The organism is Vibrio sp. RW (genome assembly GCF_027587105.1).
Taxonomy (GTDB): domain Bacteria; phylum Pseudomonadota; class Gammaproteobacteria; order Enterobacterales; family Vibrionaceae; genus Vibrio; species Vibrio toranzoniae.
Genome location: NZ_JAPPTM010000002.1, coordinates 57672 through 173014 on the forward strand (window position 1 = coordinate 57672; position 115343 = coordinate 173014).

The 115343-nt window shown below is 44.5% G+C and carries 108 protein-coding genes (2 of these 108 cut by a window edge); 73 read left to right on the forward strand and 35 right to left on the reverse strand.

Annotated elements, in window-relative coordinates; genetic code table 11:
- From ureC to ureG, 5 genes are all read left to right on the forward strand, one after another.
- Positions 1-1075 carry the 3' portion of an urease subunit alpha gene (gene ureC / locus OCT63_RS01760; RefSeq protein ID WP_269983074.1) on the forward strand. Its footprint begins 629 nt before the window's first position, so the window shows 1075 of its 1704 coding nt (coding positions 630-1704); its start codon lies beyond the left edge, outside the window; its stop codon occupies positions 1073-1075.
- Positions 1076-1216: 141 nt separating this feature from the next.
- A complete protein-coding gene (gene ureE, locus OCT63_RS01765; protein ID WP_060468396.1) occupies positions 1217-1669 on the forward strand; it encodes an urease accessory protein UreE in 453 nt (150 codons plus the stop codon).
- A 72-nt stretch (positions 1670-1741) separates the two neighbouring features.
- Complete coding sequence (locus tag OCT63_RS01770) at positions 1742-2338, forward strand: HupE/UreJ family protein (RefSeq protein WP_161687185.1); 597 nt, start codon at positions 1742-1744, stop codon at positions 2336-2338.
- A 41-nt stretch (positions 2339-2379) separates the two neighbouring features.
- Positions 2380-3060, forward strand: a complete 681-nt coding sequence (locus OCT63_RS01775; RefSeq protein WP_161687187.1) for an urease accessory protein UreF — start codon at positions 2380-2382, stop codon at positions 3058-3060.
- A 46-nt stretch (positions 3061-3106) separates the two neighbouring features.
- Complete coding sequence (ureG, locus tag OCT63_RS01780) at positions 3107-3745, forward strand: urease accessory protein UreG (RefSeq protein ID WP_060468393.1); 639 nt, start codon at positions 3107-3109, stop codon at positions 3743-3745.
- Between the two features lie 102 nt (positions 3746-3847).
- Here the strand turns inward: ureG and xseA are convergent, their stop codons facing one another.
- Positions 3848-5194, reverse strand: coding sequence for an exodeoxyribonuclease VII large subunit (xseA, locus tag OCT63_RS01785; protein ID WP_161687189.1), 1347 nt, complete (start codon positions 5192-5194; stop codon positions 3848-3850).
- A 269-nt stretch (positions 5195-5463) separates the two neighbouring features.
- Between xseA and guaB the strand changes: the two genes are divergently transcribed.
- The 3 genes from guaB (at position 5464) to OCT63_RS01800 (ending at position 10646) form a co-directional block, all read left to right on the forward strand.
- Entirely contained in the window at positions 5464-6927 is a 1464-nt protein-coding gene (gene guaB / locus OCT63_RS01790) for an IMP dehydrogenase (protein ID WP_161687191.1), read from the forward strand.
- A gap of 202 nt (positions 6928-7129) precedes the next feature.
- Positions 7130-8683, forward strand: coding sequence for a glutamine-hydrolyzing GMP synthase (gene guaA, locus OCT63_RS01795; protein WP_161673899.1), 1554 nt, complete (start codon positions 7130-7132; stop codon positions 8681-8683).
- A gap of 289 nt (positions 8684-8972) precedes the next feature.
- Entirely contained in the window at positions 8973-10646 is a 1674-nt protein-coding gene (locus OCT63_RS01800) for a chitinase (RefSeq protein ID WP_269983075.1), read from the forward strand.
- Between the two features lie 669 nt (positions 10647-11315).
- Here the strand turns inward: OCT63_RS01800 and ebgR are convergent.
- Entirely contained in the window at positions 11316-12299 is a 984-nt protein-coding gene (ebgR, locus tag OCT63_RS01805; protein ID WP_269983076.1) for a transcriptional regulator EbgR, read from the reverse strand.
- Between the two features lie 392 nt (positions 12300-12691).
- Between ebgR and galE the strand changes: the two genes are divergently transcribed.
- The 4 genes from galE (at position 12692) to galM (ending at position 17358) form a co-directional block, all read left to right on the forward strand.
- Positions 12692-13711 carry a UDP-glucose 4-epimerase GalE gene (galE, locus tag OCT63_RS01810; RefSeq protein WP_269983159.1) on the forward strand — a complete coding sequence of 340 codons (1020 nt, stop codon included), beginning with the start codon at positions 12692-12694 and terminating at the stop codon, positions 13709-13711.
- A 137-nt stretch (positions 13712-13848) separates the two neighbouring features.
- A complete protein-coding gene (locus OCT63_RS01815) occupies positions 13849-14901 on the forward strand; it encodes a UDP-glucose--hexose-1-phosphate uridylyltransferase (protein WP_269983077.1) in 1053 nt (350 codons plus the stop codon).
- Positions 14902-15005: 104 nt separating this feature from the next.
- On the forward strand, positions 15006-16166 hold the full coding sequence (galK, locus tag OCT63_RS01820; protein ID WP_269983078.1) for a galactokinase: 1161 nt from the start codon (positions 15006-15008) through the stop codon (positions 16164-16166).
- 112 nt (positions 16167-16278) lie between these two features.
- A complete protein-coding gene (galM, locus tag OCT63_RS01825) occupies positions 16279-17358 on the forward strand; it encodes a galactose-1-epimerase (RefSeq protein WP_269983079.1) in 1080 nt (359 codons plus the stop codon).
- Between the two features lie 224 nt (positions 17359-17582).
- On the opposite strand, the gene OCT63_RS01830 is transcribed toward galM, so the two are convergent.
- Positions 17583-18581 carry a substrate-binding domain-containing protein gene (locus OCT63_RS01830; protein WP_060468384.1) on the reverse strand — a complete coding sequence of 333 codons (999 nt, stop codon included), beginning with the start codon at positions 18579-18581 and terminating at the stop codon, positions 17583-17585.
- A 199-nt stretch (positions 18582-18780) separates the two neighbouring features.
- Here OCT63_RS01830 and OCT63_RS01835 point away from each other — a divergent pair, with 199 nt between their 5' ends.
- Positions 18781-19113: a tRNA-binding protein gene (locus OCT63_RS01835; protein ID WP_060468383.1), complete on the forward strand. Its 333-nt coding sequence runs from the start codon at positions 18781-18783 to the stop codon at positions 19111-19113.
- A gap of 46 nt (positions 19114-19159) precedes the next feature.
- Here the strand turns inward: OCT63_RS01835 and OCT63_RS01840 are convergent, their stop codons facing one another.
- Positions 19160-19714: a gamma-glutamylcyclotransferase family protein gene (locus tag OCT63_RS01840; RefSeq protein WP_060468382.1), complete on the reverse strand. Its 555-nt coding sequence runs from the start codon at positions 19712-19714 to the stop codon at positions 19160-19162.
- 286 nt (positions 19715-20000) lie between these two features.
- Between OCT63_RS01840 and OCT63_RS01845 the strand changes: the two genes are divergently transcribed.
- Positions 20001-21185, forward strand: coding sequence for an NnrS family protein (locus tag OCT63_RS01845; protein WP_161687203.1), 1185 nt, complete (start codon positions 20001-20003; stop codon positions 21183-21185).
- 178 nt (positions 21186-21363) lie between these two features.
- Positions 21364-21681, forward strand: coding sequence for a DUF3622 domain-containing protein (locus OCT63_RS01850; RefSeq protein ID WP_161673883.1), 318 nt, complete (start codon positions 21364-21366; stop codon positions 21679-21681).
- A gap of 183 nt (positions 21682-21864) precedes the next feature.
- Here OCT63_RS01850 and OCT63_RS01855 read toward each other — a convergent pair whose 3' ends face one another.
- Positions 21865-22911: a succinylglutamate desuccinylase/aspartoacylase family protein gene (locus OCT63_RS01855; protein WP_269983080.1), complete on the reverse strand. Its 1047-nt coding sequence runs from the start codon at positions 22909-22911 to the stop codon at positions 21865-21867.
- A 270-nt stretch (positions 22912-23181) separates the two neighbouring features.
- Between OCT63_RS01855 and OCT63_RS01860 the strand changes: the two genes are divergently transcribed.
- Complete coding sequence (locus tag OCT63_RS01860; RefSeq protein ID WP_269983081.1) at positions 23182-23721, forward strand: DUF3332 family protein; 540 nt, start codon at positions 23182-23184, stop codon at positions 23719-23721.
- Positions 23722-24074: 353 nt separating this feature from the next.
- Here OCT63_RS01860 and OCT63_RS01865 read toward each other — a convergent pair whose 3' ends face one another.
- Positions 24075-25547 carry an aminoacyl-histidine dipeptidase gene (locus OCT63_RS01865; protein WP_269983082.1) on the reverse strand — a complete coding sequence of 491 codons (1473 nt, stop codon included), beginning with the start codon at positions 25545-25547 and terminating at the stop codon, positions 24075-24077.
- 1059 nt (positions 25548-26606) lie between these two features.
- Between OCT63_RS01865 and OCT63_RS01870 the strand changes: the two genes are divergently transcribed.
- The 15 genes from OCT63_RS01870 to OCT63_RS01940 all read left to right on the forward strand — a co-directional run bounded on the left by OCT63_RS01870 (position 26607) and on the right by OCT63_RS01940 (position 39753).
- Positions 26607-27896: an NCS2 family permease gene (locus OCT63_RS01870; protein ID WP_060468376.1), complete on the forward strand. Its 1290-nt coding sequence runs from the start codon at positions 26607-26609 to the stop codon at positions 27894-27896.
- An 84-nt stretch (positions 27897-27980) separates the two neighbouring features.
- Positions 27981-28445 carry an oxytetracycline resistance phosphoribosyltransferase domain-containing protein Tet(34) gene (gene tet(34), locus OCT63_RS01875; protein ID WP_017056245.1) on the forward strand — a complete coding sequence of 155 codons (465 nt, stop codon included), beginning with the start codon at positions 27981-27983 and terminating at the stop codon, positions 28443-28445.
- An 89-nt stretch (positions 28446-28534) separates the two neighbouring features.
- Positions 28535-29788, forward strand: coding sequence for an esterase FrsA (gene frsA / locus OCT63_RS01880; protein ID WP_017056246.1), 1254 nt, complete (start codon positions 28535-28537; stop codon positions 29786-29788).
- Between the two features lie 144 nt (positions 29789-29932).
- On the forward strand, positions 29933-30322 hold the full coding sequence (gene crl, locus OCT63_RS01885) for a sigma factor-binding protein Crl (RefSeq protein WP_060468374.1): 390 nt from the start codon (positions 29933-29935) through the stop codon (positions 30320-30322).
- Positions 30323-30444: 122 nt separating this feature from the next.
- The gene (gene proB / locus OCT63_RS01890; RefSeq protein WP_269983083.1) at positions 30445-31584 is read left to right on the forward strand and encodes a glutamate 5-kinase; all 1140 of its coding nucleotides are present in this window, start codon (positions 30445-30447) and stop codon (positions 31582-31584) included.
- Positions 31585-31650: 66 nt separating this feature from the next.
- Positions 31651-32901, forward strand: a complete 1251-nt coding sequence (locus OCT63_RS01895) for a glutamate-5-semialdehyde dehydrogenase (protein WP_269983084.1) — start codon at positions 31651-31653, stop codon at positions 32899-32901.
- A gap of 154 nt (positions 32902-33055) precedes the next feature.
- Complete coding sequence (nrdR, locus tag OCT63_RS01900) at positions 33056-33505, forward strand: transcriptional regulator NrdR (RefSeq protein ID WP_004734394.1); 450 nt, start codon at positions 33056-33058, stop codon at positions 33503-33505.
- Positions 33506-33545: 40 nt separating this feature from the next.
- Positions 33546-34625, forward strand: coding sequence for a bifunctional diaminohydroxyphosphoribosylaminopyrimidine deaminase/5-amino-6-(5-phosphoribosylamino)uracil reductase RibD (ribD, locus tag OCT63_RS01905; protein WP_269983085.1), 1080 nt, complete (start codon positions 33546-33548; stop codon positions 34623-34625).
- A 69-nt stretch (positions 34626-34694) separates the two neighbouring features.
- Positions 34695-35351, forward strand: coding sequence for a riboflavin synthase (locus OCT63_RS01910; RefSeq protein ID WP_060468371.1), 657 nt, complete (start codon positions 34695-34697; stop codon positions 35349-35351).
- Between the two features lie 108 nt (positions 35352-35459).
- Positions 35460-36569: a bifunctional 3,4-dihydroxy-2-butanone-4-phosphate synthase/GTP cyclohydrolase II gene (ribBA, locus tag OCT63_RS01915; protein ID WP_077680710.1), complete on the forward strand. Its 1110-nt coding sequence runs from the start codon at positions 35460-35462 to the stop codon at positions 36567-36569.
- Positions 36570-36848: 279 nt separating this feature from the next.
- A complete protein-coding gene (gene ribH / locus OCT63_RS01920; protein WP_004741508.1) occupies positions 36849-37319 on the forward strand; it encodes a 6,7-dimethyl-8-ribityllumazine synthase in 471 nt (156 codons plus the stop codon).
- Positions 37319-37786 carry a transcription antitermination factor NusB gene (gene nusB, locus OCT63_RS01925; protein WP_017056253.1) on the forward strand — a complete coding sequence of 156 codons (468 nt, stop codon included), beginning with the start codon at positions 37319-37321 and terminating at the stop codon, positions 37784-37786. Before ribH ends, nusB begins: the two co-directional genes overlap by 1 nt.
- Positions 37787-37874: 88 nt before the next feature.
- A complete protein-coding gene (gene thiL / locus OCT63_RS01930; protein WP_102507678.1) occupies positions 37875-38849 on the forward strand; it encodes a thiamine-phosphate kinase in 975 nt (324 codons plus the stop codon).
- Positions 38849-39358 carry a phosphatidylglycerophosphatase A gene (pgpA, locus tag OCT63_RS01935; protein WP_060468368.1) on the forward strand — a complete coding sequence of 170 codons (510 nt, stop codon included), beginning with the start codon at positions 38849-38851 and terminating at the stop codon, positions 39356-39358. Before thiL ends, pgpA begins: the two co-directional genes overlap by 1 nt.
- A 35-nt stretch (positions 39359-39393) precedes the next feature.
- The gene (locus OCT63_RS01940; protein WP_161687213.1) at positions 39394-39753 is read left to right on the forward strand and encodes a putative quinol monooxygenase; all 360 of its coding nucleotides are present in this window, start codon (positions 39394-39396) and stop codon (positions 39751-39753) included.
- Positions 39754-39886: 133 nt separating this feature from the next.
- Here OCT63_RS01940 and dxs read toward each other — a convergent pair whose 3' ends face one another.
- From dxs to xseB, 3 genes are read right to left on the reverse strand one after another with little or no spacing between them, the layout of a single operon-like run.
- Positions 39887-41770 (reverse strand): 1-deoxy-D-xylulose-5-phosphate synthase, encoded by a 1884-nt coding sequence (gene dxs / locus OCT63_RS01945; RefSeq protein WP_269983086.1) that lies wholly within the window; start codon positions 41768-41770, stop codon positions 39887-39889.
- Positions 41771-41791: 21 nt separating this feature from the next.
- The gene (gene ispA / locus OCT63_RS01950) at positions 41792-42679 is read right to left on the reverse strand and encodes a (2E,6E)-farnesyl diphosphate synthase (RefSeq protein WP_046223684.1); all 888 of its coding nucleotides are present in this window, start codon (positions 42677-42679) and stop codon (positions 41792-41794) included.
- Positions 42680-42699: 20 nt separating this feature from the next.
- Positions 42700-42942: an exodeoxyribonuclease VII small subunit gene (xseB, locus tag OCT63_RS01955; RefSeq protein WP_029626968.1), complete on the reverse strand. Its 243-nt coding sequence runs from the start codon at positions 42940-42942 to the stop codon at positions 42700-42702.
- Positions 42943-43239: 297 nt separating this feature from the next.
- Between xseB and pomA the strand changes: the two genes are divergently transcribed.
- The 7 genes from pomA (at position 43240) to rlmM (ending at position 50399) form a co-directional block, all read left to right on the forward strand.
- Positions 43240-44004: a flagellar motor protein PomA gene (gene pomA / locus OCT63_RS01960; RefSeq protein ID WP_269983087.1), complete on the forward strand. Its 765-nt coding sequence runs from the start codon at positions 43240-43242 to the stop codon at positions 44002-44004.
- Between the two features lie 12 nt (positions 44005-44016).
- Positions 44017-44964 carry a flagellar motor protein MotB gene (locus OCT63_RS01965; RefSeq protein WP_060468365.1) on the forward strand — a complete coding sequence of 316 codons (948 nt, stop codon included), beginning with the start codon at positions 44017-44019 and terminating at the stop codon, positions 44962-44964.
- Positions 44965-45308: 344 nt separating this feature from the next.
- Positions 45309-46757, forward strand: coding sequence for a tRNA uracil 4-sulfurtransferase ThiI (gene thiI / locus OCT63_RS01970; RefSeq protein WP_161753715.1), 1449 nt, complete (start codon positions 45309-45311; stop codon positions 46755-46757).
- A 641-nt stretch (positions 46758-47398) separates the two neighbouring features.
- On the forward strand, positions 47399-48307 hold the full coding sequence (locus tag OCT63_RS01975) for a transcriptional regulator GcvA (RefSeq protein ID WP_017056263.1): 909 nt from the start codon (positions 47399-47401) through the stop codon (positions 48305-48307).
- Positions 48300-48923 carry an alpha/beta fold hydrolase gene (locus OCT63_RS01980; protein WP_161673861.1) on the forward strand — a complete coding sequence of 208 codons (624 nt, stop codon included), beginning with the start codon at positions 48300-48302 and terminating at the stop codon, positions 48921-48923. The genes OCT63_RS01975 and OCT63_RS01980 overlap by 8 nt, the downstream gene beginning before the upstream one ends.
- Entirely contained in the window at positions 48913-49311 is a 399-nt protein-coding gene (locus OCT63_RS01985; protein WP_017632369.1) for a DUF423 domain-containing protein, read from the forward strand. Before OCT63_RS01980 ends, OCT63_RS01985 begins: the two co-directional genes overlap by 11 nt.
- Positions 49308-50399: a 23S rRNA (cytidine(2498)-2'-O)-methyltransferase RlmM gene (rlmM, locus tag OCT63_RS01990; protein ID WP_161687223.1), complete on the forward strand. Its 1092-nt coding sequence runs from the start codon at positions 49308-49310 to the stop codon at positions 50397-50399. The genes OCT63_RS01985 and rlmM overlap by 4 nt, the downstream gene beginning before the upstream one ends.
- 80 nt (positions 50400-50479) lie before the next feature.
- On the opposite strand, the gene xni is transcribed toward rlmM, so the two are convergent.
- From xni to queF, 5 genes are all read right to left on the reverse strand, one after another.
- Positions 50480-51253, reverse strand: a complete 774-nt coding sequence (gene xni, locus OCT63_RS01995) for a flap endonuclease Xni (RefSeq protein ID WP_137033802.1) — start codon at positions 51251-51253, stop codon at positions 50480-50482.
- A 116-nt stretch (positions 51254-51369) separates the two neighbouring features.
- The gene (ppnN, locus tag OCT63_RS02000; protein ID WP_060468359.1) at positions 51370-52737 is read right to left on the reverse strand and encodes a nucleotide 5'-monophosphate nucleosidase PpnN; all 1368 of its coding nucleotides are present in this window, start codon (positions 52735-52737) and stop codon (positions 51370-51372) included.
- A gap of 287 nt (positions 52738-53024) precedes the next feature.
- Positions 53025-54590, reverse strand: coding sequence for a GGDEF domain-containing protein (locus tag OCT63_RS02005; protein ID WP_269983088.1), 1566 nt, complete (start codon positions 54588-54590; stop codon positions 53025-53027).
- A gap of 117 nt (positions 54591-54707) precedes the next feature.
- A complete protein-coding gene (locus OCT63_RS02010) occupies positions 54708-56966 on the reverse strand; it encodes a tetratricopeptide repeat protein (protein ID WP_269983089.1) in 2259 nt (752 codons plus the stop codon).
- 58 nt (positions 56967-57024) lie between these two features.
- Positions 57025-57870, reverse strand: coding sequence for an NADPH-dependent 7-cyano-7-deazaguanine reductase QueF (gene queF, locus OCT63_RS02015; protein WP_060468356.1), 846 nt, complete (start codon positions 57868-57870; stop codon positions 57025-57027).
- Positions 57871-58001: 131 nt separating this feature from the next.
- On the opposite strand from queF, the gene syd reads away from it, so the two are divergent.
- From syd to OCT63_RS02030, 3 genes are all read left to right on the forward strand, one after another.
- On the forward strand, positions 58002-58547 hold the full coding sequence (syd, locus tag OCT63_RS02020; RefSeq protein WP_060468355.1) for a SecY-interacting protein: 546 nt from the start codon (positions 58002-58004) through the stop codon (positions 58545-58547).
- A 4-nt stretch (positions 58548-58551) separates the two neighbouring features.
- The gene (locus OCT63_RS02025; RefSeq protein ID WP_161679356.1) at positions 58552-59328 is read left to right on the forward strand and encodes a Zn-ribbon-containing protein; all 777 of its coding nucleotides are present in this window, start codon (positions 58552-58554) and stop codon (positions 59326-59328) included.
- Positions 59329-59728: 400 nt separating this feature from the next.
- Complete coding sequence (locus tag OCT63_RS02030) at positions 59729-60934, forward strand: carbohydrate porin (RefSeq protein WP_161673851.1); 1206 nt, start codon at positions 59729-59731, stop codon at positions 60932-60934.
- A gap of 96 nt (positions 60935-61030) precedes the next feature.
- Here the strand turns inward: OCT63_RS02030 and metQ are convergent, their stop codons facing one another.
- The 3 genes from metQ to metN form a co-directional block, all read right to left on the reverse strand.
- Positions 61031-61840 carry a methionine ABC transporter substrate-binding lipoprotein MetQ gene (gene metQ / locus OCT63_RS02035; RefSeq protein WP_017056275.1) on the reverse strand — a complete coding sequence of 270 codons (810 nt, stop codon included), beginning with the start codon at positions 61838-61840 and terminating at the stop codon, positions 61031-61033.
- An 82-nt stretch (positions 61841-61922) separates the two neighbouring features.
- On the reverse strand, positions 61923-62606 hold the full coding sequence (locus OCT63_RS02040) for a methionine ABC transporter permease (protein ID WP_017060764.1): 684 nt from the start codon (positions 62604-62606) through the stop codon (positions 61923-61925).
- Positions 62596-63630, reverse strand: a complete 1035-nt coding sequence (gene metN / locus OCT63_RS02045) for a methionine ABC transporter ATP-binding protein MetN (RefSeq protein WP_017056277.1) — start codon at positions 63628-63630, stop codon at positions 62596-62598. The genes OCT63_RS02040 and metN overlap by 11 nt, the downstream gene beginning before the upstream one ends.
- Positions 63631-63871: 241 nt before the next feature.
- Here metN and gmhB point away from each other — a divergent pair, with 241 nt between their 5' ends.
- From gmhB to treC, 5 genes are all read left to right on the forward strand, one after another.
- Complete coding sequence (gmhB, locus tag OCT63_RS02050; RefSeq protein ID WP_060468351.1) at positions 63872-64423, forward strand: D-glycero-beta-D-manno-heptose 1,7-bisphosphate 7-phosphatase; 552 nt, start codon at positions 63872-63874, stop codon at positions 64421-64423.
- Between the two features lie 117 nt (positions 64424-64540).
- Positions 64541-64876: an MliC family protein gene (locus OCT63_RS02055; protein WP_060468350.1), complete on the forward strand. Its 336-nt coding sequence runs from the start codon at positions 64541-64543 to the stop codon at positions 64874-64876.
- Between the two features lie 91 nt (positions 64877-64967).
- Entirely contained in the window at positions 64968-65912 is a 945-nt protein-coding gene (gene treR, locus OCT63_RS02060; RefSeq protein ID WP_161679359.1) for a trehalose operon repressor TreR, read from the forward strand.
- Positions 65913-66118: 206 nt separating this feature from the next.
- On the forward strand, positions 66119-67543 hold the full coding sequence (gene treB / locus OCT63_RS02065; protein WP_048661201.1) for a PTS trehalose transporter subunit IIBC: 1425 nt from the start codon (positions 66119-66121) through the stop codon (positions 67541-67543).
- Between the two features lie 122 nt (positions 67544-67665).
- Entirely contained in the window at positions 67666-69351 is a 1686-nt protein-coding gene (gene treC / locus OCT63_RS02070; protein ID WP_269983090.1) for an alpha,alpha-phosphotrehalase, read from the forward strand.
- 143 nt (positions 69352-69494) lie between these two features.
- Here treC and OCT63_RS02075 read toward each other — a convergent pair whose 3' ends face one another.
- The 3 genes from OCT63_RS02075 to OCT63_RS02085 all read right to left on the reverse strand — a co-directional run bounded on the left by OCT63_RS02075 (position 69495) and on the right by OCT63_RS02085 (position 72749).
- Positions 69495-70403, reverse strand: coding sequence for a hypothetical protein (locus tag OCT63_RS02075; protein WP_161687236.1), 909 nt, complete (start codon positions 70401-70403; stop codon positions 69495-69497).
- Between the two features lie 145 nt (positions 70404-70548).
- Positions 70549-72057 (reverse strand): winged helix-turn-helix domain-containing protein, encoded by a 1509-nt coding sequence (locus OCT63_RS02080; protein ID WP_161687238.1) that lies wholly within the window; start codon positions 72055-72057, stop codon positions 70549-70551.
- Between the two features lie 89 nt (positions 72058-72146).
- A complete protein-coding gene (locus tag OCT63_RS02085) occupies positions 72147-72749 on the reverse strand; it encodes a YitT family protein (protein WP_269983091.1) in 603 nt (200 codons plus the stop codon).
- A 347-nt stretch (positions 72750-73096) separates the two neighbouring features.
- Between OCT63_RS02085 and glyA the strand changes: the two genes are divergently transcribed.
- Positions 73097-74347: a serine hydroxymethyltransferase gene (glyA, locus tag OCT63_RS02090; protein WP_017056284.1), complete on the forward strand. Its 1251-nt coding sequence runs from the start codon at positions 73097-73099 to the stop codon at positions 74345-74347.
- A gap of 234 nt (positions 74348-74581) precedes the next feature.
- Here the strand turns inward: glyA and OCT63_RS02095 are convergent, their stop codons facing one another.
- From OCT63_RS02095 to tsaA, 6 genes are all read right to left on the reverse strand, one after another.
- Positions 74582-74908, reverse strand: coding sequence for a hypothetical protein (locus OCT63_RS02095; RefSeq protein ID WP_137008674.1), 327 nt, complete (start codon positions 74906-74908; stop codon positions 74582-74584).
- Positions 74909-75140: 232 nt separating this feature from the next.
- Positions 75141-75332: a DUF4250 domain-containing protein gene (locus OCT63_RS02100; protein WP_017056285.1), complete on the reverse strand. Its 192-nt coding sequence runs from the start codon at positions 75330-75332 to the stop codon at positions 75141-75143.
- A 1-nt stretch (position 75333) separates the two neighbouring features.
- Entirely contained in the window at positions 75334-75537 is a 204-nt protein-coding gene (locus tag OCT63_RS02105; RefSeq protein ID WP_060468344.1) for a YaeP family protein, read from the reverse strand.
- Between the two features lie 164 nt (positions 75538-75701).
- On the reverse strand, positions 75702-76397 hold the full coding sequence (locus tag OCT63_RS02110) for a tellurite resistance TerB family protein (RefSeq protein WP_269983092.1): 696 nt from the start codon (positions 76395-76397) through the stop codon (positions 75702-75704).
- Positions 76398-76587: 190 nt separating this feature from the next.
- Positions 76588-78303: a proline--tRNA ligase gene (locus OCT63_RS02115; RefSeq protein WP_269983093.1), complete on the reverse strand. Its 1716-nt coding sequence runs from the start codon at positions 78301-78303 to the stop codon at positions 76588-76590.
- 101 nt (positions 78304-78404) lie between these two features.
- Positions 78405-79100, reverse strand: a complete 696-nt coding sequence (gene tsaA, locus OCT63_RS02120; protein WP_161687246.1) for a tRNA (N6-threonylcarbamoyladenosine(37)-N6)-methyltransferase TrmO — start codon at positions 79098-79100, stop codon at positions 78405-78407.
- A gap of 124 nt (positions 79101-79224) precedes the next feature.
- On the opposite strand from tsaA, the gene OCT63_RS02125 reads away from it, so the two are divergent.
- The 3 genes from OCT63_RS02125 (at position 79225) to OCT63_RS02135 (ending at position 81584) form a co-directional block, all read left to right on the forward strand.
- Positions 79225-79485, forward strand: a complete 261-nt coding sequence (locus OCT63_RS02125) for a type B 50S ribosomal protein L31 (protein ID WP_060468340.1) — start codon at positions 79225-79227, stop codon at positions 79483-79485.
- Complete coding sequence (ykgO, locus tag OCT63_RS02130; protein WP_017056291.1) at positions 79486-79611, forward strand: type B 50S ribosomal protein L36; 126 nt, start codon at positions 79486-79488, stop codon at positions 79609-79611.
- A 386-nt stretch (positions 79612-79997) separates the two neighbouring features.
- Complete coding sequence (locus OCT63_RS02135; protein ID WP_060468339.1) at positions 79998-81584, forward strand: AbgT family transporter; 1587 nt, start codon at positions 79998-80000, stop codon at positions 81582-81584.
- Between the two features lie 111 nt (positions 81585-81695).
- Here the strand turns inward: OCT63_RS02135 and OCT63_RS02140 are convergent, their stop codons facing one another.
- The 4 genes from OCT63_RS02140 to OCT63_RS02155 all read right to left on the reverse strand — a co-directional run bounded on the left by OCT63_RS02140 (position 81696) and on the right by OCT63_RS02155 (position 84616).
- Positions 81696-82139, reverse strand: a complete 444-nt coding sequence (locus OCT63_RS02140) for a YaiI/YqxD family protein (RefSeq protein WP_017056293.1) — start codon at positions 82137-82139, stop codon at positions 81696-81698.
- 84 nt (positions 82140-82223) lie between these two features.
- Entirely contained in the window at positions 82224-82511 is a 288-nt protein-coding gene (locus OCT63_RS02145; protein WP_060468337.1) for a hypothetical protein, read from the reverse strand.
- Between the two features lie 695 nt (positions 82512-83206).
- Positions 83207-83515, reverse strand: a complete 309-nt coding sequence (locus tag OCT63_RS02150) for a DUF3301 domain-containing protein (protein WP_269983094.1) — start codon at positions 83513-83515, stop codon at positions 83207-83209.
- Positions 83516-83575: 60 nt separating this feature from the next.
- Positions 83576-84616, reverse strand: a complete 1041-nt coding sequence (locus OCT63_RS02155; RefSeq protein WP_269983095.1) for a DUF3549 family protein — start codon at positions 84614-84616, stop codon at positions 83576-83578.
- Between the two features lie 87 nt (positions 84617-84703).
- Between OCT63_RS02155 and OCT63_RS02160 the strand changes: the two genes are divergently transcribed.
- Positions 84704-85018, forward strand: a complete 315-nt coding sequence (locus tag OCT63_RS02160; RefSeq protein ID WP_161752384.1) for a YqcC family protein — start codon at positions 84704-84706, stop codon at positions 85016-85018.
- Positions 85018-85755, forward strand: a complete 738-nt coding sequence (gene truC / locus OCT63_RS02165; protein WP_161678985.1) for a tRNA pseudouridine(65) synthase TruC — start codon at positions 85018-85020, stop codon at positions 85753-85755. Before OCT63_RS02160 ends, truC begins: the two co-directional genes overlap by 1 nt.
- A gap of 117 nt (positions 85756-85872) precedes the next feature.
- Here truC and OCT63_RS02170 read toward each other — a convergent pair whose 3' ends face one another.
- From OCT63_RS02170 to map, 3 genes are all read right to left on the reverse strand, one after another.
- Complete coding sequence (locus OCT63_RS02170; protein ID WP_017056299.1) at positions 85873-86256, reverse strand: DUF3461 family protein; 384 nt, start codon at positions 86254-86256, stop codon at positions 85873-85875.
- A 200-nt stretch (positions 86257-86456) separates the two neighbouring features.
- Entirely contained in the window at positions 86457-89078 is a 2622-nt protein-coding gene (gene glnD, locus OCT63_RS02175) for a bifunctional uridylyltransferase/uridylyl-removing protein GlnD (RefSeq protein ID WP_060468332.1), read from the reverse strand.
- Between the two features lie 139 nt (positions 89079-89217).
- Positions 89218-90096 (reverse strand): type I methionyl aminopeptidase, encoded by an 879-nt coding sequence (gene map / locus OCT63_RS02180; protein WP_060468331.1) that lies wholly within the window; start codon positions 90094-90096, stop codon positions 89218-89220.
- Between the two features lie 456 nt (positions 90097-90552).
- Here map and rpsB point away from each other — a divergent pair, with 456 nt between their 5' ends.
- The 21 genes from rpsB (at position 90553) to OCT63_RS02285 (ending at position 113257) form a co-directional block, all read left to right on the forward strand.
- The gene (rpsB, locus tag OCT63_RS02185) at positions 90553-91284 is read left to right on the forward strand and encodes a 30S ribosomal protein S2 (RefSeq protein WP_032547899.1); all 732 of its coding nucleotides are present in this window, start codon (positions 90553-90555) and stop codon (positions 91282-91284) included.
- A 138-nt stretch (positions 91285-91422) separates the two neighbouring features.
- Complete coding sequence (gene tsf, locus OCT63_RS02190; protein ID WP_060468330.1) at positions 91423-92268, forward strand: translation elongation factor Ts; 846 nt, start codon at positions 91423-91425, stop codon at positions 92266-92268.
- A gap of 161 nt (positions 92269-92429) precedes the next feature.
- Positions 92430-93161, forward strand: a complete 732-nt coding sequence (gene pyrH / locus OCT63_RS02195) for a UMP kinase (RefSeq protein WP_017056304.1) — start codon at positions 92430-92432, stop codon at positions 93159-93161.
- 98 nt (positions 93162-93259) lie between these two features.
- The gene (frr, locus tag OCT63_RS02200) at positions 93260-93817 is read left to right on the forward strand and encodes a ribosome recycling factor (RefSeq protein WP_017056305.1); all 558 of its coding nucleotides are present in this window, start codon (positions 93260-93262) and stop codon (positions 93815-93817) included.
- A gap of 98 nt (positions 93818-93915) precedes the next feature.
- Positions 93916-94668: an isoprenyl transferase gene (locus OCT63_RS02205; protein ID WP_017056306.1), complete on the forward strand. Its 753-nt coding sequence runs from the start codon at positions 93916-93918 to the stop codon at positions 94666-94668.
- 15 nt (positions 94669-94683) lie between these two features.
- On the forward strand, positions 94684-95526 hold the full coding sequence (locus tag OCT63_RS02210) for a phosphatidate cytidylyltransferase (RefSeq protein WP_060468329.1): 843 nt from the start codon (positions 94684-94686) through the stop codon (positions 95524-95526).
- 50 nt (positions 95527-95576) lie between these two features.
- On the forward strand, positions 95577-96785 hold the full coding sequence (ispC, locus tag OCT63_RS02215) for a 1-deoxy-D-xylulose-5-phosphate reductoisomerase (protein WP_161752378.1): 1209 nt from the start codon (positions 95577-95579) through the stop codon (positions 96783-96785).
- Positions 96782-98140 carry a sigma E protease regulator RseP gene (rseP, locus tag OCT63_RS02220; protein WP_269983096.1) on the forward strand — a complete coding sequence of 453 codons (1359 nt, stop codon included), beginning with the start codon at positions 96782-96784 and terminating at the stop codon, positions 98138-98140. Before ispC ends, rseP begins: the two co-directional genes overlap by 4 nt.
- A 48-nt stretch (positions 98141-98188) precedes the next feature.
- Positions 98189-100594 carry an outer membrane protein assembly factor BamA gene (gene bamA, locus OCT63_RS02225; protein ID WP_269983097.1) on the forward strand — a complete coding sequence of 802 codons (2406 nt, stop codon included), beginning with the start codon at positions 98189-98191 and terminating at the stop codon, positions 100592-100594.
- Positions 100595-100621: 27 nt separating this feature from the next.
- Positions 100622-101122 (forward strand): OmpH family outer membrane protein, encoded by a 501-nt coding sequence (locus OCT63_RS02230; protein ID WP_017056311.1) that lies wholly within the window; start codon positions 100622-100624, stop codon positions 101120-101122.
- Positions 101123-101128: 6 nt separating this feature from the next.
- Positions 101129-102160 carry a UDP-3-O-(3-hydroxymyristoyl)glucosamine N-acyltransferase gene (gene lpxD, locus OCT63_RS02235; RefSeq protein WP_161673821.1) on the forward strand — a complete coding sequence of 344 codons (1032 nt, stop codon included), beginning with the start codon at positions 101129-101131 and terminating at the stop codon, positions 102158-102160.
- A 93-nt stretch (positions 102161-102253) separates the two neighbouring features.
- The gene (gene fabZ, locus OCT63_RS02240; protein WP_029626974.1) at positions 102254-102706 is read left to right on the forward strand and encodes a 3-hydroxyacyl-ACP dehydratase FabZ; all 453 of its coding nucleotides are present in this window, start codon (positions 102254-102256) and stop codon (positions 102704-102706) included.
- A gap of 1 nt (position 102707) precedes the next feature.
- Complete coding sequence (lpxA, locus tag OCT63_RS02245) at positions 102708-103496, forward strand: acyl-ACP--UDP-N-acetylglucosamine O-acyltransferase (protein ID WP_060468325.1); 789 nt, start codon at positions 102708-102710, stop codon at positions 103494-103496.
- 82 nt (positions 103497-103578) lie between these two features.
- On the forward strand, positions 103579-104775 hold the full coding sequence (gene lpxB, locus OCT63_RS02250) for a lipid-A-disaccharide synthase (protein WP_269983098.1): 1197 nt from the start codon (positions 103579-103581) through the stop codon (positions 104773-104775).
- 48 nt (positions 104776-104823) lie between these two features.
- Entirely contained in the window at positions 104824-105444 is a 621-nt protein-coding gene (gene rnhB, locus OCT63_RS02255; RefSeq protein WP_017630589.1) for a ribonuclease HII, read from the forward strand.
- 126 nt (positions 105445-105570) lie between these two features.
- Positions 105571-109050, forward strand: coding sequence for a DNA polymerase III subunit alpha (dnaE, locus tag OCT63_RS02260; RefSeq protein ID WP_269983099.1), 3480 nt, complete (start codon positions 105571-105573; stop codon positions 109048-109050).
- 45 nt (positions 109051-109095) lie between these two features.
- Positions 109096-110055 carry an acetyl-CoA carboxylase carboxyl transferase subunit alpha gene (gene accA, locus OCT63_RS02265; protein WP_060468321.1) on the forward strand — a complete coding sequence of 320 codons (960 nt, stop codon included), beginning with the start codon at positions 109096-109098 and terminating at the stop codon, positions 110053-110055.
- Positions 110056-110179: 124 nt separating this feature from the next.
- Complete coding sequence (gene tilS / locus OCT63_RS02270) at positions 110180-111514, forward strand: tRNA lysidine(34) synthetase TilS (RefSeq protein WP_269983100.1); 1335 nt, start codon at positions 110180-110182, stop codon at positions 111512-111514.
- A 58-nt stretch (positions 111515-111572) separates the two neighbouring features.
- Positions 111573-111884: a c-type cytochrome gene (locus OCT63_RS02275; protein ID WP_060468320.1), complete on the forward strand. Its 312-nt coding sequence runs from the start codon at positions 111573-111575 to the stop codon at positions 111882-111884.
- A 130-nt stretch (positions 111885-112014) separates the two neighbouring features.
- Positions 112015-112353 (forward strand): nitrogen regulatory protein P-II, encoded by a 339-nt coding sequence (gene glnB, locus OCT63_RS02280; RefSeq protein WP_004738609.1) that lies wholly within the window; start codon positions 112015-112017, stop codon positions 112351-112353.
- 61 nt (positions 112354-112414) lie between these two features.
- Positions 112415-113257 carry an endonuclease/exonuclease/phosphatase family protein gene (locus tag OCT63_RS02285; RefSeq protein ID WP_269983101.1) on the forward strand — a complete coding sequence of 281 codons (843 nt, stop codon included), beginning with the start codon at positions 112415-112417 and terminating at the stop codon, positions 113255-113257.
- 52 nt (positions 113258-113309) lie between these two features.
- On the opposite strand, the gene OCT63_RS02290 is transcribed toward OCT63_RS02285, so the two are convergent.
- Together OCT63_RS02290 and OCT63_RS02295 are read right to left on the reverse strand one after the other, a co-directional pair.
- Entirely contained in the window at positions 113310-113996 is a 687-nt protein-coding gene (locus OCT63_RS02290) for a YIP1 family protein (protein ID WP_060468318.1), read from the reverse strand.
- On the reverse strand, positions 113993-115343 hold the 3' portion of the coding sequence (locus OCT63_RS02295; protein WP_269983102.1) for a LysM peptidoglycan-binding domain-containing protein. It continues 221 nt past the right edge of the window; only the last 1351 of its 1572 coding nucleotides appear in the window; its start codon lies beyond the right edge, outside the window; it ends in the stop codon at positions 113993-113995. Before OCT63_RS02295 ends, OCT63_RS02290 begins: the two co-directional genes overlap by 4 nt.

Below are 115343 nucleotides of genomic sequence, written 5' to 3' on the forward strand. Positions count from 1 at the left end.
AGCGGGCGCAGTGGGTTTGAAGTTGCATGAAGACTGGGGAACCACTCCCGCTTCAATTGATACTTGCTTGAGCGTCGCCGATGAGATGGACGTACAAGTTGCGATTCACACCGATACGTTAAATGAGTCGGGTTTTGTTGAATCGACACTTGGCGCAATTGGCGATCGCGTGATTCATACATACCACACGGAAGGTGCCGGTGGTGGTCATGCTCCCGATATTATTCGGGCTGCAGGTGAACCAAACGTTCTGCCTTCTTCGACTAACCCGACACGACCTTATACCGTCAATACGGTCGATGAGCACTTAGATATGCTGATGGTGTGTCATCACCTTTCACCGTCGATTGCTGAAGATGTGGCGTTCGCCGAGTCGCGTATTCGTCGTGAAACCATTGCCGCTGAAGACATTCTTCATGATTTAGGTGCGTTCTCGATGATCGCTTCTGATTCACAAGCGATGGGGCGCGTAGGCGAGGTGGTAACCCGTACTTGGCAAACCGCACACAAGATGAAAGTTCAGCGTGGTAGCCTAAAAGAAGATTCCGACTACAGCGATAACTTCCGCCTAAGACGTTATGTCGCTAAGTACACCATTAATCCTGCGATCACGCACGGCATGGCCCATGAGATCGGCTCTATCGAAGCAGGAAAGCTCGCAGACCTAGTGCTGTGGAAGCCCGCTTTCTTTGGTGTGAAACCGAGTGTGATTTTAAAAGGCGGCATGATCGCCATGGCACCAATGGGTGATCCTAACGCTTCAATTCCAACCCCTCAGCCCGTTCACTACCGTTCTATGTTTGGTAGCTATGGCAAGGCGTGTCAGAACACATCAATGCTGTTTGTTTCCAAAGAAGCCAAAGCACAGAACATTGATAAACAATTGGGTTTGCAGAGTTTGATTGGCGTAGTCAGCAACTGTCGAAACATCAGCAAAGCGGACATGAAGCTTAACGATTGGATGCCGAAGATCGAAGTCGATTCTCAGACGTATCAAGTGCGCGCTGATGGCGAACTGCTGACGTGTGAGCAAGCTGAAGTATTGCCAATGGCTCAGCGGTATTTTCTATTTTAATCGCTCGGCTGAAGGCTATTGTTTTAAGGCTTAGCTGAAGACTCATATTTTAGACCTTTAGCTGAAGCTCCTATTTGGGCTCTTGGCTGAGGGCTCTTATTTTGAACGTTATAAATCTCACAAGGAGATTGAGGTAATAGCATGATTGAACTAACTCAAATTCAAACGGAGTTGAGCACGGCTCCTGATGGCTTTCTAAGCCTACCAATCGATAGCCGTATTAAGAGCCGCCTTAAGGTGATGCTCGATGACGGACGCAATGCAGGGCTGTTTCTACCACGAGGTCACATCTTGCGTGGCGGTGAACAGCTTTCAAGTGAATGTGGTTTAGTGGTGGAAGTAAAAGCCGCACCGGAAACCGTGTCGACCGTTTACTGTGAAGATTCGCATCTATTAACTCGTGTTGCTTACCACCTTGGTAACCGACATGTGCCGCTACAAGTGGAAGCGGGCTGGGTACGTTATCAACATGATCATGTTTTGGATGAAATGGTTGAAGGTTTGGGCGCGACAGTGACGACCGAAAAACAACCCTTTGAACCTGAAGGTGGCGCTTATGGTGGTCGCTCTGGCGGTCATCACCACCATCACTAATCGAGTCATTTGATACTCATCCATTTATAGATACAACCACGATATTAATAACAATAACGCAAGGATTACGCGATGAACTTTAAAACAGCAGCAGGCTTATGCACTTTCACAATAGCTTCTCTAACTACATCAACATTGGCTTTGGCTCACCCAGGGCACGGTTCGCATTCGGTTCATGAGTCTCACTCATTTATGTCTGGCTTAACTCACCCTGTGACAGGTATGGATCACCTGATCATGCTGATCGCTTTCGGTCTGTTAATTGGCGCACTGTCGTTTTCAACCAAGATAAAAGCCGCGTTGATTGGCGGCGGATTGGCTTCATTGGTCGTGGGGCTTCTCGCAGGCCAAGCCCTAGGTTTCTCTGTAATAGTTGAACCGGCAATCATCGCTTCTCTGTTCGTTGTCAGCTTATGTTTATGGCACGTATTCTCACCATCAACCAAGCGTGTAAACAGCGTATTGGTCGCTTCGATTGCAATGCTGTTTTTCCATGGTTACGCGCACGGCGTTGAAGCGGCGAGTAACCTAACTCAATTTGCAACCGGTATGAGCATTAGTGCTTTGGCATTAATGGTTATCGGTACGTTTGTTGGCCGCGCGATTTACTCTAAATGGATGTCGGTCGGCGTGGCTTCAGCAAGCGCACTATTACTGTTAGGTGCGTAAGCTCTCGAACTTTTCGATTCTAGAGGACAAAGAACAAGAGTATGACCACAACAGAAAATGTCGCGATTTATCGTCTGTTCCAATTGATCAGTCCGTCGTTGCCGATAGGGGGTTTTACTTACTCGCAAGGTTTAGAGATGGCGGTTGAGGCGGGATGGGTAACGGATCGCAATAGCATGGAACAGTGGCTTAATACCATCGTCAGTTCTAGTGTCGCGACCTTGGAATTACCTATCTTAGATCGCCTTTATCACGCGCTAGAAAAAGGTGAAATCGATGAGATTGAGCATTGGTGTAACTACTTATACTCAAGCCGTGAAACCAGTGAATTGCGAGCGGAAGAGAAGCAACGTGGACATGCCTTGAATACCTTGTTGAAGCGCTTGGATATCGATATTTCGCTGGTGGATTCCGTTGATAGTCACCCAAACCAATTGTTGGGCATGTGTATTGCTGCTCAACATTGGAACATTGATTTAGAAAGCCTCAAGCAGGGTTATCTATGGAGCTGGCTTGAGAATATTGTCACCGCAGGGGTTAAGTTGGTGCCTTTAGGACAGACCGATGGGCAGTTGGCACTGATTAATATCACCAACACGTTCCCCGAGGTGATTGAGAAAGCACGCGCTATAGAAGATTGGATGATAGGCAGTTTTTCGCCATCAATGACATTAGCGAGTTCACTGCACGAAACACAATACACGCGACTATTTCGTTCGTAGCGCTAAGCACGGACGAGGTAGCAAAAAGAATATAAGGAAGTAGACAATGGAAAGTTATAAGCAACCCCTTCGAATTGGTATCGGTGGCCCGGTTGGGTCGGGTAAAACAGCGTTGTTAGAAGTGCTGTGTAAGGCGATTCGCGACAAGATCAATATTGCAGTAGTAACCAACGACATCTACACCCAAGAAGATGCCAAGATACTGACACGAGCTGAAGCTTTAGATCCTGACCGCATCATCGGTGTGGAAACAGGCGGTTGCCCACATACTGCGATTCGTGAAGATGCGTCGATGAACCTCGCGGCAGTCGAAGAGCTGGCTAAGCTACATAAGAACCTCGATGTGGTGTTTGTAGAGAGTGGTGGTGACAACCTCAGTGCGACGTTCAGCCCTGAGTTAGCCGACCTGACTATCTATGTGATTGATGTAGCGGAAGGGGAGAAGATCCCACGTAAAGGTGGTCCGGGTATTACACGTTCTGATCTGCTGGTCATCAACAAGATCGATTTAGCGCCATACGTTGGGGCGTCACTTGAGGTGATGGAGCAAGACACACAACGTATGCGCCCTACCAAGCCATACGTGTTCACCAACCTCAAAGAGAGCCAAGGGTTAGACTTCATCATCAACTTTATTGTGACGGAAGGGATGCTGACCATGAAAGAGCATTCTACGACTGAGTAGGATTGGAATCCGTTCGTTTTTGAAGCTGGTAGATACAAAAAAGCCCTGTCGATTATCGATAGGGCTTTTTGTTTTCAATGGTTTTCAGCGTTCGAGTTGAATCTAGAGCTCGCTCTTAGCGACTCTTGTTGTTACTTGTGATTCAATCACACCATCTTCGACCTGCGTGGTGATCACTTCGCCTACTTCAACATCGTTAATGGATGACACCGTCTTGCTCGACGCTGAATGGGTAATGCTGTAGCCACGCTTTAGGGTTGCCAGTGGGCTGACGGTCTCTAACTTCTCGGCAGCCATAGCTAGCTGGTGGCGAGTTGTTAGTAACGTCTTATCCATCGCATCCAGCAGCTTTTGCTCAGAACGCTGTAAATGTAACTTCTGTACACCAAGGCGTTTCACTGGTGAGTTCAACTGAAGAAGATGCTGTTTACGTTCAATATCTTGTGCATGCTGCTTTAAGTATTGGGTCATACCACGACGCAAACGCATGTCTAAGTCATCAAGTTGCTGACTCTGCTTTTGTAGCTGGTAGCTCGGGTGCTGTTTCTCTAAGCGGTATGTCAACGTTTGAGTTGATTGCGCTTGCTTGATTAACACATGTCGAATCGCACTGACCAAGCGAGCACGTTTAGACGAGAAAGTTTGTTCTTTATGACTGTTATCACGGCTCACCAATTCTGCAGCTGCTGATGGTGTTGGGGCGCGCATATCTGCGACGAAATCGGCGATAGTGACATCGATTTCGTGACCAACAGCACTGATGATTGGGATCTGACTTGCCTTAATAGTGCGAGCTACTATCTCGTTATTGAAACACCATAAGTCTTCTAACGAGCCACCGCCACGACCAACAATCAACACATCACATTCATTGCGTTCGTTAGCTCGTCCAATCGCTTGGGCGATTTGAATCGCTGCTTCTTCACCTTGAACCATCGTTGGATAAATGACAACGGGCAATGAAGGATCGCGTCTTTTCAATACATCGAGAATATCAAACAGTGCTGCGCCCGTTTTGGAAGTAATGATACCTACACATTTAGGATGCTCTGGCAAAGTCTGTTTACTCGATTGAGCAAATAAGCCTTCAGATGCCAAATCTATCTTCAGTTTTTCGAACTCTTGCTGAAGCTTACCGTCACCTTCTGGCTGCATGCTTTCGATGATCAGCTGATAGTCACCACGTGGTTCATAAAGAGAGAGGCGAGCTTTGACTAGAACTTGATTACCATTCTGGGGCTTAAAAGTGACTCGGCGGTTATTGCCACGAAACATGGCGCACTTAACTTGAGCGCGAGAGTCTTTAAGTGTGAGGTACCAGTGACCAGAGACAGGTGCTGAGAAGTTTGAGATTTCACCAACGAGCCAGACTATTCCCATTTCATTTTCTAATAGGAGACGAACCTCTGAGTTGAGGCGAGAAACAGTAAAGATGTTTGGATTAGTCATAGAAGCACTATCTTTCCTTGAAGGAAGGTCTTTCTTGGAATCTCACAGGGCGTGAGTATGGAAGATAGCGGCAATATAATACATAGCAAGGGGGGGAATGCAAATTAAAAATACAAAAATGTGTAGCCAAGCGATTTCGTTAGCCGTATAATCCGTCCGCAATATCTAATCCAAATGCAGTTTAATTTTCCTTAATTGGCTGCCCTCATTAGGCGAAACGATGAGATTGGATTGTTTCTTTTTACTCCTATTATTGTGAGATATTGCAAATGCTAAGAATTGCCAAAGAAGCGCTGACATTCGACGACGTACTGCTAGTGCCAGCACACTCCACCGTTCTCCCTAATACAGCTGATCTTCGCACTCAGCTGACGAAGAATATTTCCCTAAACATCCCAATGATCTCTGCATCGATGGATACTGTGACAGAAGCTCGCCTAGCGATTGCACTGGCACAAGAAGGCGGAATAGGCTTCATTCATAAGAACATGTCTATTGAACAACAAGCTGAAATGGTTCGCCAGGTTAAAATTTACGAAGCAGGTGTAGTTTCTCATCCTGTTACTGTAAACCCTGACGCGACAATCGCTGATGTTGTAGCTCTTACTCAAAAACACGGCTTCGCCGGTTTCCCTGTTGTTACTGAAACAAACGAACTTGTTGGTATTATTACTGGCCGTGATGTTCGCTTTGTTACTGACCTTTCTAAGAAAGTTGAAGTAGTAATGACGCCTAAAGCTCGCCTTGCTGCTGTTAAAGAAGGTGCAACTCGTGAAGAAGTTCAAGAGAAAATGCACGAAGCGCGTGTTGAGAAAGTTCTTGTGGTAAATGATGACTTCCAACTTACTGGAATGATCACTGCAAAAGATTTCCACAAAGCAGAACGTAAACCAAACGCTTGTAAAGATGAGCGCGGCAGCCTACGTGTAGGTGCAGCTGTTGGTGCTGGTGCTGGTAACGAAGAGCGCGTTGCTGCTCTAGTTGAAGCTGGCGTAGACGTTCTACTAATCGACTCTTCACACGGTCACTCTGAAGGCGTACTTAACCGTATCCGCGAAACTCGCGCTGCCTACCCTGATCTACAAATCATTGGTGGTAACGTAGCAACGGGGGCTGGCGCTCGTGCTCTTATTGAAGCCGGTGTTAGTGCGGTTAAAGTAGGTATCGGTCCTGGTTCAATCTGTACGACTCGTATTGTTACTGGTGTTGGTGTTCCTCAAGTAACAGCAATCGCAGACGCTGCTGAAATTGCAAACGAATACGGTATTCCAGTAATCGCAGATGGCGGTATCCGTTTCTCTGGTGATATCTGTAAAGCTATCGTTGCTGGCGCATCTTGTGTGATGGTCGGTTCAATGTTCGCTGGTACTGAAGAAGCACCGGGTGAAGTTATCCTTTACAACGGTCGTTCTTACAAGTCTTACCGTGGTATGGGTTCTCTTGGCGCCATGTCTCAAGGTTCTTCTGACCGTTACTTCCAATCTGACAACGCTGCAGACAAGCTTGTTCCAGAAGGTATTGAAGGTCGTATCGCATACAAAGGTCGTCTAAAAGAGATCGTTCACCAACAGATGGGCGGTCTACGCTCAAGCATGGGCCTAACAGGTTCTGCAACTGTTGAAGACATGCGTACTAAAGCTGAGTTTGTTCGTATCTCTGGTGCGGGCATGAAAGAATCTCACGTACACGATGTTCAAATTACGGAAGAAGCACCTAACTACCGTTTAGGTTAATAATACGTCCAAACGTTTGAATAATGTGCTGATTTAGTCGGCACATTATTTTATTTGAGGCCTGTTTTGTTTAGAGAGTGATTCTCACAAAATATCGCCCTACAGATAACCAACGAAAACGTTTGCTTTATTTCTTGAAGAGTTAATCAGAGGTGAGTAAACTCGCCTCCGTTTTATCACATAGCCAATAAGACTGCTTACAATGACTAAAAATATTCATGACCAACGTATTCTAATTCTGGACTTCGGTTCTCAATACACACAGCTAGTTGCTCGTCGTATTCGTGAGATCGGTGTTTACTGTGAACTTTGGAGCTGGGACGTAGAAGAAGCGGATATTCGTGAATTCAATCCAGACGGTATCATCCTATCTGGTGGACCTGAAAGTGTAACGGAAGAGAACTCTCCGCGCGCACCTCAGTACGTATTTGATTCAGGTGTTCCTGTATTTGGTGTGTGCTACGGCATGCAAACCATGGCAGAGCAGCTTGGTGGTAAAGTTGCAGGTTCTAACGAGCGTGAATTCGGCTACGCCGCGGTTCAAGTTACGGGTGATTCAGCATTATTTGCTAACCTTGAAGCGACGCAAGATGTTTGGATGAGCCACGGCGACAAAGTGGTTGAGATTCCTGCTGATTTCATAAAAATCGCAGCAACAGACACTTGCCCATACGCTGCAATGGCAAATGAAGAGAAGAAGTACTACGGCGTGCAATTCCACCCCGAAGTAACGCACACTAAGAATGGCCTTAAAATGCTTGAGAACTTTGTTCTTAACGTTTGTGGCTGTGAGCGTTTATGGACTTCTGAATCCATCATCGAAGATGCGGTTGCTCGTATTAAAGAGCAAGTAGGTGATGACGAAGTTATCCTTGGTCTTTCTGGTGGCGTTGATTCATCTGTAGTTGCAATGCTTGCTCACCGTGCTATTGGTGACAAACTAACTTGTGTATTTGTAGATAACGGCCTTCTTCGTTTGAACGAAGCAGAGCAAGTTATGGATATGTTTGGTAACAAGTTTGGCCTAAACATCATCAAAGTAGATGCTGAACAACGCTTTCTTGACGCTCTGGAAGGCGAAGCTGAACCAGAAGCTAAGCGTAAGATCATCGGTCACGTATTTGTAGACATCTTCGATGAAGAGTCTAAGAAACTGAAGAATGCTAAATGGCTTGCTCAGGGGACTATCTACCCAGACGTAATCGAGTCAGCTGCATCTAAGACCGGTAAAGCACACGTAATCAAATCTCACCACAACGTGGGTGGCCTTCCTGATGATATGGAAATGGGCCTTGTTGAGCCTTTACGTGAGCTGTTTAAAGATGAAGTACGTAAGATCGGCCTAGAGCTTGGTCTTCCATACAACATGCTTTACCGCCACCCATTCCCAGGTCCGGGCCTAGGTGTTCGCGTACTTGGTGAAATCAAGAAAGAGTACTGTGACCTGCTGCGTCGTGCTGATGCTATCTTCATTGAAGAGCTTCACGCTGCTGACCTTTACCACAAAGTATCTCAAGCATTCACGGTATTCCTACCAGTGCGTTCTGTTGGCGTAATGGGCGATGGTCGTAAGTACGATTGGGTTGTATCTCTACGAGCTGTAGAAACTATCGACTTCATGACTGCTCACTGGGCACACCTGCCATACGACTTCCTAGGTAAAGTCTCTAACCGTATTATCAACGAAGTTAACGGCATTTCACGTGTTGTTTACGATATTTCTGGTAAACCACCAGCAACTATCGAGTGGGAATAATCTCTTAGAGAATTAGACTACTTTGATTGAAACCTTAAAAGCCTTGAACTCAGTTCGGGGCTTTTTTCTTTCTGATTCAGGTATTAAAGAGTCAGAAAGAACGGTTAGGAGCCAAACTAGTCGAAAATTAGACATCGCCTCAAGAAACAATGAGACGCTTTGTTGTGTTGGACTATACATAAAAATATCACTCGCACTTTTTATAAATTCATACCACACCAGCTAGGCCATTTCACATGTGACGCATACTCTTTGATGGACTTATTAAGGACAGATAAGAGAATACACCATGTTAAAAATTAAATATTTGGCGGCAATACTTGGCTGTACATTAGCAGCACAAAGCCATGCGTCTTTGAACATTCAACCTGATCCGCAAAACCCGAATGGTTACCTTGTTGAGAAGTCAGCATTACAAGCTGCTGAACAGACGAAAACCTCCGACCCTATGTATGCTATCTGGTCACAGGCCCTACAAACTCGTTCGAACACCATCGTTGAAGCGATTGAACCCGGTTCACCTTTCAACCCTGAAAACGTAAAACGGGTTGAGCGTGTATTCCCTCAATCTGAATGGGACTTCCTTACTCAGATGGCTGCGCCAGAATACACTTATACTCGTTTCTTGCGTGCAATTGGTAAATTCCCAGCCTTCTGTGGAGAGTACACTGATGGGCGAGATTCTGATGCCATCTGTAAGAAATCCATCATCACCGCTTTTGCTCACTTCTCTCAAGAGACGGGCGGCCACATCGCAATCGACAATACTTCTGATAACCCATTAGCTCTAGAAGAGTGGCAGCAAGCGCTGGTACATGTTCGTGAAATGGGGTGGTCTGAAGGGCAAGAAGGCTACACCACAGGTTGTGGCCAGAACGATTGGCAAAATGCACGTTGGCCTTGTGCCGTAGGGCAGGGCTATTTCGGACGTGGTGCTAAACAGCTTTCTTACCATTTTAACTACGGTGCGTTCTCGGAAGTGATGTTCGATGGTGATGCGACGGTTCTATTGAATAATCCGGCCTTAGTGGCAGACTCTTGGTTAAACCTAGCTTCTGCTATTTGGTTCTTCCTTACTCCTCAAGCTCCTAAACCTGCAATGTTGCACGTGATCGACCGTACATGGACACCCTCGCAACGTGAATTGGATGCCGGTATTGGTTATGGCTTTGGTACTACTATCAACGTGATCAATGGTGGAATTGAGTGTGGTGAGCAGAATAAAGACAAAGGTCAACCCGTTAACCGAATTCGTTACTGGGAAGGCCTAGCGGCGCACTATGAAATTCCTGTAGAAGTGGACGAGCAGAACACGTGTTGGCAGCAAACGCCTTACGGAAGCTTAAACCTCAACGGTGCCACTGACGTGCTATACACTAACTGGGATGGTAACTGGAAATACTACGCAGACCGCCCAGAAGGCTACTCATTTGAATGTGAGCTTGTTGGTTTCCAAACGGCATATTCAGCGTTGGTTGCTGGAGATTACGAGAAGTGTGTGACCAACTTCTACGGTTCTCACGCGAGCTGGCCTGAAGTGAAAGTGGTCGACAAGCTTGATCCGGTAGACCCAGGGACAGATCCCGGTGGCAACGGTTGGAGCGCGACTAAGGTATACAACGCTGGTGATCAAGTGACTCAAAATGGCGTAACCTACGAAGCGAAATGGTGGACACAAGGTGATGACCCTGCCAATGGCGGCCCTTGGAAATTAGTTGCCGGTGAGCCTACACCTGTCGATCCTGATCCGGTAGGCCCAAGCCCTGTTGAACCGCCAGTGACTGAGCCACCAATTGTCGTAGATCCATCGGTGTTTATCACATGGGAAGCGGGCGTGAGCCAAGTGAGTAATGGCGACAAGGTGACACATAACGGCAAGTGCTTCGTGGCTAAAAATGGCCCTGGCGTATGGGAAAGCCCTGTTCAATCGAACTGGTTCTGGGATGAAATAAATTGCGATTAATAGGCGACGACTTTAATAAGTTGATATATTAAATCTATTGACCTGATTACCCAACATTATTCAAAAGCCGAAAGTTTCTACTTTCGGTTTTTTGTTTCTGACTATGCCGATCAGACACAAGCTCTAAGTTAAAAATCGAGCTAACGCAACAGATCTATATCAAGCTATTGAAAGGGTATTGCCGTTATTAGGTGTGTTTTTGTTGTGTTGAAAATGGTTAAAGTACAGCAAATGAAGTAAAAGGATCATAGTAGGCCAAAAACTATTTCTGCGGATATAAAAATGGACCTCAGCTTAACGCTAAGACCCAAATCTGAAGGCGGTATTAGAGGTGAGTAATTCACGTTGCCTCTCTCTCGGCCTAGATGCAATTTGCTGACCGACGTTCTTATGCGTAATTGGGTCGTAGTGAATACGAGTATTTTTTGGACTGAGGTAATTATTAGTAAAAGTTTTACTAAGTGAAATTAGTGAAAACGTTTTACTTTAACTCCATCACGTTTTTTGTGGGCTTTTGACGGTGCTGTGTGATCCACTTAAAAGAATGCTATTTGGTGTTTTATACAGCAGATTGGAAGAGACGATATGTGATTGGAGAGGGAGATAACAGGCACAAAAAAGGCCACCTATAGTAGAGATGGCCTTTCGTTATCTGTTTGAAATATATTGCTATTTTGTTGTATCGCGTAGCTTAAGTTTACTTGGTACGTAAACTCTTAGTGGGATAGTACGGCCATCGCGTACTTTCTCTATCAAAAGGTTAACACCTTGAATTCCCATCAGTTCAGAATGGATACGAACCGTTGATAAAGACGGGAAGGTAAACTTAGCGGTTGGGATGTCATTGACACTGATCAGCGCAATGTCTTCAGGAATGCGCAATCCGTGCTCATGAATCGCTCGTAAAACGCCAATAGCGATGGAATCTGATGCAATAAACATGGCTTTCGGGTAGTTCTCGCTTTCTAGCATTTTCTTCGCTAGGTCGTAGCCCGACGAGCTAGAGAAGTCACCGCGATAGATATCTTGTTCACTGACGACGTTTTTAAGGCCACCGTATTCAGTAAAAGCCACTTCACGAATATCAGAGGTGTTAATGTCGTCTTGGCCACCGATGAAACCAATGCGTTCGTACCCTTGGTTGATGAAGAAGTTGGTGATCTCTTTGCTGATGCGAGCAAGGTCAATATCAACGGAGTCATAAGGTTCAGAGTGATCGGTAAAGTCGACATAACAGATATTATCGGTGAGCTTTTTCGCTTGTGCGATAACTTTTTGGGTCATTCTACCAACCAGTAAAATACCGGTTATCTGGCTAGAGTTTGTCTGTATTTTACTTTCGTAACAGTTGGTTAGGTTAACTTCCATCTTCTCGCACTGTGTCTCAATACCGTGGCGAATCGATAGGTAGTAAGGGTCGTTAACTTCTGCTTCTTGCTTGTAGTTATACAAGGCAAGGAAGTGGTGGTTTTGCTTTTTACCGCTAACCGATTTACGTGAGCTGCTGGTTTTGTATTCCAACTTCTCGGCAATTTCAAAGATACGCCTTTTGGTCTCTTCCTTGACGCTTAATGTAGGATCTTCATTGAGAACCCGAGAAACGGTAGCTAATGAAACATTTGCTTCCGTCGCGATATCTTTTAACGTTGCCATACTCACTTCCTGTTCTTGGAACATTGCGCTGCTTTGAAATTCGTCTTTAGTAAAAAAAGCAATGCACCTCTTTATTCTACAGGCCTATTGTAATCAAACTGAAAGCCAATGCATTAACTTTTAGTAAAATAAATGCTCAACTCCTCTGTGATGTCGCAAATCTAACTATCTATAAAGATCTCATTTAATTTCAATGGATTAGCACTATCTATCGATTCATCTACTCTATGTTGGTTGAATATGTCTCGTGGAACTTGTGTAAACGTTTACACTTCGTGGTTGTGATCACAGAATTATAGTCAGATTGGCTGCTACTATTTCTATAACAACGAACTAATACACAGAGTATCGGTTCAGATTTCATCATGAATGACAGTGAAGAGAGGTTGATTGTGAAAGTACTGGTAACGGGCGGAATGGGTTACATCGGAAGTCACACATGTATTCAAATGATGCAGGAGGGCATAGAGCCCATCATTGTAGACAACCTTTGCAACAGCAAAGAGCTAGTACTGGAACGAATCAATGCGCTAACCGGTCAAACACCAACATTTTACCTTGGCGATATTCGTGATGAATCCTTCTTAGATGGCGTGTTTGCTAAGCATGACATTCAAGCCGTCATTCATTTCGCTGGCCTAAAAGCGGTGGGCGAATCAGTCGCTAAGCCTTTGGAGTACTACGATAACAACGTAAGCGGGTCTCTGGTTCTAGCGCGCAGCATGAAGAAAGCAGGCGTGAAAAGCATCGTGTTCAGCTCTTCAGCAACCGTGTACGGCGACCCTGAGATTGTGCCGATCACCGAAAGCTCACCAACGGGCGAAACTACGAACCCTTATGGTCGTAGTAAGTACATGGTCGAAGAGTGCTTGAGTGATTTGTTCAACGCTGAAAACGACTGGAGCGTCACTTTACTGCGCTACTTTAACCCTGTCGGCGCACACCCATCAGGCACCATGGGTGAAGACCCGCAAGGCATTCCAAACAACCTAGTGCCGTTCATCGCACAGGTTGCTGTAGGCCGAAGAGAGAAGCTTTCTATCTTTGGAAACGATTACCCAACACCAGATGGAACAGGTGTGCGTGACTACATTCACGTGATGGATCTGGCTGATGGCCACGTAGCCGCATTAAAAGCCGTGGGCGAGAAGTCGGGTTTTCACATTTACAACCTAGGTACAGGTAAAGGCTCGAGTGTACTTGAGATGGTTGAAGCCTTTGCACAGGCATCGGGCAAGCCAGTTCCTTACGAATTATGTCCGCGCCGTGCGGGTGATATTGCCGAATGTTGGGCAAGCACTGAAAAAGCAGAGCGTGAACTGGGTTGGAAAGCGACACGCAGCGTGATGGAAATGACGGCGGATACGTGGAAATGGCAGTCGAATAACCCAAACGGTTATTCCCCTTCGTAATTGAAGCCGCAGCGTTGTTGGCTGCAATTCCAATTTTATTGGTGAATGCGGATGAAGAGATATTTTGAATCTCCTTGTAGAAGAATTATTCGTCTTGGCGAATTGACCAAGACACAAAAATTAAGAGCAATGTAAGTATGTCAAAAGTTGAATTTAACCCAGTAGACCACCCGCATCGTCGTTATAACCCACTAACGGGTCAGTGGATCTTAGTATCACCGCACCGTGCTAAACGCCCGTGGAGTGGTCAAGACGAGAAGCCATCGACTGAACAACTTCCTGAGTACGAGAAAGAATGTTTCTTGTGCCCAACCAACACACGTATCTCGGGTGACGAAAACCCAGATTACGACGGTACTTATGTGTTCAGTAATGATTTCGCGGCGTTGATGCCTGATTCGCCTGACGCTCCAGAGTCTGACAATCCTCTATTTAAGACTCAAGGTGTTCGTGGGTTGAGCCGCGTTATCTGTTTTTCTCCAGACCACAGCAAAACGCTGCCAGAGTTACCGGTAAATAAAATCCGCGGCGTGATTGATACCTGGGACGAGCAGATTGAAGAGCTAGGTAAAGATTACCTATGGGTTCAAGCGTTTGAAAACAAAGGCGAGACAATGGGCTGTTCTCAGCCTCACCCACACGGTCAAATCTGGGCAAACAGCTTTCTACCAAACGAGATTGAACGTAAAGAAAAGTTGCTAAAAGAATACTTCGAGCAACAGGGCTCAAACCTATTAGTGGATTACGTTGAAGCTGAAATGAAAGACGGCTCACGCACCGTGGTTGAAACGGAACATTGGATTGCTGTAGTACCTTACTGGGCGGCGTGGCCATTCGAAACTATGTTGCTGCCAAAAACACACATTCGCCGTATGAGTGAACTGACTGACGAACAACGTGATGACTTGGCACTTGCGATCAAGAAGCTGACCAGCCGCTACGACAACTTGTTCCAGTGTTCATTCCCATACTCGATGGGTTGGCACTATGCGCCGTTCTTCGAAGAAGGCACCGACATCGACCATTGGCAACTGCACGCGCTTTTCTACCCGCCACTACTACGCAGCGTATCGGTTCGTAAGTTCATGGTGGGCTACGAAATGTTGGCGGAATCGCAACGCGATTTGACCGCAGAACAAGCGGCGCAACGTCTTCGCGATTTGAGTGATGTTCACTACAAAGAGCAGTGATACCTGCTTCGTAAATAACAAACGAGATAGAGAATCTCAAAGAATTAAAGTGGTGCCATGAAGAGGCCACAATTGAACAAAGAGTTTAAGCAGAGAGTTTACTTATGTCTGATCTAATCCAAAACGTGAAAGCATCTTTTGAGCAAGTCCTTGGTTACCAAGCGACTCACATCGTTCAAGCACCAGGTCGTGTGAACCTGATTGGTGAGCACACTGACTACAATGATGGTTTTGTTCTGCCGTGTGCCATTAACTACCAAACTGTTGTTGCGGCAGCAAAGCGCGAAGACAACATGGTGCGTGTGGTATCTGTTAACTACGATAATGCAGTAGACGAATTCGATATCACGCAAGAGATCACTTTCCAACAAGACAAAATGTGGGCGAACTATATTCGTGGCGTGGTGAAGTGCTTAATTGGTCGTGGCTATGAGTTTAAAGGTGCGGATATTTCTGTAGCCGGCAACGTGCCTCAAGGTGCCGGTTTAAGTTCTTCTGCGGCTCTGGAAGTGGTCATTGGACAGACATTCAAGGTGCTTTACAACTTAGAGATAAGTCAGGCTGAAGTTGCGCTAAATGGTCAGCAAGCGGAAAACGAATTTGTAGGCTGTAACTGCGGCATCATGGATCAAATGATCTCGGCAGAAGGCCTTGCGAATCACGCGATGCTTTTGGATTGCCGTAGCTTAGAAACTCAAGCGGTTTCAATGCCAGAAGACATGGCGGTGGTGATCATCAATTCAAACAAGAAACGTGGCTTGGTCGACAGTGAATACAACACACGTCGTGAGCAGTGTGAAGAAGCGGCTCGTCTGTTCGGTGTGTCTGCACTGCGTGATGTAACGATTGAGCAATTCAAAGCGAAAGAGTCTGAGCTGGATGAGATGGTTGCTAAGCGCGCTCGTCACGTGATTACCGAAAATGACCGCACCGTTGAAGCGGCTCAAGCTCTGCGTACTCATGACATGAAGCGCATAGGTGAGTTGATGGCAGAATCGCATGCATCAATGCGTGATGATTTTGAAATCATAGTTAAAGAGATCGATACGCTAGTGGATATGGTTAAAGAAGTGATTGGCGATCAAGGCGGCGTGCGTATGACGGGCGGTGGCTTTGGTGGTTGTATCGTGGCATTGGTTCCGCCTGCATTGGTTGATGAAATTAAAACAACCGTTGAGCAGAAATATCAAGCAGCTACGGGTCTAAAAGAATCAATTTATGTGTGCCAAGCGAAAGACGGCGCCGGCCTAATTGAAGTAATCTAACCGCTTCGAGACTTAAGATAGCGCTTACCAAGTAAAAAGATCATGGTAGGCCAAATACTAAAGCCTTTACCTCAACGTAGAGGCTTTTTACTGGCAGTAGAAGGAATTTAGAATGACACAAGCGCAGAACCTGCATCAATCCATGACAGAAACTGCAGCCTATGATGGCCAACCTGCTCAGTTAGTTACCTTGTCCAACGAGCATGGCATGCAAGTAACTTTCATGGATATTGGCGCAACGTGGTTGAGCTGTATCTTGCCAGTAAAAGGAAGCAGACGAGAAGTGCTATTGGGTGTGAATTCAATGGAGAACTTCGAGAAGCAAGCCAGTTATATGGGGGCAACAGTCGGTCGTTATGCTAACCGTATTGCCAATGGTCGTTTCAAAATTGATGGTAAGAATTACAAGCTAGAAACGAACCAAGCGGGAAATACCTTACACGGTGGCCCGAATGGTTTTGATAAACGTCGCTGGAATATTGCTGAGCAAACTGAAACATCGGTTGTGTTTAGTTTGGTGTCAGCGGATGGAGACCAAGGTTTTCCGGGTAATTTGAACGTGTCGGTTCGTTATGAAATCACCGAAGATAATCGAGTCTCTATCGATTACACAGCCAACACTGATAAACCAACCGTAGTTAACCTGACTAATCATACCTACTTCAATCTGCTCGGTGCAGAAGCAGGGCACGATTGCTTGTCTCACATTGTAAGTATCAACGCGTCTCAGTTCTTACCAACCAACTCTGTCGGCATTCCATTAGGCAACTTGAAATCGGTGAAATCGACCAGCTTCGACTTCACTCAGCCTATGATGATCTCAGAGCGTTTATTAGGTGATGAACAACAGAAAGCCGCCAAGGGTTACGATCACTCTTTCTTATTGGCTGACGGCTGTAAACGCACTCAATGTGCCGCGACCGTGACTTCGCCAGATGCGCTGGTCACCTTAAAAGTATTTTCAACCAAACCTGCTATGCAGCTATACACCGGAAACTGGCTTGGTGGCACACCAAACCGAAGTGGTGGCAGTTATGAAGATTACGCAGGGTTGGCATTAGAAACCCAGTTCTTACCTGACTCTCCTAACCACCCAGAGTGGAAGCAGGACAGTTGTATTCTCCAGCCTGAACAAGAATACAACTACCGTACCTGCTACCAGTTTGAATTTTCGGGGGATTCTTCAAGCTAGTACGCTCTAGCTCAAAGCGGTGATGCCAAGTTCTTTTGTTGATTTATGAATAGAGTGGTGTGATTGATTACGCTGCTCTTGGGGGGATGAACAAAAGTGGCACCTAGCAATCGGCGACCTAATATGGGAGCGATTGTTGGGTACGAGAGTAAGGTAGGAAAGCCCTAATAGAAGCGACTCTGTTAGGGCTTTTTTTCGTTTGCTGTTTGGTCAGTGACCAGAGCTTAGATTTTTTCTACTGAATTACGGCGCACCAAAGTCGGCGAGAACATCATTGGCTCAGCCGAGGTATCTTCACCTTTGGCTAGGTTCAAGGCAAGTCGTGTTGCTTTCTCAGCCATCATTTGAATTGGGTAACGAATCGTCGTCAGCTTTGGATGAACATAGCGAGCAATTAAGCCATCATCGAATCCGATAATCGACATCTTCTCTGGCGCTTGGATTCCGTTTTCATCGAGTACCGACAAAGCACCCGCCGCCATGTAATCGTTGTAAGCCACAATGCCTGTGATTGGCAGTGACTTAGTCAGCAGGTTCGTCATCGCATATTCGCCACCGTCACTGGTTGGTAGAGCCTGTTCAACATAGCTTTCAGACAACTCAATACCATACTCTTTTAGCGCGGCTTGGTAGCCTTCAACACGCTCGTTGGCATCTTCAATGCTTGAAGAGGAGGCGATACACGCAATGTTTTTATGACCATGACGGATTAAGTATTCAGTCGCGAGGAAGGCGCCTTTCTTGTTATCTAGGAAGATACAGCGATTGGCAATTTCTTCGATGTAACGGTTGATCAGCACTAAGCCTTTTACTTCTTTAGAATAAGCAATTAGCTCCTCGTCAGTTAGGCCTTTCGAGTGAATGATTAGCGCATCACAACGGCTGTTGAACAGCAGTTCAATTGCTTGTTGCTCTTCTTCACGATTGTGAGAACCATTGCCCACCAAGATGTGTTTGCCGTTCTCTCTTGCAACGTTGTCGACCGACTTAACTAGCGTGCCGAAGAAAGGATCGGAAATATCACCAACCAATACACCGACGGTATTGGTGCTTTGGCTGACAAGCGCACGGGCATTGGCATTCGGGCGATAGCCGAGCTTTGCCATGGCTTTCGTTACCGATTCAATAGAGCTCGCACTGGCCTTCGGAGATTTGTTGATCACCCGAGATACGGTTGCGACTGATACACCGGATTCTTTTGCGACATCTTTAATTGTTGCCATTTTTAACCTCTATACATTGCTGCATCTATTTAACACCGACAATGAGAGCAAGGCAACGAAACTCTCATTTTACTTCCAGCAATGAGATCTTTACCACTTGTAATTATTAGGCTTAATGCTAGTGTAAACGTTTGTCATTTACTTAATTTTAGTAAACTTAATTGATAAGTAATAAATCAATCAATATAGGAAGTGAGAAATGGATATTGTCTCTTATGGCGACTTTGCTAAGTTAGAAATGCGTGTGGGTAAGATCATTGAGGTTGTGCGTCATGAAAACGCCGACAAGCTTTACATCGTGCAAGTGGATGTGGGGGACAAGACGCTGCAAACGGTGACCAGCCTAGTCCCTTACTACACAGAAGAAGAGTTGATGGGTAAGCAGGTTGTTGTTTTGTGCAATCTAGCAAAGGCGAAGATGAGAGGCCACACTTCTGAGTGCATGTTGCTGTGTGCAGAAACGGAAGATGAATCTGAAAGTGTATTGCTAACACCAGAACGTGCGATGCCTGCAGGTATTCGTGTCGTTTAAGCTCGCTTTAGGTTGGTGAGTCAATGTGTTCACCAACCTAAATCAACTAGCTGCGCACGGTCAGTATCAAACCATCAATCACACTGTGGTGGTGATCGGAAACGCCAGCAAGGTTGCCGTATTTAGGCTGGTGGCGATCATTTTCTAATGGGTGGTGCCAACCTTGTGTATGTTCCACAAAGTGCGCGGCAAAGCTTTCAGACACTTCTAAACACCCGGCCATAACGGTATCGACGTAGGTTTGAACGATAGGACTATTTTCACAAGGCGCTGTAATATCGTCTTTAATGTATACCCAGATCGATTGATCCTGTTTGAAGTCAGTTTGGCTCTCTATCTGATCGGCTTTTAACTCGATTCGGTGATAACCACGTTCACGGCGATCAAACTCAGCCAAGGCTACATCATCGACTTCAAGCAAAACACCATTCACTTGCCCTTCACCAAGATTGACGATCAAAGGTGATAACACATAGCTGTCGTCGATCTTACTCCAGTGACGCACTAAGCCATGAACAATCGCAGGGATCGCTTGCCCAGTTTGACCAGTAAGTTGACGTGAGGATGAGTTGATCAAACTGCCATAACCAAAAATATACATCGCGTTCCCTGTCTGAGTTTTTTCATTTAAGTCTAACCTTACTATATGTGTCGCAATCGCAAAAGTCAGTAAGTTTTTATTTATACATCTATATGTCTTTATGACTCTTTTTGTTGTGTTTTTTTGACTTATTTATTGGCTAGTGAATCTTGTGAGTAGCTGTTTTACGGGCTTTATCGAATTGGCGCGTTTAATGCAGTGTGATCAGCAGATTGCATCGAATTTGATGCAAACCAAATTGGGTTTAGGTAATACCTTAGCCACTATCTGAGAATTAGGAGCGAGTTTGTTAAATATCACAGATAAAAGTGTAGAAGACGCGATTCCAGCCTACCTGCGTTTAGGCTTTCGACCATTCTTCTTTTTAGGCAGCCTCTATGCCGTGATTGCGATTGTGGCTTGGGTCATCATGTTCCAAAACGGTCAGCCAGAAATGCTAAAAGTACCGGCACTGTGGTGGCACGTGCATGAGATGCTGTTTGGTTTTTCGATGGCGATTGTTGTCGGCTTTGTACTTACTGCCGTGCAAACTTGGACGGGGGTCAATGGTACCAAGCATTATCGATTAGCTGTGCTAGTCGGATTGTGGTTGGCGCCTCGTATTCTGTTTTGGACACCAGCGCCGTTATGGCTGATCTCATCGGTTGAGGCGCTGTTCTTAATCTTCGCGGCTTACGAGATCGGTTTTCGTGTCGTGAAGTCGAAAGGTTGGAAGAACTTGTTCTTCGTGCCGCTGTTTATATTGGCTATCGTGGCGAACTTTGCGAGCTACGCGACCATTAAAGGTATGCCTCCGTTCCCATCGTCAGCGGTATGGCAAGCGATGTTGTGGTGGTTTACGTTATTGCTGTCTGTAATGGGCGGACGAGTGATTCCATTCTTTACCGCTCGTCGCTTCGACTTTGAGAAGGCGCAGCCATTGGTGTGGTTGGAATGGTTGGCAAACTTGCCTTTGGTAGGACTGTTTGTTTTGAGCTTCTTCCCACTCACCTTTGCTCAAGTAGGTAATGAGCTAATGGTGTTTGCTGGCGTGACTCAGTTAGTCCGCTTTATCCGTTGGAAGCCTTGGACAACATTATCTGAGCCTTTAGTGTGGTCACTGCATGCGGCTTACTTGTGTATCCCTTTAAGCTTGCTGCTCAGAGCTTTATTAGACAACCCATTTGCCAGCCACAACATGCTGCACTTGTTTGCGATTGGCGGTCTGAGTGGGTTAATTCTTGCGATGATTACGCGCGTGACCATGGGGCACACCGGTCGTGCGATTTACAAAGGACCAAGCATGGCACTAGCCTTCTCAGCGATTTTTATTGCCGCGCTAGTTCGTAGCTTAGGCGTGACTTTCTTCCCGGCTTATCTGTTTGAGATGGTTAACCTCAGTGCAGGCTTATGGACGTTGGCGTTCGGTCTGTTTATTTGGAAATTTGGCATGATGCTACTAACACCGCGAGTGGATGGTCATCCGGGCTAAGTTAATTTCAGTCTATACAGCATTGGAGTGTGATCCGCTGCAAATATTTGCAGCAATATTCATTGATTTGTGCTCTAATATCGCGCTTACCAAGGGATGGTGTTGAAAGATGCTCACTTAGATGGAGTTATCAAAGTTGACCGATCCCTTAATGATCTCCCTTAGGAAAAAATAGAACATGTCTAAGAACAAAAAATTTGATATCCGCATTACAGAAAAACGCAACGGTTGGTGTGCAGAGATTACTCGTCAAGTAACGTCTCGCAGTACAACAGTATCTAAGCGTGAGTCTGGTTTCGAAACTGAAGCTCTTGCACAAGAGTGGGCAGAGAAAGAGCTAGCCTCTTTCATCGCAAACCAAGCTGAACGTAACGAGCGTAAATCAGAACAGCGTAAAGAGCGTGACGAACTACGTCACACTAAAGAGCTTAAAGCTGAGCAAGTACGTGAAGCACGCGCTAAAGCTCGTGCAGAAGAGCAAGAAGACGCTGAGTAATTCGGTGCACGATTAATTTATAGGTCCCTTAATTTTAAGATAAGGGACCTATATAAACAAAAGCCCCAATATAGTCACTTATATTGGGGCTTTTTCGTGTGTGGAGTCCGTTTTCAATTTTGTCTAGGGCGATTGTTTTTGACTTGTCGCTGTTAGATTTTAATTGCGAATACAACAACCCGATCAGTTGTTGAGCGCAGTTAGCCAATCGTCTTCTGCTACTTCTTCAATGTAGCTCTCTACAGATTGTCCCACTTCTTCATCGTCTTGCTTGAAGTAAGCGATGTGGAACACAGCATCACCTTCGTTCACTAAAGGCAGAGTCTGCTGACCAATCACGATACCGCCTTTGGTCGTGATCACTTGACCTTCTTGGTGACCCAATGGAGAACTAATGTAAGCCAGAGTTTGCCCGGCTTCAACTTGTTCACCAAGCCCTACCATATTACGCAAGATGCCGTCTGATTCAGCGCGGATCCAACTGGTCGATTTACTCAATACTGGCTCTGGCAACTTCTTATGATTCGGGCGCAACATACCGATTTCTTTCATAACTTGGTGAGCGCCAAGGTAACCGGCACGGATCGCTAAGGGATCAAAACGCAAAGCTTCACCACCTTCGTAAGTCAATACAGGAATCCCCAGCTTTTCGGCTTCGCTACGCAGTGAGCCGTCACGTAGGGGGGAATCAATGATCACTGGCGTTGCAAACGCTTTGGCAATGCGCAGTGTTTCGAGGTTCGACAGGTTTGCACGAATCTGTGGCAGGTTCGTACGGTGAATCGCCCCCGTGTGTAGATCCAAGATGTAATCACAATGCTTCGCCACGTTCTCGAAGAAAGTGTGAGCGATACGTGATGTTAGCGATCCTTTCTCACTACCTGGGAAACAACGGTTTAGGTCACGACGGTCTGGTAGGTAACGAGACTTATGGATGAAGCCGAACACGTTAACGATCGGCACAACAATCAAGGTACCTTTCAACTTCTTCGGATCGATAGCATTGGTTAACTGTCGGGCAATCTCGACACCATTTAATTCATCGCCGTGGATCGCTGCGTTTACCATCAGTGTTGGACCCGCTTGGCGACCGTGAATGATTTCAATCGGGATCGAAAGTGGAGAGTGTGTATAAAGCTGAGCTGCTTGCAGTTCAATTTCCATTCGTTGCCCTGGCTGAACAGTATAACCAAGTAATTCGAATGGTTGATTAGGTTTTAGTCTTGCCATTTAGGTTGTTCTCAACATGGTGATAATTCGTTAACACGGAATGTATCAATCGTTGATTTTTAGTACGAATCAATCACTTTACGGTCACGACAAAAGATTTTTATGAAGGGGCTTATGAATTGGTTTCAATTTTTTACTGGGCTAATTATAGGGCGTTTCAAATTGTGAATTTCCTAACAATACATTGATTTAACTCTGATGTTGGTCGTTAGCTAGCTTGGTAATATTCATCGCCATTTTTTACGGCCAAATTCAAATATCGAGATAAAAATGAAAAAAACAATTTCAAAAGTCGTAGCACTGGCGGTGGTTTCTGTCGCTTTATCTGGTTGTGTTGGTAGTAACGCAGTAACGGGTTACTTAATGAAGTTTAATGTTAAGGCTGTTGATAACCGTTACGCACGTGGTGGTTTGAACATGCTACTTGCACCAGCTTACGGCCTAACGATTGCTGCCGATTACCTGGTATTCAATTCACTAGAGTTCTGGACGGGTAGCAACCCACTAACGGGTTCTCCGCACATCTTTGATACAAAGACTGACACTTACCTAGACATCAATAACCAACTTGACCCGTCTCTAACGGAAGCGCCAATAGGCCCTATTACGAGTGTAGATGTGATTGAGAAAGGTCAAATGCAGCAAATTGATGAAAACACGATTCAAATGGACATCACTTACCAATCTGGTGAGCGTGCGACGTTAATCGGTGTTCGCGATGGCGAGATGGTGACGTACTTTATTGATGGCGAAGTCGTAGCACAAACTTCAATGGATGAGCTAGAAAGCTACGCGGCTACACGCGCTTAGTTATACCAATCGTAGTAAATAACTGGTCACCCTAGCTTGTTAAAAATCTCGATAACTGCGTTGTGATTTTTGATTGTAGAATAACTACTTATCAGAAAATCACGCCTTGTTCTCAAGCCTTTTTCCTGCGCTATTTCTGAACACTTACTTACTTACTTACTTACTTACTGTGATTGGTATTACTTCTTTAGTCACAAATAGTCGATTACAAAGATTAGATACAAAAACAGGTACTCATTGAGTACCTGTTCTATTTTGTCTCGGATAAACGGTGTTTACTGAAAAGTGCTATTTATTGAAGAGCCCATCCATTGGAAAACACCATTTACTGAAAAACACGGTAGCTAATCTACTTATGCTGTTTCTGGGATCGCTTCAAGCAATGCAACCATTTGGTTCCAGAATAGATCAACGGTATCAATCTTCACTTTCTCGTCTGGAGAGTGAGGGAATTTGATCGTTGGGCCGAAAGAAACCATATCCATGTTCGGGTAAGGTTCTTTGAATAGACCACACTCAAGACCAGCATGGATAACCATGATATTTGGCTTGTGACCGTAGATGCCTTCGTACATGTCGCGGAAGATGTGCATGATTTCGGAATCTGCGTCTGGTTTCCAACCTGGATAAGCACCAGAGAACGCGATGTTCGCACCTGCTAGTTCAGCAATAGAGTGAAGCATGCTTTCTACTTGGCTACGACCTGAGTCAATAAGGGAACGGATCAGGCAAAGCACTGTGATTGAATTCTCTTCTGTCGTGATCACACCTACGTTTAGAGATGTTTCCACAACACCTTCAATCTCGTCACTCATACGAATCACGCCGTTTGGTGCAGCGTTAAGTGCAGCGATAAAGCGCGTCTGTTCTGCTTGTGCAAGAGTACCCATTTCAACGGCGACTTCTTCGTTGAATGTTACGATGCTGTCTTCGATTTTACCTAGTTCAGTTGATAGAAGCTCGGTGTAGTAGTTGTATAGCGAAGCCAGTTCCTCTTGGTTTGCAGCAGGAACTGCAACCGTTACGAAACCTTCACGAGGAATTGCGTTACGAAGGCTACCACCTTTGAACTCTACGATGCGAAGGTCTAGCTTTTTTGCGTGACTTGCTAAGAAACGGGCAAGTAGTTTGTTTGCGTTTGCACGACCAGTATGGATGTCACAACCCGAGTGACCGCCTTTAAGGCCTTTAAGTGTTAGCTTGCGCGTTACGAAATCTGCAGGAATAGCATCTCGAGTGATGTCGAAAGTCATTGTACCGTCGATACCGCCAGCACAACCCATGTATACTTCACCTTCTTGCTCTGAATCGGTATTAAGAAGGATATCGCCTTCTAACCAACCCGCTTCAAGACCGAAAGCACCTGTCATTCCTGCTTCTTCATCTACAGTGAGTAGAACTTCGATAGGGCCGTGCTTGATTTCGTTTGAAGCAAGAACCGCTAGGCAAGAAGCCATGCCCATGCCGTTATCAGCGCCAAGTGTTGTGCCTTTTGCTGTAACCCACTCACCATCAATGTATGGCTGGATAGGATCTTTAGCGAAGTCGTGAACCGTGTCTTCGTTCTTTTGTGGAACCATATCGATGTGCGCTTGCAGCACCACACCTTTTTTGTTTTCCATGCCTGGCGTTGCAGGTTTAGTAATGAAGACGTTACCCGTTGGGTCGCGACGCACATTTAAACCTTGCTCTGTTGCCCAAGCAATAATGTATTGAGCTAGCTCTTCCTCATGCTTAGAAGGATGTGGGATTGAGCAAATCTTATCGAAGAACTGCCAAATAGGGGCAGGGGATAATTTACTGATCTCAGAATGGAATTCAGACACGGATGACTCCTTTTTTATTTGGTAACCATATATTTAGGATTCTTATGGGTAAAAACCTAGAACAAAAATCTAAAATATGGGTCTGTTTTGATGGTAACAGCATACCACTTGAGTGTTTTGACGAGTAGCGCTTCTAAACCTCAAACACCTCAAATTTTGAAAGCGACTTTGTCCATCCGATCATAACTAAGCACTTTGATGCTTATAAATAACCCAAATAAACGTTTGCCTGAGTCTTTTTTTGTAATTTAATTACATTTATGAGTTTGAGTGGTGATCTTATTTAGTTAAAAGTGTGACGTGGCGCAATAAAAAGTTGTAATATTTTTTCTTTAGGGTATATTAATAACCAACTTCTAAGGTGAAGAGTAAATGCTCAAAGGATGAGTCCGTTTTATCGCCTCCAAGGAACCGAGAAATCAAATTCGTTTTTTATTGATTTATTAAGGTGATAGTTATGAAAGGTTTACCATCTGCAATGTTCTGGCTTAACAGCTCTGTTTACACTAGCAACTTTGCATACCCTACAAGCTTTGGTTACTAATACCGTAAGCATGTAACTCGAACAGTTTTGTTCACCCCTATATATTGGAATTCTTTTACAACCCTTTTGGTTGACAGATTCTACCGCCACTCAGTTTTGAGTGGCGTTTTTTTTGCCTGCTACTTTTCCAAACCGCTTTAGCTTGTCATTTTCCCCTGCTGTTCTGCATGGTTGTTTTTTAAACGCCGAAATATCAATTTGCGCCTGATTACTGATCTTGTTGAAAAATACATAACTCTTGTGGGTTTGAATTCAGAGTTAAATGGCTAGATTCTCTATCAAAATAATTGATGGTCGAAAAAGTAACCAAGAACTTCCATCATGAATAATAGTATTAATTAACTGTTTATTATGATTATTTTCTCTAGTTACCTTCCTTTTTAATCGCTTTGTTTCATAAAGTATTCTGATAAATATCGATTAGAGCCTTAATTCTATCTGGAATTTGTTATTTGATAACTTTATAATCCACGGCCAATCGATTACGCAACCGTTTACTCTTATAGGATTCGATAATGTTCGAAAAGCTATTCAAACTCAGTGAAAATGGCACCAATGTGCGCACTGAAATCATCGCAGGTCTAACAACCTTCCTAACAATGGCTTACATTATTTTTGTAAACCCAATGATTCTAGCTGACGCAGGGATGGACCATGGCGCTGTATTTGTAGCAACCTGTTTAGCGGCTGCTATTGGCTGTTTTATCATGGGCTTTGTTGCTAACTACCCAATTGCTCAAGCACCAGGTATGGGGCTGAATGCATTCTTTACTTACGCTGTTGTAATGGGTATGGGTTATACGTGGCAAGTTGCTTTGGCAGCGGTTTTCGTATCGGGCGTAATCTTCATTTTCTTAAGTATCTTTAAGATCCGTGAATGGATTATCAACTCTATCCCTATGTCTCTGCGTGTAGGTATCTCTGCGGGTATTGGTCTTTTCCTTGCGTTTATTGCTCTTAGCAATGCTGGCATCGTTGTTTCTAACCCAGCAACCAAGGTTTCACTTGGTGATATTACCGCGATTGCCCCAACCCTAGGCGCACTTGGCTTTTTCCTTACGATTGCTCTTGTTCATCGTGGTGTGAAAGGCGCAGTAATGATCGCTATTCTAGCTATCACGGCTCTTGGTATTGTCATTGGTGATGTTCAATACGGTGGCATCATGTCTACACCACCAAGCCTAGCACCAACGTTCATGCAGCTTGATTTCTCTGCGGTATTTGAAATAGGTATGATTTCAGTCGTATTCGCATTCTTGTTCGTCGATTTGTTCGATACTGCGGGTACTTTGGTGGGGGTTGCAACGAAAGCAAACTTAATCAAGGAAGACGGTAAACTTCCTCGTTTAAACAAAGCACTGCTTGCTGACTCAACAGCAACGTCTATTGGTGCATTGCTAGGTACATCAAACACGACTTCTTATGTTGAAAGTGTTGCAGGCGTAGCTGAAGGCGGTCGTACAGGTCTAACTGCGGTTGTAGTTGGTATCTTATTCCTACTGGCTCTTTTCTTCTCGCCACTTGCAGGTATGATTCCGGCTTACGCAACATCAGGCGCATTGTTCTATGTAGCTATTTTGATGATGTCTGGCCTCGTGGGCATTGATTGGCGTGATCTTACGGAAGCTGCACCTGTCGTGGTAACATGTCTGCTTATGCCGCTGACATACTCTATCGCTGAGGGTATTTCACTTGGTTTCATCGCTTACGCTGTCATTAAGCTGCTTAGTGGTAAAGGTCGCGACGTTTCACCTGCAGTGTGGGTAATGTCGGCTATCTTTATTCTTAAATACATTTTCGCTTAATCGTCTAGATTTCTGCTTAACCGCTGAAGAGGCTATGTTTAGCATAGCCTCTAATAACATGACAAAATTATTAGGTTTTATACTATGAGCAACAAATTCGTTATCACTTGGGACAACATGCAGACTTACTGCCGTCAACTAGCTGAAAAGCAAATGCCAGCAGAGCAGTGGAAAGGTATCTGGGCGGTCAGCCGTGGTGGTTTGGTTCCTGGCGCAATCTTGGCTCGTGAATTGGGTATTCGTCACGTAGATACGATTTGTATCTCGAGCTACGACCACGATCACCAACGTGATATGACAGTCGTTAAAGCTCCTGAAGGTGACGGTGAAGGTTTCTTAATCGTTGAAGATCTTGTTGATAGTGGTGACACTGCACGCAAGCTTCGCGAAATGTACCCTAAAGCGAAATTAATCGCAGTATGTGCAAAACCATCTGGTGCGCATTTACTCGACGAATACATTGTTGATATCCCTCAAGACACATGGATTGAGCAACCTTGGGATACGAGCCTAAGCTACGTTGAGCCAGTAAATCGCAAGTCAAAATAAGCGCAAGCTAAATTTTTTGAGAAATGACCCATCATAGGGTCATTTTTTTTTATATGATGAGTGACAACCATTTCTTATTAAGTATTCCAATGTCTGAATCAAAAGAAACGAGCTCAAACCTTTCGGAAACCTTGTTTGTTAAGCATAAGCAGGCCAAAGAGACCTCAATGCTAACGTGTTACATGCCCAGCTCCGAAGCGTTGCTCGGCGAGAAGCGTAAGCAGCACAATTCATCATGGTACCGAAACTTAAGACGTCTGCAGTGGGTATGGCAAGGGGTGAATCCAATAGAGCAAGAAGCTGTATTGGCTCGAATTGCGTCATCAAAGAACTCCCGAACTACTGATGAGTGGTTAGACACTGTGATGGGTTACCGCAGCGGTAACTGGGCGTACGAGTGGACTAAGCTAGGCATGCAGCACCAAAATAGTTCGAATGAAAAAAGTGGTGAAGAGATGGCAGAAGAATTGTTCTCTGCATCTTTGTGCTTCAGCATTGCGGGCTACCCACATCTTAAGAACGACAGCCTTGCAGTCCAGGCTCAAGTATTGGCGAACGCCGCTTATTCTGAAGCGATTAAGCATACCAAGCTGATCGTCAAACAGATTGAGGTGCCATACCAAAACAAGAAAATCAAAGCGAATTTGCATTTAACCAAAACGGACAAGCCACAACCCGTTGTGATTGTGAGTGCTGGCTTGGATAGCTTGCAAACTGATATGTGGCGCTTGTTTAGAGATTACTTAGCACCGAAGAACATTGCGATGCTAACCGTAGATATGCCATCGATAGGCCACAGTTCACACTGGCCACTAACCGAAGACTCTTCTTGTCTGCATCAAGCCGTGTTGAATGAACTGCCTAACATTCCGTGGGTGGATCATCATAAGGTCGGGTTATTTGGTTTCCGTTTTGGTGGCAATGCAATGGTGAGGCTATCTTTTATCGAACAGCGCAAGCTTAAAGCTTGTATCTCTTTAGGTGCTCCAATCCACGATATATTTGTTCATGCCGATAAGTTAAAGCAGATGCCTAAAATGCATTTGGATGTGTTGGCTTCTCGCCTTGGTAAAGGTGCGGTGGATATCAATAGCCTTTCTGGACAATTGATGGCGTGGTCGCTCAAAGTTCAAGGTTTGTTATCTAACAGTAAGACGAGTGTCCCTATTTTGGCATTGGCTTTGGAGGGCGACCCGGTGTCGCCACATACGGATAATCAACTGGTTGCTATTTACAGTGATTACGGTAAAGCGAAGAAAATCAAAACTAAATCAATTACACAAGGTTATGAGCAATCCCTCGAATTGGCGATAAAGTGGCTTGAGGATGAATTATTTAGGTGACATTTCTCCGAAATTAGTTAAGCATGAAAAGTGTACAGATTAAGTACCTGATACTCAGTGATTATTTATAAAATCAAAGGCTATTTAGCCGTTTGCTTTAAAGCTGAGTAACGTCATTCTTAACATTGAAGATGGAGATTCAATATGTCAGAAGTGACACAACAACCTACTCACTATCGTTTGCTTAATGTTTTAAAGGCTATTGGCCCTTACCTAAGAGAGCCGCAATCAAAAGAGGGGCACTATATTTTTGATTGTTTGTCTGTGTGTGTGAACGATAAAAAATCACCAGAAGAACGTGAGTTCTGGGGCTGGTGGTTGGAGCTAGATAAGTCGGAAGAGGGATATTCGGCGAAATACAACATCGGTAAATACAACACTGATGGTAATTGGGATTCTTTGCCACTGCCTAAGAAAGCGGTCACCGAAGTATCTCGAACTCAAGAAGCCTTTCATAAAAAGTTGGTTGATGAACTTCAAACTAAATTTGAAATCAGCGTTCAATTCGACGAAGAGTCTGTCGAATTCATCTGATTTTAAAGGTTAGTCTTCTCTATAAAGCAAAAAGGTGCGATTTCGCACCTTTTCTACTTGTGAATTTCCCTGTTGATTGCTAAAACATCACCTCTTATTTGTTTTTATCCATAAAAGACTTCATGACAATAAATCATCAAAGCGGGGCAACAACACAGCGTAAAACTGTCGTTGTTAAACTGGGTACCAGTGTCTTAACTGGTGGAACATTGGCATTAGATCGTGCTCACATGGTTGAGCTGGTTCGTCAATGTGCTGAATTAAAAAAACAAGGCCACTCAGTGGTTATGGTTTCGTCTGGCGCAATGGCTGCAGGGCGTGAGCACCTTGGTTACCCCGCACTTCCCAACTCAATGGCAAGCAAGCAGCTGCTGGCGGCCGTTGGGCAAAGCCAGTTGATTCAAGCTTGGGAGTCTTTGTTCGCTATTTATGGCCTTAAGATTGGCCAGATGCTGCTGACTCGCGCTGATCTTAATGATCGCGAGCGTTTTCTAAATGCACGAGACACGATTAATGCATTAGTCGACCACGATATTATCCCCGTGGTTAATGAAAATGACGCAGTAGCGACCAGCGAAATTAAAGTGGGTGATAACGATAACTTATCAGCATTGGTTGGTATTTTATGTGGCGCAGATAAGCTCCTTTTGTTAACCGATCAAAAAGGTCTGTTTACGGCAGACCCTCGTAAAGATCCAAATGCAGAGCTCATCAAAGAAGTAAAAACGATTGATGACACACTACGTAAGATCGCAGGTGGTAGTGGCACTACGTTGGGGACTGGCGGCATGGCAACCAAACTGCAGGCGGCTGATATTGCTCGTCGTGCTGGGATTGAAGTGATTATCGCGGCGGGCAGTGCTGAAAATGTGGTGTTCGACTCATTGAGTGACAGCCCACAAGGCACCCGTTTCTTGCCTTTAGCAGAAGCACTTGAGAACCGTAAACGTTGGATTTTAGCTGGCCCAGCTTCTGTCGGTCACATCGTGGTAGATGATGGCGCAGTCAATGCTGTACATACTAAAGGCAGTAGCTTGTTGGCTAAAGGGGTCGTTCGAGTTAAAGGCGAATTCTCTCGTGGTGAAGTCACTCAAGTCACAGATAGAAAAAGTAAAGTCATTGCGCGTGGCATCGCCAGTTATTCGAGCCAAGACCTAGCGAAAATAGCGGGTAAGCACAGTAAAGATATTGGCGACATCCTTGGTTACGATTACGGTTCAGAAGTCATTCACCGTGACGACCTTGTTGTAATCCAAGAATAGCTCGTGATGAGAAGGCGAATCGCCTTTTTGCATCCAAAGACAGACAGAATTTAGGGAGAGTTAAACGTGGATTTAACTAACATGGGGATTGCAGCAAAAGAGTCTGCTTTCCACCTAGCGACTGCATCAACGGCGCAGAAGAACAAGGCATTGGCGATTATTGCTGATGAGTTAGAAGCAAACGCAGCAACGATTTTAGAAGCGAATGCGAAAGATATCGAACTTGGTCGCGAAGCGGGTCTGACCGATGCACTGCTTGATCGCCTATTGTTGAACGAAGAACGCCTAACGGGTATCGCTAACGATGTACGTAATGTGATTAGCTTGAATGATCCGGTAGGTAGTGAGATTGACAGCAAAGTACTGGAAAACGGTATGTCACTGTCTCGTCGTCGCGTGCCACTTGGTGTGGTTGGTGTTATCTATGAAGCGCGTCCGAACGTAACCATCGATATTGCGGCACTGTGCCTGAAAACCGGTAACGCAAGCATCCTACGTGGTGGTAAAGAGACATTCTTCTCAAACATGGAGCTGGTCAAAGTAATCCAGTCTGCATTAGAGAAAGCGGAACTTCCTGCTGCATCGGTACAATACATCGAGAAACCCGATCGTGAACTTGTCTCTCAGTTGCTTAAATTAGATGATTACGTGGATATGATCATTCCTCGTGGTGGTGCTAGCCTGCACAAGATGTGTAAAGAGAATAGCACCATTCCAGTGATCATCGGTGGTTTCGGTATCAGTCATATTTTTGTTGATGAAAGCGCTGACCTTGAGAAGTCTGTTGATGTGGTTGAAAACTCTAAAGTTCAACGCCCATCTGCGTGTAATTCACTAGATACATTATTAATACACGAAGCGGTTGCTGAAGCCTTCCTAGCTAAGCTAACACAGCGTTTAGCGGGCAAGGTTACCTTGGTTGCTGACACTAGTGCAAAATTGATGCTAGCGGGTTTTGAAGACCAACGTGATGCAATTGAAGGTGACTTTGACACAGAATGGCTAAGCTACACGCTAGGCGTGAAAGTAGTCGCGGACGTGGCAGAAGCGATTGACCATATGCGCGTACACAACGCGAGCCACTCAGATGCGATCATGACGAATAGTCTAGAGAGCTCAGAGCGCTTTATTAACTCAGTCGGTTCAGCTGCAGTCTATGTGAATGCATCAACACGATTCACTGATGGCGCACAGTTTGGTTTGGGTGCAGAAGTTGCAGTCTCTACTCAGAAATTGCATGCTCGTGGCCCAATGGGTTTAGAAGAACTGACAAGCTACAAATGGGTCGGCAAAGCGAACTATTTGGTTCGTGGTTAACGTTCGCGTTAGTTTTTCTCCTCTGTTGATTTTAGAAATTGCTATCGAATAGCAATAATTAATGAATACCACACAAAAGGGCCTTAATTGGCCCTTTTTCTTTCCTAACGTTTGGCAATTCCGTTACACTAATATTCAATTATTTGGAGGTGATATGCATTGTCCTTTTTGTTCAGAGAACGACACTAAAGTAATCGATTCAAGACTGGTAGCCGATGGCCATCAGGTTCGTCGTCGCCGTCAATGCCTTGCGTGTAGTGAACGTTTTACGACGTTCGAATCGGCAGAACTTGTGATGCCAAAAGTCATCAAGTCGAATGGAAACCGCGAACCATTTAATGAAGATAAAATGGTAGGTGGTGTTCAGCGTGCCCTAGAAAAGCGCCCAGTGAGTGCTGATGCCATTGAACTTGCGATCAGTACGATTAAATCACAACTCCGTGCGACTGGTGAGCGTGAAGTACCAAGCGAGATGATTGGTAACCTTGTGATGGGCCAATTGAAAGAACTGGATAAAGTAGCGTACATCCGTTTTGCCTCTGTTTATCGCAGTTTTGAAGACATCCGAGAGTTTGGCGAAGAAATCGCTAAATTAGAGGACTAACCCTTCAATCATGCCGATTTTTACTCCCCTAGATTTTCAAATGATGTCGCGCGCTATTCAATTAGCGAAGCGCGGCATTTATACCACTGCACCAAACCCGAATGTGGGTTGTGTCATTGTGCAAACCGACGGCCAGATCGTCGGTGAAGGTTTTCATGCCAAAGCGGGCGAACCTCATGCCGAAGTGCATGCCATGCGAATGGCGGGTGACAAGGCAAAAGGCGCAACAGCTTACGTTACGCTAGAACCTTGTTCTCATTACGGTCGAACGCCGCCTTGTGCTGAAGGTTTGATTAAGGCTCAAGTTTCGAAAGTGATTTGCGCCATGCAGGACCCAAACCCTAAAGTCGCAGGTCGTGGTATCAACATGCTACGCGACGCGGGTATTGAGGTTGAAATCGGTTTGTTAGAGCAAGATGCTCTCGACTTGAACCCTGCATTTATCAAGCGTATGCAAACGGGCATGCCATTCGTTCAGTTAAAAATGGCGGCCAGCCTTGATGGGCAAACGGCACTAGCAAATGGTCAGAGCCAGTGGATAACATCGCCAGAATCGCGTCGTGACGTTCAGAACTACCGAGCAAAATCAGGCGCGGTGCTATCAACCAGCCAAACGGTGATTGAAGACAACGCGTCGTTGAATGTTCGTTGGGCTGAATTGCCAACCAGCGCTCAAACTCATTACGCTGAAGACGAGCTGCGTCAGCCGATTCGCGTGATTCTTGATCGCCAAAATCAACTGCGCCCTGAGCTCAAGTTATACCAGGCGCCAACATCGGTATTGAGAGTCGCTGAAGCCTCTGCTGATATTACCGTTGGAACAACGGATGTTGGTCAGCTGGACTTACACGATTTGATGCGTCAATTACCTGCGAATCATATCGACCATATTTGGGTTGAAGCGGGCGCCACGTTGGCAAAAAGCTTGATTGAAGCGCAGCTGGTGGATGAGCTAATCCTCTATTTAGCACCTAAACTTATGGGCAGCGACGGGCGAGGTTTGATGGGCGCATTAGGGCTCACCTCAATGTCTGATGTGATTGACCTAGAAATTAAAGATGTTCGACAAGTTGGTGTGGATATTCGCATCGTAGCGAAACCCGTATTACGAAACCGATAGTAACGAAACTATAGTGGAAATAAATCCGCTCACAACATACATGTCGTTGACAACAAAAAGAGTTTTTAAATGTTTACAGGAATTGTAGAAGCCGTTGGTACATTGAGTGCAATCACTCCCCGCGGAGAAGACATCACCGTAACGGTTAACGTGGGAAAGCTTGATATGGCTGACGTTCAGTTAGGCGATAGTATCGCTACCAATGGTGTGTGTTTGACGGTTGTTGAGTTCAATGACCATAGCTACAGTGCAGACCTTTCACTTGAAACCCTGAAAAAAACGGGTTTTGTGGATTACCAAGCTGGCGACAAGGTCAACCTAGAGAAAGCAATGTTACCGACGACGCGTTTCGGTGGCCACATCGTATCGGGTCACGTTGATGGTGTGGGCGAGATTGTTGAGCGTAACCAAGTAGGGCGTGCGATTGAGTTTTGGGTAGAAATGCCAGCTGAAATAGCAAAGTACGTAGCTCAAAAAGGTTCAGTCACGGTTGATGGTATTAGCCTGACTGTGAATGATTTACGCAAGAATGCCTTTAAGTTGACTATCGTTCCTCACACCTCTTCAGAAACCACCATTGATCAATTCAATGTTGGTCGTAAAGTGAATCTAGAAGTCGATGTATTAGCGCGCTACATGGAGCGTCTACTACAAGGCCAACAGCAAGAGTCTGAGCCTGAATCTCGATTGACGATGGAATTCTTACAGCAGAATGGTTTTGCTTAAAAGTTTGTACAAAGCGGGCTAAATCCCGCTTTGTAAATCAGAGCAATATCATCAGGTTTAAATAGTGTCGGTTCTAGGAAGCAGAACCATTTCAAAGGATATAGAACAATGCCAATTAGTACTCCTCAAGAAATTATTGAAGACATTCGCCTAGGAAAAATGGTTATCCTGATGGATGATGAAGATCGCGAAAATGAAGGCGATCTGATCATGGCAGCAGAACATGTCACGCCAGAAGCGATTAACTTCATGGCGATGTATGGCCGTGGCTTAATTTGTTTAACGCTGACAAAAGAGCGTTCAAGTCGCATGGGGCTAGCGCCTATGGTTCAAGACAACAACGCTCAGTACACGACGAACTTTACGGTTTCGATTGAAGCTGCTGAGGGCGTAACAACGGGTATTTCTGCGTCAGACCGCGCTGTTACCGTTCAAGCGGCTGTGGCAAAAGATGCGAAAGCGGCTGACTTAGTTCAACCTGGTCATATCTTCCCTCTGACGGCGCAAGAAGGTGGTGTTCTAACACGTGCAGGCCACACTGAAGCAGGTTGTGATTTAGCTCGTCTAGCAGGCTGTGAACCAGCATCTGTTATCGTTGAGATCCTAAATGACGACGGCACCATGGCACGTCGCCCTGATCTTGAAGTGTTTGCTGAAAAGCATGACATCAAGCTAGGCACTATTGCAGACTTGATCGAATACCGTAACAACACTGAAACAACGATTGAGCGTGTCGCACAATGTAACCTACCAACGGAGTTTGGTGATTTTGAGCTTGTGACTTACCGCGATACGATTGATAACCAAATCCACTACGCGATGCAAAAAGGTGACCTGTCTGTGGGCGCTCCTTTGGTGCGTGTTCACCTGCATGATACGTTCACTGATCTGCTTCATTCCGATCGTGGTACCGAGCGCAGCTGGTCGCTAGATAAAGCGATGAAGCGCATCGGTGACGAAGGCGGAGTGCTGGTTATTCTTGGTAATGAAGAATCGTCTGATTCTTTGATTTACAAAGTGAAGACATTCGAAGCACAAGATAAGAACGAGCAGCCAACTATGGCGAAGAAGCAGGGGACGTCGCGCCGTGTTGGGGTAGGTTCTCAGATTCTACAAGACTTAGGCGTTCATGATATGCGTCTATTGTCTTCAAGCACTAAGCGTTACCACGCACTGGGTGGTTTCGGTCTTAATGTGGTTGAATACGTTTGTGAGTAGTCACTCACATATCAGTTTGTAGCAACATAAATTAATGATGACTCTGCTTGCTCTTTTGGTAATAAATTAAGCCCAAAGAGCATAGTTGCTGAGCTCATTTTTAAGTGTGTTAAATGTGGCGGTGGGCTACTTGTGGTTCCTAGATGGTTCGGAGTCGCGCTGCTTTATCATCTTTGCATCTCCGGTGTCCGTTCTTCTAAATTAGCATTAGATATTGCTCACAGTTTTGTGCTAGAATCCGGCGATTCTCACTTTATGAAAATAGTTAAAGGAAGGCTTATGAAAGTGATCGAGGGTGGCTTCCCAGCGCCAAATGCAAAAATTGCTATCGTTATTGCTCGTTTCAACAGTTTTATTAACGAAAGTTTACTTTCTGGTGCAATCGATACTTTAAAGCGTCACGGACAAGTAAGCGAAGACAACATCACTGTTGTTCGTTGCCCTGGTGCAGTTGAACTTCCACTGGTAGCGCAGCGCGTTGCAAAAACAGGCAAGTTCGATGCGATTGTATCTCTTGGTACAGTTATCCGTGGTGGTACACCTCACTTTGACTATGTTTGTAGTGAATGTAATAAAGGTTTGGCACAAGTGTCTCTGGAATACTCTCTTCCAGTTGCGTTTGGTGTTCTTACCGTTGATACGATCGATCAAGCTATTGAACGCGCAGGGACCAAGGCTGGTAATAAAGGTGCAGAAGCAGCACTTAGCGCACTTGAGATGATCAACGTTCTTTCTGAAATCGATTCCTAATGGGGGCCAGTGTGAAACCAGCCGCACGTCGTAATGCACGTCAATTTGCTCTACAAGCAATTTATTCTTGGCAAATTACTAAAGAAAATATTGCTACCGTTGAAGAACAGTTCTTATCTGGTGGTAAGTATGATGAAGAAGAGCATCATGCTACAGAGCCTGCTCTAGCTATGCCTGAAACAGACGTTGCATACTTCCGCGACCTACTAACTGGTGTTGCTCTTAGCCACATGGAACTTGATAGCAAGCTTCGTCCATTCGTATCTCGCCCTATGCAAGATCTGGATTTGATGGAACTCGCGCTTCTACGTTTAGCTATGTACGAGATGACTCGTCGTGAAGATGTACCATACAAAGTGGTTATCAACGAAGCTATCGAACTTGCAAAAGTATTTGCAGCAGAAGACAGTCATAAGTTTATTAACGGTGTGCTTGATAAAGCTGCGCCGCACGTTCGTAAGAAATAATACGTTCGTTTATTGAATATAAAGGTCAGCTTTTATGCTGGCCTTTTTTGTTACTAAATTATTGTGAAATCTAAAGATAGGGCATGTGATGTCTGGCGAATTTAACCTTATTGAAAAATATTTTGTAAATCGACAACCACAACGTAAAGATGTACACCTGGCTGCGGGCGATGATTGTGCCTTGGTAAAAGCCCCAAGTAATGTTGAGATTGCGATCAGTACTGACACTTTAGTTGCAGGCACGCACTTCTTAGCGGAAGCGAACCCTGCTTGGGTCGCACACAAGGCTTTGGCTTCGAATATTAGCGATCTTGCTGCTATGGGGGCGACTCCGTCTTGGGTTTCACTTGCTTTGACCATGCCTGAGGTCGATGAAGAGTGGCTTGCTCCATTTTGTGATTCGTTTTTTAAACTCGCAGACTACTTTGGTATTCAGTTAATTGGTGGTGACACAACGAAAGGGCCACTAAGCCTGACACTGACGGTGCAAGGTTTTGTACCCGAAGGACGAGCACTACGCAGAGATGGTGCGAAAATCGGAGACTGGATTTACGTCACGGGTAATTTAGGCGATAGCAAAGCTGGGTTAGACGTGTTACTTAACCCCGAAAAGAACAAAGCGAAGCCTTATGCGTTAGAGCTTGAAGAGAGACACTACCTGAGCACTCCACGCGTTTTGGCAGGTCAGGCATTAGTGAATCTTGCCTCGTCTGCCATTGACATATCAGACGGTGTTATCGCCGACATAAAACATATCCTTAAGCGTTCTCAGGTTGGCGCTAGCATTGATGTTAGTTCGCTACCAATATCTTCTGAATTACGTCAATTCGCCCCTGATATTGAATCTGCCCAGCAATATGCCCTTACCAGTGGTGAAGAGTACGAACTGTGCTTTACTGTGCCTGAAGAAAATAAAGGTTCGTTGGAAAGTGCTTTATCGCACACTGGCACAAAAGTCACCTGCATTGGACAAATAAGACCTGTAGAATATTTTGAATTACACAATAATGGTGAACCGCTAAGCTGGGACTTAACTGGTTACGATCACTTTAAGGTTAATTGATGACAAACCCACTATCTCTTATTTCTCTTAAAAACCCTTGGCATCTGTTAGCAACGGGTTTTGGCAGTGGCTTATCGCCTATTATTCCTGGAACAATGGGTACGCTCGCGTCTATTCCATTGTACCTATTGTTGGTTCAATTACCTTTCCCTGCTTATATAGTAGCTGTTGTTATGAGTTGCATTATTGGTATCAAGATCTGCCAAGTGACGTCTGATGATATGGGCGTGCACGATCACGGTTCTATCGTATGGGATGAGTTTGCGGGTTTTTGGATTACCATGAGCCTAGTGCCGATGTTGAATATCCCTACTGATGATTGGAAGTGGTTATTCACTGGCTTTGTGTTATTTCGCTTTTACGATATGGTAAAACCATGGCCAATTGGTTGGCTAGATCAGCGAATCCACGGCGGTTGGGGCATTATGATTGATGATATTGTGGCGGGTCTTATGGCCGCTATCTCGCTGTATGCAGTTGCACATTTCGCTGGTTGGTTAGCTAATTAAAAATAGAAAATACCGAATAAGAACAAGGAATAACAATGTCTAAGAAAGTTTATTGTGTTGCTCAGTTTCAGCCAAAAGAAGGTAAATTGAACGCGCTGTTTGACGTATTAAAATCGCTAGAACCGAATACTCTGCGTGAAGATGGTTGTATTCAATACACAGTGACTCGTCATATTCAGAGCCCATTTGCAGAAGGGGATAGCTTTCCTATCGCGTTCAACGAAATTTGGGCGGATAACGAAGCGTTTGAAGCGCACTGCCAACGTCGTGAAATTCAACAGTTCTTCCAAGAGCAGTGTGTTGAAGAGACTGGCTTGGTTGAGAACTTCAATGTGGCTATCTACTCTGATGAGCCAGAGAACTACGACGCACCTGTGCTTAAGCCATGTTACTAAGCAGGTTTAATAGCGAATAACTAACAGCTAAACAGCTAAACAGCGAATAGTTAATGAGTTAGCAGATACAAAAAAGGTTGACCTTAAGGTCAACCTTTTTTGTTTTGTAGCTTATGTCATTTGCTTGTGAAAGCTATTTAGCAAGGTAATCAGAGATAGACTTCTCAATGCCTTTCGCGTCTAAGCCAAGCTCTTCGTGCAGTTCACCTTGTGTACCTTGAGCAATAAACTTGTCTGGTAGGCCAAGATTCAATACAGGCATTAGCAGCTTCTCTTGCATCAAGAATTCAACCACCCCTGTGCCCGCACCACCTGCGATTGCGTTTTCTTCGATTGTTACAAGTACATCGTGGTCAGCGGCAAGTTGTTTGATCAGAGCTTCGTCTAGCGGCTTCACAAAACGCATATCTGTAACCGTCGCATCAATAGCGTCAGCGGCTTGAAGTGCACTCTCAAGGAAAGTACCGAAGCTTAGGATAGCGACTTTCGAACCATCTTTTGCTTTTGCACTTTCGCGAACGATACGACCTTTACCAATCTCAAGCGCAGTAAATTCACTTTGAATCTCAGTACCCATACCATTACCTCGAGGGTAACGAACGGCACTTGGACCTGTGTGTTGGTGGCCTGTGTATAGCATTTGGCGACACTCGTTTTCGTCGCTTGGCGCCATGATCACCATGTTTGGAATGCAGCGCATGAAGCTTAAGTCGAACGCACCTTGGTGTGTTTGACCATCGGCGCCAACAAGACCTGCACGGTCAATCGCAAACATCACCGGTAAATCCATGATAGCCACATCGTGGATAAGTTGATCGTAGCCACGTTGTAGGAACGTCGAGTAGATAGCCACAATTGGCTTATCGCCAGCAATCGCCATACCGGTTGCTAGCGTCACTGCGTGCTGCTCAGCAATCGCAACATCGAAGTATTGCTCTGGGTACTCTTTCGAAAAACGCACCATGCCAGAACCTTCACGCATCGCTGGCGTGATCGCCATTAGCTTCGGATCCTGCGCGGCCATATCACACAGGAAGTCGCCAAAAATCTTAGAAAAAGTTGGTTTAGAGCTGGTACTCTTAGGCAGACTTGAGTGAGCAGGAGCGAACTTAGGTACGGCGTGATAACCAATTGGGTCTTTCTCTGCTGGTTCGTAGCCTTTGCCCTTCTTGGTCATGATATGCAGGAACTGAGGGCCTTTAAGGTCTCTCATGTTCTTCAGCGTTTTAATCAACTCATTCACATCGTGACCGTCAACTGGACCAATGTAGTTAAAGCCTAATTCTTCAAACATGGTGCCAGGAACAACCATGCCTTTTAGGTGTTCTTCTGTACGACGAACTAGCTCTTTAATCGGCGGAACGCCAGATAGCACTTTCTTGCCGCCCTCACGAATAGACGTGTAAAGACTGCCAGAAAGAACTTGAGCTAGGTGGTTGTTTAGAGCCCCTACGTTTTCAGAGATCGACATCTCGTTATCGTTAAGGATAACCAGCATGTCATTGTGAATATCGCCCGCGTGGTTCATCGCTTCGAATGCCATACCTGCGGTAATCGCGCCATCACCAATCACACTCACGACTTTACGATTCTTGCCTTCTTTCTTAGCACTGATTGCCATGCCGAGAGCAGCACTGATCGACGTTGAAGAGTGACCAACAGAAAGCGTGTCGTATTCGCTCTCTTGACGCCATGGAAATGGGTGCAGTCCATCTTTTTGACGAATAGTCGACAGACGGTTACGACGGCCAGTAAGGATTTTGTGCGGGTATGCTTGGTGGCCAACATCCCAAACTAATTGGTCAAAAGGTGTGTTGTACACGTAGTGCAGAGCCACTGTTAGCTCTACCGTACCTAAGCCTGACGCTAAGTGACCACTTGACTGGCTCACTGAGTTAAGAAGATAGGTGCGTAATTCATCACAAAGCTGTGTTAGCGTCTCTTTTGGAAGAAGACGCAAATCCTCTGGCTTATCAGCCAAAGCAAGAGTTGGGTACTTTGATATATCAAGAGTCATAGGTAATGCGCGCTTATTGTCTTAGTTCTTGCGCTCGATGACGTATCGGGCGAACTCTTCGAGTAACTGGGTATTGTATGGGATTGCAGCCAAAGCTTGAAGCGCTTCCTGTAGCAGAGTGTGCGCTTTTTCTTGAGCGCCCTCTAAACCTAACAAAGAAGGGTAGGTACTTTTGTTTAAATTTTGGTCAGAACCCTGTGGCTTACCCAACGTTTCGGTATCGCTAGTGATATCTAAGATATCGTCTTGAACTTGGAAGGCTAGCCCGATGGCGTCGGCATACTTGTCTAATTGAGGCAGTACTTCAAACGCTTTCTCACCAGCAGAAAGTGCACCTAAACGAATTGCACTTTTCATCAGAGCACCTGTTTTATTACGGTGAACTTCTTCCAGCTCTTCTAGCGTAACAGCGCGGTTTTCTGCTTCAATATCAAGTGCTTGACCAATGCACATACCTTGAGCTCCAGAGGCTTCAGCTAGGCGTTGAATCATTCGAACGCGATTGCTTTCCCCGTCAGCACTTAATGTGCCTTCCGCAAGTATAGTAAACGCGAGAGTTTGTAGCGCATCGCCAGTTAAAATTGCTGTCGCTTCATCGTATTTGATATGGCAAGTCTGATGGCCGCGACGAAGGTCGTCATCGTCCATTGCTGGAAGATCGTCGTGAATCAGAGAATAGGCATGAATACATTCGATTGCAGAAGCTGGAGTATCGAGTTCTTCAGCGGTGCAGCCGAGCATCTCCCCTGTAATGTAGACAAGAAATGGACGTGCGCGTTTGCCGCCTAAAAGTAATCCATAACGCATCGCGTTGATAAGATTCTGATTTTGGTGAGGCAAGCGATCAAGCCAAAGGTTCAGTTGCTCGTTATTACGTGCTTGATAAGACAATAATAAAGTCTCGATCATAGGGGATCTCATACAATTCGTTATTCAGGTAGTGGGTGAAAGTCACTAAGTTCTGCATTTTCGTCATTTTGCAGTAGGATACTGACACGCTGTTCAGCATCGTTTAGTTTACTTTGACCAGCACGAGCGAGGGAGATACCTCGTTCGAATTTTTTTAGCGCATCATCTAAAGCTAGATCACCATTTTCTAGTTGATCAACCAAGCCATCAAGCTCTTCGATTGCCGCTTCAAAGCTCATATTTTCAGGTTTCTTAGTCGCCATAATAAATCTGCGTTTGGAAAGATGAACGAACGTTACCCTAGGCCGCAGATATGGTCAAATGTAACCAATAAATTTTGCTATAAAGTTCGTTTTTAAGAGGCTTGAACTTACTTTGGTTGAATAACCTTAGCTTTATCGAGTTTATGCGCTATGGATAAGAGTAAAGTAAGCCAATAGTTGTGATTCAAAAACGAAAAGTGTGATACTTAGGCCAAGAATTGACTAAAAGATCTTATAGTCTGGCCGATAAGAAGATTATCGTCGACGTAGAACTACAAAAAGCATGAGGAGTGCTCAGTGGATTTAGCAACCCTAATAGGTTTAATTGGTGGATTTGCCTTTGTAATCATGGCAATGATCCTAGGTGGTAGCCTCGGGATGTTCTATGACACGACATCCATTTTTATCGTGATTGGTGGTTCAACATTTGTTGTTCTAATGAAGTTCACCATGGGGCAGTTCTTTGGTGCGGCTAAAATTGCTGGTAAAGCATTTATGTTTAAAGCCGATGAGCCTGAAGATCTGATCGCTAAAGTGGTAGAGATGGCAGATGCTGCACGTAAAGGTGGCTTCTTGGCACTTGAAGAGATGGAAATCAGCAACAGTTTTATGCAAAAGGGTATCGACTTATTGGTGGATGGCCATGATGGTGATGTGGTTCGTGCTGCACTACAAAAGGATATATCGTTAACCACAGAGCGTCACGAGCAAGGCGCGAAAGTATTCTCTGCCTTTGGTGATGTTGCGCCTGCAATGGGGATGATTGGAACCCTGGTTGGTCTGGTAGCCATGCTTTCGAACATGGATGATCCAAAAGCCATCGGGCCTGCGATGGCGGTTGCGCTTTTAACCACGCTTTATGGTGCAATCCTATCGAATATGGTGTTCTTTCCAATTGCAGATAAACTTGCGCTGCGTCGCGACCAAGAAACACTGAACCGTCGTCTGGTTATGGATGGTGTGTTAGCGATTCAAGATGGTCAGAACCCACGAGTGATTGATGGTTACCTGAAGAGCTACCTAAATGAAGGTAAACGTACTATTGATGGTGAACCGGCGTAAGAGGAATTGAAGATGGATGAAGAGAATCCATGTAAATGTCCTCCTCCAGGGTTACCTCAATGGATGGGGACATTTGCTGACTTGATGTCACTGCTAATGTGTTTCTTTGTACTGCTGCTTTCGTTTTCAGAAATGGATGTATTGAAGTTCAAGCAAATTGCAGGATCGATGAAGTTTGCGTTTGGTGTACAAAATCGTTTGGAAGTGAAAGATATCCCGAAAGGGACCAGCATCATTGCCCAAGAGTTTCGTCCTGGTCGCCCAGAGCCGACACCGATTGATGTAATCATGCAACAGACCATTGATATTACGCAGCAGACGCTGGAGTTTCATGAAGGTGAATCTGAGCGAGCGGGCGGTACAATGCGTGACCAAGGCAAGATGACGGGAGGGAAGTCACCAGAAGTTTCCACTCACGACAATCAAAACTCGGAATCGGACCAGCAGCAACAGCAAGCTGAAGCTCAATCGCAAGAGATGGAAACCTTGATGGAGAGTATCAAGAAGGCGCTAGAACGGGAAATCGATCAAGGTGCGATTGAGGTTGAAAATCTCGGCCAACAGATCGTTATTCGTATTCGTGAAAAAGGCGCATTCCCATCCGGCTCTGCATTTTTGCAGCCGAAGTTTAGACCTTTAGTCAGACAAGTTGCAGAGTTAGTGAAAGATGTTCCGGGTATCGTTCGAATCTCTGGGCATACTGATAATCAACGGCTTGATTCCGACCTTTATCGCTCTAATTGGGACTTATCATCACAACGAGCAGTCTCTGTCGCTCAAGAGATGGAAAAAGTTCGCGGTTTCTCTCATCAACGTTTGAGAGTGCGTGGTATGGCTGATACTGAACCCGTAGAGCCCAATGATACAGAATGGCAACGCAGCCTAAACCGCCGTGTAGAGATCAGTATCATGCAGGGTGAACCACTTTACAGTGAAGAAGTCCCAGTTATTTCTGAGTAGTATCAAGTGATTGAATGAACCAGAAAGCCCAACTTTATGATGAAGTTGGGCTTTTTCTTTTTATTCATTTAGTTTCTTTGTGTTATTGGTTTGTCATCGACTGATTGCGGGTTGGTGCATCTATCAAACTATTGATGGCAAACAGAGACGCTATTTTTAATAAGGTGCGTATTTATTAATGGTGCTCAAGCAAGCACTCTTTTCCTTGTTTCACTTTCTCATGTATAATTCGCGCCCTTAGATTTAGATATGATCTACTCTTGCTTAAAGTGCTGTGTAAATTGTCTAATTTACTTGGCGAAGAGCCTTTTAAAAATTTTGAACATTAATGTTGTGAAAGTACTATGAAATTTATTGTTAAGCCCCATCCGGAAATTTTTGTAAAAAGTGAATCGGTGCGTAAGCGCTTCACAAGGATTCTAGAGTGCAACATTCGTAACGTTATTCAGCGTCGCTGTGAAGGTGTTGCGGTATTTAACCGTCGCGACCACATCGAAGTAACATCAGAAAGTGATAAGTACTACTCAGAAGTGTTAGAGGCATTGACTCACACGCCGGGTATTCATCATTCTCTAGAAGTACAACAGTCAGAATTTAAAGACTTACACGATATCTATGAGCAAGTACTAGAACGTAGCCGTGCTGACATTGAAGGCAAGACTTTCTCTGTCCGTGCTAAGCGTCGTGGTAAGCATGACTTTACGTCTATCGAGCTAGAGCGCTACGTAGGCGGTGGCTTAAATCAAGCGGTTGAGTCAGCGAAAGTTCGACTTAAGAACCCTGATGTGACCGTTAAGGTTGAAGTGGCTAACGACAAACTTAACCAAGTACTCGCTCGTCATAAAGGCCTTGGTGGCTTCCCTCTTGGTACTCAAGAAGATCTACTCAGCTTGATCTCTGGCGGCTTCGACTCTGGTGTCTCAAGCTACCTGCACATCAAACGTGGTTCTAAGGTTCACTACTGTTTCTTTAATCTTGGTGGCCCTGCGCACGAGATTGGCGTTAAACAAGTGGCTCACTACCTATGGAACAAATACGGTTCATCGGCAAAAGTGAAGTTCATCTCTGTGGATTTCGAACCTGTTGTTGCTGAGATCCTTGAGAACGTAGAAGACGGCCAAATGGGCGTTGTTCTTAAGCGTATGTTCATGCGTGCTGGTGGTATGGTTGCAGAGCGTTTTGGTATTGAAGCGCTAGTCACAGGTGAAGCATTGGGTCAGGTTTCTAGCCAAACGCTAACCAATCTTCGTCACATCGATAACGTGACAGATACGTTGATCCTTCGCCCGCTTATTAACTGGGACAAAGAAGACATCATCGATCTTTCTCGTATTATTGGTACTGAAGACTTCGCAAAAGTAATGCCAGAGTACTGTGGTGTTATCTCTAAGAAGCCAACCGTGAAAGCGAAGAAAGGCAAGCTTGAAGCAGAAGAAGCTAAGTTTAACTTTGAAGTGCTGGATCAAGTGATTGAGAACGCTCGTGTTATGGATATCCGTGACATTGAGAAAGAGAGCCAAGAGCAAGCGCCTGAAGTTGAACAAGTTGAGGCTGTAGCTGAGCACGCTATCGTTCTTGATATCCGTAGCCCAGACGAAGAAGACGAAAGCCCATTAGAGATCGAGGGTGTTGAAGTTAAGCACATTCCGTTCTTCAAGCTGTCGACTCAATTTGGTGACCTTGATCAATCGAAAGAGTACTTGCTGTATTGTGACCGTGGTGTAATGAGCCGTCTACAGGCACTTTACCTACAAGAGCAAGGCTTCCATAACGTTAAGGTTTACCGCCCTTAGTGTGGTGTTAACCGAATAGTTAAATATTTGCAAAGCCGCTTACTGAAAAGTAAGCGGCTTTTTTGTTTTCTATGATGAATGATTTACAGTCATCAGAAACAGGAGTGAGTGTGGTGTGTTGTATTCTGAAGTGATGGGTTTAGCTGGTTTCTGAGTGGCTGAAAAGTGTGAGTATCTTGATCTATTCTGTTACTTTTTAATGCAACTCAATGTTTCTATTTGTATGTGTTCAGTTGATTATTTGAGTGGATGTCTGATTCTGTGATTAACGATGAAAAATAATAAAGATTAATTAGCACAGCTATTGATAAACTTGTTGTTGTTTTTCTTTGAACATAAAAAAACACCGCCATAAAGGCGGCGTAAACAAATTTGACAGACAGGTCAAAATAAATACAGGAAGTACATGCTTCGTTCCAGTATAGAACTGCAACAAAGCATTTGGTAGAACTCTACCCAACTCGAAAAGAACGAGTTTGCAAACACAACATCGCAGGAGCTAAACCAATTGATTCTGGAGAGAATCAAGCCGTTCAGGCTAGCTGCTGCGGGATGAAATATAGAATTTCTCTGGCCGCTAGGCAATGGACAAATTATAATGTTTCAGATAAAAAAAACTAATGCTTATTTAGAGAGTAACTATGTCTCGTCGATTACCCCCATTAAACTCATTAAGAGTGTTTGAAGCCGCTGCTCGACACTTGAGTTTTACGCGTGCTGCAGAAGAGTTGTTTGTTACCCAAGCTGCGGTAAGCCACCAGATCAAAGCACTTGAAGAGTTCTTATCTTTGAAGCTTTTTCGTCGAAGAAACCGTTCTTTGTTGCTGACTGAAGAAGGTCAAAGTTACTTCTTAGACATCAAAGATATTTTTACTTCATTAGCAGAAGCGACGGATAAAGTGCTTGAGCGAAGTGAAAAGGGCGCCTTAACTATCAGTTTACCGCCAAGCTTTGCTATTCAGTGGTTAGTGCCAAGGCTTGCCGATTTTAATCAGCAAGAACCTGATATTGATGTACGAATCAAAGCCGTTGATATGGATGAAGGCTCACTGACCGATGATGTCGATGTCGCAATTTACTATGGTCGAGGTAATTGGCCTGGGCTAAGAGCCGATAAGCTTTATCAAGAATATCTGATTCCTCTTTGTTCTCCTTCAGTGTTACTTGGCACAAAACCATTAGAGTCTTTAAGTGACTTAGCATGTCATACGCTACTGCACGATACCTCTCGAAAGGATTGGAAACAGTTCGCTAAGCAAAATAGTATTGAAGGTGTCAACGTTAATCACGGTCCGATCTTCAGTCACTCAACTATGGTGCTACAAGCGGCAGCCCATGGCCAAGGGATTGCACTGGGCAATAACGTTTTAGCACAACCTGAAATTGAGGCTGGTCGCTTGATCGCGCCATTTGACGAAGTCTTGGTTAGCAAGAATGCTTTCTATGTGGTGTGTCATGAGAAACAAGCTGACATGGGACGTATCGCCACCTTTCGCGACTGGATGCTGGCTAAAGCACAAAGTGAACAAGAGGATTTGCTGGATGAATAACGTCATTATTGATGGTGAAACTAACCCTATCACCTTTGTCTTTGCACATGGTGCTGGCGCAGGTATGGATCATGAATTCATGCAGTCGGTGGCAAAAGGGTTAGCCTTTAAAGGGATACGAGTGATTCGTTTTAATTTCCCTTATATGATTAAACGTGCTGAAGATGGCAAGCGTCGTCCACCAGACAGAGCCCCTAAGCTGCTTGAAGCCTACCAAGAGATTATCGAGCAGTGTGATGCTGATAAGCTTGTGATTGGCGGTAAGTCGATGGGAGGACGCATGGCGAGCCATTTATCTGAATTGGATAAAGTGGCTGCGATGGCGTGTTTGGGGTTCCCTTTCCATCCGCCGGGTAAGCCTGAGAAATACAAGGGCGAACATCTCGCTGAGTTAGCAAAGCCGTGTCTCATTTTACAAGGCGAGCGCGATACCTTTGGTAAGCGTGAAGAGTTTGCTGACTTCAACCTATCTGGTTCAATTCGAGTCGAATTTATTCCTGATGGCGACCACAGCTTCAAGCCGCGTAAAAGCTCTGGTTACACAGAACAGCAGAACATTGCCTTAACCGTTGAAAAGCTATCCGCGTTTATCAAAGAGGTGTTGAATGAAAAGTAAGTATTTACTCACTTTCGCAGGTATTTCTGGTGCGATAGCTGTGATGCTTGGGGCATTTGCCGCGCACGGTTTAAAAGCTATTTTACCTGAGTATCTGCTGGGTGTGTTTGAAACTGGTGTTCAGTACCAGTTTATCCATACGCTCGCGATATTGGCGTGTGGCGCTCTGCTACAGATGAAACTTGGCGCTAAATCACAAAAATATTTTTTCATTGCGGCAATTTGCTTTATCATCGGCATCCTTTGTTTTAGTGGCAGCCTTTATGGGTTAGCACTGACAGGAATAAAATGGTTTGGCCCTATCACTCCGTTTGGTGGTCTACTATTTATCATTGGTTGGGGAGTCTTCTCCTTCGCTGCTTTGAATATAAAAGAGGTAACTCAGTGAAACACGTACTACTTTATTGTCGCTCTGGTTTTGAAAAAGAATGTGCTGGCGAAATTCAAGACAAGGCAACACAACTGGAAGTGTTTGGTTTTCCTCGCTTAAAGAGCAATACAGGCTTTGTATTGTTTGAATGTTACCAAGCAGGTGAAGCTGATAAGCTGATTAAAGAGATCGATTTCCAAACGCTGATCTTTGCTCGCCAAATGCTGGCAGTGGCTGTAGAAATTAAAGACTTACCAATCGATGATCGTATCTCTCCAATTCTTGAGGCGCTTTCTGAAAAAGAAGATTTCCCACGATGTGGTGATATCCGTATCGAAACACCAGATACTAACGAAGCTAAAGAGCTTTTGAAGTTTTGCCGTAAGTTCACTGTGCCGATGCGTCAAGCAATGCGTGGTAAAGGCTTGATGACTGCGAAAGATAACGCTAAGAAGCCAGTGCTTCACTTGTGCTTTATCGCACCAGGCCATTGCTTCGTTGGTTACTCATACCCAACTAATAACTCACAGTTCTTCATGGGCATTCCTCGTTTGAAATTCCCATCAGATGCCCCAAGCCGTTCTACATTGAAGCTAGAAGAAGCCTTCCACGTATTCATCCCTCGTGATGAGTGGGACGAACGTCTAGCTCCGGGGATGTGGGGTGTGGATTTAGGTGCGTGTCCAGGTGGTTGGACTTACCAATTGGTTAAGCGTTCGATGTTCGTTCACTGTGTTGATAATGGCATGATGGCAGACAGCTTAATGCAAACGGGTCAAGTTAAGCACCACATGGTGGATGGTTTTAAGTTTGAACCTGACCGTAAGAACGTAACGTGGATTATTTGTGACATGGTTGAGAAGCCAGCTCGTGTTGCTCACTTAATGGGTGAATGGATCATCAAAGGTTGGGCGAAAGAAGCACTGTTCAATCTTAAACTGCCGATGAAAGGCCGTTACGATGAAGTACTGCAGGATATCGAGAACCTAAAAGTGTTCCTTATTGAGAACAAAGTGAAGTTCAAGATGCAAGCTAAGCATCTTTACCATGATCGCGAAGAGATCACGGTACATATTCAATCACTTTCAAATATCTCACCACACTAATATTGTTGTTAGTGCCAGTGATAAAGAAAATGCTCCTTTAAGGGGCATTTTTAGTTTCTGAGTCGGTGCATCATAGAGAATTAAGCGTTTGCTTCGTAGCGAATATCTTGCAGGTTAAACCCTAAGTCAATATCGGTCTTTAAGGCTGAAACCAACTTGCAGGTACGTGCGGATTCGATATGTTCATCGAATTTTTTACGATATTTCTTTGGTAGTTCTTCAGATTGGAATGCCGTTTCGATATCCGGGTAGGTGGTCAATATCTCTTTGGCTGCTTTTGGCCCAATACCAGGGATCCCCGGAACTTGACTTGAGCTTACTCCTGCTAATCCCCAATAATCAGCGAGTTGTTCAGGGTTGACACCAAATTCAGATTCAATGAAGGGTTTGTCTAACCAGCGGTGTTGGAAGTAATCACGGATCTGTAGTGTTGGTGATAATAGTTGGCAATAGCCCTTATCCGTAGAGATTATAGTGACCTTTTCTCCATGATCAGCCACTTTTTTGGCGAGGGTTGCCACCAAATCATCCGCCTCATCTCCATCGGATAGCAGAGAGTCAATGCCTAGTTCCCACCATGCTTGCTGGATCGCATCAAGGCCTTTCATCAATGGCTCTGGCATCGGCTTACGGTTTTGTTTGTAAGTAGGCAGAATTTCAGCACGCCAGCCTCGATCTTGCTCATGATGATCAAATACTGCGATGATATGAGTTGGCTGCGACTCATTTAAAATTCGATTTAAAGTTTGCGTGGTTGTGGTGATGGTTCTTGCTATATCGGCTGGGTCCGGCTGAACTGAGTGCACGCGTCGGATGAGGTTTAAAGCATCGATAATAACAAGATGGATAGACATAAGTTTCCAATAAATAAGGGGTTGCTAGCCCCTTATAGTACCGTATCACTTCGTGAGTTGAAACGTTAGCGACGTAAACGTCATGACTTGTTCATTTGGCTGTAGCGAATGGCTTGCTATCGAATATTTGGCGCAATTTTATAACAAGGAACGTAGTCCGTGTCGCCGGGTAATTTCATCCTATGTTGTTCCACAAAGTCATTCAGCAGCAGATCCATTTTGGTCATCAGTTCTTTATCGCCATCAATAAGGAATGGACCGTATTTTTCTATCTCTCGAATACTTTCGGCTTTGACATTACCAGCCACAATTCCTGAGAACGCTTTACGTAAATTAGCCGCAAGGCTTTCTTTTCTTTGATCCATGTGAAGGTCGAGTGCCGCCATAGATTCATGAGTAGGAGCGAATGGCAGTTGGAACTCTGGTTCAATATGCAGTGACCAGTTGTAGCTGTATGCATCGCCGGTCTCTTTACGGTGTGAACGTACGCTCGACATGGCTTGTTTCATGATCTTAGCGGCGCGCGCTGGGTCATCAATCACAATTTCGTAGTGTTTTTGTGCTTCTTCCCCTAAGGTTTCACTGATGAACTTATCAATCGAACGGAAGTAAGCTTCGCTCTCTTTCGAGCCAGTCAAAACAATAGGCATAGGTTGATCGGCATTATTTGGGTGCATCATGATCCCTAATATGTACAAAAGCTCTTCGGCAGTACCAGGGCCGCCAGGGAAAATAATGATGCCATGTGCCATACGAACGAAGGCTTCGAGACGTTTCTCAATGTCTGGCATGATCACCAGCTCGTTTACTATGGGATTTGGCGGCTCGGCTGCAATGATTGAAGGTTCGGTAAGCCCTAAATAACGATGGTTAGTATAACGTTGCTTAGCGTGGCCAATTGCAGCGCCTTTCATTGGGCCTTCCATTGCGCCCGGTCCACAACCAGTACAAATGTTCAGTTCTCGTAAACCTAATTCATTACCGACTTCGCGAGTGTATTGATATTCAGTCGCGTTAATCGAGTGACCACCCCAACAAACAATGAGGTTCGGTTCAATTCCTTGAGTTAGTGCTCCCGCGTTTCTCAAAATACTAAACACAAGGTTAGTAATGTGGGTGGCATTGGTTAGGTTGAGTCGTTGGTTGTCGGCCAAATGCATATTGACGTAAACAATGTCACGCAGCACTGAAAACAGGTGTTCTTGGATACCCTTGATGATCGCGCCATCGACAAAGGCATTCTCGGGTGGGTTGCTCAATTCGAGTTTAATACCACGCTCTCGACGCAGTACCTCAACATCAAACGATTGATACTTGTCGAGTAACTCCTTGGCGTTGTCGGTGTGGCTACCTGAGTTGAGTACCGCTAACGTACAGTTACGATACAGTTGGTACAGATCGCTAGATGCGGTTTTCTTAAGGCGCTCAACTTCAAGTTGAGAAAGTAAGTCCATGCTACCAGTAGGGCTAATATGAGTGATCATAATGCCTCCTTGCTGAAAAGAGCTGAGGCGACTTTGAAGTGACCCTCTAGCTCGAGAGTGAGAAGCAAACGTTGAAAGTGTTTGGTTAAAGGTGAGAGAGTTAACCAGACGAAACGGATACGACAGCGTTGCTTAATGGATTATATAAACTTGCTTAAGAGCGTATATACAGCATTGCTTGCCAAGATGTTTGTTAAGCGAATGTAATCATTAGCTTAGCAAACATTGAGGAAATTAGTATGTGATAAGTATTTGAAAAAATGAAATAAATTAAATTTGGAGCTGGATTAGTACCGAACAAGTTGGTTTGTACCGCGTTGTTTTGCTTTATTTAACGTTTTATTTAGCCTCTCTAATACTTCTTCAGGTGTATCTGACTCTTTAAATTGAGTACTTGCTGCACACAAAGTAATAGTGATTTGCTGGTCTCGGAATTTAAATGGTAGGCGACTGACTTGAGTTTGGATATTTTGAATCAATTGATGGCAGTATTCATCGTTTTGCTCTGGTAGCAATAAGATAAACTCTTCACCAGAAAAACGAGCTACGGTATCGGTCGTCCCCGTTTCTTTGGTGATGGTTCTTGCGATGACTTTGAGTGCTTTGTCACCAGCCATATAGCCAAAACTATCGTTAATGGCTTTGAAGTTGTCGATGTCCAGCAGTACCACTTGTAGTGCATGTTGCGCGCGAATCCAACGGCGATATTCAAGCTCTAAGCGATCGGTAAAGGCCGTTCGATTGTAGACTTTAGTCAGAGGATCAAGCAGCATTCGCTGAGCCTGATCTTCCAAACGTTTTCGGTAATCCTGAGTCACCTCATAGAGAGAGTCTAACTGAGTTTTTCCGTAACTCATTCTCTCTATCAGAGCTTGTTCTTTCTGCTCTGCGTGATTAAGCCTTTCTGAAAGGGAGGCGATTTCACGAAGCAACGGGTTTATCGACTGCTTTAAATTATCAATGTCCGTAGCTTTATCAACAGAATTCAGGCTCTTAGTTACAAGATGGTTTAACTCAGAATTTAGACCTTGGCGGTGTTCAAAGTAGCTTTGGCTTTGGTCTGCATTTTGGTCTGCTGTTTTGATACTGGAAGCGAGTGATGTGTTGAGTTGCTCGATAAATTGCTCAGATTTTTTTCGTTCTAAGTTGGTGCCTTCGATAACCTGTTTAAGGATCTGAAGTGTTAGTTCAAGTAGGTTTTGTACTGAAACACCAAGTAGCAATTTCGCTCGAATATCGGTAAGCAGATCGCCTGATTCACCTTCGAAGTCGAGTTCAGTGATCAGATGCTGTAATTCTGTCGATAAATCGGAAAGTAATTCTTGCTCGGGCGTTTGTGTAGCTTCGGCAAAATGAGTCGGTGAGTTATTTGCCATAATCTTTATGGCACGTTCATAAATGCCGAGGAGTTTCATGGCATGATCGACTTTCTGGCTGCCATTGCATTCAGAGAAACTCAGTAAGTTACGTAGGTCGCGTTTTAGCTGAGCGGGAAGTCCAGTTATACGTTGTAACGTCTCACCACTGTGCTTAATACTATCGTCTAGATACCCGTTCTGTTTATCCATAGCCAACGTTTTCTGCTTAAGCATCCTCTCTAAGACTGCCAACTTTGGGATCATTGAGCTAATGTCTTTTTGATTTTCTAACTCTTCTCTAAGAGCAATGAGGTTTTCATCTAAATGACTGTTACTGCCAACACATGCATCACTCAAAGATGTGACAATACGCTTTAGAACTTTCTGCTCTCTCATAAACTTGAACGAGGTGTCTCTTTGCGTCAAACGAACTTGCTCTAACTGAAACTTCAGTTGGTGGAGTTGCGCCTGAATGTCTTTTTCAAGAATGCCCATAGATGTATTAATTAGCGCCGCGTAGATCGGTCATGATCATGTAGTGAAGTTCCGTTGCATCAATAATAACAAAACTAAAAATAAGGTCACGACTTACCAGTATTAACCGCTCGCAAATCAGTCATCTTTTAGCATTTTTTTGATGTTGTCCTCATTCTGGTACGACGATTGTATTTTAATTAACCCTTGATTTATCGCATGTTTACACGCTTCTCTTATGTTACCAGTTGCAAGGCTAGCTGCGGGAGCATTATCGATAGCTTTTAGGTATACCCATTGGCTACTGCGCTCTTTTAAGCTGATTTCACGTGCTAGGTTAGTCGACATTAATAGTACATCTAGCAGTTCTTGGTCATTTATCGCGGTATAAGCACGTGGTAAGAACGGGTAGTCAGCGATGCCCATACGGACGATTCGATTGATGTTACGCTCTGGCTCAAAGTGATTAACCCAAGATTGAATCTTCATGAATATTGCTTCTGGTGATAAATCACGGTCTGAGTTTGGTTCAATATAAAGCAGGTTTGAATCAGAAAAGTGGTAGACGCGAGCCGGACCTTCAAGCTTCGATTTAAGGAACTCACCGAAAGCATTTTCTAGTTCTAAGCCTGCTTTATAACCATTCTGTGTGTACATGTTCCGTAGGAAAGGTAAATCAATCATCACGAAGCGTAAACGATCGTTCAGTGGTTCATAAATCAATTCACCCAGTTGCCATTGTTCGAAGGTATGACTGGTTTGTTCTAAGGCGTTAGACAGTTTCGCATTGAGCATTCTTAAATTTGGAAGCTTCGAGCGTGAGTGCGTAAAGAGGTCTGTACGAAGTGAATCCACTTCCTTGGCTAAGGTTTGGATCAGGTAACCTCTACGAAGCACAAAGAAGAACAGAATAATACTGAACAAGAAGAGGGCAAACGATATTTTCTGGAACTTACGATGCTCCAATTTGAACTTATCTAGCTCCTGCTCTTGGCCTGCGTAGTGCAGGGTCTGTTCTGCAAACTCTTTCTGTTGACGGAATGCATCTTCACCAACACGGTTGAGCTGTTGCTGCTCTAAAGAGACAAGACTATTGTATTGCTTGAGGTTTGCTAAGGCTTGTTGAGGGCGACCTGCTTGCTCATAACCTAAAGAGAGTAAGTAGTATGAGCGTTGTGACAGGTGCATGTTCTCTACTTGGCGCGAGATCTCGAGTGCACGCGTCGCATGTTTGATCACATCTTCGCTCTCTTGTAGGTGGTAAGCCAATCCAGCCGAGAGTAGGGCAGCGCGACCTTCCAGGTTTGGAATGTCGGTGTATTCTAACAGTTCAAGGGCACGGGTTAGGTACTGCTCTGCAAGAGGGTAGTTATAAAGACGTAAGTAGGTTGCCGATAAACTTAGACGAATATCAATGACTTGGTAGATATCTCGCTCGGTACTCTCGTGATCAAGGACATTAAAAAAATGCACGAGAGCCAGGTTATATTTACCTTGCAAGAAGTATACATCCCCCATTTGATTAAGCACTTGTGCCAACACCGGTGAGTTTTCAAAGTTGTCATAGAAGTCAGCGGCTTGAGAAAGGTGTTCTAATGCCTTATCTAGTACTTGGCGTTCAAAGAAAAGCTGTGCAAGTAGGCGGTTTACTTTGGCCAAGCGTGCGCTTAGGTTTCCTTCTACTGATTTCCAGTAGCCATACAGCAATTCTGATAGTGCGTGGTTATATTCCTTGTGAGTTAGATAAAACTCTCCGACTGCGATGTGGTAGTCGATGGTAACCTTTTCAGAATAGCGCTGATCTAGATAGGCTTTTGCTTCTTGGTAGAACTTCTCAGCTTCGTCGATTTTGTTGTCGTACGAGGCTATATCGGCTTTCAGCATGATCAAACGATAGGTGATGCCTTCTGCTAAGAGTAACGTTTTATTTTCCGACTCTAGGTTCGCTTCGATGCTAGTAAGTTCAGCTTTCGCTTTGGCTGATTCTCTATCACTGAGCCAGAGTAACTTAACTTTTAAGATTTGAAGATCCAGTTTGAGGTACTCAAGTTTATAGGTTTTTGCGAGCCCAGACGCCTTGTCTATGTGCTGAATAGCAGTAAGACTGTTACCAAGGTTGTACTCTGCTTTTGCTAAGATCTTATAGGCATCGATACTGCTATTTGGTGTTCTAATCGAAGAATCTGTTTCTTCACGAGAAATCGCAGAAGGGCTTTTTTCGCGTTGATCTGAAAGGACACGTAGCGTTAGGTAGCTGTTAGCCATTTTTTTTGCTTGATTTGGCTCGATCTCAACCAAGTTATTGGCTTCATTGAGCAGCGCTGACGAATAGATCGATGCATTAACCGATGTACTTAAGCTTAAAATAAATAGACTAACAACGTATAACCAACGCATTTCAATGTCCCTTTAATAATTAGTTAGGTTCAAGTAAGTGTGGGTGGTTCACGCCTGATTATTGGCGTGCCATACGTTTATTGTGGCTTGGTCTATCTTGCTCAGTTGAACGATATGGGTTGATATCTAGGCCGCCACGACGTGTGTAACGTGCAAACACAGTTAGCTTCGAGGGTTCGCAGTGTTTCATAATATCAGTAAAAATACGCTCAACACATTGTTCGTGGAATTCGTTGTGCTCACGGAAAGAAACTAAATAGCGTAGCAGTGCTTCACGGTCAATTTGCTTACCTGAATACTCGATCTCAACGCTACCCCAATCGGGCTGATTGGTGATTAAACAGTTCGACTTCAATAGGTGGCTGTGCAGTGTTTCGTTGACCTCTTGCTCGCCAGTAGAACCTTCAAGCAATGAGGCTTCGAAATCATAGCTGGTGATCTTGATGTCTTGGTTGTCGATACAGTCACCTTTCATCGTTACGATAGGCTGGTTAGTGTAGTCGGTGACTGAGTTTACATTCACAGTCACCGTCTCGCCTGCACATGCTGACAAATCTTGAGTTAGACGCTCTGTCACTTGATCCCAGTTTTCGAATTGAGTCTGGTTGTAGCTGTTTAAGTACAGCTTGAAAGATTTTGATTCAATTAAATTTGGACTCGTTGCTGGGATGAAAACTTCACCTACGGCCACTTGTGGTAGGCCATTGCTATTTAGCCACGAAAGCTCGTACATCGTCCAAATATCATGACCAACAAAAGGCAACTCACCGTTTAGCGCAAGATCATCACGATTAAGGCTACGAGGTACTGGTTGCAATAAACTTGCATCGTATTGGTTAGCGTACTCAGTTTTTTGGCCTAGGGTTAAACCCGTTAGCTCTTTTGCGTCAGAATATTTGCTCATACTTTCGTTTCAAATTCGATTAGAATGGGGTCGATTTTACTGAATCCCCATAACCCTGTCATTAAGTCATCGCTTAATCGGCACGGAAAGGGTTCGGATTCTATTTATTATTTTGTGTTTAGGAGATTTTCATGACTCAACGTGCTCAAGACGCACTACTTTCTTTTAGTCAGCGATACGTTGACGAGTGGCAACAGCAACACCAAAGTTTACCTCGCAATGAGGAGTTGGTGGACGTGGTATCGCCATGCGTAGAAGAAAAGAGCGGCGACGCCGTGTTATGGAAGCACTATCCACGTGAGCAATTCGCGGATTTCACCAACGTTGAAACCGGCATTGAATTGACGTTACATGAAGACATCAAAACTTTCTACGGTTCGCAATACAGTGCGGATATGAATGCGACCTTTGACGGTAATGAGCTGACTTTATTACAGATTTGGAGTGACGAAGATTTCGAATGCCTACAAGAAAATATCTTAGGCCACCTAGTGACTCAGCGTCGCTTAAAGCTAAAACCTACGGTTTTCATCGCAGCGACCGATGCTGAACTGGATGTTATCTCTATTTGTAACTTAACAGGTAATGTGATTTTAGAGCGCCTAGGCACCAAAAATCGTGATGTATTAGCCGAGACATTAGCAGCGTTTTTAGCAAAGTTACAACCAGCGGTATAAATAGATGTACGTACTAGAACTTCAATTTGAGTGTTTTGATAACACAACGGTAAGTGCAGTCGATAAGGCGGTTAATGGCTTAATGGATGCACTTCGTTATAACGGACAAGTATTGGGGCGTGAATTCCCAATCGTGATGGGTGACGGCGAATTTTATGTTCGTGTTGTCTGCCCAGAACAAGATAGTTTACACCCACGTAACCATTCAGACTTCGTAAAAGTCTGTTTTGAGCGCTTGTCTAACGCGAGCTTACTTGCGCCTAAAATGCGCTTGCTTGGTCGAGACCTTAACTCTGAAGAAGTGGCTGAAGACGAAGCGCCTAGCTGGCAGGTGCTTTACACGACGTTCGTTCATACCTGCTCACCGTTGCGTAGTGGCGATAGCTTATTACCGATCCCTTTGTACCGTAACCCGCCAACCTTCAATGGTGACCATAAAGCGGTGTTGAAATGGCAGACTGAATGGCAAGCTTGTGATGAAGTCCAAATGGGCGGTGGTTGTCGAGCTGAACATGCTACTTTAACCGAGATCAGTGATACTAAAAGCGTGTTGTTCAAACGTGGTTGGGGATTAAGAGGGCGCATCGAATATCTGACTAAGATCCCAACTTACTACTACTTATACCGTGTGGGTGGCGTCAGCTTAAAGGCTGAAAAAGAGCGTAAGTGTCCGCAATGTGGTGGCGAGTGGCTGCTAGATGCACCGATCCACGATATTTTCTATTTTAAGTGTGATGACTGCCGTTTGGTATCAAACATCTCTTGGGATCATCTTAAGTAATCCATAAGCCTAATTAGCGATTCAAGGTATCGAAGTGTTAATCAATACTTCGATACCTATTCTCTCCCTCAATTGTTCTTCCTGTTAGCTTCTCGTTTGTTGCTCTTTTTAACCCTCTATATTGGTCGTTAATCAGTATTTAGCTTGCCAATATTATCGAACCTATTTTTGTCTCTAAATGCGCTCATTCAGTGCTGTATGTCTCTCTCTGTATCCCTCAAATATTCACCGGAATAATCCAACACTCATCAACTTTTCGTTACCTCAATAGTTAACCTGATCACAATAATCAATCAGTTCTCTTTTAATTTATATTCTGCTCAATATAAATGGGATCGATCCCATGGGAATGTTCCCATTTATAAAAATAACGCAATTCTAGATCTGAAAGGAATGGACGATGAAACTGTTACCTATTGCTGCTGCACTCTCTACTGCTTTACTTGCACCTAATTTATACGCTGATGAAACCACGCCATTGGAGTTTAATGGCTACATGCGCGGCGGCGTTGGCCTGAGTAATGAAGGTGGTTCAAATAGTAAATGGGAAGTGAGTAAAGTTGGACGACTCGGCAACGAAAATGACCTGTATGGCGAGTTTGGTTTTAGAAAAGAGGTGTATGCCGAGGACGACGTTTCATTTTTAGTTGATTCCATGTTGTCGTACTGGCAAGGCCAAGATGAGAACGCGGCGGATAAAAGCGTGGATGTAGTTCAACTCAATGTTCAAGCGGTAGGACTTTTTGAAGATAAAGACATTGGTATTTGGGCCGGTGAGCGCTACTACCAACGCCATGATGTACACATCGTTGATAATTACTACTGGGATGTAAGCGGTATTGGTGCGGGTGTTGAACACATCAATATGGGACCAGGTAAATTATCGGTGGCTTTGATTCAAGACACAGTGACAGGCGATGTGTTTGATGGCAAAGAAACCACAGCCATGATTGCTGATATACGCTATGCGGGTATTCCATTGTGGAACAATGCGGATCTTGAGGTCGGCATTGATATGAACTTCGCCAATGAAAAGCAGGGGCAAACAGTGGATGCGGATGACAGCGTAATGCTGACAGCCAGCCTAAATCAAAACCTTACTGGTGGCTTCAACAAAACCATTCTTCAAGTTGCTAACTCTGGTTATGCCGAACAGATGACAACCTTTGGTACAGGTAAGGGGATCGTTCGTGATGCAAACAATAACGATGCGGATGGCTTCCGATTGATTAACTGGGGTGTTCTTGCTATCGGTGAGAACATCGAGTTTGGCCACACGGTTCGTTATGCAGCGTCAACGGGCGTTGGTGCAAATAACAGTGATGATGAGTCGTTCAGTGCAGTAATCCGCCCGCTCTATAAGTGGGATAAGCGTATGCGTACCATTCTTGAAATTGGCGGTTTTGTTGAAACTATTGATAACCAAGATGGCGCGGGTGGCAAGTTTACCGTCGCTCAGGCTTGGGTACCGCAAGTGGGTTTCTGGTCACGTCCTGAATTCCGTATCTTTGCGACTTACCTAAATGATGCTGAAAATGACAATGCTTTCGGTGAAGGTAAAAACAGTGAAATGAGTGTCGGTATGCAAGTGGAAGCTTGGTGGTAAGCCGAGTCTTTCTCGTGAGTTGTCATTAATAAAAAGGGCTGACGCTAAGTCAGCCCTTTTGGGTCTTTGTTATAGTGAGGTGCTAAGTGTCGGTAATTACCAACCTTTAACTAAACCACCTTGGAAAATATCATAAGCAGCGTTGTACACTTCTTCAGTTTGGTAAGCCTTTACGAAGTTTTGTACATTTTCCGCATTTAGGTTCTCTTCACGAGAAACAATTAGGTTTACGTATGGTGAATCTTTGTCTTCAACAAATACACCATCTTTTTGTGGAGTTAGGTTGATTGAGCTTGCGTAAGTTGTATTGATGATAGATAGAGTTACATCATCCAGAGAGCGCGGTAGCTGCGCAGCGTCTAGTTCAACAATCGTTAGGTTTTTAGGATTGCTAACTATGTCACGCACTGTCGCGAGAAGACCGGCATCTTCGCTAAGCTCAAGCAGACCTTGTTGCTCAAGAAGCAGGAGAGAGCGACCTAGGTTTGTTGGATCGTTTGGTACTGCGATACGAGCACCATCTTGAATGTCGTTTACTGATTTCACTTCTTTTGAGTAGCCAGCAATTGGATAAACAAAGGTGTTACCAGCGATAGTCAGTTTGTAACCACGATCGGCAACTTGTTGTTCTAGGTATGGTGCGTGTTGAAATGCATTGATGTCGATAGAACCGTCATCTAGCGCTGCGTTTGGTGTTACATAATCAGTAAAAGTCACTAACTCAACATCCAAGCCGTATTGCTCTTTCGCTACTTTCGCTGCAACTTCAGCAACTTGTGCTTCAGCCCCTGCAATTACGCCGACTTTGATTTTTGAAGTGTCGACTTCTTTATCGCCACAACCTGCTAGTACTAGCGCTGAAGCTGCTGCTGCGATAGTAAGTAAACCTTTAAGGTTAAATTTCATAATAATCTCCTTTTAATAAATCTATTTAATTTGGTTCAGACGACTCTTGGTTTTAGATAGTTTGCGTTTAAACGCTGAGTCTTTATCTGTGGTCAACGCGGCGAACTAATGAATCACCGATTGATTGAATAATTTGTACTAGCACAATCAACATCACTACCGTCACAGCCATGATGGTGACATCGTAGCGGTGGAATCCGTAACGAATGGCAACATCACCCAGGCCGCCGCCGCCCACAGTACCTGCCATTGCTGAGTAGCTCACCAGCGTTACTAGCGTGATGGTGACTGAGTTGATGATCGTCGGTAGTGCTTCAGGAAGCAGAACCTTATTGATGATTTGTGTTGGTGTTGCGCCCATTGACTGAGCCGCTTCTACTAGACCTGTTGGAACTTCAAGTAGTGCACTCTCGATAAGTCGAGCTACGAATGGGATAGCGCCAATCGTCAGTGGAACAATTGCAGCTGTTGTACCGATGAAGGTACCAATCAACATCTTAGTCAGTGGGATAATCGCCACCATCAGCACTAAGAAAGGCACTGAACGACCCACGTTCACAATCGCACCTAGAATCTTGTTTACTTTGGTGTTCTCTAACAGACCACCTTTTTTAGTCGTGTGTAGAATCACGCCTAATGGGATACCGACAGCAAAACCAACAATGCCAGCAACCGCAACCATGTACAACGTTTCGCCTGTTGCGCCTAATAGAAGGTTACCGTTCAGGCTGATCCAGTCAGCAATCTCGTTGAAACTAAAGGACATAACCAAGCACCTCTACTTTTACATTGTTGTCGCGTAAGAATTGGATAGCAGCATTATCATCGGCTTCATTACCGAACAGTTCAGCGACCATCATGCCGAACTTTACACCGCCGGCGTAATCAAGATCAGAGCTTAATATACTGACATCGATATTAAATTTGCGTGCAATCTGCGTCATCAGCGGAGCATCAACCGTTGCGCCCGTAAACTCAAGGCGTACCAGTGGATAGCTGCTGTTTACACGAGTCTCTTGCAGTCGCGCTTGGTAATCTTCAGGAATCGTCAGATCCAGCGTTGAACGAATAAATTGATGCGCCAGTTCTGTTTTAGGGTGTGCGAATATGTCACCCACAGTCCCTTTTTCTACAAGCTCGCCGCCACCAATGATGGCGACTTCGTGACAGATGTTTTTAACCACATCCATTTCGTGAGTAATCAATAGAATCGTGATGCTTAGCTTACGGTTGATTTTTCGTAGCAGCTCAAGAATAGATTGAGTGGTTGCTGGATCCAGAGCACTGGTTGCTTCATCACAAAGCAGTACTTTTGGGTCTGATGCTAATGCACGAGCAATCGCGACACGTTGCTTTTGACCACCACTTAAATTCGCTGGATAAGTATCACGTTTGTCCGCAAGGCCAACAAGATCAAGTAACTCACTCACTTTCGCTTCAATAGCCGCTTTATCTCTACCAGCAAGCTCTAAAGGCAGTGCTACATTGTTAAATACGGTACGAGAAGACAATAGGTTGAAGTGCTGGAAAATCATACCTATGTTACGGCGCGCTTCGCTTAGTTCAGATTTGCTGAGTTTTGTTAGGTCGATACCGTCAACAATCACTTCACCTGAAGTCGGGGCTTCTAACATGTTTACACAACGGATCAGGGTGCTTTTACCTGCACCTGAAGAGCCGATGACTCCGAAGATTTGACCTTGAGGTATGTGGAGGTTGATATCAATTAAGGCATTGATTTCTTTAGTGCCTTGATAAAAAACCTTATTGACTTGATTCACTTTAATCATAGAGAAACCCGTGCAGATAGAACAGAATAATATGTCGATAGCTCGCTCGATTTACAGACGATGCTATGGTGTTCTATGATCTAAGTCAATAGATATTTTTACGTCTAGACGGCTAAACGCAAGAGGTGTTATTTAAGTTGGAAACCGTTTTTTAACAAGTGCAGAAATAAATAGATAGTGATGAAGCAAATAAAGCGTGTAATAATTAATGATTAATAGAGCGTTGATAGAGAACTGAATTTTGTCTAAACCTGCTGTTTTTTTAGATCGTGATGGTGTGATTAACGTTGATCACGGCTACGTACATGATGAGCATGACTTTGAATACATCGACGGTGTGTTTGAAGCGGCGAAAGCGTTTAAAGATATGGGCTATTTATTGGTGCTAGTGACTAACCAGTCAGGCATTGCTCGTGGCATGTTTAGCGAAGACCGTTTTCTTTCTCTGACGCAGTGGATGGATTGGAACTTTGTTGATAATGGTGTCGAACTCGATGGCATCTATTACTGTCCTCACCACGCTGAACACGGCATTGGGGATTACAAACAAGATTGTGAATGTCGTAAACCAAAGCCAGGCATGTTCATTTCTGCTCGTGACTTTCTGAAAATTGATATGGCTAATTCAGTCATGATCGGCGATAAAGCTGAAGACATGATGGCAGCAGAGGCGGCAGGAGTTGGCACTAAAGTATTGGTGAGAACCGGTAAGCCCATTACTGAAAAGGGTGAAGCGCTAGCTAGCGTAGTACTTGATAGCATTAAAGACGTACCTGCTTTCTTAAAAGGCTAAGCGTTTATTTGCCACATAAGGTATTTACCTATGACTAGGCACTTAATTATCAATAAGGTTTTCCTAACCTGAGACTAAACTAAGTGTTATTGATCATATAAAGATGAGGAACGAAGTATGAAAGCTATGTTGGTAGCATCTCTATGTACGGTAGCATTGGTCGGGTGCTCTAAGTCAGCGGCCCCCGATAGTGAAGCATCGAATAATCAATTCATGACTTATCAATGTGAGTCGGATGTTTCGTTTGACGTCGCTTACCTTGATAATGAAAAAGCGGTACTTCGTTTGCCTGATAATGAATATCGTCTGACTCAAGTACCGGCAGGTTCAGGAACCAAATACATCCTAGACGATGGTACTGCAGAGGTAATGAACAGCATCACTTTGCGTACTAAAGGTGACAATGCACGTCTCGAACTTGGTCGTGTTGTGTATCGAAATTGCAATAAGTAAGTCATAGTAAGAATGACTAGGATTTATATACAGTTAAGTGAGGGTGTCTACCTTCACTTTTTCTTCTCTTCTCTTTAACGTTAGACTTTTTATGAGCAAAAAACTCACTATTCTCGATATTGCTAAGCTGTCCGGTGTTGGTAAGTCAACCGTATCTCGCGTTCTGACCAATGATCCTAAAGTAAAACCAGAAACCCGTGAAAGGGTGGAAAGAGTAATTCAAGAATCTGGGTACACGCCTTCAAAGTCTGCGCAATCAATGCGTGGTGGCAGTCAAAAAGTCATCGGCGTGATCATCTCTCGTTTAGATTCTCCTTCTGAAAACAAAGCCGTTAGCACTATGCTAACTGAGTTGTATCGAGCGGATTACGACGTGGTGATCATGGAAAGCCAACTTGATAGGGACAAAGCCAACGAGCATCTTCAGGTTCTTAAGCGTCGCAATGTAGATGGCATCATTGTGTTTGGCTTTACGGACTGTGACATTCCAGCGATAGAAGCGTGGGAGCACAAAGCCGTGGTTATTGCTCTGGATACTGAGAACGTAACGTCGATTAACTACGATAACCAACAGGTTATTGATCGTGCTCTCGCGCATCTATCGGATCAAGGGATCTCAGATGTCGGCTTTATTGGTGTTGATCCTAGTGATAAATCAACGGGTGAGCTTCGTCTTAAGGCTTACCTCGATTGGTGTGAAAGCACCGGAGTGATTGCGAATTATCGTACTGGTCAACTTCATCATGAAAGCGCTTATCAGCTGGTGGATGAGATACTGACTCCTGCGACTCAAGCGATTGTGTGTGCCAGTGACACATTGGCTCTTGGCGTGATCAAACGTCTACAAGAGCGACAACGCGAAGATGTAGTTGTGACAGGCGTTGGTGGCAACACTTTGCTCTCTTTTTTGTTTCCTCGTGTATTTAGCATTGATCCCGGCTATCAATCTGCAGGTAAGTTGGCGGCTAATCTATTGATCTCTCAGCTTTTAGGCAATTCAGAGATCTCTCATCACACCCAATCTCCGATTCTATAATCCACTCAATTAAGCGAAATCGAACCGCTTAGATTAAAATTAGAGTGTGATCTCTTTCAACTAATGGGACTGTTCCCATTTTAATTTATCATTCATGCGGGCATTATAGTAACCGTAATTGGGAATGTTCCCATTGGTCTAGATCTTGAGTGGTTGTTGCTACATGGTTTAGATGAGTAATTGAATGAAACCAGGGGTGGGGTAGTATGAGTAAGATAGCGAAGCAAGACGTTGCGCGTCTTATCGAGTTAGTCGGTGGCAAAGAAAATATTGCGAGTGTCAGCCATTGTCTGACTCGACTGCGTTTTGTATTGAACGATACAGAGCAAGCGAACAAAGCAGAACTAGAAAAGCTGAAGCTGGTAAAAGGCTGCTTTACGAACGCAGGTCAATTCCAAGTCGTGATTGGCACCGAGGTTGATGAAGTGTACGCTCTTCTGATTGAGCAAACGGGTAAAGAGGCATCATCAAAAGATGAGTCGAAGCTTGCTGCTCGTCAGAACATGAACTTCCTTGAGCGTGGTATCTCCCATTTAGCCGAAATTTTCGTACCACTGCTGCCAGCCATCATTACTGGTGGTCTGATTCTTGGTTTCCGTAATGTGATTGGCGACATTCGCATGTTCGACGGCAAAACCCTCGTTGAAATCAGCCAATTCTGGGCAACCGTTCACTCTTTCTTGTGGCTGATTGGCGAAGCGATTTTCTTCTTCCTACCGGTTGGCGTGTGTTGGGCGACGGTTAAGAAGCTTGGCGGAACCCCAATTTTGGGTATCACGCTCGGTGTGACCTTGGTTTCCCCGCAATTGATGAATGCTTACATGATAGGTAAATCGGTACCTGAGGTGTGGGACTTTGGCTTGTTCGTGATTGAGAAAGTTGGTTATCAGGCACAGGTGATCCCTGCGATGTTAGCGGGCGTAGCTCTGGCGTTCATTGAGACTAACCTCAAGCGTATTGTTCCTTCTTATCTGTACCTTGTTGTTGTGCCATTTGTATCGATTATTTTGTCTGTAATTCTAGCGCACGCTTTCATTGGTCCATTTGGCCGTATGTTAGGCGATGGCGTGGCATTCGCGGCTAAAGCGGCAATGACGGGGGATTTTGCGATTCTTGGTTCAGTGGTATTTGGCTTCCTATACGCACCTTTGGTTATTACGGGTATTCACCACACAACCAACGCCGTCGACCTACAACTGATGCAAGACTTAGGTGGCACACCGATCTGGCCTTTGATTGCGCTATCAAATATTGCACAAGCTTCAGCGGTTGTCGGCATCATCATCTTAAGCAAACGCGAAGGCGAGCGAGACATCTCTGTTCCAGCAGCAATCTCTGCCTACTTAGGCGTGACGGAGCCTGCGATGTACGGCATCAACCTTAAATACAAATTCCCAATGCTGAGCGCAATGATCGGCAGTGCTGCAGCGGCGGCAATCTGTGGTAGTGCCGGTGTGATGGCGAATGGTATCGGTGTTGGTGGTTTGCCGGGCATCTTATCGATTCAACCGCAATATTGGTCTGTTTACTTAATTGCGATGCTGGTGGCGATTGTACTACCCGTCACGTTAACACTGTTCTTCTATAAACGAGCACAGATGAAAGGCGAGCTAGAAACCGCCAACGCGTAATGCATTAAATAAGCGATGACTCCCAAGTGAGCCATCGCTTTTTCTTTTAGTTATAACGGCTATTCGACCATGATTCACATGGTGATTTTTTATTTATATTTTCTGGTAAGTGAGTGTTAGAGATGGCGATGACTGAACATGATGAAAGTTGGTGGAAAACCGCAACCATCTATCAAATCTACCCAAAGAGCTTTTGTGATAGTGGCAGTAAAGGTACTGGCGATATCAAAGGGATCATTTCAAAACTGGATTATCTTAAACACTTGAGTGTGGATGCCATTTGGTTAACCCCAGTTTACGCATCTCCAATGATCGATAACGGCTACGATATTTCAGATTACTACGCGATTAACCCGCAATTCGGCACCATGGAAGATTTCGACCAATTGCTGGCTGAAGCGCACCAACGTGGTATTCGTATCGTGATGGATATCGTGGTAAACCACACCTCAATAGAGCACGCATGGTTTCAGTCGGCATTGGGTGACAAAAACAGCCCATATCGCGACTACTACATATGGAAAGATCCTGTAGATGGTCAAGCACCAACCAACTGGCAGTCTAAGTTCGGTGGTAATGCGTGGGAAATGGATGAAGCGACGGGTCAGTATTTCCTACACCTATTCGCGAAAGAGCAGGCCGACCTTAACTGGGAGAATCCGGTTGTACGCGAAGAAGTGAAAGACGTCATCAGTTTCTGGGCTGAGAAGGGCGTTGATGGTTTCCGCTTGGACGTGATCAACCTGATTTCGAAGCAGCAAGATTTCCCTAACGATGATATCGGTGATGGTCGTCGTTTTTACACTGATGGCCCACGAGTGCATGAATATCTGAAAGAAATCAGCGAAGCGGTATTCCAGAAATACGGCAGTGTGACAGTAGGCGAGATGTCTTCAACGACACTCGAGCATTGCCAACAGTACTCAAATATTGATAACAGCGAGCTATCGATGGTGTTTAACTTTCATCACCTCAAGGTGGATTACACCAATGGTGAGAAGTGGACCAATGCGCCGTTCGATTTCTTGCAGCTCAAGTCGATCTTCAATCACTGGCAAACGGGCTTGAATGGTAAGGGGTGGGGCGCATTGTTTTGGTGTAACCATGATCAACCAAGAGTGGTGAGCCGCTTAGGTGATGATCAGCAGTATCGTGTTGAGTCGGCCAAAATGCTGGCTGCGTCTGTCCATATGATGCAAGGCACGCCTTATATCTATCAAGGTGAAGAGATTGGCATGACCAACCCGGGTTACACCGAGATCAGCCAGTATCGTGATGTAGAGAGCACCAACATGTACGACATCATGGTGAACCGTGATGGTGTGGCGCATCAAGATATGATGGCGATTCTGGCGCAGAAATCTCGTGATAACTCTCGCACGCCGATGCAGTGGAATAGTGAAGCCAATGCAGGTTTCTCACAAGCTCAGCCGTGGCTAGATGTTGCGAATAACTACACTGAGATCAACGCTGAGCAAGCGCTAGAAGATAAAGACTCTGTTTTTTACTTCTACAAGAGCTTGATTGAGTTACGTAAAGAAGTGCCAGTGATTACTCATGGTAGCTACAAAGATTTATTGCCTGAGCACTCATCGGTATTTGCGTATTCTCGTGAGATGGATAGTCAGACTTTGTTGTGTATTAATAACTACTATGGTGAAGAGGCGGAATGCGTTTTACCGGAACGTTTTGATATGAGTAAGGCGAAGAGTTTGTTGTCTAACTATCAAGAAGCGAACACTTCAGCAGTATTACATCATCAAGTCTTACGCCCTTACGAGACTCGTATTCTCTTGATTGAAGGTTAACCTTGTTTCATTTTAAGAAGCCTGATTCTTACTCCCCTTAAAGGATTGGGCTTTTACAAAGGCTTTGGAGTGCTCCCCAAAGCCTTTTTTATTGTTTGTGGCTAGTCAGCAGTTACGCTCAGGTTCGTGAATCGAAGTCAGGGCTAGTTAATCGAAGTCAGTACCGCTGCTGATTCTTCGGTCGTAGATTGCTCTACAGACATCAATTCAATCTGTTCAATTAAGCCGATACTAGGGTTGAACCAGCGCTCTGATGATGTGCCAAATTCTGCCGAATCCATGCCTTCACAATTGATGTAGTAGGTGTTTTTCTCTGTTAGATTCGCAGCTTCGATTGATTTATCAGAGATCTTGAAACTCTTACGTACGCCTGTTTCTTTAATCTGTTGTTGCCATGTAACTCGGCATGAGGCATTCGTTGGAAGGCTTGATACCCACGAGTTGTCTTCAAAGTCATTGAGCATGTTAGCGACAGCTTCGCCATCTAACGTCATTTGTAATGAAACGGTTTCCTTACTGATATCAATGATTGGGTTACTCTCTTTTACGTCAGCACCTTTTAAACGGAAAAGAGGGCTGCTGTGCATAACGGTTGTGATGTATTGGCTACCAATAAAGTAGGCATTAGTGATTTCGTGTAGACCGCGGTCAGGGCCTGCAAAATAAATGCTGCCGTCTTCTTCTGTACCTTCAACATTCGTCATGATGTCTTCAGAAACATAAAATTCGGTGATGCCGTAGTTGATTAGGTCATTGATAACTTGAACTTCTGCTTCATTGCCGGTCTCTTCTTCTAACCCTGCAATGATGAGTTCACCGCTTAAGGGGGTGAAGTTCATTGTCATCACGCCTTCAGTCTGACCATCTTTGGTAAATGAGTAGCCCAATGTTGTTTCTGGTTTAGGGGCAAATGCAGAACTCGCAATTGGGTAATCCACTTGATTGCTTGGACCTTTATTACCATCTGTTGAACCAGTAGAAGAGCCACCTCCGCCGCCACAGCCATAAAGAGCAAAGAGAGAAGTCGCAAGCAGCGTCATGGATTTTTTCATGTTGAGTATTCCTAATATAGTTGGCCGAGAGCGGCCTGATGTTTTTAGGAATGCTATTGTTGGGAGAGTTAATAGGGCAAAAAATGAAGATACATAAGATCTTAATTTATATTTAAGTTTATGTTTTTAAATATTTTATATTTCTTCATTCGGAAAATTGATGACCGACATTCGTGCAGTAGTTAAGCATCAGGTTTTCCCACTGCTTAATGATAAGTGGCTCTTTGATGCTCAATTTTAGGTTTTTCCAAGGCTGGAGACAGGTCGATTTCGACTCAGGTTTGGATAAGCGAGCAAACAACTCTTCTGAAGGAACCACTCGCAATAACGCGACTAAGGATTCCATGTAGTTGAGGCGAAACTTATCCATGTCCCCTTGCTTATAAGCAATATGGGAAATCATCATATAGACCAGTGCGTTCTCAATGGTCGAATTGCCCGCCGTGTTGGTTAGAAATTCCTTCGCGGTTTGTAGGTCTCTTAACTTGAAGTGAATAATCCCAAGCCAGAGTTTTAGCTCGTCGGGAATCAACTTAAAACGCGTTTGCACTAGGCTAGTGAAACTAATAAGGCGTTGGTGGTCAGTCTCAAACAGTGCCAGTTGTCGAGCAAGCAAGGTTGAAGTCATCACGTTGAGTGGCACGCTATCAAGTTTCAGCGTTTGCCCGTTTAGCAAGCGGCTCAGCTCTTTATCACTGACAGACCACTCAGGTGATAGTGGAGCAGGTAAAGCGAAGTAGTTCGCTAGCTCTCTATTTATTTCCATCAAGTCTTCACTGAGGTTATCTATCTCTAGTGAGTAGACACCGCGAAAAGCAAGTTTACCTGAACTTGGGTAAATAAGGCTGACTTTAGCCGCAAGGCGTGTATCGACTTCCTGATCCTTCAATTGAATATTGAGCAGGTAATCACTGGTGCGCATGTTTTTGGCGCCCGGAAAAAAAGGCGTGCTGTCTATTGGGTCTACAAAGTAACTTGGTGCGTCTTGATTTGCTAAATCGGTATAAGCGTATTCAATTTGTTGTTGAAGCAGCAGCGCTTTAACGGCTTTGCGATGCGTTCTCGCATTGTCTCCAATGGCATCGATACGGTTCAGTAATAGCTCTACCTTAGGAATCAGTCTTTGTGTACGTTCAAGCTCAGAGGCTTGGTTTGAAGAGTGCCAAAGCATATAACCTAAAGCCGCGGTGCTTATCAGCAGCACAACAGAGAGTGACAGTAACAAAAGATTAAACGGTGATGTCTTGTTACTTGGTTGAGGCTGTTCGGTTACCTCAAGGGGGTCGGGCTGTGCATTAGCCAAGCTCACAGATCTAGGGTTAAGGAAGTACCCTTTGCGTGGGTAGGTGACCAAGATCTTAGTCGCATCACTTTCTGGTAAGTACTTCTGTAGCACGGAGCGCAGTGTACTGATCCTGTTAGTAAGCACATTCTTCGAGATGAAGTTACTTTGCCAAACCAACTCGATGATCTGCTCAGCTGCGAGCGGCTCACCCACGCTCGTCAGAAACAGTTCGAGTAATTCAATAGAACGAGGTTCTAGATCGATGACCTGCTCGTTGCAACTTAAGACACGTGTCGCGGGATTGAATTCTAAACCTTCGATAGAGATCGAGGTTTGAGTGTCTTTGGCACTAGAGAGGTAATCTTGCATAAGAAAAGAGAGGGTCGCTTATAAAAGCTAAATACTAGCTGTTTTCGTTATGAAAAACAGCTAGTAATTCATTGATTGGATAACTGGAATTAAGACGCGTAGTTGACCGAATAACGAGTAGGTTTGTGGTTCATCGCTAATACGATGTTCAATACCGCTGTACCCAACACTGAAACCGCAATCACCCAAGGCGATACGAAGAAGAATGATGCAAACAGAATACACGCATCAATGGCCACTTGGGTTTTGCCTACTGAGATACCGTAGCGATCTTGAATGAACAAGCACAAGACATTGAAGCCACCCAAGCTTGAGCGATGACGGAATAAGATCAGCATACCTAAGCCCATTAACAGGCCGCCTGCAACAGCGCAGTAAATCTCATTATGAACGTCTAACGAAATCACCAAGTATAAATGATCGGCAAACACAGACACTAAAGCGCCAGAAATGGCACTGCTTATCGCAAAGTGACGGCCAAATCGTTTCCATGCCAATAAGTAGAATGGGCAGTTGGCAATAAAGTACAAAATACCAAAGGTTACTGGTGTAAATTGACTCAAAAGCAGTGCCAAGCCTGTCGTGCCACCAGTAAGCAGGTTTGCTGACTGTAAAAAGAAGACGCCTAATGCGACTAAAAACGTACCAGTGAGGATCGCTACCCAATCTTCTTTACGTGAGTGTTTTTCCATCGTTTTTATAATTACCTAACCAATAAAGGCGTGCATAGTAGAGAAAAACCTTAGCTTTCGGTAGCTAGAGGGGGAAAATTAAGGTAAACCTATGTAATCTTCGTTTTACAGGGTGTAAAGCGTAAAATTGACAGTAAGTACCATCTTTGGTTGGATAAGCTTTATAACCATGATGAGCCTTAATTGTGATTATGAAAAAACCGCATGATAAAATTGCAATTAGATCTTTATGACCTAAATCAAATTATGTAGAATGCGTCACATCAAAACGGTGACGGAAACGTTTGCTTTCGGTCGTTGTGTGGTTTTTTTGAAACTTTCAGTACAATCTGAGTCAGGAGATACAGATGCTTAAGCGTGACATGAACATTGCTGATTACGATGCGGATCTATTCGCAGCTATCCAAGAAGAAACTCTTCGTCAGGAAGAGCACATCGAACTTATCGCTTCAGAAAACTACACAAGCCCACGTGTAATGGAAGCTCAAGGTTCTCAACTTACAAACAAATACGCTGAAGGTTACCCTGGTAAGCGTTACTACGGTGGTTGTGAGTACGTAGATAAAGTTGAAACTTTAGCAATTGAACGTGCATGTGAACTATTTGGTGCGCAATACGCGAACGTACAGCCTCACTCAGGTTCTCAAGCAAACAACGCTGTGTACATGGCACTACTAAATGCTGGCGATACCGTTCTTGGTATGAGCCTAGCGCACGGTGGCCACCTGACTCACGGTTCTCCAGTAAACTTCTCTGGTAAGCTTTACAACATTATCCCTTACGGTATCGATGAAGCGGGCCAAATCGATTACGAAGAGATGGAAGCGCTAGCTATCGAGCACAAACCTAAGATGATCATCGGTGGTTTCTCAGCTTACTCTCAAGTTTGTGATTGGAAGCGCATGCGTGAAATCGCTGACAAAGTAGGTGCTTACTTCTTCGTCGATATGGCTCACGTTGCGGGTCTAATCGCGGCAGGTGTCTACCCGAACCCAGTTCCACACGCGCACGTTGTTACAACAACCACGCACAAAACGCTAGCAGGCCCACGTGGCGGTCTAATCCTTTCTAACGAAGGCGAAGATCTTTACAAGAAGCTGAACTCAGCAGTATTCCCAGGCGGCCAAGGTGGCCCTCTAATGCACGTTATCGCGGGTAAAGCAGTCGCGTTCAAAGAAGCTCTAGAGCCAGAGTTCAAAGAATACCAAGCACGCGTTGTTGCTAACGCAAAAGCAATGGTTGCTGAATTCTTAGCACGTGGTTACAACATCGTTTCAGGTTCTACAGAGAACCACCTGTTCCTAGTCGATCTAATCGACAAAGACATCACAGGTAAAGAAGCCGATGCAGCACTAGGTGCAGCAAACATCACTGTAAACAAGAACTCAGTACCAAACGATCCACGTAGCCCGTTCGTTACTTCAGGTATCCGTATTGGTTCTCCTTCTATCACTCGTCGCGGTTTCTCAGAAGCAGACGCGAAAGAGCTAGCAGGCTGGATGTGTGACATCCTAGATAACATGGGTGATGAGTCTGTTATCGAAGCAACGAAAGCAAAAGTACTAAATATCTGTAAGCGTCTACCGGTTTACGCTTAATTTTTTCTGGCTCAAATAGCTTAATTTCTGTGTCAAAGGTGCTCATTTACATTCGTAAACTCCGCGCCTTTTCCTTGAACTAAAGCTATTTGATTGAAAAATACGATTTGAAGGGCTCCTTGTTGGGAGCCTTTGTTGTATTTGGTGATTTGAGTAGCTGAAAATATAGAAAAGCGGGTACTAAAAAGGGCTAATGCTTGCACATTAAGCCTTTGTTCTCTCTTTGAGTTGGTTCTACTTTTTGATGCTAAGTAGCGTACCTGATTTACATCTAAATGAGTAGTAGCTGCGACTCTCGTTGAATTTGCCTAAGCCTTCGCCATCGCAGTAGTCTATGTTGATATCACGCATTACTTCTAGTGTATCTTCACTGTTCAAAGCGAATTTAGAACCATCAGAACAGACAATGCGAATTCGCTCATCATGGCTTACAGAGTAGATATCGACTTCGGTATTACATAGCTCAAAAGAGGCTTCACGAAAGTTATCTTGTTGAGAGTTTGAAGTGCAACCTACGGTGAGTGTCGCTGCGATAACCGCTAAAAGTCCGAGTCTTTTCATTGTTAATCCTTCGCTATCATCAGATTGGATGATGAGTTTTATATGCTATTTGAGGTAGCCTATACAACAATACGCTTCGGTTCAAGGAGCGTTCGTTGACTCTAAGATATAAAAGTATAGGTGCAAACAGATAATTTATAATAGGTTTACTGGTTTTTGCCTATTACGTACCTCAAACAAAAAAAGACCAACACAGAGGTTGGTCTTTTAATAGGAAGCTCGTTTTAAATCATTATCGAAACTGTTTGGCTTCTGGAAGATACTCAAAACCAGCAGATGCGAGCTTAGCGATCAATGCAGCTTTGTCAATTTCGTAGAAGTTAACTACTCGATCCAAATTACCGCCGAAGTCATCGCGAAGCTTCATATTGACGATGCTCATCAACATTACTGGATCCATCTTTTCAAAGTTAGCGAGATTCATACTAGTCCTCGAAATCTGAAATCAGTAGGTTCGCGGCGGCAAATGCTGCACGTTCACGAGCTTCTTTAGCAAGGGATTCATCGGCAGCAAGGTCGTTCAATGTTTTTACTGCGCAGGTGATCGCTTTAGGGATATAGCCTTGGTCGCCACTGCCAATTTGAGAATACAGTTCACGCACTAAATCACAACAATCGTATACTTTCATTTTTATACCTAACCAAATGATAACTGATATCAATATACACATAGAGATAAGCAAAAACAAAGTGGATCTGCTCAAGAGCAGAGTTAGTTTGTCTTTGCTCAATATATCACTTAGTTAGCCTGCGGCTTAGGCTTCTCTTTACTGATTCGTTTGGTATTTACCGATTAGCCAGAGACTTGTTGTTCAAGTTGATAGGTGACTTCATCAGCAAGGTTTAGTTGTTTCGCGAGCTCTTTCAGGTACGCCTTTTCCATGAAATTCTGTTCGTCGGCCACAATCAAAGAGGCTAAGTAGATCTCGCTCGCTTGCTGAGGTGAAGTGGCTAGTTGCGCAATCTCACTTGGGTCGAGTGGCTTGTGCAGTTCTTCAGAGACCAACTTAGTCAGTTGATAATCAGCGCCCATGTTTTCTACTGCTTGTTCTATCTTAGCCATCTCTTCTTCATCAACATGACCATCAGCTTTAGACGCGGCTATCATCGAGCGTAGAATCAGAACACTGTGATTAGCGTCATTTTCATCAAACTGAGCCTGATCGACATCTGGTGCTTGACCTTGTTTAGACTGGTAGTCGTTGTAGACTTTATAAGCGAGAGCCCCAAGAGCTGCTGCGCCACCAATGCCGGCTGCTCTCTTACCCATTTTCTTGGTCTTTTTAGAGCCAATTAACGTCCCTAACAGTCCACCACCAACAGCACCTGCACCGAAAGCGCCAAGTGTGTTCTTGTTGATACCCTTGTCATTGCTGCTACTGCCTTGAGAGAGGCTGCTTAAACCCGAAGACCCTTGGGAAAGCTTCTGAGTACCTTGTTTAACGAGATCTGACTTAAGTGCTTGGTTAAGTAAGCTTTTGATATCCATCGATACCTCCAATGGTGAGCATGTCCAAAAAGTTGATAACACCAATATACGGATTTGAATATGAACAGGGGATTAACTTACGTTATTAACTCTACTAATAAATAGAAGGGAGTTTGCAGGGAAACGACAGGTACAAAAAAGGCCACCGAATGGCAGCCTTTCAATGTTTATCTAGTCAGTAATCGGATGACTAAGCTAGTTGAGCTTTAAGGTGCTCGATCACCGTGTCCATTGCGATAGCTTCTTTATCACCAGTACGACGGTTTTTGTATTCGAAGTTGCCTTCGTCCATGCTGCGATCGCCGATAACGATAGTGTGAGGAATACCCACTAGTTCGATATCTTTAAACATTACACCAGGGCGCTCTTTACGGTCATCAAATAGTACTTCGATACCCATAGCGGTTAATTCAGCGTATAGCTTCTCAGCTGCTTCTTTAACGCGCTCAGATTTGTGCATGTTCATTGGTACGATAGCAACTTGGAACGGTGCTAGTGCGTCTGGCCAAGTGATACCGAATTTATCGTGGTTTTGCTCGATAGCAGATGCAACAACACGTGAAACACCGATACCGTAACAACCCATTTCTAGGATTACGCTCTTACCATCAGGACCAAGCACGTTACAGTTCATTGCTTTAGAGTAAGTATTACCTAGCTGGAAGATGTGACCAACTTCGATACCGCGTTTAAGTTGGATAGTACCTTGACCACATGGGCTTAGGTCACCTTCAACAACGTTACGTAAGTCTTCAATTTGAGCAAGCTCAACGTCACGACCCCAGTTAATACCGAAGTAGTGCTTACCGTCTACGTTTGCACCTGCGCCGAAGTCACTCATTACAGCAACAGAGCGGTCAACGATGAATGGTAGCTCTAGGCCAACAGGGCCAAGTGAACCAGGACCAGCACCAACAAGTGCACGGATTTCTTCTTCAGAAGCCATCTCTAGTGGAGATGCAACCTGTGGAAGGTTTTCTGCTTTCACTTCGTTAAGCTCGTGGTCACCACGGATGATTAGAGCAATGATATCTGCTTCTACTTCATCAGATGCTTTAACGAATAGAGTCTTAACTGTCTTCTCGATTGCTAGACCGTGTTGTTCTACAAGCTCAGCAATTGTTTTTGCGTTTGGCGTGTCAACCAGTTCCATCTCTTGAGTCGGCGCTGCCGCTTCAGTCGTTGGAGCAAGTGCTTCGGCTTTCTCGATGTTTGCTGCGTAATCAGATTCAGAAGAGAATGCGATTAGGTCTTCGCCGCTTTCAGCAAGAACGTGGAACTCTTGAGAGCCGCTGCCGCCGATTGCGCCAGAGTCTGCCAATACTGGACGGTACTCAAGGCCCATGCGGTCGAATGCTTTACAGTAAGCATCGTGCATCGCTTGGTAAGACTTTTCTAAGCCTTCTTTGTCGATATCAAAACTGTACGCATCCATCATAGAGAATTCACGTGCACGCATTACGCCAAAACGAGGGCGACGTTCATCACGGAATTTAGTCTGGATTTGGAACAGGTTTAGAGGAAGCTGTTTGTAAGAGCTAATCTCGTTACGTACTAGGCTCGTCACCACTTCTTCAGCTGTTGGGCTAAGAACGAACGGACGAGAGTGACGGTCTGTGAAACGAAGTAACTCAGGGCCCATCTTTTCAGAACGGCCAGTCTCTTCCCAAAGCTCAAACGGTTGAACTACGGGCATCAAGATTTCAACGGCACCTGCATTATCGATCTCTTGGCGAACGATATTTTCGACTTTACGCAGTACACGTAGACCAGTAGGTAGCCAAGTATATAAACCTGAAGCTAGCTTACGGATCATACCTGCACGTAGCATCAGCTGGTGGCTGATAACTTCTGCGTCGTTTGGAGTCTCTTTCAGAGTAGAAAGAAGGTAGTTACTGGTACGCATTCTGTGGTATCCGTTTCATCATTGATAAAAGAAAATTTGCTGAGCTTAGTGGCGTCAGCAAATCTGATATAGCCGTATATAATATCAGCCTATTTGAGTTCTCAAAAGCGCTCAATGTCAGTAACATTGATGAAAAGCGTTTCAACAACGAATTTTACGTTAAGATCGAACAAATTTACCGCATATTCTTTACTGTCTGGTTTGCCTTTTTTATAGGCAGGGCGAGGATCTTGGCCAAGCACTTCTTTGACTACCTGAATGATGTGGTGCCCCTTTGGGTGTTGTACCAGCTTCGCTTGGGCTTGCTGTGAAAAGTTAACTTCTAGCACTTCTGGTTCATCAGCGGCAAACCCTGCTAATGCATCAGGAATCGAATCAGAGTAGGGGATATAAGGTTTGATATCGATAATTGGCGTGCCGTCAACCAGATCGACACTGCCCAAATCCACCCAAGTTTGCCCCTTTTCTTGAGACACACCTTTGAGCTCAACCGCGGACATGCCAATTCCATTGGGCCTAAATGTCGCGCGAGATGCGAATACACCAATACGTTCATTACCACCAAGTCGAGGTGGTCTTACGGTGGGTTTCCATCCTGCTTCGAGGTTTTTGTCGAACATGAACAACAACCAAACATGGCTAAATTGCTCAATATTACGGACGGACTCAAGGCAGTTTGCTGAGTCAACGAGTCTTATTCTTGAGCTGGATGTTGGTACTAATCTAGGTTGCCTTGGTACCGCGAACTTCTCTTTATAAGGAGACTCTATAAAGCCAATAGGTTCAATGGAGTACATGGACGGACACTCTCTAATTACGATCTATGGCGGAAAAATACCATAAAATCGCTTGTCTTTCTTTTGATAATAATTATCATCTAGTATGTTATAATGTATCAATTAATTATTTTAGGGAAATACAATGAAACCGAATATCCACCCGGACTACCGCACAGTGGTATTCCATGACACCAGCGTTGATGAGTACTTCTTAATAGGTTCTACGCTGAAAACAGATCGAACTATCGAATGGGAAGATGGCAATACTTATCCTTACTTCACTATTGAAGTGTCGTCAAAGTCGCACCCTTTCTATACCGGTAAACAGAGAGTGCTACATAAAGAGGGACGTGTTGCGAACTTCACTCGTCGTTTTGGTCAATTAGGTAAAGGGAATAAGTAGATGAAAGTGGTTAAATCTCTTAAGAGTGCAAAAAGTCGTCACCCAGATTGTCAGGTTGTGAAGCGCAGAGGTCGCCTCTATGTCATCTGTAAGTCCAATCCGAGATTTAAAGCGGTTCAAAAATAGTCAGTCAATACGACGTGACACAGCTTTAAAAACGAGGGGAAAGTCAAACTTCATTCATTTGTCAGTTTTTCTTTTCCTTCGAGAGGAAGGTTATTAAATATAAAGTGTTTTTTATAGTACGGCGAACTTTGTTTTTAAATTAATCAATGGCTTATATCGTCAATTATATTTGTAGTGAATGTGTCCTTTTGAATTATAAATCTAGTTTTATCTCTCTATGTGGATTTATTTGCTAGTTAATCGTCCAAATAGAGTTAAAAATCATCAATTGTTACACATTTTGTAACATTTTGAATTTCTAATTGATAATTTTGTCGCGTACCCTTCGCTGGCAATTTGAACATTTTTGTCACAATTGCACAGGAATCACTACAAGGAGGGAACTGATGAGTTCATCAGATTCAATAAAAAACAACTCGCCAAAGAAACCTATTTTTACCCGCTTTCTCGATGGCGTTGAATATTTGGGGAACCTTTTACCCCACCCAATTACTCTTTTTGCAATCTTCTGTGTCGCAATTTTAGTTACTTCAGGTATCGCTGGATATTTTGAGGTGTCTGTTATGGATCCTCGTCCAGACGGTGCGCCAGGTCGTGCTGCTGACGGCATGATTCACGTTGTAAGCTTACTTAACGCTGAAGGCTTACAACTCATCGTCACTAATCTCGTTAAAAACTTTGTCGGCTTTGCGCCACTAGGTACTGTGCTGGTTGCAATGCTAGGTGTTGCGATTGCTGAACACTCAGGTCTACTATCTGCGGCGATGCGTGGCATGGTAATGGGCGCATCTAAGCGTATGGTTACAGTAACCGTAGTATTTGCCGGTATTATCTCTAACACGGCCTCTGAGCTTGGTTATGTTGTGCTTATCCCTCTTGCGGCAATGCTTTTCCACTCTTTGGGTCGTCACCCATTAGCGGGTCTAGCGGCAGCATTTGCTGGTGTATCTGGTGGTTACTCTGCAAACCTTCTAATCGGTACGGTTGATCCACTGCTTTCTGGTATTACCCAAACAGCAGCGCAAATGATCGACCCGACTTACAGCGTTGGTCCTGAATCAAACTGGTATTTCATGTTTGTTTCTACTTTCTTCATTGCAATTACCGGTGCATTTGTAACTGAGAAGATTGTTGAACCAAAACTGGGTAAATACAACGACGAAGAAGCGTCTGAAGATTTATCAAACGATTCAATGGGCAAGCTAACGGAAATTGAGAAGAAAGGCCTTAAGCTGGCGGGCATCGCTGTGCTAGCCGTTTCTGCTCTTCTTGCGTGGACGATTGTTCCTGCTGATGGTGTTCTGCGTTCAGCGGCTGGTACGGTTTCAGGTTCTCCATTCCTGAAAAGTATCGTAGCGTTTATCTTTGTCTTCTTCGCGGTTCCTGGTTTTGTTTACGGTAAAGTTACCGGCTCAATGAAAACTGACCGTGACGTTATCAATGCAATGTCGAAGTCTATGTCCTCTATGGGCATGTACATCGTACTTGTATTCTTCGCTGCTCAGTTTGTTGCTTTTTTCAAGTGGACTAACTTCGGTCAAGTATTCGCAGTTGCAGGCGCGACTTTCCTACAAGATATCGGCCTAACGGGTCCAATGTTGTTCTTCGCATTCATCCTAATGTGTGGTTTCATCAACCTTATGATCGGTTCGGCTTCTGCTCAGTGGGCAGTTACAGCACCTATCTTCGTTCCAATGCTAATGCTAGTAGGCTACGCACCTGAAACGATTCAAGCGGCTTACCGTATAGGTGACTCAACAACGAACATCATTACACCAATGATGAGCTACTTCGGTCTTATCCTTGCTGTAGCAACGCGTTACATGAAGAACCTAGGTATTGGTACCCTGATTGCTACAATGCTTCCATACTCAATCGTATTCTTGGTTGGTTGGAGCTTAATGTTCTATATCTGGGTATTCGTATTTGGCCTACCTGTTGGCCCAGGTGCGGCGACGTACTACACGCCTTAGTTGTAGAGCAGGGGAAACCTTCTCTTAATTGATATAAAAAAACCTGCATTGTTTGCAGGTTTTTTTGTTTTTTATAGAGAGATAGAACTAGGTTAAGCTCGGATGAGCCTGCTAGCGTTTGGCTAGAATTCTATCTAAGTGGTTCGCGAACTCACGACGGTCGGTTTGAGAAAGGGTGCTTGGTCCGCCCGTTTGGATGCCACTTGAACGCATGGTATCCATAAAATCACGAATGTTGAGACGCGCTTTAATGGTCTCTTTGGTGTAAAGCTCGCCACGAGAGCTGAGTGCTTGACCACCCTTGGTGATCACTTCGTCAGCCAGGGGGATATCGGATGTAATCACAAGATCGCCGGGTTCAGTGCGTTTTACGATTTCATCATCTGCAATATCAAACCCGCTTGGTACTTGAATTGAGTGAATGTTATTGCGCTTAGGAACGGGAACCAAATGGTTTGCCACAAAGGTGCATTCAACACCTGTGCGCTCTGCTGCACGTACGATTGTTTCACGGATAACTTTAGGACAAGCGTCCGCATCAACCCATATCTTCATAGTGTTCTATTTCTCTGTTAGCTTGTTGTCTGTCACTTATTGCTCTGTTGCCTAATTGACCAGTTAGCTTATTGCTCAGTTAACTTATTGTTCCGTTAACTTAGCTTCAAGCGTGGCAATGCGAGCGGTAAGTTCAAGGATTTGCTTTTCCAGTTGGCTAACACGGTCTAGTGCTGGCTCTTCTTGTGTCGCGACTTCAACTTTAGGTACGCGATTCGCACTTTTCCAGCTCTTGATGGTTGTGATTAAAGCAGGCATTGGAACCGATGTACTCATGCGAGCTTTCACTAACGCAACGGTTGGCTCTTTACCTTGTGCTTGCAGTCCTTCAAGCACCGATTTCAACTCTTCAGAAACATCTTTTGTCAGCATGTTGACCTCCATTTTTAGTCTTTGTGCATTTTACTCGCTCCAGCAAATGATAGCGAATCATAAAACAGCCCATAACGTGTGAGAGATCTCTTACAAGCGCTGTGAGATAACACGAATATATTTCTAGAGAGATTGATATGCATATGAGTAAGATGTTGAATTTTAGTTGTTTTATATAATTAACAACTCAGTTAGATGTGAAATGTGATGAGAATCTATTGTCCGAAATCGTAAATCGCGTAAATTAAACCTTGTCGGAAGGATTCTGACACGGAACAGGAAAGCACCAAGGATTTGGTTATCTTCAGGATGAAGATTTGGTCATTTAGGATTGAGTGATCAAGCATGGAGCGTAGGACATTGTAGGGAGACAGTCAGTTGACAGGAAGTTAGCTGCAACGGAATGACAATGGACACCTTTGGGATTAAAGGGTTGGATTCGCATCAGGACGATGTAAAGGACACCGCTCAGGGAACAAGTTATGTGCGCTAACTAGGATTGTTAGCTTTCAGGATGATTGGACACCGCTAGGATGGCGAAGTAAAGGAAAGAGCTGAAGGATTACAGCCACTATTATGGATGATGCATGGAGCATTAATTAGTAGCCGGACTGCTGCGAGTAAGACCCTAGCCCTGACACTTCGGTGTCGGGGCTTTTCTTTTTCTGAGTATCGCTATACAGCGTATTGTGACGTTACATTCGATGGGGCTGTAGCTCAAACCGCATCGAGCGGAAGCCAACCATGGTCAGCTTGCCTTGGTACAGGTCATCACCTAACGCTGAAAATTCAAATTGGTACACAGTGTGCCAGCGCCAAGTCGTGGTCAATTCATGGCGCATCTTAAGCTTATGACCACTGAAAGCGACACTTAGCAACTGTAAGTCTAGTTCTTTACACTTTCTCGCAATGGCAGTTTTCGCAAGCTCTGATTGCCTGCGCTGTTGCCAAAATAAAAAGCAAAAGAAGCACAGCATTAAAATAGCCAATAAGTTATCTATCATTTAATCCATACTTCCTTTTATCTCTTTATTCCAATCGTGATTTGATCTTGTTTTTACGAGTTATTGAGCCTTTGCCGCTTGCTGTAGTTCAACTAAGGCATTAGCAAGCTCAGGCGATGGGTTTGAGTTCAGTAAAGGTAAAAATACCATTCTCAACGTCGGAATCATCACTAAATCTGCAAATAATTGGTTGAATAGGTTTTGGTTGCCCGTTTGTGCGAGACGTAACAAGAATTGCTCAGCAATCGCAGGATCTTGTAGCGCATGCCAGCTGCGACCCGCTAAACCAATTAATACTTCTTGGTGGCTCAAGCGTGGGCTAGCCAGAACTTGGTTAATGATGTTATTCGTGATCCCTTGTTCTGCACCTGAAAGGGCACGAACCAACGCAGACAGCAAGAATAGGTCCGGCTCTTTACTTGTGATCTGACTCTCTGCCATTTCTTGCAAACGTTGCGCGAGCTTGTCATTGATTTGCGTATGTTCAAGTGCCCCCAGTGTGGCGTATAGAGGTTCTGATGGCAGTTTATTTAGCGCTTTGCGAATCGCGACACCGTTTTGCTGGCTACCTAAGCGAGCACACATATCTGTGATGCCTTGCAGGCCAACCGTTTTCCAGTTATCCCAGCCTAGCTCACCAGTGAAGTAATGCTGAGCGTGTTCGTAATATTGGCTCGTCGCGAGGTCTAAACCAGCTCTTACTTGGCTATGGAACACGGCCATTTTGTCTTCAGAAGGCTTAAAGGTATAAGGGTTGTTTGACAGCTTTTGTTGTTGCTCCTCGCTGATCTCGCCGTTCAAACGTGTGCCCATTGCTTCGATAACAAACTTCAGGAAATTACCCACATCACCTTGATGCAACAGGCCTCTTTCATCCAGTTTGAATTTTAGAAACCAAATCCATGGCTGTTTGTGTTCGTTCCAGTAGCTAATGGCTAAGTGAGCTTGTTTTTGAAGTGGGAACGGGTACGGCTGTTTCCCTTGCTCAACATCAGAAAATAAGGTGTTGTCGATCTTCTGAATGCGACGACCTAGGTCGTAGATATCGTATTGGCAACCGCTATTCTTAAGCAACTGAGTGAGCGTGTGAATTGTTTCCATAGCAATAAAGCTCCTAACTTTCTTTCCTCAATAGATGGTACTCTATGCCCCAATTTCAAGGTCACTAGATAAATAACTTGGTGAAAAATGACAGCAGCCACAAAGTTACCTATTTTACTTCAACAATTAGAACAACAAATGCGCCAATGTTCGCTGTGGAGTGATGTTCCACCTTCGGACGAAGCTCTAGCCAGTGTTGAGCCTTTCGCGATTGATTCTCTGCAACCGGAAGAGTGGTTGCAGTGGATCTTTATCGTTAAGATTAACGCAATGATGAATGCACAAATGAGTCTACCAAAGGGCTTCGCGATTCATCCTTACTTTGGTGAAGTGTGGAAAAATGAGGCAAGTAAGGCCGAATTGCTAGTGACGATTCAGAGCATTGATGAGGTATGCGCGTAATGTTAGAGATCATTTATCAAGATGAGTATTTTGTCGCGGTGAATAAACCTGCGGGCATGCTAGTGCATCGTTCATGGTTGGATAAACACGAGACTCAATTTGTGATGCAAACACTGCGTGATCAAATTGGTCAGCACGTATTCCCTCTGCATCGCTTAGACCGCCCAACGTCTGGCGTATTGGTGTTTGCGCTGTCGAGCGAGGTTGCCTCTGAGGTGATGCCAATGTTCGCTAACCATGAGATGCAGAAAACCTATCATGCAATTGTTAGAGGCTGGATAGAGGCGGGTGATACTCTAGACTACGCACTCAAGGTTGAACTGGATAAGATTGCGGATAAGTTCGCAAAAGAAGACAAAGAAGCGCAAGAGGCGGTGACGGTCTATGAACCGTTAGCAAAAGTAGAAGTGCCATATTCAACAGGCCGCTTTCCTACCAGTCGTTATTGCTTAGTTGAGATGTTGCCAAAGACAGGTCGCAAACATCAGTTGCGTCGTCACATGGCTCATTTAAGACACCCAATCGTGGGCGATACTTCCCATGGTGATGGTAAGCACAACCGACTGTTTCGTGATGATCTCGATTCGCATCGTTTGTTACTGCATGCGTCTGAGTTGCGATTCATTCATCCTTTTACCCAAGAAGAGTTAGTGATGAAGGCTAACCTTGATGAAACGTGGCTAAGGTTGTTTGAAACCTTTGATTGGGATATAAAGTTATTAGATGCTCAAGCTTGAGTGTCCAAATAAAAGATGAATAAAAATAAAGGGTTGATAGGAATATCAACCCTTTTGAACTTCTGTGCTATTGAACGGTGAAGCTTGAGTATCATAGGCTAACAGCCATTGCGGGGATCATTTTAGCTTTTCTAGATCGGCTTCGATCTCTGAGATCTTACTCGAGACTACTTTCTCTAAGTGGCGTAAGTCAGTCAAAATTTTCTGCTTCACATCCATCTCAGTGGTTGGTGTTGGTTTGGTGATCTTGTTCAGTTCATCAATCACAAGCGTGAGATTACGGTTTATCTCTGTCACTTCTTTGTATTGATTGTTACCACCGCTAACAAGCACACTTTTTACTTGCCTTGGGTATTTAAACTTAACGCTTTTTGCAAACAGTTCGCCTTTCTGTTTACGGAAGTAAATCTTGAGAATGTCTTTGTGTGCTTCTTGGCGAAGGGAGTAACGTTCAATCTGCTTAGGTTCGTGGATACCTAAGCCAGTGAGGTTTGGATACATAAGTGACCTCTAGTTTATGAGTGTAGTACTTTTATGTAATTGACTTAATTAATGTAGCAGCCTAACGATAAGCTAGATAGTTGATATCTGGGAATTGATTGTAAGTTGTGGGCAAGATCGCTCTCTATCTTTACCCACGCTCAATAGATTATTGAATCTGATTTCTCGGATTGCTTATTTTTGGGAGCTACATTGAGTTTCTAAGGTGCGAGTTCAGAAACATGTTCCGTTAATCTTTCTCTTAGCGCTTGCTCTTGTTCTTCTGAAAGCCTGCCTCCCGCTTCACTGGTTAGAATAAACAAATCTTCTGCTCGTTCACCTATAGTGGTGATTTTCGCTCCGTGCAAATTGATATCTAGTTCCGCAAAGGTCGCACCTACTTGAGCCAATAATCCTGGAGTGTCTAATGCTTTCAGTTCCATCAAGGAATGTTTTTTACTTTTGGTTGGTAGGAACTCAACTCGAGTTTTTACCTTAAAATGCTGCAAGTTACGTGGTGTACGACGTGTTTTTATCTTAGTAGGACGCCCATCTGATAGAACATGGGTTAAGTGTTTGGCGACCGCTTTATGCCTTGCTTCATCAATGGCCTCACCATGCTGATCTAACACAACGAAGGTATCCAAAACGTGACCATCTTTGCTGAGCATGACTTGCGCGTCGTGAACATTAAAGTTGCGTCTATCGAGTTCTGCAACCACAGTTGCAAAAAGTGCTGCTTGGTCTTTACAGTAAACGAACACCTCAGTACCACCACGAGTCGCTTTTTCGCTGATCAGCACCAAGGGTTGGCTTGGGTCTTCGAGGCGAAGTAGGTGTTCACAGTGCCAAGCGATTTGATTGTGCGTATGACGTAAGAAGTAGTCGGCTTTGAAACGCTGCCAAAGTACTTCAATTTCACGAGCGGTGAAGCCCTCTTTACGCAGTAATGCGGAAGCCATTTGTTGATTGTGACGAATACGGTCTCTGACATCGACCGGGTTTTCTAGACCACGGCGTAGTGCTCTTTGTGTTGAATGAAATAATTCAGCCAATAAAGTGCGTTTCCAACTGTTCCATAGATCTGGATTCGTTGCACAAATGTCTGCGACGGTTAGACAAACCAACAGCTCTAAGGACTCTTCATCGCGCACTTTTTTAGCGAACTCTGTGATCACGTCAGGATCTTGAATATCACGACGTTGAGCGGTGACAGACATCAATAGGTGGTTTTGTACTAACCACGATACTAGCTTGGCTTCTGGTTTAGATAATCCATGCTCAATACAGAAAGAGTAAGCCTCGACGGCACCAATCTCTGAGTGATCTCCGCCACGCCCTTTACCTATATCATGGAAGATAGCCGCAAGAATGAGTAACTCTTTCTTCTGAACGCGTGGATACACTTCGCAGCAAATAGGATGTTTGTCATGGTTCTCAATTTGGCTGAAACGGTTGATGTGCTTGAGAAGACGAATACTGTGTTCATCAACGGTGTAAGCATGGAAAAGGTCAAACTGCATTTGACCAACGATTTGGCTCCACTGCGGTAAGTATGCCGAGAGCACCCCTAAATTATGCATCAGACTAAATGCTTTATGCAGTGCATTAGGGTGGCGAACCAACGACATGAACTTTTCACGTGCTACAGGAATGGTGTGCAAGAAACGGTTGAGTCGACGGCGTGCAGTACGTAGCTGTCGTAATGTCGGTGGGCTAACCCCTTCGATGGAAGAGTCGTTTGCGATATGGATGAACATATCGAGAATCGTTTCCGGTCGAGCCTGGAATAGGGCGGGCTTGCGCGCTTCGATCAATGTCCCTCGACGTTGGAAATCATTATCGAGAATCTCAGCTTCTTGTGTTTCACCGCCATTGATTATTGCCTGATCGAACAGTTTAAGCAGCATCTTGTTGAGCTCTGCTACGCGACGAAGGGTTCGATAGAACTCTTTCATCATCATCTCGACACCACGGTTTCCTTCACCGGTATAACCTAGATGTTCGGCGACTTGGGCTTGATGTGCAAACGTGAGGCGATTGTCGTAACGGCGTAATTCAATATGAAGTGCAAAGCGAATGCGCCACAAGAAATCTTGGCACTCGACTAACTCACGATATTCGGCATCGGTAAGAAAGCCATACTTACTCATCTCTAATAAAGAAGTTGCACCAAAGTGTCGACGTGCAACCCAGCTTAGCGTATGGATATCTCTCAAGCCTCCAGGGGTCGATTTAATATCAGGTTCTAGATTGTAAGTGGTGTCATGATAGCGAGCATGGCGTTCTCTTTGTTCTTGAATCTTGGCTTTATAAAAGTTCTCACTTGGCCAAAAAGAATCGGAATGAATCTTCAATTTCAGTTCTTGAAAAGTGTCTTCACTGCCACACAGTAAACGCGACTCTTGTAGATTGGTTGCAACCGTTAAATCGTCGATACCAATCTCGATACACTCTGAAACTGTTCGTACTGCATGGCCGACTTCGAGTTTCAAATCCCAAAGTAGGGTGATGAATTGACTGACTTTTTCACCAAATGCATTTGGTAGTGTCTTTTGCGAGACGACTAAGATATCAATGTCGGATAAAGGGTGTAGTTCACCACGGCCATAACCACCTACCGCTACGAGTGATATATGTGGGAGTTTATTGAATCCGAAATGTTCCCACAATCGATTAAGGAGCAAGTCCATGTACTCGGATCGTAAGAATACCAAGTCGGTGACTGGGTGATGATTTAGAAATTCATTTTTTTGAAACTGTGTGAAAATTTCGAGCTGATTTTTCAATTCGCAGATTTCAATTTGTTCGTCATTGAACGTAAGAGGGCATTGATAAGGCATAGTCTGCTATCCGTGCAAGCAAATGAGAATAGTAAACAATTTAACAGAAGCTGATGGAAAATCGAAATTGAGCGGATAAAAAAATATCCTCGACAACGCGAGGATATTTTTAAAAGGCTGGTGCGCTCGGTTTGATGAGCTAAGCGTTTTTCATGATACGTGGAATGGTATCATCGCTGCGTAGTGTTAGTACTTCACAGCCAGTATCGGTAACAACGAGAGTGTGTTCCCACTGAGCAGAGTTCTTGCTGTCTGCCGTATAAACTGTCCAGCTATCTTCGTCATCTAGGCGGCAACCAAACTTACCCGCATTGATCATAGGCTCGATAGTGAAACACATCCCCGCTTTTAGCACGGTACGGTCGTTGTTTTTGTAGTGAACCACTTGTGGATCTTCGTGGAACTCAGAACCAATGCCGTGGCCGCAGTAATCTTTTACGATCGAGAACTTAGCGCGTGGGTTATTCTTATTGTTTGTTTTGATGTACTTCTCGATCGCCGTACCGATTTGACCAAGTTGAACTCCAGGCTTAACTTGACGCATGCCTTCGTAAAGGGCTTCTTGAGCAACCATGCATAGGCGTTTGTTTGCCGGTGATACATCACCAACTAAGAACATCTTAGATGTGTCACCATGGTAACCTTGTGGACGAACGCTTAGGTCTGCGTTTTCGTCATCAGGTATGATTACCGTGATATCAACGTTCAGAATGTCGCCATCTTTTAGTACCGCAGGTTTGAATTGACCCGTGCTACCCGTCTCGTCTTGTGATGCTGGAATACCGTGACACACAATGTGGTTGATAGACGTACAGATTGACTTAGGGAAACCGTGGTAATCAAGTGGTGCTGAGTATGCGCCTCTTTCCATTGCGTAGTCGTGACAGATTTGGTTTAGCTCTTCTGTCGTTGTACCTACTTGGATATGAGGTTCGATCATCTCTAGAATTTCAGAAGCCAGCTTACAAGCGACGCGCATTTTTTGAATTTCTTCAGCAGTTTTAATTTTTACAGCCATTGCATATCTCTTAATTGGGTAGCACCTAAGTGTGCATATTTGGGCTATTCTAGCAGTGCAGCATTTTAGCGCAACATTCCCATGCCCATTCAATGCTGGTGGAAACACCCCAAACTAAGTTAATAACGTTCTGTTTGATGATGTTGATGTGAATGGTTTAGGCCGCTATTTATAGGTAAAAACGGATGATAACGTTCATTATAGTCGTTGCCATTCTTAGAATTTTTGCTAGCCACAGATAGACAAAATATGGTATAAAGCGCGCCGGACGTCAGGACTGTTTTCTCCAATTGGCGAAACAAGCTTGTGTCCACTAACTTATTTCTTTAAATCACACACATTCCGACACATGTTCCGGGGTGCCTCAACAACGCAGATAACGGCTGAAAAGTGGTTAGTTGTTAGGGGTCGGATTCATGGGGGATGTGGAGGCCTAACCCCATAGAGGATTTTAAAATGGCAACTGTATCAATGCGCGATATGCTTAAAGCTGGTGTTCACTTCGGTCACCAAACTCGTTACTGGAACCCAAAAATGAAGCCATTCATCTTTGGTGCTCGTAACAAAGTACATATCATCAACCTAGAAAAAACTGTACCAATGTTCAACGACGCTCTAGCTGAAATCGCTAAAGTTGGCGAGAAGAAAGGTAAAGTTCTTTTTGTTGGTACTAAGCGCGCTGCATCTGAAGCTGTTAAAGAAGCTGCTATCAACAGCAACCAGTTCTACGTTAACAACCGCTGGTTAGGCGGTATGCTAACGAACTACAAAACTGTTCGTCAGTCTATTAAGCGTCTGAAAGAACTTGAAGCGCAAGCTCAAGACGGTACTTTCGACAAGCTTACTAAGAAAGAAGCTCTAATGCGTACTCGCGAAATGGAGAAGCTAGAGAAGTCTCTTGGTGGTATCAAGAACATGGGCGGCCTACCAGACGCTCTATTCGTAATCGATGCTGATCACGAACACATCGCAGTTAAAGAAGCAAACAACCTAGGTATCCCAGTTTACGCTATTGTTGATACTAACTCTAACCCAGACGGCGTTGACTTCGTTATCCCAGGTAACGATGATGCAATCCGTGCAGTACAGCTTTACCTAAATGCTGCTGCAGACGCGGTTAAAGAAGGTCGTAACAAAGATGTTGCTGCTGTAGCTGCTGAAAAAGACGGTTTTGTAGAAGCTGAATAATAGCGGCTCTGAGCCATATTTAGTTCACATTAAGTAATCATAATAGATGGCTTGAGGAACTGAATACAGTCAATATCAGGGGCCAATTAATGAGGCCCCTGTTTTTTATCTTTTTTAGAATTTACTGAGGAATAGAGAATGGCAACTGTAACTGCAGCTCTAGTTAAAGAACTTCGTGAACGCACAGCTGCGGGCATGATGGAATGTAAAAAAGCGCTTGTTGCTGCTGAAGGCGACATCGAGCTAGCAATTGAAAACATGCGTAAATCTGGTGCAGCAAAAGCAGCTAAAAAAGCTGGTAACGTTGCGGCTGAAGGCGCAATCATCATCAAAGAAGCAAACGGCGCTGCTGCTCTTCTTGAAGTTAACTGCCAAACTGATTTCGTTGCTAAAGATGCAGGTTTCCTTGCATTCGCTAACGAAGTTGCTGAAGTTGCTCTAGCAGAGCGTCTAGAGATCGCAGATCTTCAAGCTAAATTTGAAGACGCGCGTATCGCACTAGTAACTAAGATCGGTGAAAACATCAACATCCGTCGCGTACAATTCGTTGAAGGTGTTGCTCTAGCTTCTTACCGTCACGGTGAGAAAATCGGTGTTGTTGTTGCTGGTGAAGGCGAAGCTGAAACTCTTAAGCACATTGCAATGCACGTTGCTGCATCACGTCCTGAGTTCCTAAACCCAGAAGACGTACCTGCAGACGTAGTTGAGAAAGAAAAAGCAGTTCAAGTTGAAATCGCTATGAACGAAGGCAAACCAGCTGAAATCGCAGAGAAAATGGTTGTTGGCCGTATGAAGAAATTCACGGGCGAAATCTCTCTAACTGGTCAAGCTTTCATCATGGAGCCTAAGCAAACTGTTGGCGCTATCCTTAAAGAGAAAGGCGCTTCAGTATCTAGCTTCGTACGTCTAGAAGTTGGTGAAGGTATCGAGAAAACTGCTGAAATGAGCTTCGCTGACGAAGTTGCAGCGGTACAAAAAGGTTAATCCTTAGCGTATTGTTTGAAAAAAGACCGTGGCAATTGCTGCGGTCTTTTTATGAATAGTGACTTATTTTTTGCTCGCAATGTTAGCGGTTATGAATGCGAACTGACATCTTCAGTTTTTATCCATGACTGTTAATCACAACTCTTTGGAAGGTAAACTCCATGACTACGAACCCTAAACCAGCGTATCAACGTATTCTGTTAAAACTTAGCGGTGAAGCACTACAAGGCGAAGAAGGTTTTGGTATTGACCCGACGATCTTGGATCGTATGGCTCAAGAAGTAAAAGAATTGGTTGAACTAGGTGTTCAAGTCGGTGTTGTTATCGGTGGCGGTAACCTTTTCCGCGGTGCTGGTCTTGCTGAAGCCGGTATGAATCGCGTTGTTGGTGACCACATGGGTATGCTTGCAACGGTAATGAACGGCCTTGCAATGCGTGACGCTCTACACCGTGCTTATGTGAATGCACGTGTAATGTCAGCAATCCCTCTTAAAGGTGTGTGTGACGACTACAATTGGGCAGACGCAATCAGTCAACTACGTCAAGGTCGTGTTGTGATCTTCTCTGCTGGTACTGGTAACCCATTCTTTACTACGGATTCTGCTGCATGTTTACGTGGTATCGAAATCGAAGCTGACGTCGTTCTAAAAGCGACAAAGGTAGATGGTGTATTTACTGCTGACCCTGTAGCAAACCCAGAAGCAGAGCTGTATGATACGTTGTCTTACAATACAGTTCTTGATAAAGAACTTAAAGTAATGGATTTGGCTGCATTTACGCTAGCACGTGATCACAAAATGCCAATCCGTGTATTTAACATGAATAAACCAGGCGCACTACGTCGCGTGGTTATGGGTGAAACTGAAGGTACATTAATCAGCGACGCTGACTAATTTTTCGGGCTTACTGATGTGTTCTACTTCAGTAAGCTTATCCTTATCACTCCAAATAAAAAGCTTTCTTGAAGAAAGAACATAATCAAGGTGAAATTGTGATTAACGAAATTAAAAAAGACGCTCAAGAGCGCATGGTAAAAAGTGTTGATGCACTAAAAAACAGCCTGCAAAAGATTCGTACGGGTCGTGCTCACCCTAGCTTACTTTCTGGCATTACTGTGGAGTACTACGGTGCACCAACGCCTTTGACTCAAGTCGCGAACGTGATTGCAGAAGATGCGCGAACACTAGCAATTACAGTGTTTGATAAAACACTGACGCCTCTAGTAGAAAAAGCGATCATGACATCTGACCTGGGTTTAAACCCTATGTCAGCTGGTACAGTTATTCGTGTTCCACTTCCACCGCTAACGGAAGAGCGTCGTAAAGACCTCGTGAAAATTGTTCGTGGCGAAGCTGAAGGTGGCCGTGTTGCTATCCGTAATATCCGTCGTGACGCGAATGGCGATCTAAAAGCGCTTCTTAAAGATAAAGAAATCTCTGAAGACGAAGATCGTAAAGCACAAGACGAAATTCAAAAGCTAACTGACGCTGCGGTTAAGAACGTAGATGAAGTTCTAGCCACTAAAGAAAAAGAGTTGATGGAAGTTTAACTTCCCATATTCTTTTCTTTCCGGAAAAACGCTGTACTCACTGTTCAGCGTTTTTTTATGCTACTCTGTTCGACTATTAGAATTTGATTCACTCTTTTATGCATAATTCTCAAGCGTTCACAGACTCTCTTCCTAAACACATTGCTATCATCATGGACGGCAATGGCCGCTGGGCAAAAGCTCAGGGCAAACCTCGCGTCTTTGGCCATAAAAACGGTGTTCAGGCTGTTCGTAAAACCATCTCTTCTGCTGCCAGGCTTGGCATTAAAGCCGTTACTTTATTTGCATTTAGTAGTGAAAACTGGCGTCGTCCTGAAGAAGAAGTCGGAATCTTGATGGAACTGTTTATTTCAGTGCTGTCGAGCGAAGTGAAAAAGCTTCATAAGAATAATCTACAACTTCGTGTTATTGGTGATAAAAGTCGTTTTAATGATCGACTACAAAAGAAGATAGAAGAAGCGGAAGCTTTGACTAGCACTAATACCGGTATGGTTATTAATATTGCGGCTAACTACGGCGGAAAGTGGGATATTCAGCAAGCAATGACCTCTATTGCTCAAAAGGTAAAGTCTGGCAATATTAATGTAGAAGACATTGATGAAGCTATGATTACACAACACCTTACGATGTCTGATATTCCTGAGGTTGATCTACTTATTCGTACCAGTGGTGAGTGCCGCATTAGCAACTTTATGCTTTGGCAGTTGGCTTACGCTGAAATGTATTTCACTGAACAATTCTGGCCAGACTTTAATGAAGACAGCTTAGTTGAAGCTGTGACTTGGTTTGTAAACCGTGAGCGTCGCTTTGGATGCACCGGCGAGCAAATTAAAGCTCTGATGGACAGTTAATAAGGATTTTTTGGTTTGAAACAACGAATTATTACGGCGTTGATTTTGGCTCCCCTAGTTATTCTAGGTATTTTTGAGTTATCACTTCCCACTTTTATTCTTTCACTATCAGTCATTGCGCTGTTGGGTTTTTGGGAGTGGACTCAATTTGTTGAAAGTAAATCGCGTTATTTAGCGTTGATTCCAACAGTTGTTATAAGTGCTGCAAGTTTTGCTTTTATTCCTTTTGATGCATTTAGCCTTAATAACTTATCTAGTGCTCACTACGCCATTCTAACTATTGGCTCGATTTGGTGGGTTATAGCGAGTGGTATGGCAGTGACTTACCCTAAGTCTATGCCTGCATGGAAAGGTTCATTGCTACTCCGTCATGCATTTGGTGTCCTGACTCTGCTTCCTTTCTTCTGGAGCGTGGTTATCTTGCGTGCTAATGGTATCGATGTTGACCCTTACCATGGTGCAAAACTAGTGATGTTCGTTTGCTTGCTGGTGTGGGCTGCAGACAGTGGTGCTTATTTTGCAGGAAAGAGTTTTGGTAAGCGTAAAATGGCGCCAGCGGTAAGCCCGAATAAGACGATTGAAGGTCTGGTTGGTGGCATTATTACTGCGGTGATCGTGGCTTGGATCTTTGCTGATTTGTTTGACATCCAGTTTACAAGCCCTTTCCACATGATTGTTATTACTCTTGTGACCGTCGTTATCTCTGTTCTTGGTGACCTTGTTGAAAGCATGTTTAAGCGTGTTTCTGGGGTGAAAGACAGCAGTAATCTGATTCCTGGTCATGGTGGTATACTTGATAGAATAGATAGCTTAACGGCTGCATTCCCTGTCTTTGCTCTGCTTTATTTAGCATTCTAATAAAAAGGGCAGTGATTCTGCCCTTTATTACATTTCTACGGTCATATGTGATGCGAAATCTAACTATCCTTGGCGCTACCGGCTCAATTGGTGCAAGTACACTAAAAGTCGTTGAGCAAAACCCAGACCTCTATTCGGTTGTGGCATTGGCTGCTGGATCGAATGTTAAAAAGATGCTGGCACTCGTTGAAAAGTGGCAACCAAGCTATGTTGCTATGGCTTGCCCTGATGCAGCGTCTCTGTTGGTTGAAATGTTGTCTGCGGATTACCCGAACGTGCGAGTGCTTTCAGGAGCTGAAGGCATGTGTCAGGTCGCTTCCCTAGATGAAGTGGATACAGTAATGGCTGCGATTGTTGGTGCGGCGGGATTACTTCCTACGATGTCTGCGGTTGAAGCGGGTAAGCGTATTTTACTGGCTAACAAAGAAGCCTTGGTGATGTCTGGGCAGTTGTTTATCGACGCTGTGGAAAAATACGGTGCAGAGCTTCTTCCTGTTGATAGTGAGCACAACGCTATCTTTCAATGTCTGCCGCAAAACGTACAAACTAATCTAGGTCGTTGTGACTTGGAAGAGAACGGTATCAACCATATTCTCTTGACGGGCTCTGGCGGTCCTTTCCGCTATAGCGATATTGAAGAGCTTGAGTCAGTGACACCAGAAAGAGCGATCGCACACCCCAACTGGTCTATGGGGCCTAAAATATCTGTCGACTCTGCGACTATGATGAACAAAGGTTTAGAGTACATTGAAGCTAAATGGTTATTCAATGCCTCTCAGGAGCAGTTAAAGGTCATCATTCACCCTCAGTCTGTGATTCACTCTATGGTCCAGTATAAGGATGGTTCTGTGCTTGCTCAGATGGGCGAACCCGATATGGCGACACCAATCGCCTTGACGATGTCTTACCCTGCTCGTACTGAAGCCGGTGTTAAGCCTTTGGACTTCACTAAAGTGAGCGAGCTGACCTTTTTAGAACCAGACTTTAGTCGTTATCCGTGTTTGAGGTTAGCGATTGAAGCCTGCTATCTAGGGCAACATGCAACAACGGCAATTAACGCTGCAAACGAAATTGCAGTCGATGCTTTCTTGAGTAATCAAGTGAAGTTTACCGATATTGCTGTCATTAACGAACATGTTATGAGCAAAGTATGTGAACAACATAACTCTGAGAGCTTAGATAGCTTGGAAAGCCTTCTCGAGCTAGATAATATGTCTCGTCAAATAGCCATTCAATTTATTAAAGAGCAACTAACATGAGTGGAATTCTGTGGAACTTCGCATCTTTTATTGTAGCGCTTGGCATTCTGGTCGCTGTTCATGAATTTGGACATTTCTGGGTCGCTCGTCGTTGTGGTGTAAAAGTTGAAAAATTCTCGATCGGTTTTGGTAAATCAATCTGGAGCAAAGTTGGCCGTGATGGTACTGAATATAGCCTGTCAATGATCCCACTGGGCGGCTACGTTAAAATGCTTGATGGTCGCGTTGATGATATCTCTGAAGGACAACAGCAGTACGCTTTTGACAAAAAGCCACTTTGGAAGCGAACCGCGATTGTGGGGGCTGGGCCTGCATTCAACTTTATCTTTGCGGTGTTCGCGTATTGGTTAGTATTTTTGATCGGTGTGCCAGCGGTTAAGCCCGTAATTGGTGAAGTCGCTCCGCAATCTATTGCCGCACAAGCCGGAATTGAAACTGGGATGGAACTTAAATCTGTTTCAGGAATCAAAACCGCAGATTGGGAATCAGTTAATATGGGGTTGATATCTCATATAGGTGATCAATCCATGACAGTAACGGTTGCTTCTCAAGACGATATCGGCTTTGAACAGCAAATGACATTGGATATTTCAGAGTGGTCGTTCAACCCAGAAACTGAATCTGCAATGACAACGCTTGGTTTTAGACCGTACTCTCCAGAGATATCGACAGTGCTTGCTCAAGTAATTGATGATGGCGCTGCATATCATGCAGGGCTAGAAGCCGGCGATAAAATTGTTGAGATCAACGGGCAATCTATTGAACAGTGGCAGTCGGTTGTGGACCTCATTCGTGCAAACCCAATGACCTCATTGGACATGGTCGTGTTGCGAAATGGTATTGAGAAGTCATTAGTTATGACGCCAAAAAGTCGAGAGCTTTCTGATGGCTCTACAATCGGCTATGCGGGTATTGCTCCGGAAGTCGCAGAATGGCCAGAAGATTATCGCTTTGAGTTACAATTTGGTGTAGTTGAGTCTGTAGGAAAAGCATTTGATAAAACAGGTCAAATCATCGGTTTGACGCTGACAATGCTTAAGAAGCTCATCGTTGGCGATGTTGGCTTAAACAACTTGAGTGGCCCTATTTCAATCGCTAAAGGTGCAGGTACAACCGCCGATTATGGTCTGGTTTACTTCTTAGGCTTTTTGGCTCTGATTAGTGTTAACTTGGGTATTATTAATTTAGTTCCGCTGCCTATGCTTGATGGCGGACATTTGCTCTTTTTCGCTATTGAGGCCGTTACTCGTAAACCGGTATCTGAGAGAGTTCAGGAAATGGGATACAGAGTGGGAGGGGCAATCCTCTTCTCTTTGATGGCTCTGGCAATATTTAACGATTTTACTCGTCTGTGAATGGTTTCTCACAGGCATTGGTAGTAGCAAGGAATAATTAGAATAAGTATGGCGATTAAGCAAATTCTGTTCGCAAGTCTATTGGCCACTAGTGTGGCTGCGAACGGAGCACAAAACTTTGTAGTTCAAGATATTAAGATCGAAGGTTTACAGCGTGTTGCACTTGGTGCTGCTCTACTGAAAATGCCAGTGCGTATTGGCGATGAAGTGGATCAAGGCGACGTATCTGAGATCATTCGTGCATTGTATGCTTCAGGTAACTTTGAGGACGTTAAAGTACTTCGTGATGAAGGTGTATTGATTGTTCAAGTTCAAGAACGACCAACCATTGCAAGTATTTCATTCTCTGGTAACAAAGCGATCAAAGAAGAGCAGCTTCAGCAGAACCTTGATGCGTCTGGTGTCCGTGAAGGTGAAGCGCTTGACCGCACAACGCTGAGTAATATAGAGAAAGGTCTTGAAGACTTTTACTACAGTGTTGGTAAGTACAACGCGACAGTTAAGGCGGTAGTCACGCCTTTGCCGCGTAACCGTTCAGACCTTAAGTTTGTGTTTACTGAAGGTGTGTCCGCTAAGATTCAGCAAATCAACTTTATCGGTAATGAAGTTTTCTCTGATGCTGACCTGCTTAGCCGTTTCAACCTCAATGTAGACGTTTCATGGTGGAACTTCCTTGCGGATGAGAAGTACCAGAAGCAAGTCTTAGCCGGCGATATAGAAGCGCTGAAATCGTACTACCTTGATCGTGGTTACCTTAAATTTAAAGTGGACTCAACACAGGTTGCTATCTCTCCTGATAAGAAAGGCGTTTATATCACGCTGGGTATTGATGAAGGTGAAGCTTACACCGTTAAAGATGTCGCATTTCGTGGTGAGCTTATTGGTCGCGAGGCGGATTTTGATGCTCTAGTACCATTTGAAGATGGCGATACGTACAACGGCTCCTCTGTGACTTCACTAGAAGAAGGCGTAAAACGTATTCTGGGTGAGTCTGGTTATGCTTACCCACAAGTTCGTACTATTCCAGAATTCAATGACGAGACGAAAGAAGTTTCGCTCGTTATCAATGTAGAAGCGGGTAGCCGTATCTACGTGCGCGATATTCGTTTTACGGGTAACAACTCAACTAAAGATGAAGTGTTACGTCGTGAAATGCGTCAAATGGAAGGCAGCTGGCTCAACTCGAAATCAATCGATACCGGTAAGAGTCGCCTGAACCGTTTAGGTTATTTTGAAACCGTAGATGTACAAACGGTTCGTGTTCCTGGCAGCGAAGACCAAGTCGATTTGGTTTACAACGTTAAAGAAGCGAACTCGGGCAGCATTAACTTTGGTGTCGGTTATGGTACTGAGTCAGGTGTGAGCTTCCAAGTTGGCCTACAACAAGACAACTTTGCAGGTTCAGGTAACCGCGTTGGCGTAAGCGCCATGATGAATGATTATCAAAAGAATATAAGCTTAGATTACCGTGACCCATACTGGAACCTTGATGGTGTGAGTTTAGGTGGTAAGGTCTTCTATAACGAATTTGAAGCATCTGAAGCGGGTATTGTCGATTATACCAACCAAAGTTATGGTACAAGCCTAACATGGGGTTTCCCTATGGATGAGCTGAACCGTATTGAGTTTGGTGTCGGCTACACGCACAACAAGATCGGTAATGTTCCGACTTATATTCAGGTTGAACAGTTTGCACGAAGTATTGATCAATATGGTGACGAACACATCTTAACCGATGACTTTGACATCAATATCTCTTGGACTCGTAACAATCTGAACCGTGGTTTCTTCCCTACCGAGGGTAACCACCAACGTGCTTTCGCTAAAATGACAGTACCAGGTTCTGATGCTAAGTACTTTAAAGCTCAGTATGATGTAAAACATTACATCCCGCTGACCAAAAAGCATGAGTTCACACTATTGATGCGCGGCCGATTAGGCTATGGTAATGGTTATGGTCAAACGGATGGTAACGATAACTTGTTCCCATTCTACGAGAACTACTACGCGGGTGGCTTTACAACCTTACGTGGTTTTGGCTCTAACTCAGCGGGCCCAAAAGCAGTTTACGGAAGCAGTACGGGGAACAACCCGACTTACAGTTCTGCAACCGATGATTCAGTTGGTGGTAACGCGGTTGCTTTGGCAAGTTTAGAGTTAATCGTACCAACACCGTTTGCTTCTGACGAAGCTCGTAGTCAGATCAGAACCAGTGTCTTCTTTGACATGGCAAGTGTATGGGATACTGAATTCGTAGATCGCGGCGCACCTAATAGTGGCCGCCAGTATTACTACGACTACTCTGATCCAACAAACTACCGCTCATCTTATGGTGCCGCGCTTCAATGGATGTCACCGATGGGCCCACTGGTTTTCTCTCTAGCGAAACCAATTAAAATTTACGAAGGTGATGACGAAGAATTCTTTTCATTCACCATTGGTAGAACTTTCTAATATTTAAAGGACAATATTTTGAAAAATATGATTAAAGCAGCAGGTTTAGGCCTTGTGGTTCTTAGCTCTTCTTTCTTTGCAACAGCGGCAGAAGCTGCGCAAAAAGTGGGTTATGTAAACACTGCACAAGTATTCCAGGCTCTACCTCAACGCGAAGTTGTTCTTCAAAAAATGCAGGAAGAGTTCAAAGACAAAGCGGCTGAGCTACAAAGTATTCAAGCTGAAGCCAAAACGAAGATTGAAAAGCTTAAGCGTGATGGCGAGCTACTAGGTCCTGACGAAGTTGAGAAGCTTCGTATCGAAGTCGGTCAACTAGATAGCAAGTACAAAATCAAAGCTCAAGCACTAGAAAAAGCAAGCCAACGTCGTGAAGCACAAGAGAAGCAGAAGCTATTCAAAGTGATTCAAGATGCTGTAACAAAAGTTGCAGAGAAAGAAGGCTACGACATGATCGTTGATATTCAAGCTTTGCAATACGGCAAGCCAGAATACAACATCTCTGAGAAAGTAATTAAAGCACTGAAATAAGTTTTTATGAAGAACCTGACTTTAGCCGAATTGGCAACAATTACCGGTGGAGAGCTACATGGAGACGGGACTATTACCGTTTCAGCAGTTGCTCCTATGGATAAAGCGCAAGAAGGTAACATTACGTTCCTTTCTAACGTGAAGTACAGCAAGCACTTAGGTGACTGTAAAGCATCCGCTATTATGGTCAAAGAGAGTGAGCGTGAACTGTGTAAGACTAACGTGATTGTGGTTAATGACCCATACGTTGCGTTTGCTAAAGTGGCTCAAGCGCTTGATACTACTCCTGCACCTGCTGCGGCTATTGCTGATTCAGCTTCAATTTCAGGTGATGCGATCATTGGACAAAATGTGTCTATTGGTGCGAATGCTGTGATTGAGTCTGGTGTGGTACTTGGTGATGACGTGAGCATCGGTGCTGGCTGCTTCATTGGTAAAAACGCAAAAATTGGCACCGGCACTAAGCTGTGGGCTAATGTTAGCATTTACCATGAAGTTGTGATTGGCGAAGCATGTCTGATTCAATCAAGCACGGTTATCGGATCTGATGGTTTTGGTTATGCGAACGAGAAAGGTGAGTGGGTTAAGATACCGCAAGTCGGTTCAGTTCGTATTGGTCACCGCGTAGAAATCGGCGCGTGTACGACTATCGACCGCGGTGCTTTGGACGATACAGTGATTGAAGATAACGTTATCTTAGATAACCAACTTCAAATTGCTCACAATGTTCACATCGGATATGGTTCAGCTCTTGCTGGTGGTACTATTGTGGCTGGCAGCACGACGATAGGTAAGTACTGTATTATTGGTGGCGGTTGTGTGATTAATGGTCATATTGAAATCGTTGACGGCGTTACAATCACCGGTATGGGGATGGTAATGCGCAGCATCACTGAGAAAGGCATGTACTCTTCGGGTATTCCTTTACAGCCAAATAAAGATTGGCGTAAAACGGCAACGCGTGTACATCGTATTGATGAAATGAACAAGCGTCTGAAAACCGTTGAAAAACTTATCGAGAAGAGTGCGGAATCATAATTCCAGCATTTCTAATAAAAGGCTCGCGTACAGCGAGTCTTTTTCGTTTATAATCCTTTTAATTAAATAAAGAATATACATAGGAATACGACTTTGACTACTGAACAGACAACGATGAACATTACTGAAATTCAGGAACTATTACCTCATCGCTACCCATTCTTAATGGTTGATCGTGTGACTAGCTTTGAAAAAGCAAAAACACTTACCGCGATTAAGAATGTTTCTGTTAATGAACCTCAGTTTACGGGCCACTTTCCAAAGCTTCCAGTATTCCCAGGTGTGTTGATTTTAGAAGCAATGGCACAAGCAACAGGTCTTCTTGCATTTAAATCTTTTGGTTCACCTTCGGGTAATGAGCTTTACTATTTTGCTAGCGTAGATAAAGCTAAATTCCGTAAGCCAGTCGTACCAGGTGATCAATTGGTTATCGAAGTTGAATTCTTAAAAGAACGTCGTGGTATCGCATCGTTTAACGGCGTTGCTAAAGTTGATGGCGTAGTTGTATGTTCAGCTGAACTTAAATGTGCTCGTAGAGAGTTTTAATATGATTCATGAAACAGCGAAAATTCACCCGGCAGCAGTAATCGAAGGTGATGTAACTATCGGTGCTAACGTGACGGTTGGGCCTTTCACTTACATTGCTGGTAATGTGACTATTGGCGACGACACTGAAGTGATGTCGCATGTTGTGATCAAAGGTCACACAACGATTGGCAAAGAGAACCGCATTTTCCCACACGCAGTGATCGGTGAAGAGAACCAAGATAAGAAATACGGCGGTGAAGATACTACTGTTGTGATCGGTGATCGCAACGTGATTCGTGAAGCCGTTCAGATCCACCGTGGTACGACTCAAGACAAAGCAACCACAGTGATCGGTGACGACAACCTACTTTGTGTTAATGCTCACGTAGCGCACGATGTTATTGTTGGCAACCACACTCACATTGGTAACAACGCTATCCTTGGCGGTCACGTGACTGTTGGCGACTACGCTGGTGTAATGGCACTCTCTGCGATTCACCCGTTTTGTTCAATTGGCGCTTATGCTTACATTGGCGGCTGTTCTGCGGTAGTTCAAGATGTACTACCTTACGTACTTGCACAGGGTAACCATGCTGCTCCATTTGGTTTGAATCTTGTTGGCCTGAAGCGTAACGGGTTTGAGAAACCAGAAATTCGTGCACTACAGAAAGCGTACAAAGAGTTATACCGTTCAGGCAAAACACTTGAAGAAGCGAAAGCGGCTTTAGTTGAAATGGCGAAAGAATTTACTTCGGTGGCCCCTATGCTAGAAATGCTAGAGAACTCTGAGCGCGGTATTATTCGTTAATACTTGGTGTGATTGGTATAAAAAAGATCGCTACTCGTTAGGCGGTCTTTTTTGTTTTAGGCAAGAAGGAAATTGAAAGAATATGGCACAGCAAGAATCACAAACCAATAGCTCGGGCTTTGTTTCGAATACACCATTGCGCATAGGTATCGTAGTCGGAGAGCTCTCTGGTGACACGCTTGGCGAGGGTTTCATCAAAGCAATAAAATCACAGTATCCGAATGCTGAGTTCGTAGGTATTGGCGGACCGAAAATGAAGGCTCTGGGTTGTGAATCTCTTTTCGAAATGGAAGAGCTTGCCGTAATGGGGTTAGTTGAAGTTTTGGGCCGTTTACCTCGCTTGTTAAAAGTGAAAGCGGAACTGGTGAAGTATTTCACTCAAAACCCACCCGATGTATTTGTTGGTATCGATGCGCCTGATTTCAACCTGAGGCTTGAGTTAGACCTTAAGAATGCAGGCATTAAAACGGTCCATTACGTGAGCCCTTCAGTATGGGCATGGCGTCCTAAGCGTATCTTTAAAATCGATAAAGCAACCGACTTGGTACTGGCGTTTCTGCCATTCGAGAAAGCGTTTTACGATAGATATAATGTTGCCTGTGAGTTTGTTGGCCATACACTGGCAGACGCAATTCCTTTGGATCCAAGCAAACAAGACGCTCGTGAGCTATTAGGTTTAGATCAAGACAAACAGTGGTTAGCCGTATTACCAGGCAGTCGTGGTGGTGAGATGGGGTTGATTGCTCAACCGTTTATCGAGACTTGCCAGCGCATTAAGCAAAAATACCCTGATATTAATTTTGTTGTTGCGCTTGTTAATGAACAGCGCAAAAAACAGTTTACTGAAATTTGGCAATCAATAGCGCCAGAGCTTGAATTTACATTAGTGGAAGATACTGCAAGAAACGTAATTACTGCGGCTGATTCTGTACTTTTGGCTTCAGGTACTGTTGCTCTTGAGTGTATGCTGCTAAAGCGTCCGATGGTTGTTGGCTATAAAGTGAATAAGTTGACGGGCTACATTGTCAAGAAGCTCGCTATCACTGAGTTTGTATCACTGCCGAATATTCTGGCGGGCGAAGAGATCGTGAAAGAGCATATTCTTGAAGAGTGCCATCCTGATTTCTTGTTCCCATCTGTCGATAAAATGCTGTCTGCCGATAACAGTGGCTTGATCGAACGTTTTACCGAGATGCACCATTGGATCCGTAAAGACGCTGATAAGCAAGCCGCCAACGCGGTGCTGAAATTGATCGGCCGAGAGTGTGTTGAATCATAGAGTGCAGCCCTCTAAAGCACTGACTTATTAGTTACAAAGAGAATTTTCATGGCAGTCAAAGAGAAAAAAGAGCTTCCTCCGTTTGAATACCCACAAGGCTACCAGTTGTTTGCTGGCGTGGATGAAGTTGGGCGTGGACCGTTAGTGGGAGATGTTGTGACAGCTGCCGTTATCCTCGATCCTAATAACCCAATTGAAGGCTTAAACGACTCAAAAAAATTATCTGAGAAGAAACGCCTTGCGCTGCTTCCTGAGATAAAAGAGAAAGCACTGGCATGGTCGGTTGGTCGTTGCTCTCCGCAAGAAATTGATGAGTTGAATATTCTGCAAGCAACCATGGTCGCAATGCAGCGTGCCATTGCAGGGCTAAGTGTTCAGCCTGATATGGCCCTGATCGATGGCAACCGCGTTCCTGATTTGCCAATGGACGGTCTGGCCATTGTGAAGGGCGATTTACGAGTGGCAGAGATCAGTGCGGCGTCTATTATCGCTAAAGTGGTTCGCGACCAAGAGATGGAAGAGCTTGATAAACTTCACCCTGAATTTGGTTTTGCTAAACACAAAGGTTACCCGACTAAGGCGCATTTCGAAGCGATTGAAAAACATGGTGTAACCGAGCATTACCGCAAGAGCTTTAAGCCAGTAAAACGCATCCTTGGCATAGATTAGAGCGCATTGATTAAGCTTTATGTTGATTAGAGCTGGGCATCGAATAAAGTTGCTTAGTGATGCTAGAAAAAAATAGAATACACACAGTTGTAACCCTAGGCTAAAACCTAGAATTCAGGAAAAATAATGTCAGATCCAAAATTTGTTCACCTACGCGTACACAGTGACTTTTCGATGGTGGATGGCCTATCTAAGGTACCGCCATTGGTCAAAAAAGTCGCTGAAATGGGTATGCCTGCTCTAGCACTTACCGACTTTACCAACCTTTGTGGTTTGGTTAAGTTCTACGGTACTGCCCATGGGTGCGGGGTTAAGCCAATTATTGGTGCTGACTTCTTGATGCAGTCTCCAGATTTCGGTGATGAGTTGACGAAACTCACCGTCATTGCAACCGATAATAAAGGCTATAACAACCTAACGCTGCTGATATCAAAAGCCTACCTTCGTGGTCATATACAGCATCAGCCTGTTATTGATAAAGAGTGGTTAATTGAGCATGCCGAAGGCCTGATCATCCTATCAGGCGCAAAAGAAGGCGAGATTGGTAAGGCACTACTGAAAGGTAATCGTGAACTGGTTTCAAGCAATGTCGAGTTTTACAAAACGTACTTCCCAGACCGCTTTTACCTGGAACTGATTCGTACCGGACGTCCAGACGAAGAGTCTTACTTGCACTTTGCGTTAGAACTTGCTGAACAAGCAGACTTGCCTGTTGTAGCGACCAACGAAGTTGTGTTCTTAACTGAAGACTTGTTTGATGCTCATGAAATTCGAGTTGCGATTCATGATGGCTACACCATGGTCGATCCTCGTCGTCCTAAAAACTACAGCGCGCAACAGTATCTTCGTAGCGAAGAGGAGATGTGTGAACTTTTCTCTGATATCCCTGAAGCGCTTGAGAACAGTGTTGAGATTGCTAAGCGCTGTAACGTAACCGTTCGCCTAGGTGAATACTTCCTACCTAACTTCCCAACGGAAGGTTTGGCGATTGAAGACTTCCTGATCAAGAAATCTGAAGAAGGCCTTGAGCGACGTTTAGCCTTCCTATTCCCAGATGAAAAGGTTCGAGCCGAGCGTCGTCCTGAGTACGATGAACGACTCAAAATCGAGCTCGAAGTTGTCAACAACATGGGTTTCCCTGGCTACTTCTTGATCGTAATGGAATTCATCCAGTGGTCAAAAGATAACGATGTGCCGGTAGGTCCGGGTCGTGGTTCTGGTGCCGGTTCTCTAGTGGCTTACGCCTTGGATATCACCGATCTCGATCCACTTGAATACGACTTGCTGTTCGAACGTTTCTTGAACCCAGAACGTGTCTCGATGCCCGATTTCGATATCGACTTCTGTATGGATAAGCGTGACCAAGTTATTGATCACGTTGCTGAAATGTACGGTCGTGATGCGGTTTCTCAGATCATCACCTTTGGTACCATGGCGGCGAAAGCGGTAATCCGTGACGTCGGCCGTGTGCTTGGTCATCCGTTTGGTTTTGTGGACCGAATTTCTAAGCTTGTTCCGCCAGACCCGGGCATGACGCTAGAAAAAGCCTTCCTTGCTGAGCCTGCATTGCCAGAGCTTTACGATGGTGATGAAGAGGTTCGCGAACTGATTGATAAGTGTCGTATCCTTGAAGGCTGTACGCGAAATGCCGGTAAACACGCGGGGGGGGTTGTTATTTCACCAACCACGATTACCGACTTTGCGCCCATTTATGCTGATGCGGAAGGTCACTTCCCTGTAACGCAGTTCGACAAGAATGACGTTGAAACGGCTGGCTTGGTTAAGTTCGACTTCTTGGGCTTACGGACACTGACCATCATTGATTGGGCGTTAGGCCTAGTCAACCCTCGCTTGAAGAGAGAAGGCAAAGAGCCGGTTCGTATTGAGTCGATACCTCTTGATGATAAAGCGTCGTTTAACCTATTACAAAATTCTGAAACTACCGCGGTATTCCAACTGGAATCGCGTGGTATGAAAGACCTGATCAAACGTCTACAGCCCGACTGTTTTGAAGATATCATCGCATTGGTAGCTCTGTTCCGTCCGGGTCCTTTGCAATCGGGCATGGTAGATAACTTTATTGACCGTAAACACGGGCGAGAAGCGGTATCGTACCCTGATGAAACGTGGCAACATGACTCACTCAAAGAGACGCTAGAACCAACGTACGGCATCATCCTGTACCAAGAGCAGGTTATGCAAATCGCACAGATCCTCGCAGGCTATACGCTTGGCGGAGCGGACATGTTGCGTCGTGCAATGGGTAAGAAAAAGCCAGAAGAGATGGCAAAGCAGCGTAGTATTTTCAAAGAAGGTGCGGAAGCTAACGGCATTGATGGCGAACTGGCCATGAAAATCTTCGACTTGGTAGAGAAGTTTGCAGGTTACGGATTTAACAAATCTCACTCAGCGGCATACGCACTGGTTTCCTATCAAACGCTATGGCTGAAAACACATTACCCTGCTGAGTTTATGGCGGCGGTAATGACGGCGGATATGGATAACACCGAGAAGGTTATTGGCCTTGTTGATGAGTGTTTCCGTATGAAGCTCAAACTACTGCCGCCTGATATCAACTCTGGCCTATATCGCTTTAATGTGGATGAAGATGGCGCGATTGTTTATGGCATTGGCGCGATTAAAGGGGTAGGTGAAGGCCCTATTGAAGCGATCATAGAAGCGCGCAATAAGGGCGGTTACTTTAAAGACTTGTTCGACTTCTGCGCGCGTCTTGATCTGAAAAAGGTCAACAAACGTGTTATCGAAAAGTTGATTCTATCCGGTGCGTTAGATAGATTAGGCCCTCACCGTGCGGCAATGATGGCATCTTTGAAAGATGCAGTTAAAGCGGCGAGCCAGCATCACCACGCCGAGTCTTTTGGTCAATCTGATATGTTTGGTGTGTTGACTGATGCTCCAGAAGAGGTTGAACATAAGTATACCCAAGTACCGAAATGGCCAGAAAAAGTTTGGCTTGAAGGTGAACGTGAAACGCTTGGTTTGTATTTAACGGGTCACCCCGTTAATGCTTATATCAAAGAGTTAGCGAAATACACCAGCTGTCGTTTGAAGGATGCCACGCCAACGCGTCGTGACCAGTCATTAACGATTGCTGGTTTGGTGATTGCGGCGAGAGTAATGACCACAAAACGTGGTACACGAATTGGTTTGATGACACTTGATGACCGATCGGGCCGAATGGAAGTGATGTTATTCTCTGATGCACTCGATCGCTATGCTGAATTGCTCGAAAAAGACAAAATTGTGGTCGTTTCTGGACAGGTCAGCTTTGATGACTTCAACGGTGGGCTTAAAATGTCCGCGCGCGAGGTCATGGACTTAGGAAGCGCCCGTGAAAAATATGCTCGAGGGGTCTCGATATCTATCGACCAATCCCAGATTAATGATCAATTTTTTGAACGCTTTGGTCAAATCTTAGAACCTTATAGAGCCGGAACGGTCCCAGTCAATGTATACTACCAACGTGCCGACGCTAGAGCGCGGTTAACATTGGGCACAGAATGGCGTGTGACGCCAAGTGATACATTGCTAGACGAATTAAAACAGCTGCTTGGAAATAGCCAAGTAGAACTCGAATTTAACTAAAATTTAGCTTCGTGCATATGAAGCTGAATCAACAAGGATTCATAGATGAGCCTGAACTTTCTAGAATTTGAAAAGCCTATCGCTGAACTTGAAGCAAAAATCGAAGCGCTACGTGACGTTTCACGTCACGGTGGTGACGCAGCGGTAGATCTAGACAAAGAAATCGAACAACTAGAGAAAAAAAGCTTAGAGCTTAAACAGAAAATCTTTAGTGACTTAGGTGCATGGCAGGTAGCTCAACTTGCTCGTCACCCTCAACGTCCTTATACAAAAGATTACCTGGAGCATGCATTCACAGAGTTTGAAGAGATGGCGGGCGATCGCGCTTACGCTGACGACAAAGCAATTGTGGGTGGTATGGCTCGTCTAAATGGCCGTCCTGTTATGGTTATTGGTCACCAGAAAGGTCGCGAGACGAAAGAAAAAGTGCTCCGTAACTTTGGTATGCCAAAGCCAGAAGGTTACCGTAAGGCGCTACGCCTAATGGAAACGGCTGAACGTTTCAATATGCCAATTATTACTTTTATCGACACAGCGGGCGCATACCCAGGTGTTGGGGCAGAAGAGCGTGGCCAATCTGAAGCTATCGCGAAAAACCTAAAGGTTATGTCTGGTCTTTCAGTTCCTGTTATCTGTAACGTTGTGGGTGAGGGCGGTTCTGGTGGCGCACTAGCGATTGGTGTTGGTGACTACGTGAACATGCTTCAGTACTCTACGTACTCAGTAATCTCTCCAGAAGGTTGTGCTTCAATCCTATGGCGCGATTCAGATAAAGCACCACAAGCCGCTGAAGCGATGGGCCTGATTGCGCCTCGTCTTAAAGAGCTTGAGCTTATTGATGAAATCATTCCTGAGCCTTTAGGTGGCGCGCACCGCGACCCAGTACAAACCGCTCAGAACATGAAAGACATGTTAGTTAAGCAGCTAGAAGAACTAGAGCAGCTTGATAACGAAACGCTGCTTGAGCGTCGTTACCAGCGTCTAATGAGCTACGGCTACTGCTGATAAGTTGCCTTAGCGATAAGGCTGGCTATGCGAACAAGTGATGAAAGGGTTGGACTCAGTGCCACCCCTTTTTTATTATTATGACATTATCTCTTCACACACGATCTCCTGGTTTATTAGCCTCATGACACACTTAATTGATACCTTCACATCGGTACTTCATCAAAGCGCACTCAAACCTCGTCGGTTGATCGTCGCTTTCAGCGGTGGTGTCGATTCTAGAGTGTTATTGGAATTAGCCTCTCAATACGCAAAACCTCATGACATTGAGTGCTGTGCGGTACATGTACATCATGGTCTGAGTAAGAACGCTGATCTCTGGGCTAAACAATGCCAAACATGGTGTGATGCTTTGTCTATTCCATTGGCTATAGAACGAGTGTTGCTGGATCTCAACAGTGGAGAAAGCGTTGAGAAGCTGGCTAGAGATGCGCGATACCAAGCCTTTAAAAAGCATCTTCGACAGGGGGACTTACTTGTTACTGGTCAGCACATTGACGACCAAGTGGAGACGTTCTTGTTAGCGTTAAAGCGTGGCAGTGGTCCAAAAGGACTCTCTTCTATGGCTAAAGTCATGCCGTTTTGTGATGCTCATATTGTTCGCCCACTGCTATCGGTAACCCGAACCGAGATTGAAGTAGCTGCTCACGACATGGGCTTAACTTGGGTCGAAGATGAGAGTAATCAGGACGTGCGTTTTGATCGAAACTTTATTCGTCATCAAGTGACGCCAGTTCTTACCGAGCGTTGGCCAAGCTTTCGTGAGTCGGTCAGTCGCAGTGCCCAACTCTGTGCAGAGCAAGAGTTATTGCTCGATGAGTTGCTTGAATCACACTTCCAGCAAGCTTTAGGAGATAGCCAGAGCTTAAGCATTGAGGCGTTATCTCAGCACTCCGATCTATTACGCGCACGCTTGTTAAGGATGTGGTTAAGCCATTGCAATCAATCGATGCCCAGTAAAAAACAGCTTAAGCTTATCTGGGATGAAGTGGCATGTGCTCAAGCGGACGCCAATCCTAAGCTAGTACTGAACGATGTCGAAGTGAGACGCTTTAATCATCACCTGTACATAGTGAAGGAGACTAAAGACTTGTCGTGTTGGCACACTGATGTTGTGCTTGGTGATAACTTGGAGTTGCCCGATAGTTTAGGAAAGCTACAGTTAATGTTGTCATCGAATGATGCAGTATCGAATGGTCGTAATTCGCAAAACTTCAGCTTGAAGGATACAAGTGGAGTACTACGAATTACCTTTAACCCGGAAGGATTATCGGCTCATCCAATTGGGCGTGGACACAGTAGAAAGCTCAAAAAACTCTTTCAGGAATACCAAGTGCCCAGCTGGTTACGGCGCAGAACGCCAATATTAATGGATGGTGATCGAGTGATCGCTGTTTTAGGCTTATTCGTAGATAAAGATTACCAAGGTCAAGATTGTGAAGCACTTTGGAGCAAGTAGAAAAAGTTTGTGTCACAATTCGACGTCACTTTAATAAAAATAATTAATGGAATATGCAATGAAGAAAATTACACTAGGATTAGTTCTTGGATTTGGACTATTGAGTGGTAACGCCCTGGCGGGGGATGTTGCTGCGGGTCAGGCTAAAGCAGCAATCTGTGCGGCATGTCATGGCGCAGATGGTATCGCAGTGATCCCAGGTTATCCCAACCTGAAAGGACAAAACGAGCAGTACCTTGTTTCATCGATTAATGCGTACAAAACAAAGCAGCGTAACGGTGGCTTGGCTGCTGTTATGCAGGCTCAAGCATCAATGCTGAGTGATGAAGATATCGCGAATCTAGCGGCTTACTACGCAAGTCTTAAGTAAAGTGTTCTAAAAGCGCTGATCAAACAAGATGATAAATTTCGAGCCAGAGCTTTAAAGCTCTGGCTTTTTTCATTGAATGTTTACTATAGCTAACCGATAATGAGTCATTCATACAGTTTAAGGGATGAACATGAAAAAGATTGAAGCCATTATCAAGCCATTCAAACTTGATGATGTACGTGAAGCACTTGCAGAAGTGGGTATTACGGGCATGACAGTATCTGAAGTGAAAGGCTTTGGACGCCAGAAGGGCCATACTGAGTTATACCGTGGCGCCGAGTACATGGTCGACTTTTTACCTAAAGTGAAGTTAGAAATTGTTGTGACCGACGAAGTGGCTGACCAATGTGTTGATACCATTATCGAAACGGCGCAAACGGGTAAAATTGGCGACGGTAAGATCTTCATTACTGACGTTGAACGTGTGGTACGTATTCGTACTGGCGAGGAAGACGAAGACGCCGTATAAAAAAGCGATTACCCTAAAAGGAGCGTTTATCGCTCCTTTTTCATTTTAGGTAGGGTGTTGTATGTTTAAGAAAATCACCATTGTTATCACATTATTGGTGACATTTGCTGTTGCTAGTTTTCATTTTATCTTCGTGATCCCGAGTCAGCCTAGCCTGATCACTTCCTCTCAAAGTATCAGCAGTGATATCTATAGCTGCTACCAAAATTCAACACCGAAAGCGATTGATGTGTCTGATGGATTGAGCATCACTGTGTGGAACATCTACAAGCAGAACCGCAGTAATTGGCAGAGCGAATTGAACAAACTTTCGGCAGGAAGTGATTTAGTGTTACTGCAAGAAGCACGTGTGACTAATGACTTTCGATTGTGGGTTACAAGTAGCCAGTGGGGCAGTATTCGCGTTAACGCTTTTGAAGCATTTAAGCAAAGTTCGGGTGTACTCAATTTAGCGACTCACTTACCAATCGAGGCTTGTGCCTATACTCATGAAGAGCCTTGGCTTCAACTGCCAAAATCAGCACTATGGTCTCGTTACCTACTGAGTAATGGGGAAGAATTGGCAGTTATCAATATCCATGCCGTGAACTTTACGTTTGGCACCGTAGACTACGCATCGCAACTCAATAGTTTAACTGACAAACTGCAGCAGTATCGCGGGCCCGTGCTTTTTGCGGGCGATTTTAACAGTTGGAGTAAATCTCGCTTTATGGTGTTGAAGGATGCGCTGGAGAAGGTCGGTCTGACTGAGGTGGCTTTTGACCCCGACAACCGCACGCAGTTTATGACAGGGTTGGTACTCGATCACGTGTTCTATCGAGGGTTAGAGGTAGAAAAAGCAAAAGCACCCTTTACGAACGCTTCTGATCATAATCCAATGTTAGTCACTTTTAAGACCAAATAGCCGCGAGCTCTTGCTAACTTGGTTATTTACGAAATTAGATTGAATGGGTTATCTACGACACTAGAATGTAGATAGCCCAGATTAGGTAATAGCCAACCCATGGCAAGCCTGAAATCACTAGTGCTTGCCCACGTTCAAATTCAGTCCAAGTTAGTACGGCTGCATAACCTAGCACAATGTACCATGGAAGCAGCAGTGGTAATGAGCTAGCAAACTGAGACCAGTCATTGGTCAGCGGTAACTTGATCAAGCCGTTTAAGCTGTTCAAGTCAGCCGCGTAGTTCATCACCTGACCGTGCTTTAGGATTAGGCTTGCGTAGCTCGCTACGTCACCTAAAACCGCAGGGAATATCACTACCGATGCTGCCGCAAACCATCGCCAAAAGCTATGCTGATGTTGGCTTGGTTTGGTTGCTAGGTTAAACCAGAACGCCAACAAAACGATGGTTAACGTTCGGCCAAACACGTCGCTGATGATCTCACTTGCAAGCAGGGTGTTGCTGTCAAGTAACGCCAATTGGTCAGGGTTAGTTTGAGCGAGTTGCTGTGACAACTCTGCGCTTAACCATGCAAAATCTACATTCGAAAAATAGGCACCCCAAAATAAAAAGGGGCTGAGTATTAATACGACGTAGGGTTGCCATCCCCAAGCACTTCGCTGATAAAGCGCTAAGAAACAAGCTGTTGGTGCTCGGAATATATCCAGCAGCATCACGAGTGGGTTACTTGACGGGTTCATACACTTACCTTAGTTACATCAACATACAGCTTCAGTTTTTGTCCTGGCTGTAGGTATTTTTTGTTCTGTAAAGTGTTCCATTTTACAACATCTGCACTTTTTACTTTGAACTTTGATGCAATACCGCTGACTGTGTCACCAGATCTTACTTTATAGAAGATAGTGCGAATAATTGAGCCGTCTGAGCCATTTTTCCAGATGACCAATTCTTGACCAACTCTAAGCGTATCGCGTGGCCCCATGCCATTCCACTTAGCCAGTGATTGGTGTGATACCTTATTCGCACGTGCAATTGTCCATAAGTTGTCACCACTTTTTACTGTATGGTTGAGCTTATATTGGCCCCGACTCTTCGACTGTGTGCTTGCTAGGCGATTTGACGCGCTTAGTGCGTAGGTCTTGTCGTCTTTGGTTGATGTTGGGATAAGCAGGTGCTGACCAATACGAATATTGTTGTTGCTTAAACCGTTTGCAGAGCGGATCACTTTGCTGGTGGTGTTATATTTGCTTGCCAGTACGCTGATGCTGTCACCAGACTGAACCTTGTAGCGCACCAACTTCATACCCTTACCTTTGTTGGCTGCCACTTCTTTATTGAATTTATCAACGGTACTTAAAGGAAGTAAAAGCTGTTGGTGTTTCTCCGGTGCTGTGGCCCATTGGTTGTAAGCCGGGTTGTAACCTTGCAGTTCTTTTACCGGAATGCCTGCGTAATTAGCCGCAATAGCTAAATCAAGTTGTTCATCTGGGTTAACTAGAGTCAATACTGGCTTGTTAGGGATTGCTGGAATGTCGATGCCATACTTTTCTTGGTTAGCAATGACATCAGCCAAGGCAAGCAGTTTAGGTACATAGCTACTGGTCTCTTTTGGTAGATCCAAAGAGAAAAAGTCGATTGGCTTACCCAGCTTCTTGTTCTTACGGATTGCACTGTTCACACGACCACCGCCACTGTTATAGGCAGCAATGGCATGGTTCCAATCGCCATCGAAACGTCTGTTGAGATCTGATAGGAAATTCAATGCAGCATCGGTAGAAGCGGCGACATCACGACGGCCGTCGTACCAGAAGTTCTGTTCTAGCCCGTAGTCTTTGCCTGTGCCAGAAATGAATTGCCATAGACCTGCAGCGCTACCATGTGAGTAGGCAAATGCATCGAAAGAACTCTCTACAACGGGTAATAGTGCTAATTCTAGTGGTAAGCCTTTTTCTTCAATCTTAGTCGTGATCAGATAAAGAAAAGGTTCAGCACGTTGTGAGACGGTTTTGAGGTGGCTAGGGTGCTTTAGATACCAAGTTCGGTAGTAATTGACCTTCTTTTGGTCGGGGACTTCCATTTCAAGTTGC

Excerpts from the sequence above, each read along its gene's own strand:
- queF (WP_060468356.1), bottom strand. The coding sequence starts at position 57,870 with ATGAGCAAATATTCTGACGCAAAAGAGCTAACGGGTTTAACCCTAGGC.
- ribBA (WP_077680710.1), top strand. The coding sequence starts at position 35,460 with ATGCCAATTAGTACTCCTCAAGAAATTATTGAAGACATTCGCCTAGGA.
- ebgR (WP_269983076.1), bottom strand. The coding sequence starts at position 12,299 with ATGGCAACGTTAAAAGATATCGCGACGGAAGCAAATGTTTCATTAGCT.
- ispC (WP_161752378.1), top strand. The coding sequence starts at position 95,577 with ATGCGAAATCTAACTATCCTTGGCGCTACCGGCTCAATTGGTGCAAGT.
- OCT63_RS02105 (WP_060468344.1), bottom strand. The coding sequence starts at position 75,537 with ATGAAAGTATACGATTGTTGTGATTTAGTGCGTGAACTGTATTCTCAA.
- ykgO (WP_017056291.1), top strand. The coding sequence starts at position 79,486 with ATGAAAGTGGTTAAATCTCTTAAGAGTGCAAAAAGTCGTCACCCAGAT.
- ureE (WP_060468396.1), top strand. The coding sequence starts at position 1,217 with ATGATTGAACTAACTCAAATTCAAACGGAGTTGAGCACGGCTCCTGAT.
- map (WP_060468331.1), bottom strand. The coding sequence starts at position 90,096 with ATGGCTGTAAAAATTAAAACTGCTGAAGAAATTCAAAAAATGCGCGTC.
- OCT63_RS01975 (WP_017056263.1), top strand. The coding sequence starts at position 47,399 with ATGTCTCGTCGATTACCCCCATTAAACTCATTAAGAGTGTTTGAAGCC.
- OCT63_RS02145 (WP_060468337.1), bottom strand. The coding sequence starts at position 82,511 with ATGCTGACAAAAGATGTTTCTGAAGAGTTGAAATCGGTGCTTGAAGGA.
- glnD (WP_060468332.1), bottom strand. The coding sequence starts at position 89,078 with ATGCCTTATCAATGCCCTCTTACGTTCAATGACGAACAAATTGAAATC.
- OCT63_RS02275 (WP_060468320.1), top strand. The coding sequence starts at position 111,573 with ATGAAGAAAATTACACTAGGATTAGTTCTTGGATTTGGACTATTGAGT.
- pyrH (WP_017056304.1), top strand. The coding sequence starts at position 92,430 with ATGACTACGAACCCTAAACCAGCGTATCAACGTATTCTGTTAAAACTT.
- OCT63_RS02115 (WP_269983093.1), bottom strand. The coding sequence starts at position 78,303 with ATGCGTACCAGTAACTACCTTCTTTCTACTCTGAAAGAGACTCCAAAC.
- pgpA (WP_060468368.1), top strand. The coding sequence starts at position 38,849 with ATGACAAACCCACTATCTCTTATTTCTCTTAAAAACCCTTGGCATCTG.
- dxs (WP_269983086.1), bottom strand. The coding sequence starts at position 41,770 with ATGACTCTTGATATATCAAAGTACCCAACTCTTGCTTTGGCTGATAAG.
- OCT63_RS01870 (WP_060468376.1), top strand. The coding sequence starts at position 26,607 with ATGTTCGAAAAGCTATTCAAACTCAGTGAAAATGGCACCAATGTGCGC.
- OCT63_RS01840 (WP_060468382.1), bottom strand. The coding sequence starts at position 19,714 with ATGTATATTTTTGGTTATGGCAGTTTGATCAACTCATCCTCACGTCAA.
- rnhB (WP_017630589.1), top strand. The coding sequence starts at position 104,824 with ATGGCAGTCAAAGAGAAAAAAGAGCTTCCTCCGTTTGAATACCCACAA.
- tilS (WP_269983100.1), top strand. The coding sequence starts at position 110,180 with ATGACACACTTAATTGATACCTTCACATCGGTACTTCATCAAAGCGCA.
- guaA (WP_161673899.1), top strand. The coding sequence starts at position 7,130 with ATGACTAAAAATATTCATGACCAACGTATTCTAATTCTGGACTTCGGT.
- OCT63_RS02170 (WP_017056299.1), bottom strand. The coding sequence starts at position 86,256 with ATGTATCCAAACCTCACTGGCTTAGGTATCCACGAACCTAAGCAGATT.
- OCT63_RS02150 (WP_269983094.1), bottom strand. The coding sequence starts at position 83,515 with ATGATAGATAACTTATTGGCTATTTTAATGCTGTGCTTCTTTTGCTTT.
- OCT63_RS02205 (WP_017056306.1), top strand. The coding sequence starts at position 93,916 with ATGCATAATTCTCAAGCGTTCACAGACTCTCTTCCTAAACACATTGCT.
- guaB (WP_161687191.1), top strand. The coding sequence starts at position 5,464 with ATGCTAAGAATTGCCAAAGAAGCGCTGACATTCGACGACGTACTGCTA.
- OCT63_RS02055 (WP_060468350.1), top strand. The coding sequence starts at position 64,541 with ATGAAAGCTATGTTGGTAGCATCTCTATGTACGGTAGCATTGGTCGGG.
- OCT63_RS02135 (WP_060468339.1), top strand. The coding sequence starts at position 79,998 with ATGAGTTCATCAGATTCAATAAAAAACAACTCGCCAAAGAAACCTATT.
- OCT63_RS02155 (WP_269983095.1), bottom strand. The coding sequence starts at position 84,616 with ATGGAAACAATTCACACGCTCACTCAGTTGCTTAAGAATAGCGGTTGC.
- OCT63_RS01855 (WP_269983080.1), bottom strand. The coding sequence starts at position 22,911 with ATGGCAAGACTAAAACCTAATCAACCATTCGAATTACTTGGTTATACT.
- tsf (WP_060468330.1), top strand. The coding sequence starts at position 91,423 with ATGGCAACTGTAACTGCAGCTCTAGTTAAAGAACTTCGTGAACGCACA.
- OCT63_RS02085 (WP_269983091.1), bottom strand. The coding sequence starts at position 72,749 with ATGGAAAAACACTCACGTAAAGAAGATTGGGTAGCGATCCTCACTGGT.
- lpxA (WP_060468325.1), top strand. The coding sequence starts at position 102,708 with ATGATTCATGAAACAGCGAAAATTCACCCGGCAGCAGTAATCGAAGGT.
- syd (WP_060468355.1), top strand. The coding sequence starts at position 58,002 with ATGACTCAACGTGCTCAAGACGCACTACTTTCTTTTAGTCAGCGATAC.
- rpsB (WP_032547899.1), top strand. The coding sequence starts at position 90,553 with ATGGCAACTGTATCAATGCGCGATATGCTTAAAGCTGGTGTTCACTTC.
- thiI (WP_161753715.1), top strand. The coding sequence starts at position 45,309 with ATGAAATTTATTGTTAAGCCCCATCCGGAAATTTTTGTAAAAAGTGAA.
- OCT63_RS01940 (WP_161687213.1), top strand. The coding sequence starts at position 39,394 with ATGTCTAAGAAAGTTTATTGTGTTGCTCAGTTTCAGCCAAAAGAAGGT.
- nrdR (WP_004734394.1), top strand. The coding sequence starts at position 33,056 with ATGCATTGTCCTTTTTGTTCAGAGAACGACACTAAAGTAATCGATTCA.
- frsA (WP_017056246.1), top strand. The coding sequence starts at position 28,535 with ATGTCTGAATCAAAAGAAACGAGCTCAAACCTTTCGGAAACCTTGTTT.
- OCT63_RS01800 (WP_269983075.1), top strand. The coding sequence starts at position 8,973 with ATGTTAAAAATTAAATATTTGGCGGCAATACTTGGCTGTACATTAGCA.
- OCT63_RS01860 (WP_269983081.1), top strand. The coding sequence starts at position 23,182 with ATGAAAAAAACAATTTCAAAAGTCGTAGCACTGGCGGTGGTTTCTGTC.
- OCT63_RS01835 (WP_060468383.1), top strand. The coding sequence starts at position 18,781 with ATGGATATTGTCTCTTATGGCGACTTTGCTAAGTTAGAAATGCGTGTG.
- OCT63_RS02025 (WP_161679356.1), top strand. The coding sequence starts at position 58,552 with ATGTACGTACTAGAACTTCAATTTGAGTGTTTTGATAACACAACGGTA.
- metN (WP_017056277.1), bottom strand. The coding sequence starts at position 63,630 with ATGATTAAAGTGAATCAAGTCAATAAGGTTTTTTATCAAGGCACTAAA.
- OCT63_RS02040 (WP_017060764.1), bottom strand. The coding sequence starts at position 62,606 with ATGTCCTTTAGTTTCAACGAGATTGCTGACTGGATCAGCCTGAACGGT.
- proB (WP_269983083.1), top strand. The coding sequence starts at position 30,445 with ATGACAATAAATCATCAAAGCGGGGCAACAACACAGCGTAAAACTGTC.
- OCT63_RS01965 (WP_060468365.1), top strand. The coding sequence starts at position 44,017 with ATGGATGAAGAGAATCCATGTAAATGTCCTCCTCCAGGGTTACCTCAA.
- crl (WP_060468374.1), top strand. The coding sequence starts at position 29,933 with ATGTCAGAAGTGACACAACAACCTACTCACTATCGTTTGCTTAATGTT.
- OCT63_RS02080 (WP_161687238.1), bottom strand. The coding sequence starts at position 72,057 with ATGCAAGATTACCTCTCTAGTGCCAAAGACACTCAAACCTCGATCTCT.
- rseP (WP_269983096.1), top strand. The coding sequence starts at position 96,782 with ATGAGTGGAATTCTGTGGAACTTCGCATCTTTTATTGTAGCGCTTGGC.
- OCT63_RS02285 (WP_269983101.1), top strand. The coding sequence starts at position 112,415 with ATGTTTAAGAAAATCACCATTGTTATCACATTATTGGTGACATTTGCT.
- tsaA (WP_161687246.1), bottom strand. The coding sequence starts at position 79,100 with ATGTACTCCATTGAACCTATTGGCTTTATAGAGTCTCCTTATAAAGAG.
- lpxB (WP_269983098.1), top strand. The coding sequence starts at position 103,579 with ATGGCACAGCAAGAATCACAAACCAATAGCTCGGGCTTTGTTTCGAAT.
- ribD (WP_269983085.1), top strand. The coding sequence starts at position 33,546 with ATGATGTCGCGCGCTATTCAATTAGCGAAGCGCGGCATTTATACCACT.
- OCT63_RS02010 (WP_269983089.1), bottom strand. The coding sequence starts at position 56,966 with ATGCGTTGGTTATACGTTGTTAGTCTATTTATTTTAAGCTTAAGTACA.
- OCT63_RS02100 (WP_017056285.1), bottom strand. The coding sequence starts at position 75,332 with ATGAATCTCGCTAACTTTGAAAAGATGGATCCAGTAATGTTGATGAGC.
- metQ (WP_017056275.1), bottom strand. The coding sequence starts at position 61,840 with ATGAAATTTAACCTTAAAGGTTTACTTACTATCGCAGCAGCAGCTTCA.
- xni (WP_137033802.1), bottom strand. The coding sequence starts at position 51,253 with ATGTCTATCCATCTTGTTATTATCGATGCTTTAAACCTCATCCGACGC.
- OCT63_RS02160 (WP_161752384.1), top strand. The coding sequence starts at position 84,704 with ATGACAGCAGCCACAAAGTTACCTATTTTACTTCAACAATTAGAACAA.
- xseB (WP_029626968.1), bottom strand. The coding sequence starts at position 42,942 with ATGGCGACTAAGAAACCTGAAAATATGAGCTTTGAAGCGGCAATCGAA.
- galK (WP_269983078.1), top strand. The coding sequence starts at position 15,006 with ATGTCTGATCTAATCCAAAACGTGAAAGCATCTTTTGAGCAAGTCCTT.
- OCT63_RS02140 (WP_017056293.1), bottom strand. The coding sequence starts at position 82,139 with ATGAAGATATGGGTTGATGCGGACGCTTGTCCTAAAGTTATCCGTGAA.
- OCT63_RS02005 (WP_269983088.1), bottom strand. The coding sequence starts at position 54,590 with ATGGGCATTCTTGAAAAAGACATTCAGGCGCAACTCCACCAACTGAAG.
- nusB (WP_017056253.1), top strand. The coding sequence starts at position 37,319 with ATGGGGGCCAGTGTGAAACCAGCCGCACGTCGTAATGCACGTCAATTT.
- OCT63_RS01980 (WP_161673861.1), top strand. The coding sequence starts at position 48,300 with ATGAATAACGTCATTATTGATGGTGAAACTAACCCTATCACCTTTGTC.
- ureG (WP_060468393.1), top strand. The coding sequence starts at position 3,107 with ATGGAAAGTTATAAGCAACCCCTTCGAATTGGTATCGGTGGCCCGGTT.
- truC (WP_161678985.1), top strand. The coding sequence starts at position 85,018 with ATGTTAGAGATCATTTATCAAGATGAGTATTTTGTCGCGGTGAATAAA.
- OCT63_RS01850 (WP_161673883.1), top strand. The coding sequence starts at position 21,364 with ATGTCTAAGAACAAAAAATTTGATATCCGCATTACAGAAAAACGCAAC.
- dnaE (WP_269983099.1), top strand. The coding sequence starts at position 105,571 with ATGTCAGATCCAAAATTTGTTCACCTACGCGTACACAGTGACTTTTCG.
- OCT63_RS02095 (WP_137008674.1), bottom strand. The coding sequence starts at position 74,908 with ATGAAAAGACTCGGACTTTTAGCGGTTATCGCAGCGACACTCACCGTA.
- OCT63_RS02230 (WP_017056311.1), top strand. The coding sequence starts at position 100,622 with ATGATTAAAGCAGCAGGTTTAGGCCTTGTGGTTCTTAGCTCTTCTTTC.
- OCT63_RS02290 (WP_060468318.1), bottom strand. The coding sequence starts at position 113,996 with ATGAACCCGTCAAGTAACCCACTCGTGATGCTGCTGGATATATTCCGA.
- galM (WP_269983079.1), top strand. The coding sequence starts at position 16,279 with ATGACACAAGCGCAGAACCTGCATCAATCCATGACAGAAACTGCAGCC.
- OCT63_RS01815 (WP_269983077.1), top strand. The coding sequence starts at position 13,849 with ATGTCAAAAGTTGAATTTAACCCAGTAGACCACCCGCATCGTCGTTAT.
- OCT63_RS01775 (WP_161687187.1), top strand. The coding sequence starts at position 2,380 with ATGACCACAACAGAAAATGTCGCGATTTATCGTCTGTTCCAATTGATC.
- thiL (WP_102507678.1), top strand. The coding sequence starts at position 37,875 with ATGTCTGGCGAATTTAACCTTATTGAAAAATATTTTGTAAATCGACAA.
- ribH (WP_004741508.1), top strand. The coding sequence starts at position 36,849 with ATGAAAGTGATCGAGGGTGGCTTCCCAGCGCCAAATGCAAAAATTGCT.
- ispA (WP_046223684.1), bottom strand. The coding sequence starts at position 42,679 with ATGATCGAGACTTTATTATTGTCTTATCAAGCACGTAATAACGAGCAA.
- OCT63_RS02075 (WP_161687236.1), bottom strand. The coding sequence starts at position 70,403 with ATGAAAAAATCCATGACGCTGCTTGCGACTTCTCTCTTTGCTCTTTAT.
- ppnN (WP_060468359.1), bottom strand. The coding sequence starts at position 52,737 with ATGATCACTCATATTAGCCCTACTGGTAGCATGGACTTACTTTCTCAA.
- OCT63_RS01910 (WP_060468371.1), top strand. The coding sequence starts at position 34,695 with ATGTTTACAGGAATTGTAGAAGCCGTTGGTACATTGAGTGCAATCACT.
- lpxD (WP_161673821.1), top strand. The coding sequence starts at position 101,129 with ATGAAGAACCTGACTTTAGCCGAATTGGCAACAATTACCGGTGGAGAG.
- accA (WP_060468321.1), top strand. The coding sequence starts at position 109,096 with ATGAGCCTGAACTTTCTAGAATTTGAAAAGCCTATCGCTGAACTTGAA.
- xseA (WP_161687189.1), bottom strand. The coding sequence starts at position 5,194 with ATGACTAATCCAAACATCTTTACTGTTTCTCGCCTCAACTCAGAGGTT.
- bamA (WP_269983097.1), top strand. The coding sequence starts at position 98,189 with ATGGCGATTAAGCAAATTCTGTTCGCAAGTCTATTGGCCACTAGTGTG.
- treB (WP_048661201.1), top strand. The coding sequence starts at position 66,119 with ATGAGTAAGATAGCGAAGCAAGACGTTGCGCGTCTTATCGAGTTAGTC.
- OCT63_RS01830 (WP_060468384.1), bottom strand. The coding sequence starts at position 18,581 with ATGGCAACAATTAAAGATGTCGCAAAAGAATCCGGTGTATCAGTCGCA.
- treR (WP_161679359.1), top strand. The coding sequence starts at position 64,968 with ATGAGCAAAAAACTCACTATTCTCGATATTGCTAAGCTGTCCGGTGTT.
- glnB (WP_004738609.1), top strand. The coding sequence starts at position 112,015 with ATGAAAAAGATTGAAGCCATTATCAAGCCATTCAAACTTGATGATGTA.
- glyA (WP_017056284.1), top strand. The coding sequence starts at position 73,097 with ATGCTTAAGCGTGACATGAACATTGCTGATTACGATGCGGATCTATTC.
- treC (WP_269983090.1), top strand. The coding sequence starts at position 67,666 with ATGGCGATGACTGAACATGATGAAAGTTGGTGGAAAACCGCAACCATC.
- OCT63_RS02110 (WP_269983092.1), bottom strand. The coding sequence starts at position 76,397 with ATGGATATCAAAAGCTTACTTAACCAAGCACTTAAGTCAGATCTCGTT.
- OCT63_RS02125 (WP_060468340.1), top strand. The coding sequence starts at position 79,225 with ATGAAACCGAATATCCACCCGGACTACCGCACAGTGGTATTCCATGAC.
- OCT63_RS02030 (WP_161673851.1), top strand. The coding sequence starts at position 59,729 with ATGAAACTGTTACCTATTGCTGCTGCACTCTCTACTGCTTTACTTGCA.
- OCT63_RS01770 (WP_161687185.1), top strand. The coding sequence starts at position 1,742 with ATGAACTTTAAAACAGCAGCAGGCTTATGCACTTTCACAATAGCTTCT.
- OCT63_RS01985 (WP_017632369.1), top strand. The coding sequence starts at position 48,913 with ATGAAAAGTAAGTATTTACTCACTTTCGCAGGTATTTCTGGTGCGATA.